General features: G+C 38.8%; 108 protein-coding genes, 1 tRNA gene, 2 pseudogenes, 1 riboswitch and 6 other annotated features (1 of these 118 running past the window's edge). Of the genes and pseudogenes, 8 read left to right on the plus strand and 103 right to left on the minus strand.

What is annotated here, in order from left to right; genetic code table 11:
• From safA to nadB, 4 genes are all read right to left on the minus strand, one after another.
• On the minus strand, positions 1–1,010 hold a 1,010-nt coding region (gene safA / locus ACGLXV_RS01805), incomplete at its 3' end, for a SafA/ExsA family spore coat assembly protein (RefSeq protein WP_391557265.1).
• Between the two features lie 159 nt (positions 1,011–1,169).
• Positions 1,170–2,273 (minus strand): quinolinate synthase NadA, encoded by a 1,104-nt coding sequence (gene nadA, locus ACGLXV_RS01810; protein ID WP_391557266.1) that lies wholly within the window; start codon positions 2,271–2,273, stop codon positions 1,170–1,172.
• A gap of 15 nt (positions 2,274–2,288) precedes the next feature.
• A complete protein-coding gene (gene nadC, locus ACGLXV_RS01815; RefSeq protein ID WP_391557267.1) occupies positions 2,289–3,125 on the minus strand; it encodes a carboxylating nicotinate-nucleotide diphosphorylase in 837 nt (278 codons plus the stop codon).
• Positions 3,094–4,668, minus strand: coding sequence for an L-aspartate oxidase (nadB, locus tag ACGLXV_RS01820; protein ID WP_391557268.1), 1,575 nt, complete (start codon positions 4,666–4,668; stop codon positions 3,094–3,096). Before nadB ends, nadC begins: the two co-directional genes overlap by 32 nt.
• Positions 4,669–4,774: 106 nt before the next feature.
• Between nadB and ACGLXV_RS01825 the strand changes: the two genes are divergently transcribed.
• Together ACGLXV_RS01825 and ACGLXV_RS01830 are read left to right on the plus strand one after the other, a co-directional pair.
• A complete protein-coding gene (locus ACGLXV_RS01825) occupies positions 4,775–5,932 on the plus strand; it encodes an IscS subfamily cysteine desulfurase (RefSeq protein WP_391557269.1) in 1,158 nt (385 codons plus the stop codon).
• A 32-nt stretch (positions 5,933–5,964) separates the two neighbouring features.
• The gene (locus ACGLXV_RS01830) at positions 5,965–6,504 is read left to right on the plus strand and encodes a transcription repressor NadR (protein ID WP_391557270.1); all 540 of its coding nucleotides are present in this window, start codon (positions 5,965–5,967) and stop codon (positions 6,502–6,504) included.
• A 156-nt stretch (positions 6,505–6,660) separates the two neighbouring features.
• Here the strand turns inward: ACGLXV_RS01830 and pheA are convergent, their stop codons facing one another.
• The 23 genes and pseudogenes from pheA to ACGLXV_RS01945 form a co-directional block, all read right to left on the minus strand.
• Positions 6,661–7,515, minus strand: a complete 855-nt coding sequence (gene pheA / locus ACGLXV_RS01835; RefSeq protein ID WP_119709260.1) for a prephenate dehydratase — start codon at positions 7,513–7,515, stop codon at positions 6,661–6,663.
• A gap of 99 nt (positions 7,516–7,614) precedes the next feature.
• Positions 7,615–8,073 (minus strand): ACT domain-containing protein, encoded by a 459-nt coding sequence (locus ACGLXV_RS01840; RefSeq protein ID WP_119709261.1) that lies wholly within the window; start codon positions 8,071–8,073, stop codon positions 7,615–7,617.
• Between the two features lie 33 nt (positions 8,074–8,106).
• Positions 8,107–9,399: a GTPase ObgE gene (gene obgE, locus ACGLXV_RS01845; protein WP_391557271.1), complete on the minus strand. Its 1,293-nt coding sequence runs from the start codon at positions 9,397–9,399 to the stop codon at positions 8,107–8,109.
• A 90-nt stretch (positions 9,400–9,489) separates the two neighbouring features.
• Positions 9,490–10,035, minus strand: coding sequence for a Spo0B C-terminal domain-containing protein (locus ACGLXV_RS01850; RefSeq protein WP_119709263.1), 546 nt, complete (start codon positions 10,033–10,035; stop codon positions 9,490–9,492).
• A gap of 134 nt (positions 10,036–10,169) precedes the next feature.
• Positions 10,170–10,460: a 50S ribosomal protein L27 gene (gene rpmA / locus ACGLXV_RS01855; protein ID WP_391557272.1), complete on the minus strand. Its 291-nt coding sequence runs from the start codon at positions 10,458–10,460 to the stop codon at positions 10,170–10,172.
• Positions 10,461–10,474: 14 nt separating this feature from the next.
• Complete coding sequence (locus tag ACGLXV_RS01860; RefSeq protein ID WP_119709265.1) at positions 10,475–10,807, minus strand: ribosomal-processing cysteine protease Prp; 333 nt, start codon at positions 10,805–10,807, stop codon at positions 10,475–10,477.
• Between the two features lie 11 nt (positions 10,808–10,818).
• A complete protein-coding gene (gene rplU, locus ACGLXV_RS01865; RefSeq protein WP_391557273.1) occupies positions 10,819–11,127 on the minus strand; it encodes a 50S ribosomal protein L21 in 309 nt (102 codons plus the stop codon).
• A gap of 13 nt (positions 11,128–11,140) precedes the next feature.
• Positions 11,141–11,218, minus strand: a sequence feature (ribosomal protein L21 leader region).
• Between the two features lie 69 nt (positions 11,219–11,287).
• Positions 11,288–12,739 carry an Rne/Rng family ribonuclease gene (locus tag ACGLXV_RS01870; protein WP_391557274.1) on the minus strand — a complete coding sequence of 484 codons (1,452 nt, stop codon included), beginning with the start codon at positions 12,737–12,739 and terminating at the stop codon, positions 11,288–11,290.
• Between the two features lie 42 nt (positions 12,740–12,781).
• Entirely contained in the window at positions 12,782–13,648 is an 867-nt protein-coding gene (locus ACGLXV_RS01875) for a M50 family metallopeptidase (RefSeq protein WP_391557275.1), read from the minus strand.
• Entirely contained in the window at positions 13,641–14,417 is a 777-nt protein-coding gene (locus ACGLXV_RS01880) for a peptidoglycan DD-metalloendopeptidase family protein (protein WP_391557276.1), read from the minus strand. The genes ACGLXV_RS01875 and ACGLXV_RS01880 overlap by 8 nt, the downstream gene beginning before the upstream one ends.
• Positions 14,418–14,539: 122 nt before the next feature.
• Positions 14,540–15,343 carry a septum site-determining protein MinD gene (gene minD / locus ACGLXV_RS01885; RefSeq protein ID WP_119709270.1) on the minus strand — a complete coding sequence of 268 codons (804 nt, stop codon included), beginning with the start codon at positions 15,341–15,343 and terminating at the stop codon, positions 14,540–14,542.
• Position 15,344: 1 nt separating this feature from the next.
• Positions 15,345–16,025 carry a septum site-determining protein MinC gene (gene minC / locus ACGLXV_RS01890; RefSeq protein WP_119709271.1) on the minus strand — a complete coding sequence of 227 codons (681 nt, stop codon included), beginning with the start codon at positions 16,023–16,025 and terminating at the stop codon, positions 15,345–15,347.
• 142 nt (positions 16,026–16,167) lie between these two features.
• Positions 16,168–16,686, minus strand: coding sequence for a rod shape-determining protein MreD (gene mreD / locus ACGLXV_RS01895; protein ID WP_391557277.1), 519 nt, complete (start codon positions 16,684–16,686; stop codon positions 16,168–16,170).
• Positions 16,683–17,564: a rod shape-determining protein MreC gene (mreC, locus tag ACGLXV_RS01900; RefSeq protein WP_391557278.1), complete on the minus strand. Its 882-nt coding sequence runs from the start codon at positions 17,562–17,564 to the stop codon at positions 16,683–16,685. Before mreC ends, mreD begins: the two co-directional genes overlap by 4 nt.
• A 79-nt stretch (positions 17,565–17,643) precedes the next feature.
• Positions 17,644–18,666, minus strand: a complete 1,023-nt coding sequence (locus tag ACGLXV_RS01905) for a rod shape-determining protein (protein ID WP_119709274.1) — start codon at positions 18,664–18,666, stop codon at positions 17,644–17,646.
• Positions 18,667–18,842: 176 nt separating this feature from the next.
• Positions 18,843–18,983, minus strand: a pseudogene (locus tag ACGLXV_RS01910) (JAB domain-containing protein); the annotation flags it as partial.
• A 105-nt stretch (positions 18,984–19,088) separates the two neighbouring features.
• Positions 19,089–20,327 carry a hypothetical protein gene (locus tag ACGLXV_RS01915; RefSeq protein WP_391557279.1) on the minus strand — a complete coding sequence of 413 codons (1,239 nt, stop codon included), beginning with the start codon at positions 20,325–20,327 and terminating at the stop codon, positions 19,089–19,091.
• Positions 20,328–20,840: 513 nt separating this feature from the next.
• Positions 20,841–21,389: pseudogene (gene radC, locus ACGLXV_RS01920) on the minus strand (RadC family protein); the annotation flags it as partial.
• A 41-nt stretch (positions 21,390–21,430) separates the two neighbouring features.
• Positions 21,431–21,994, minus strand: coding sequence for a Maf family protein (locus ACGLXV_RS01925; protein WP_391557280.1), 564 nt, complete (start codon positions 21,992–21,994; stop codon positions 21,431–21,433).
• Between the two features lie 193 nt (positions 21,995–22,187).
• On the minus strand, positions 22,188–23,270 hold the full coding sequence (locus ACGLXV_RS01930; RefSeq protein ID WP_391557281.1) for a hypothetical protein: 1,083 nt from the start codon (positions 23,268–23,270) through the stop codon (positions 22,188–22,190).
• Positions 23,271–23,401: 131 nt separating this feature from the next.
• Complete coding sequence (locus ACGLXV_RS01935) at positions 23,402–25,117, minus strand: sensor domain-containing diguanylate cyclase (RefSeq protein ID WP_391557282.1); 1,716 nt, start codon at positions 25,115–25,117, stop codon at positions 23,402–23,404.
• Positions 25,118–25,203: 86 nt separating this feature from the next.
• Positions 25,204–26,514 (minus strand): bifunctional folylpolyglutamate synthase/dihydrofolate synthase, encoded by a 1,311-nt coding sequence (locus tag ACGLXV_RS01940; RefSeq protein WP_391557283.1) that lies wholly within the window; start codon positions 26,512–26,514, stop codon positions 25,204–25,206.
• A gap of 61 nt (positions 26,515–26,575) precedes the next feature.
• A complete protein-coding gene (locus ACGLXV_RS01945; RefSeq protein WP_391557284.1) occupies positions 26,576–29,221 on the minus strand; it encodes a valine--tRNA ligase in 2,646 nt (881 codons plus the stop codon).
• A gap of 43 nt (positions 29,222–29,264) precedes the next feature.
• Positions 29,265–29,499 (minus strand) — a binding site (T-box leader).
• A 162-nt stretch (positions 29,500–29,661) separates the two neighbouring features.
• On the opposite strand from ACGLXV_RS01945, the gene ACGLXV_RS01950 reads away from it, so the two are divergent.
• Positions 29,662–29,874, plus strand: coding sequence for a hypothetical protein (locus ACGLXV_RS01950; protein ID WP_119709283.1), 213 nt, complete (start codon positions 29,662–29,664; stop codon positions 29,872–29,874).
• 8 nt (positions 29,875–29,882) lie between these two features.
• On the opposite strand, the gene ysxE is transcribed toward ACGLXV_RS01950, so the two are convergent.
• The 8 genes from ysxE to hemA all read right to left on the minus strand — a co-directional run bounded on the left by ysxE (position 29,883) and on the right by hemA (position 38,528).
• The gene (ysxE, locus tag ACGLXV_RS01955; RefSeq protein WP_391557285.1) at positions 29,883–30,938 is read right to left on the minus strand and encodes a spore coat protein YsxE; all 1,056 of its coding nucleotides are present in this window, start codon (positions 30,936–30,938) and stop codon (positions 29,883–29,885) included.
• A 66-nt stretch (positions 30,939–31,004) separates the two neighbouring features.
• Positions 31,005–32,162: a stage VI sporulation protein D gene (spoVID, locus tag ACGLXV_RS01960; protein ID WP_391557286.1), complete on the minus strand. Its 1,158-nt coding sequence runs from the start codon at positions 32,160–32,162 to the stop codon at positions 31,005–31,007.
• Positions 32,163–32,307: 145 nt separating this feature from the next.
• Positions 32,308–33,594 (minus strand): glutamate-1-semialdehyde 2,1-aminomutase, encoded by a 1,287-nt coding sequence (gene hemL, locus ACGLXV_RS01965; RefSeq protein WP_391557287.1) that lies wholly within the window; start codon positions 33,592–33,594, stop codon positions 32,308–32,310.
• 24 nt (positions 33,595–33,618) lie between these two features.
• Positions 33,619–34,596 carry a porphobilinogen synthase gene (hemB, locus tag ACGLXV_RS01970; RefSeq protein WP_119709287.1) on the minus strand — a complete coding sequence of 326 codons (978 nt, stop codon included), beginning with the start codon at positions 34,594–34,596 and terminating at the stop codon, positions 33,619–33,621.
• Positions 34,593–35,378 carry a uroporphyrinogen-III synthase gene (locus ACGLXV_RS01975; protein ID WP_391557288.1) on the minus strand — a complete coding sequence of 262 codons (786 nt, stop codon included), beginning with the start codon at positions 35,376–35,378 and terminating at the stop codon, positions 34,593–34,595. The genes hemB and ACGLXV_RS01975 overlap by 4 nt, the downstream gene beginning before the upstream one ends.
• On the minus strand, positions 35,375–36,310 hold the full coding sequence (gene hemC, locus ACGLXV_RS01980) for a hydroxymethylbilane synthase (RefSeq protein WP_391557289.1): 936 nt from the start codon (positions 36,308–36,310) through the stop codon (positions 35,375–35,377). The genes ACGLXV_RS01975 and hemC overlap by 4 nt, the downstream gene beginning before the upstream one ends.
• A gap of 23 nt (positions 36,311–36,333) precedes the next feature.
• Positions 36,334–37,167, minus strand: coding sequence for a cytochrome C assembly family protein (locus ACGLXV_RS01985; protein WP_119709290.1), 834 nt, complete (start codon positions 37,165–37,167; stop codon positions 36,334–36,336).
• A gap of 14 nt (positions 37,168–37,181) precedes the next feature.
• Positions 37,182–38,528: a glutamyl-tRNA reductase gene (gene hemA, locus ACGLXV_RS01990; protein WP_391557290.1), complete on the minus strand. Its 1,347-nt coding sequence runs from the start codon at positions 38,526–38,528 to the stop codon at positions 37,182–37,184.
• A gap of 253 nt (positions 38,529–38,781) precedes the next feature.
• Here hemA and ACGLXV_RS01995 point away from each other — a divergent pair, with 253 nt between their 5' ends.
• Positions 38,782–39,267 carry a LiaI-LiaF-like domain-containing protein gene (locus tag ACGLXV_RS01995; protein ID WP_391557291.1) on the plus strand — a complete coding sequence of 162 codons (486 nt, stop codon included), beginning with the start codon at positions 38,782–38,784 and terminating at the stop codon, positions 39,265–39,267.
• A gap of 44 nt (positions 39,268–39,311) precedes the next feature.
• Here the strand turns inward: ACGLXV_RS01995 and yihA are convergent, their stop codons facing one another.
• The 31 genes from yihA to ACGLXV_RS02150 form a co-directional block, all read right to left on the minus strand.
• Positions 39,312–39,893, minus strand: a complete 582-nt coding sequence (gene yihA / locus ACGLXV_RS02000) for a ribosome biogenesis GTP-binding protein YihA/YsxC (protein WP_119709293.1) — start codon at positions 39,891–39,893, stop codon at positions 39,312–39,314.
• Complete coding sequence (gene lon, locus ACGLXV_RS02005) at positions 39,890–42,217, minus strand: endopeptidase La (RefSeq protein WP_391557292.1); 2,328 nt, start codon at positions 42,215–42,217, stop codon at positions 39,890–39,892. Before lon ends, yihA begins: the two co-directional genes overlap by 4 nt.
• Positions 42,218–42,400: 183 nt before the next feature.
• Complete coding sequence (gene lonB, locus ACGLXV_RS02010; RefSeq protein ID WP_119709295.1) at positions 42,401–44,068, minus strand: ATP-dependent protease LonB; 1,668 nt, start codon at positions 44,066–44,068, stop codon at positions 42,401–42,403.
• Positions 44,069–44,205: 137 nt separating this feature from the next.
• Positions 44,206–45,471: an ATP-dependent protease ATP-binding subunit ClpX gene (gene clpX, locus ACGLXV_RS02015; RefSeq protein WP_391557293.1), complete on the minus strand. Its 1,266-nt coding sequence runs from the start codon at positions 45,469–45,471 to the stop codon at positions 44,206–44,208.
• A 375-nt stretch (positions 45,472–45,846) separates the two neighbouring features.
• Entirely contained in the window at positions 45,847–47,130 is a 1,284-nt protein-coding gene (gene tig, locus ACGLXV_RS02020; protein ID WP_391557294.1) for a trigger factor, read from the minus strand.
• 135 nt (positions 47,131–47,265) lie between these two features.
• Positions 47,266–48,306, minus strand: coding sequence for a tetratricopeptide repeat protein (locus ACGLXV_RS02025; protein WP_391557295.1), 1,041 nt, complete (start codon positions 48,304–48,306; stop codon positions 47,266–47,268).
• A 687-nt stretch (positions 48,307–48,993) separates the two neighbouring features.
• Entirely contained in the window at positions 48,994–49,584 is a 591-nt protein-coding gene (gene leuD, locus ACGLXV_RS02030; RefSeq protein ID WP_391557296.1) for a 3-isopropylmalate dehydratase small subunit, read from the minus strand.
• A 16-nt stretch (positions 49,585–49,600) separates the two neighbouring features.
• Positions 49,601–51,013, minus strand: coding sequence for a 3-isopropylmalate dehydratase large subunit (gene leuC / locus ACGLXV_RS02035; protein ID WP_119709300.1), 1,413 nt, complete (start codon positions 51,011–51,013; stop codon positions 49,601–49,603).
• 73 nt (positions 51,014–51,086) lie between these two features.
• Entirely contained in the window at positions 51,087–52,199 is a 1,113-nt protein-coding gene (gene leuB, locus ACGLXV_RS02040; protein ID WP_391557297.1) for a 3-isopropylmalate dehydrogenase, read from the minus strand.
• A gap of 31 nt (positions 52,200–52,230) precedes the next feature.
• Positions 52,231–53,754, minus strand: coding sequence for a 2-isopropylmalate synthase (locus ACGLXV_RS02045; RefSeq protein WP_391557298.1), 1,524 nt, complete (start codon positions 53,752–53,754; stop codon positions 52,231–52,233).
• The gene (gene ilvC / locus ACGLXV_RS02050; protein WP_119709302.1) at positions 53,741–54,763 is read right to left on the minus strand and encodes a ketol-acid reductoisomerase; all 1,023 of its coding nucleotides are present in this window, start codon (positions 54,761–54,763) and stop codon (positions 53,741–53,743) included. The genes ACGLXV_RS02045 and ilvC overlap by 14 nt, the downstream gene beginning before the upstream one ends.
• Before the next feature lie 37 nt (positions 54,764–54,800).
• Positions 54,801–55,319, minus strand: a complete 519-nt coding sequence (gene ilvN, locus ACGLXV_RS02055; protein ID WP_119709303.1) for an acetolactate synthase small subunit — start codon at positions 55,317–55,319, stop codon at positions 54,801–54,803.
• Positions 55,316–57,031 (minus strand): acetolactate synthase large subunit, encoded by a 1,716-nt coding sequence (gene ilvB / locus ACGLXV_RS02060; protein WP_391557299.1) that lies wholly within the window; start codon positions 57,029–57,031, stop codon positions 55,316–55,318. Before ilvB ends, ilvN begins: the two co-directional genes overlap by 4 nt.
• Positions 57,032–57,129: 98 nt before the next feature.
• Positions 57,130–57,375, minus strand: a binding site (T-box leader).
• Positions 57,376–57,383: 8 nt separating this feature from the next.
• Complete coding sequence (ilvE, locus tag ACGLXV_RS02065) at positions 57,384–58,289, minus strand: branched-chain-amino-acid transaminase (protein ID WP_119709305.1); 906 nt, start codon at positions 58,287–58,289, stop codon at positions 57,384–57,386.
• A gap of 344 nt (positions 58,290–58,633) precedes the next feature.
• On the minus strand, positions 58,634–59,551 hold the full coding sequence (gene opp4C, locus ACGLXV_RS02070) for an oligopeptide ABC transporter permease (protein WP_119709306.1): 918 nt from the start codon (positions 59,549–59,551) through the stop codon (positions 58,634–58,636).
• A 10-nt stretch (positions 59,552–59,561) separates the two neighbouring features.
• Complete coding sequence (locus ACGLXV_RS02075; RefSeq protein ID WP_119709307.1) at positions 59,562–60,527, minus strand: ABC transporter permease; 966 nt, start codon at positions 60,525–60,527, stop codon at positions 59,562–59,564.
• A gap of 78 nt (positions 60,528–60,605) precedes the next feature.
• Positions 60,606–62,366, minus strand: coding sequence for a peptide-binding protein (locus ACGLXV_RS02080; RefSeq protein ID WP_119709308.1), 1,761 nt, complete (start codon positions 62,364–62,366; stop codon positions 60,606–60,608).
• 93 nt (positions 62,367–62,459) lie between these two features.
• Positions 62,460–63,470 carry an ABC transporter ATP-binding protein gene (locus ACGLXV_RS02085; RefSeq protein ID WP_391557300.1) on the minus strand — a complete coding sequence of 337 codons (1,011 nt, stop codon included), beginning with the start codon at positions 63,468–63,470 and terminating at the stop codon, positions 62,460–62,462.
• Between the two features lie 14 nt (positions 63,471–63,484).
• Entirely contained in the window at positions 63,485–64,462 is a 978-nt protein-coding gene (locus tag ACGLXV_RS02090) for an ABC transporter ATP-binding protein (protein ID WP_391557301.1), read from the minus strand.
• A 320-nt stretch (positions 64,463–64,782) separates the two neighbouring features.
• Positions 64,783–64,859 (minus strand) — tRNA-Arg (locus tag ACGLXV_RS02095).
• 126 nt (positions 64,860–64,985) lie between these two features.
• Positions 64,986–65,501, minus strand: a complete 516-nt coding sequence (locus ACGLXV_RS02100; protein ID WP_391557302.1) for a metallophosphoesterase — start codon at positions 65,499–65,501, stop codon at positions 64,986–64,988.
• 4 nt (positions 65,502–65,505) lie between these two features.
• Positions 65,506–66,108 (minus strand): XTP/dITP diphosphatase, encoded by a 603-nt coding sequence (locus ACGLXV_RS02105; protein WP_391557303.1) that lies wholly within the window; start codon positions 66,106–66,108, stop codon positions 65,506–65,508.
• Complete coding sequence (rph, locus tag ACGLXV_RS02110; RefSeq protein ID WP_391557304.1) at positions 66,105–66,875, minus strand: ribonuclease PH; 771 nt, start codon at positions 66,873–66,875, stop codon at positions 66,105–66,107. The genes ACGLXV_RS02105 and rph overlap by 4 nt, the downstream gene beginning before the upstream one ends.
• A 113-nt stretch (positions 66,876–66,988) precedes the next feature.
• Positions 66,989–68,059, minus strand: a complete 1,071-nt coding sequence (locus ACGLXV_RS02115) for a GerMN domain-containing protein (protein ID WP_391557305.1) — start codon at positions 68,057–68,059, stop codon at positions 66,989–66,991.
• A 106-nt stretch (positions 68,060–68,165) separates the two neighbouring features.
• The gene (gene racE / locus ACGLXV_RS02120) at positions 68,166–68,963 is read right to left on the minus strand and encodes a glutamate racemase (protein WP_391557306.1); all 798 of its coding nucleotides are present in this window, start codon (positions 68,961–68,963) and stop codon (positions 68,166–68,168) included.
• Between the two features lie 10 nt (positions 68,964–68,973).
• Positions 68,974–69,423: a MarR family winged helix-turn-helix transcriptional regulator gene (locus tag ACGLXV_RS02125; protein WP_119709316.1), complete on the minus strand. Its 450-nt coding sequence runs from the start codon at positions 69,421–69,423 to the stop codon at positions 68,974–68,976.
• A 178-nt stretch (positions 69,424–69,601) separates the two neighbouring features.
• Positions 69,602–69,826, minus strand: a complete 225-nt coding sequence (gene gerE / locus ACGLXV_RS02130) for a spore germination transcription factor GerE (RefSeq protein ID WP_009796032.1) — start codon at positions 69,824–69,826, stop codon at positions 69,602–69,604.
• A gap of 136 nt (positions 69,827–69,962) precedes the next feature.
• Positions 69,963–70,427, minus strand: a complete 465-nt coding sequence (locus tag ACGLXV_RS02135) for an acyl-CoA thioesterase (protein ID WP_119709317.1) — start codon at positions 70,425–70,427, stop codon at positions 69,963–69,965.
• Positions 70,428–70,545: 118 nt separating this feature from the next.
• Complete coding sequence (sdhB, locus tag ACGLXV_RS02140; RefSeq protein WP_119709318.1) at positions 70,546–71,307, minus strand: succinate dehydrogenase iron-sulfur subunit; 762 nt, start codon at positions 71,305–71,307, stop codon at positions 70,546–70,548.
• A gap of 2 nt (positions 71,308–71,309) precedes the next feature.
• A complete protein-coding gene (gene sdhA / locus ACGLXV_RS02145; RefSeq protein WP_119709319.1) occupies positions 71,310–73,070 on the minus strand; it encodes a succinate dehydrogenase flavoprotein subunit in 1,761 nt (586 codons plus the stop codon).
• Positions 73,071–73,139: 69 nt separating this feature from the next.
• Complete coding sequence (locus ACGLXV_RS02150; RefSeq protein ID WP_119709320.1) at positions 73,140–73,748, minus strand: succinate dehydrogenase cytochrome b558 subunit; 609 nt, start codon at positions 73,746–73,748, stop codon at positions 73,140–73,142.
• A 327-nt stretch (positions 73,749–74,075) separates the two neighbouring features.
• Here ACGLXV_RS02150 and ACGLXV_RS02155 point away from each other — a divergent pair, with 327 nt between their 5' ends.
• Positions 74,076–74,528 carry a YslB family protein gene (locus tag ACGLXV_RS02155; RefSeq protein WP_240390607.1) on the plus strand — a complete coding sequence of 151 codons (453 nt, stop codon included), beginning with the start codon at positions 74,076–74,078 and terminating at the stop codon, positions 74,526–74,528.
• Between the two features lie 68 nt (positions 74,529–74,596).
• Here ACGLXV_RS02155 and ACGLXV_RS02160 read toward each other — a convergent pair whose 3' ends face one another.
• From ACGLXV_RS02160 to zapA, 13 genes are all read right to left on the minus strand, one after another.
• Entirely contained in the window at positions 74,597–75,826 is a 1,230-nt protein-coding gene (locus ACGLXV_RS02160; protein WP_391557307.1) for an aspartate kinase, read from the minus strand.
• A gap of 115 nt (positions 75,827–75,941) precedes the next feature.
• Positions 75,942–76,122: riboswitch (Lysine riboswitch) on the minus strand.
• 64 nt (positions 76,123–76,186) lie between these two features.
• A complete protein-coding gene (gene uvrC, locus ACGLXV_RS02165; RefSeq protein ID WP_391557308.1) occupies positions 76,187–77,959 on the minus strand; it encodes an excinuclease ABC subunit UvrC in 1,773 nt (590 codons plus the stop codon).
• Positions 77,960–78,076: 117 nt separating this feature from the next.
• Complete coding sequence (gene trxA / locus ACGLXV_RS02170) at positions 78,077–78,391, minus strand: thioredoxin (protein ID WP_066050262.1); 315 nt, start codon at positions 78,389–78,391, stop codon at positions 78,077–78,079.
• 216 nt (positions 78,392–78,607) lie between these two features.
• Entirely contained in the window at positions 78,608–79,585 is a 978-nt protein-coding gene (locus ACGLXV_RS02175) for an electron transfer flavoprotein subunit alpha/FixB family protein (RefSeq protein ID WP_391557309.1), read from the minus strand.
• A 48-nt stretch (positions 79,586–79,633) separates the two neighbouring features.
• Positions 79,634–80,407, minus strand: a complete 774-nt coding sequence (locus ACGLXV_RS02180; protein ID WP_119709325.1) for an electron transfer flavoprotein subunit beta/FixA family protein — start codon at positions 80,405–80,407, stop codon at positions 79,634–79,636.
• A 99-nt stretch (positions 80,408–80,506) separates the two neighbouring features.
• Positions 80,507–81,280, minus strand: a complete 774-nt coding sequence (locus tag ACGLXV_RS02185; RefSeq protein WP_119709326.1) for an enoyl-CoA hydratase — start codon at positions 81,278–81,280, stop codon at positions 80,507–80,509.
• Positions 81,281–81,310: 30 nt separating this feature from the next.
• Entirely contained in the window at positions 81,311–81,895 is a 585-nt protein-coding gene (locus tag ACGLXV_RS02190) for a fatty acid metabolism transcriptional regulator FadR (protein ID WP_391557310.1), read from the minus strand.
• A 193-nt stretch (positions 81,896–82,088) separates the two neighbouring features.
• Complete coding sequence (locus ACGLXV_RS02195) at positions 82,089–83,792, minus strand: long-chain-fatty-acid--CoA ligase (RefSeq protein ID WP_391557311.1); 1,704 nt, start codon at positions 83,790–83,792, stop codon at positions 82,089–82,091.
• A gap of 248 nt (positions 83,793–84,040) precedes the next feature.
• A complete protein-coding gene (locus ACGLXV_RS02200) occupies positions 84,041–84,448 on the minus strand; it encodes a DUF350 domain-containing protein (protein WP_391557312.1) in 408 nt (135 codons plus the stop codon).
• Between the two features lie 17 nt (positions 84,449–84,465).
• Entirely contained in the window at positions 84,466–86,820 is a 2,355-nt protein-coding gene (locus ACGLXV_RS02205) for an endonuclease MutS2 (RefSeq protein ID WP_391557313.1), read from the minus strand.
• Positions 86,821–86,849: 29 nt separating this feature from the next.
• Positions 86,850–88,580 carry a DNA polymerase/3'-5' exonuclease PolX gene (polX, locus tag ACGLXV_RS02210; RefSeq protein WP_391557314.1) on the minus strand — a complete coding sequence of 577 codons (1,731 nt, stop codon included), beginning with the start codon at positions 88,578–88,580 and terminating at the stop codon, positions 86,850–86,852.
• 187 nt (positions 88,581–88,767) lie between these two features.
• On the minus strand, positions 88,768–89,295 hold the full coding sequence (locus ACGLXV_RS02215) for a CvpA family protein (RefSeq protein ID WP_391557370.1): 528 nt from the start codon (positions 89,293–89,295) through the stop codon (positions 88,768–88,770).
• Between the two features lie 14 nt (positions 89,296–89,309).
• Entirely contained in the window at positions 89,310–89,579 is a 270-nt protein-coding gene (gene zapA, locus ACGLXV_RS02220; RefSeq protein WP_391557315.1) for a cell division protein ZapA, read from the minus strand.
• Between the two features lie 107 nt (positions 89,580–89,686).
• Between zapA and rnhC the strand changes: the two genes are divergently transcribed.
• Positions 89,687–90,622, plus strand: coding sequence for a ribonuclease HIII (gene rnhC, locus ACGLXV_RS02225; protein WP_391557316.1), 936 nt, complete (start codon positions 89,687–89,689; stop codon positions 90,620–90,622).
• Between the two features lie 38 nt (positions 90,623–90,660).
• Here the strand turns inward: rnhC and pheT are convergent, their stop codons facing one another.
• From pheT to ACGLXV_RS02240, 3 genes are all read right to left on the minus strand, one after another.
• The gene (pheT, locus tag ACGLXV_RS02230) at positions 90,661–93,075 is read right to left on the minus strand and encodes a phenylalanine--tRNA ligase subunit beta (RefSeq protein WP_391557317.1); all 2,415 of its coding nucleotides are present in this window, start codon (positions 93,073–93,075) and stop codon (positions 90,661–90,663) included.
• A 13-nt stretch (positions 93,076–93,088) separates the two neighbouring features.
• Positions 93,089–94,126, minus strand: a complete 1,038-nt coding sequence (pheS, locus tag ACGLXV_RS02235) for a phenylalanine--tRNA ligase subunit alpha (protein WP_391557318.1) — start codon at positions 94,124–94,126, stop codon at positions 93,089–93,091.
• A 48-nt stretch (positions 94,127–94,174) separates the two neighbouring features.
• Positions 94,175–94,421, minus strand: a binding site (T-box leader).
• Between the two features lie 79 nt (positions 94,422–94,500).
• Positions 94,501–95,247, minus strand: a complete 747-nt coding sequence (locus tag ACGLXV_RS02240; protein WP_391557319.1) for a TrmH family RNA methyltransferase — start codon at positions 95,245–95,247, stop codon at positions 94,501–94,503.
• Between the two features lie 117 nt (positions 95,248–95,364).
• Here ACGLXV_RS02240 and sspI point away from each other — a divergent pair, with 117 nt between their 5' ends.
• A complete protein-coding gene (gene sspI, locus ACGLXV_RS02245) occupies positions 95,365–95,571 on the plus strand; it encodes a small acid-soluble spore protein SspI (protein WP_119709338.1) in 207 nt (68 codons plus the stop codon).
• A gap of 164 nt (positions 95,572–95,735) precedes the next feature.
• Here the strand turns inward: sspI and ACGLXV_RS02250 are convergent, their stop codons facing one another.
• Together ACGLXV_RS02250 and ACGLXV_RS02255 are read right to left on the minus strand one after the other, a co-directional pair.
• Positions 95,736–96,821, minus strand: coding sequence for a M42 family metallopeptidase (locus ACGLXV_RS02250; protein WP_391557320.1), 1,086 nt, complete (start codon positions 96,819–96,821; stop codon positions 95,736–95,738).
• Positions 96,822–96,892: 71 nt separating this feature from the next.
• Positions 96,893–97,387 (minus strand): dUTP diphosphatase, encoded by a 495-nt coding sequence (locus ACGLXV_RS02255; RefSeq protein ID WP_391557321.1) that lies wholly within the window; start codon positions 97,385–97,387, stop codon positions 96,893–96,895.
• Positions 97,388–97,520: 133 nt separating this feature from the next.
• Here ACGLXV_RS02255 and ACGLXV_RS02260 point away from each other — a divergent pair, with 133 nt between their 5' ends.
• Positions 97,521–97,901: a sigma-w pathway protein ysdB gene (locus ACGLXV_RS02260; protein WP_391557322.1), complete on the plus strand. Its 381-nt coding sequence runs from the start codon at positions 97,521–97,523 to the stop codon at positions 97,899–97,901.
• 32 nt (positions 97,902–97,933) lie between these two features.
• On the opposite strand, the gene ACGLXV_RS02265 is transcribed toward ACGLXV_RS02260, so the two are convergent.
• From ACGLXV_RS02265 to hflK, 19 genes are all read right to left on the minus strand, one after another.
• Complete coding sequence (locus ACGLXV_RS02265; RefSeq protein WP_391557323.1) at positions 97,934–98,521, minus strand: TVP38/TMEM64 family protein; 588 nt, start codon at positions 98,519–98,521, stop codon at positions 97,934–97,936.
• Between the two features lie 77 nt (positions 98,522–98,598).
• The gene (locus ACGLXV_RS02270) at positions 98,599–98,865 is read right to left on the minus strand and encodes a DUF1294 domain-containing protein (protein ID WP_391557324.1); all 267 of its coding nucleotides are present in this window, start codon (positions 98,863–98,865) and stop codon (positions 98,599–98,601) included.
• A 73-nt stretch (positions 98,866–98,938) separates the two neighbouring features.
• Positions 98,939–99,298, minus strand: coding sequence for a 50S ribosomal protein L20 (rplT, locus tag ACGLXV_RS02275; protein ID WP_119709344.1), 360 nt, complete (start codon positions 99,296–99,298; stop codon positions 98,939–98,941).
• A gap of 23 nt (positions 99,299–99,321) precedes the next feature.
• Positions 99,322–99,522 carry a 50S ribosomal protein L35 gene (gene rpmI, locus ACGLXV_RS02280; RefSeq protein ID WP_119709345.1) on the minus strand — a complete coding sequence of 67 codons (201 nt, stop codon included), beginning with the start codon at positions 99,520–99,522 and terminating at the stop codon, positions 99,322–99,324.
• A 16-nt stretch (positions 99,523–99,538) separates the two neighbouring features.
• Positions 99,539–100,042 carry a translation initiation factor IF-3 gene (infC, locus tag ACGLXV_RS02285; RefSeq protein ID WP_391557325.1) on the minus strand — a complete coding sequence of 168 codons (504 nt, stop codon included), beginning with the start codon at positions 100,040–100,042 and terminating at the stop codon, positions 99,539–99,541.
• A gap of 79 nt (positions 100,043–100,121) precedes the next feature.
• Positions 100,122–100,251, minus strand: a sequence feature (ribosomal protein L20 leader region).
• Positions 100,252–100,424: 173 nt separating this feature from the next.
• Complete coding sequence (gene thrS / locus ACGLXV_RS02290; RefSeq protein ID WP_391557326.1) at positions 100,425–102,356, minus strand: threonine--tRNA ligase; 1,932 nt, start codon at positions 102,354–102,356, stop codon at positions 100,425–100,427.
• 50 nt (positions 102,357–102,406) lie between these two features.
• Positions 102,407–102,645: a binding site (T-box leader), on the minus strand.
• 66 nt (positions 102,646–102,711) lie between these two features.
• On the minus strand, positions 102,712–103,575 hold the full coding sequence (gene ytxC, locus ACGLXV_RS02295) for a sporulation protein YtxC (protein WP_391557327.1): 864 nt from the start codon (positions 103,573–103,575) through the stop codon (positions 102,712–102,714).
• A 148-nt stretch (positions 103,576–103,723) separates the two neighbouring features.
• Positions 103,724–104,662: a primosomal protein DnaI gene (dnaI, locus tag ACGLXV_RS02300; protein ID WP_391557328.1), complete on the minus strand. Its 939-nt coding sequence runs from the start codon at positions 104,660–104,662 to the stop codon at positions 103,724–103,726.
• Positions 104,663–104,673: 11 nt separating this feature from the next.
• The gene (locus ACGLXV_RS02305; protein WP_391557371.1) at positions 104,674–106,083 is read right to left on the minus strand and encodes a replication initiation and membrane attachment family protein; all 1,410 of its coding nucleotides are present in this window, start codon (positions 106,081–106,083) and stop codon (positions 104,674–104,676) included.
• A gap of 36 nt (positions 106,084–106,119) precedes the next feature.
• Positions 106,120–106,575 carry a transcriptional regulator NrdR gene (gene nrdR, locus ACGLXV_RS02310; protein ID WP_391557329.1) on the minus strand — a complete coding sequence of 152 codons (456 nt, stop codon included), beginning with the start codon at positions 106,573–106,575 and terminating at the stop codon, positions 106,120–106,122.
• 79 nt (positions 106,576–106,654) lie between these two features.
• On the minus strand, positions 106,655–107,059 hold the full coding sequence (locus ACGLXV_RS02315; protein WP_391557330.1) for a hypothetical protein: 405 nt from the start codon (positions 107,057–107,059) through the stop codon (positions 106,655–106,657).
• Positions 107,060–107,201: 142 nt separating this feature from the next.
• A complete protein-coding gene (gene speD / locus ACGLXV_RS02320) occupies positions 107,202–107,582 on the minus strand; it encodes an adenosylmethionine decarboxylase (protein WP_119709352.1) in 381 nt (126 codons plus the stop codon).
• Positions 107,583–107,867: 285 nt separating this feature from the next.
• Entirely contained in the window at positions 107,868–108,914 is a 1,047-nt protein-coding gene (locus ACGLXV_RS02325) for a glyceraldehyde-3-phosphate dehydrogenase (protein ID WP_391557331.1), read from the minus strand.
• A gap of 116 nt (positions 108,915–109,030) precedes the next feature.
• Positions 109,031–109,636 (minus strand): dephospho-CoA kinase, encoded by a 606-nt coding sequence (coaE, locus tag ACGLXV_RS02330; protein ID WP_391557332.1) that lies wholly within the window; start codon positions 109,634–109,636, stop codon positions 109,031–109,033.
• Positions 109,637–109,685: 49 nt separating this feature from the next.
• Positions 109,686–110,324 (minus strand): sporulation membrane protein YtaF, encoded by a 639-nt coding sequence (ytaF, locus tag ACGLXV_RS02335; RefSeq protein ID WP_119709355.1) that lies wholly within the window; start codon positions 110,322–110,324, stop codon positions 109,686–109,688.
• A 65-nt stretch (positions 110,325–110,389) separates the two neighbouring features.
• Positions 110,390–111,217 (minus strand): DNA-formamidopyrimidine glycosylase, encoded by an 828-nt coding sequence (mutM, locus tag ACGLXV_RS02340; protein WP_391557333.1) that lies wholly within the window; start codon positions 111,215–111,217, stop codon positions 110,390–110,392.
• 21 nt (positions 111,218–111,238) lie between these two features.
• Complete coding sequence (gene polA, locus ACGLXV_RS02345; protein WP_391557334.1) at positions 111,239–113,872, minus strand: DNA polymerase I; 2,634 nt, start codon at positions 113,870–113,872, stop codon at positions 111,239–111,241.
• 114 nt (positions 113,873–113,986) lie between these two features.
• Positions 113,987–114,922 (minus strand): protease modulator HflC, encoded by a 936-nt coding sequence (gene hflC / locus ACGLXV_RS02350; RefSeq protein WP_119709358.1) that lies wholly within the window; start codon positions 114,920–114,922, stop codon positions 113,987–113,989.
• Positions 114,915–115,343: the end of an FtsH protease activity modulator HflK gene (hflK, locus tag ACGLXV_RS02355; protein ID WP_391557335.1), read on the minus strand. 537 nt of this gene lie beyond the right edge of the window; 429 of the gene's 966 nt are visible here — the last part of the coding sequence; its start codon lies off the right edge, out of view; its stop codon occupies positions 114,915–114,917. Before hflK ends, hflC begins: the two co-directional genes overlap by 8 nt.

Genomic DNA, 115,343 nt, shown 5'->3' on the forward strand with positions numbered 1-115,343 from the left:
GGCATTTGTGCATCCTGCGCACCCATCACTTGACCTGGCATCATTGGCATTTGTGCATCTTGTACGCCCATTACTTGACCTGGCATCATTGGCATCTGCGGCATAAACGATGATGATTCATCATCAAACGGTTGCATGCCCATTCCTGGAACTCCAGGCATCATTCCATACGGCATAGTTGGCATTGCAGGCGCACCTGTCATTGCACCCTGAACCTGAGGATATGGTGCTTGAGGAGCAAAACCTGTTGGCTGACCAAATCCTGGAGTAGCTTGTGGATACGGATAGAAATTTTGTGGGTACATTGGATTCATGGGTTCGTAACCCCCTCCTTGAGTAAAGTTTGGAACGGCAGTATTGGCCTCTGGCAGTGGTTTCACACCTTTAATTGGCTTCACTTCCGGCAATGGTTTTACCTCTGGTAAAGGCTTCATTTCCGCAGGAAGCTGTTTGGGTTGCATTGGAAATTGTGGTGCTGGTTGAGATTTTAATTCGGCAGGTGCCAATTGTTTTGGCTTTACCTCTTCTTTAACTGGTTTCGGCGGCTTCGGTACTGGCTTTGCAGGTTGTTGCGGTTGTACAGATAAATTCGCCATATTCATCATATAATAGTTGTTAATATCAATTTCAGGTATCATTGGCTGTGGCATTTTAGGCTTGAATGGCTTCTTTGGAGCCTCAGCAATTGGTTCGATTTGCTCCTCCATCTTTGGCGGTTGTTCAATCGGCATTTCTTTTTTAGGCGCTTCTTTTGGTGCAAGAGCAATTGGCTGTTCTTTAGGCATCTCTTTTTTTGTACCCATATTTATTTTCGCTTCCGGCTTTCCAGTGATAGGTGCTTCTTTCTTTATCATTCCACCACCGGTTGGTACTTTAATTTTCATACCGGGCATGATCATATCAGGGTTACTGAGCTGCGTATTCATTTTTTTCAGCTCTTCAAAATTCACGCCGTACTTCTTGGCGATTTTCCAAAGAGTATCCCCTTTCTGTACGATATGGATTTTCACTCTGATTTCCCTCCTATGCGTAAGTCCATATATTGTATGTCGGAGTGGGCAAATTGCTAACAATCTACATAAAAACTTATGAAATTTTCAAAAAGAATATGAATTGTCCCCTTTTTTCTCAAAAAAAAAACCTCCAAATGATTGGAGGTTTTTAGCATTTTAGGATTGGTCGAGCATTCTTGTAAGAGCGAGCTTTGCATACTCCGCAATTTCAGCCTCGACCTTAATGACATTATGAAGTTCACCTTGTTCTATACTTTCCAACGCCCATAATAAATGGGGCAGATCAATACGATTCATGGTGAGACACGGACACATATGCGGGTTTAAAGATACAATCTGTTTATCTGGGTGGTCCTGAATAATTCGATTCACTAAATTCATTTCCGTTCCAATGGCCCAAGCGGAACCAGCAGGTGATCCCTCAATTTGCTGAATAATATAATTCGTCGAACCAGCTAAATCAGATAGCTCCACTACCTCGCGTCTACACTCTGGGTGAACAATAATTTTCATATCAGGGTGATTAACACGTATATCTGCAATGTTTTGAACGGTAAAGTTCTCATGAACAGAGCAATGTCCCTTCCATAAAATCACCTTTACTTCTTCTAGATCTCCTTTGTATTGTAAAGTATTGGAGATAGGATCCCAAACCGCCATTTTGTCTAACGGTACCCCTAAATTAAAAGCGGTATTTCTCCCTAAATGCTGATCAGGAAGAAATAAAATTCGATCCTTTTGAGTAAACGCCCATGTGACCATATGTTCAGCATTGGACGAAGTGACTGTTGCCCCACCATGTTTCCCAACAAAAGACTTAATGGCCGCAGTGGAATTCACATAGGTTAAGGGAAGAATGGTATCACCAAATACATCCTGCAACTCTGCCCATGCTCTTTCTGTTTGATAAATATCGGCCATATCTGCCATTGAGCACCCTGCTCGCATATCAGGCAGTATCACTTTTTGTGAATCATTGGTTAAAATATCCGCCGTTTCAGCCATAAAGTGAACGCCACAAAACACAATATATTCCGCTTCGTGATTCTCTGCAGAAAGCTGGGCAAGCTTTAATGAATCTCCCGTATCATCTGCAAATTGTATTACTTCATCTTTTTGATAATGATGCCCCGGGATATATAGTTTGTTTCCTAATCTTTCTTTAATGGCTCGTACTCTGTTTTCCATTTCATCCTTCGTTAGTTGTTTGTATAAATTAGGCAGAAGCTTATTTTTTTCAACCACTTCAAATAAATTCATCCCACTCATCCTCTCTTACTTCACATGAACTTTCGCACTAATATCTATTGATTGAATCGTATGTGTTAAAAATCCTAATGAAATAACATCGACTCCCGTGTGCTTGTACTTATACAAGTTCTCTAACGTAATGCCACCAGAAGCTTCCGTTACGATTCCTTCTGGAACTAAAGTGATCCACTCTTTGATTTCATCAGGTGTACGATTATCAAACATAATCACATCAGCACCAGCTTCAATCGCCTCTAACAACTGCTCCTTCGATTCAATTTCCACTTCGATTTTAACCATATGCCCTAAATTGGATTTTACTTTTTCCACGGCTTTTGAAATGGAGCCTGCAAAAGAGATATGATTGTCTTTAATCATTACTCCATCATATAAACCAAAGCGGTGGTTAAAACCTCCACCACACCGAACCGCATATTTTTCAAGCATTCGAAGACCTGGTGTCGTTTTACGTGTATCTACAATCCTAGTAGAAGTAGAATCTACTATATTTACAGCTTCTTTTGTTCGAGTAGCAATTCCACTCATTCGCTGAACGAGGTTAAGTACCACTCTTTCCCCCTTCAATAACGTGGTTACTTGACCAGTTATGGTTACTAACTTCTGGCCTTTTTTAAACCCTTCTCCATCTCTTACTTCCAGATCAATAACCATGTCATTGTCTAGAAGGCTGAATCCTGTCCGGATAATCTCTTCCCCACAGAATATGCCATTCTCTTTTGCAATAAATACAAGTTCCCCTTGCTCATCATCGCCAAAAATCAATTCACTTGTTGTATCTCTCTCTCCAATATCCTCCAGGAAAAATTGTTCAAGTTGCAAACGCAGCTTTAATTTGTTCATAGGAATCTCCCTGCTCCTGTCTATGTTTTAAAATGATTTTTTTCTCTAACCAGGCGGTATCTTCAATTGGAAAATCCTCGCGGAAATGCCCACCTCGGCTCTCATCTCGAAGAAGTGCTGATTTCGTAACTAACCAAGCGGTAATTAACATAAAAATCACTTGGATATCTTCCTTTGATATTTCATCGATTGAATAACTAATCAGCTCTTGTATTTGGAAGCTCTCTAGCCAAGATAAATGCTCTTGTAGATCTTTCTTGTTTCTTACAATCCCTGCATGTTTCATCATATTTGCCTGTATGACTGCCTTATCTGGGAGTGATACTGTTCCCATCTTCCTTGCACTTGTTTCGATGATGGAAAATAAAGATGAATCCTGCTTGACTGTTTGGTTGATTAAGCCGGCAAGCCTCTTCCCGAAAAAAAGACCTTCTAATAAGGAGTTACTAGCTAATCGGTTGGCACCGTGTATTCCTGTGTAAGCTACCTCGCCAATTGCATATAGGTTCTGGACACTTGTACGTCCATAATGATCGGTTTTCACTCCACCCATTAAAAAATGGCAGCCAGGCACAACTGGTATAAGACCTTTTGAAAGGTCAATTCGATTCTCCTCACACATTTTTGTTATGGTTGGAAACTTTTTAGTAAACTCTCTTATATTACGAATATCTAAAAATACTTGCTCACCTGCTTGCAAATAATCAAATATCGTTTGTGACACAATATGTCTTGGTGCTAGGTCTTCCATGGGATGGACATTTTTCATAATTCTTGTTCCATCCTGTAAAGTTAGAAATCCCCCTTCGCCACGAACTGCTTCCGAAACTAGTCCTTGACACTTCCCTTCAACAAACAAAAGAGTTGGGTGGAATTGAATAAATTCTAAATCTGCCACTTCCGCACCTGCACGGTATGCTAATGCAATTCCATCCCCGACCACCGTTTCTGCATTAGAAGTAAAACTATAAATTTGACCAAGTCCTCCTGTTGCTAAAACAACATGGTTTGCAAGAAAAACTTTTGTCTCTCCATGTTTATTTTTAGCTTTTACCCCGATACACTTTCCATCTATAACCAACAACTCGTAAACAACCATTTCTTCGATTATTTGTACGTGCATGGTTTCCTTTAATAAAAAATTCATCACATTTTTCCCTGTTGCATCCCCACCACTATGAACGATTCGGTTATGACTATGTGCACCTTCCAATCCAAGCAGTAAGCCGCCATCTTTCGCTCGGTCAAACGTACATCCATCACAAACCATTTCTTTAATTAGGTCTGGAGCCATTGCTGTCATTTCTTTGACTAGCTCACGATCATTCGTGTACCTTCCTGCCTCCAACGTATCAAGATAATGTTTGTCTGGATGGTCTTCCATAGCTATTGCCGCCGCTATGCCCCCCTGAGCAAGATTAGAATTTCCATCTGCCGCTTTTGACTTTGTGAGAACAATCACATTTATATCACAGCTAAGCTTCTTTGCTAATTGCAAAGCAGCCACTCCACTTCCAATAATTAAAACATCGGAGTGTATCATTTTATCACCATCCGTATTTTACAGGTGTCTTGACACTTATATTTACATACAATTACAATTATGACAAGTGTTTTATGAAGGAAATCTAGTAGTTTGGAGGACGACAATGAAATATTTTGATTATGCTGCTACTTGTCCACTGGACCCCGAAGCTGCCTCAGCATTTGTTAAAGCATCAACTGAGTATTATGGAAATTCTCAAAGCCTACATGATATAGGGAGTCGTGCATCCACCTTACTTGAAGGGTGCAGGGAGGAGATTGCAAGATTACTAGGTGTAAAGAAGGAAGGAGTTTATTTTACAAGCGGAGGTTCTGAAGGAAATTTTCTTGCGATTCAATCTCTTTTATCCCAATCATCAAAAAAAGGAAAGCATATTATCACGAATATTGCTGAACATTCCTCTATCCATTCATCCTTAAAAATGTTAAAAGGCTATGAGATAACTGAATTGCCCTTAATGAAAAATGGAATGATTGATGTACAGCAGTTTCAATCCGCTATTCGTGATGATACCGTACTTGCTTGTATACAACATGTTAATTCTGAGATTGGGACGGTACAGCCACTAAATGAAATTGGTGCGCTTTGTAAGGAAAATGGGATTCTCCTACACAGTGACTGTGTACAATCCTTTGGGAAATTGGATGTAAAAACGATCACTCCATTCGTAGATAGCCTTGCGATTTCAGGTCATAAAATATATGGGCCTAAAGGGATTGGTGCGCTATATGTTTCACCATCCATTCCATTTGATTCGTATTACCCAAATACGTCACATGAGCGTGGAATGAGACCAGGAACAGTGAATATTCCTGCCATTGTTAGCATGGTTACAGCTGCCAGTAAACAAGTAAGAAACTTGCCCCATAATTATGAACACATGAAATCTTTACGTGAACAGTTTCTCTCTCATCTAATGGACGTAAGAGATGAAATCAGTATTCATGGTAATGAAGATGAACAGCTACCATCCATCCTAGGTCTTCGAATAAAAGGACTTGAAGGCCAATGGGTGATGCTAGAGGCTAACCGTAAAGGATACGCAATCTCTACTGGAAGTGCCTGCCAAGTGGGTCTGAGTACCCCCTCCAAAACGATGATCGCACTAGGGATAGATGATAAGTCAGCAAAAGAGTTCATCCGTATATCATTCGGGGTTCATACAACTGAAGCGGATGTGAAAGGGTTGGCTCAAACCATTATTGCTATCATCCAAGAAGCACCACAGCGTGATAATCAAATAACAATTATGGTAAAATAATTGTAGTGTTGACAATAAGGGAGACGTTTAAAATGAATGAGAAAAAGATATTAGGAGAAAACCGTCGTGAGCTCATTCTTGAATGGCTAAAATCAAGTGGTACACCGATTACTGGAGGAGAACTCTCAACAAGAACGAATGTTAGCAGACAAGTAGTTGTTGGGGACATTACGCTTTTAAAGGCGAAGGGTGAGCCAATTATGGCAACGAGCCAGGGCTATTTATATCTTTCCAATCAAGCGAACGATGCTCCTATTTACCGAACCATTGCCTGTTCACATCCCCCTGAGCAGACAGAAGATGAATTAAATTTGCTCGTTGATCATGGAGTTACTGTCAAAGACGTAAGAATTGAACATCCAATATACGGCGATTTGACAGCATCAATCATGGTGTCAAATCGTAGAGAAGTCAAGCAATTCTTAGAAAAGATGCAATCAACCAAATCTTCCTACCTCTCAGAGTTAACAGGAGGGATTCATATTCACACCATTTCAGCACCGTCTGAACAAATCCTTGATCAAGTCGAAGAAGCACTGGACAAAGCTGGATTTCTCATTGATCGAAAATAAAAAAACCTAGTTGCTCGTTAAAGCAACTAGGTTTTTTGTCCAGCTCCAGCGCCTAGCCCCTCGAGGTCATAAGCCAAATCTCTCCAGAAGGCAGGCCTTCCTGCGTGATTCGTCTTATGCTTGTCGGGGCTTAGCAAGGCGCTTTCGCTTTTCTTTTTACCCAATTTCATGATAATATGGATAGCTGCCAAGCACCGATACACTACAACCGAGCGCTTCTAGTTCGGCAATTGCACCTGGGATCAGAACATCGTCCATCTTTTCCTCAATATCAATGATAAAAAAGTAATTCCCAAGTCCCGTCTTCATTGGACGTGACTCGATTTTTGATAAATTTAATTTTCTCCATGCAAAAGCAGATAGCACTTGATGTAAAGCACCTGAACGGTCCGTAGGTAATGTGACCATTACTGTCGTTTTATAACCTTTGATATCAATGGTTTTTGGCTGAAGTGGGATGTTTTTCTTTGATAACACGATAAATCTTGTATGGTTAAAGTCGTAGTCGTGAATATTATCTTTTGCAACAGCTAGTCCATATTCTATAGCAGCTAGTTGATTCGCAATAGCGGCTACGTTTTCATCCGGATGTTCGATAATATACTTCGCTGCAGCAGCTGTACTCGTTGCATTCTCACAAGGTACGCCTTTTAATGATCCGTGAAGGAACTTATGACATTGAGCAATGGCATGCGGATGGCTTAATACTTTTGTTACCTCCTGCCATCTCTCTTTCACAGACGGATGTACAAGTAAATGCTGCTTTACAGGAGTTGTAACCTCAGCAATAATCGGTAAGTTAATTTCATGAATTAAATAATCCAATGTAATATTTACCGATCCTTCTAACGTATTTTCAAGCGGAACAACCGTAACGTCAACCTCTTCCTCCATTACTGCATCTAAGCAATCCGGAATTGTGGCATAAGGAATTCGCTCCTCATGAGGAAACATTTCTCTTGTCACTAAATCAGTAAACGTGGCTCTTGGTCCTAAAAATGCTACTTTCAATATTCTCTCTCCTTTGTTACCACAATCCATATCTCTCTTTTTATCACTTTATCACTTTAAACAAAATATGTATACAAATGAAAAACAGGGCGGAAGCAATTATGCTCCTGACCCTAGTACTTCAACCTTCTCTACAAATTCCATCCTGCGTAATCGTGCTAGCAGTTCTTCAATTTCAATAGCCATATCCGTCGTATTTAAAGATAGCGTTACGTTGGCCCTACCTTGAAGTGGGATTGTCTGATGAATAGTCAATACGTTACAACCAGATGATGCTACCACACCAAGCAGCTGTGAAAGCGTACCTGAACGATCTTCTAGATGAAAAAACAAGGTAATTAGCCGTTCTTTGACAATCGTGTGGAAAGGAAAGACTGTGTCTCTATATTTGTAAAAGGCACTGCGGCTTAAATCGACCTTTTGAACCGCATCCCACACAGACTCAACCTTCCCACGTTCAAGCATTTCCTTTGCATCAAGAGTTTTTTTCATCGCTTCAGGCAGCACATCTTCACGCACTAAGTAAAACTTCTTGTCTAATATATCTTCTTCTTTCATTTTCCCCACCCCCAGGTAAAGCGCTACGAAATACTAATCTAAAAATTCGAATTCATAATCCATAAGTCTTACTGTATCACCATTTTTTGCTCCTCTTTCTCTTAACGCTTCATCGACTCCCATACCGCGAAGCTGGCGAGCAAATCGTTTGATCGACTCGTCTCTAGAGAAGTCAGTCATCTTAAACAATCGTTCCACTGCATGTCCTGAAACAACAAAGCTTCCATCCGGATCTCTCGTAATAACGAACTCTGTCTGCTCCGCTTCATGTTTGTAAAGTACGCGGTGAATTCCTGTACTCTCAAGCTCTTCCTCATGAAGTGGAAATTCAGGAGTTTGTTCAATTTTATCAGCAACCGCAAATAGTAAATCTCTAAGTCCCTGGCGCGTAATCGCTGATATAGGGAAGATAGGATATTCACCTGTTAATTTTTCTTTAAAGGATTTTAAATTTTCCTCAGCATCTGGCATATCCATCTTATTGGCTACGATGATTTGTGGTCTTTCAGTTAAACGCAAATTATATTCCTGCAACTCCTTATTGATCGTTACGTAATCCTCATAAGGATCTCTTCCTTCTGTTGCAGCCATATCAATTACATGAACGATGACCCTTGTTCTTTCAATATGTCGCAAAAACTGATGACCAAGTCCTACACCGGAGTGAGCGCCTTCAATTAGTCCAGGCAGATCAGCCATTACAAAGCTTCTTCCATCTTCTGTCTCGACCATTCCAAGGTTCGGAACAATCGTTGTAAAATGATACTCAGCAATTTTCGGTTTTGCAGAAGAAACGACAGACAGTAATGTTGACTTTCCAACGCTAGGGAAGCCCACCAATCCAACATCAGCTAGAAGCTTGAGCTCGAGAATTACATCCCTTTCCTGTCCTGGCTCACCATGTTCAGATAATTCAGGTGCTGGATTAGCAGGTGTAGCGAATCGCGAATTTCCTCGACCGCCTCGACCACCTCTAGCAATAATTGCACGTTGTCCATGTTCAACTAAATCGCCAATAATTTCATTTGTTTCTGCATCTTTTACGACAGTCCCTGGTGGAACTTTAACAATCATATCTTTAGAGTTTTTACCATGCTGATTTTTAGACATCCCATGCTCACCACGGGGAGCTTTAAAATGCCTTTGGTATCTAAAATCCATTAACGTTCGTAATCCTTCTTCTACCTCAAAAACCACATCTGCACCTTTCCCGCCGTCACCTCCAGCAGGTCCACCCTTTGGTACATATTTTTCACGGCGGAATGCTACCATCCCGTTTCCACCGTCTCCACCTTTTACGTAAATCTTTACCTGATCTACAAACATCGTAAATCCTCCCGTCTGTCCTATGTTGTTGTTCTATAGTAATGAGCCTGATAGAAGTTGTCATCACATGACGAGAATCGAATGATCCAATTATTCCTCATATGGTAAGAATACCTGTAACGAAAATTCCTGTTCCGAACATTCATGAACGATTACTTCTATTAATGTTTCTTTTCTTTCGAAAAATTCTACAAGACCTGTCCTATTTTTTATTATTCCTCTAAAATCAAAAAAGAAACAGGCTGCCTTTTGTTGTCTGTCGATCGTTATTGATAGATGATTCTCAGCAAACTCCTTAACCGTTTGCTGTAAACACTCAAAAAATGAGGTTATCCAGTTCAAAGCAATCATGTCATTAATTATGTTTTGGTTGTCGGTAGATGCCTCGAGCACTTCATAATCTACCTGAAAAGAGAAGTTGTTCCAGTTGCAGGTAAGAAAGAGGGCAGCAAGCTGTGGTGTATGTAATTGAGAGAGACGAGCCTCATTTTGTGCCTCAATAACAATTTCCTGAATGATTTCGTTTACCCTGTCGTATTTATGTAAAGATAAGTTACCTTTTATGAGCTGTACTTTATTTAACCAATCGTGACGCGAGTGACTCAGCAACTCAACCGTCGTCCAATCCTTATTCATGTCATGCACTCCTGTACCAATTCGTTATCAGTCAGAAAACTGCTTGTTTTTAGTATAGCAAAAAAGAAAACCTTGGTAATAGCTTTATGATTAAAAAAACTCTAACCTAAAGGTTAGAGTTTTTTCTAAAAGAATTAAGCTTCTTGAGCTACAGGGTATACGCTCACTTGCTTACGGTCACGTCCTAGGCGTTCGAATTTAACTACTCCGTCCACTTTCGCGAATAGAGTGTCATCTCCACCCTTACCAACGTTAACACCTGGATAAATCTTTGTGCCACGTTGACGGTAAAGGATTGAACCACCAGATACGAATTGACCATCTGCACGCTTAGCACCAAGGCGCTTAGCTTGTGAATCACGACCGTTCTTTGTAGAACCTACTCCCTTTTTAGAAGCAAAAAACTGAAGATCTAATCTTAACATTATTGTTCCACCTCCTACTTTTTGAAGGTAATTTTTACATATTTCCCGTAATCTCTCTCAATCGTTTGTAGTGACACGACCATGCCTTCAAGCAATAGCTGTACCTTCTCCTGTATGTCCGTAGAGAGATTAGTCGGAATCACACAGCGGAGAAAGCCACCATCTCCTTGCTCAATTTCGGGTTCAACACCTGTTAACGCAATAACTGAGTTAATAGCACCGAATGAAACGGCAGAGACACCGGCACAGACGATATCGTCCCCTCGGTTAGCAAAGAGAGCATGACCGCTTAATGTAAACGACTTTATTTGTCCAGATTCAGTACGATAAATCGTCGTTTGAATCATCTTAGACCGCCTTACGCGTTGATTTTTTCAATGACAACTTTTGTATATGGTTGACGATGACCTTGCTTTTTGCGTTGGTTCTTCTTCGCCTTGTACTTGAAAACAATGATCTTCTTAGCGCGACCTTGCTTTTCAACTTTAGCTGTAACAGTAGCACCCTCAACAACTGGGCTTCCTACCTTTACGCTTTCTCCACCAACGAATAAAACCTTGTCAAATGTAACAGTTTCGCCTGCTTCAGCGTTTAGCTTTTCAATGTAGATAGTTTGTCCTTCTTCTACCTTTACTTGCTTTCCGCCTGTTTCAATAATTGCGTACATGAACTGCACCTCCTTATAAACTAAGACTCGCCATCACAGGCGCTTTTCTAATGAAAGACTTATAACCTGATCTGCGCGGTTGTAGCACGGGTGCTACAAACATAACATAAACGATATTATCATATTTCCTCTCTTATTGTCAATACAAAAAAGCTCACTGTTAGATGAGCTTCGTAATTTTATAGAAAGGTTTATTGTTCGATATGATAATAAAACGAAGGGTTGCATGGATTAATTCTTCCATTCTCTTCAGATGTTTACCTTCCAAGCCGGAAAACACATCTTTTACTGCTTCGGTCGTTTCAATGGTAACAGACTCATAATCGGTCCCCCTTAGCTCCCAAAGTTCTCGTTCTAGCTTGAAGGCAACCGATTCTGCACTTAACACGCTTCCTGTCCCCTCACAGACTTTACATTTTTCCGTTAAACCTTCAGAAAGTGCTACTTTTGTTTTTTTTCTAGTAAGCTGCATGATACCTAGCTGAGTAAATCCAACAATATTTGTTCGTTTATGATCCTTTTGCAAAGCTCTTTCCAATTTCTTTCGGACCATTTCTTGGTCACTCATATCCTTCATATCAATAAAATCAATAAGAATAATTCCACCAATGTCTCTTATTCTTAATTGACGTGCAATCTCTTCTGCGGCAAGCTCATTTGTCTTCACAACGGTATCTTGAAGATGATTTTTCCCTGAATACTTTCCCGTATTCACATCAACAATGGTGAGAGCTTCCGTTTCATCAATGACTATATACGCACCATTTGACAGCCAAACGACACGTCTTAATGCTTTTTCAACTGAGTCTTCAACCCCGTATGCGGAGAATATATTTTGTTTCTCATGATAATAAATAATCTCACTTACTAGATCATCAGAACCACCTGCTAATAGTTTATCCCTTAGGCTAATGTCATCAATCACAATGGTAGCAGACTCCATTTTTTTACATTCTTCCCTAAGTTCCTTTATAAAGTGTTCACTTTCATGAACAATCATCGGTTTCTTTACCATTTTTAGAGATTTTGTGAGTTCATGATACTGAGTTCGTAAATGATGAAGCTCTGTTTCAATTTCCTCTCTATTTGCATCCGTACATGATGTACGAAAAATGAGCCCTTCATGCTCCTCTTTCAGCTCATGCCCTATTTGACGCCAGCTTTCTCTTTGCTGTGAATCTTCTATTTTTCTTGAGACAGCCACATAATAGCCATTCGGCAAATACACAATGTTCTTTCCATTAATCTCAACAATCCCTGTTAAACGTGGTCCTTTATCACCGCTTGCGTCTTTTTCCACCTGAACAAGGAGCCTCTCCCCTTGATGGACAAATGATCCAATCCCTTTAGTCTCTTTTACAGTCTTTTCATCTCTTGCTGATAAAAATGAAACGAGCTTATCTCTATGTAAGAATCCTTGTTTTTCTTCTCCAATATCAACAAAAGCAGCATGTAACCCTGGCATAACTTTCGTTACTGTCCCTATATATATATTACCAACGAGCGACTGCTGCTTTGGTTGTTCAATATACAGCTTCTCAACTTTTTGATCCTTGAGTATCGCATAGCGTTTTTCTCTACCTATATAATTCACAATGATCTTATCCAACATCTATTCCTCACTTTATCAATACGTCACCTTTATTATCATAGTTCAATATTGATAAAGCAAATCCTTCATTCTTGCCATCAAAAGTTTATCAGCAAAATAAGCATGTAACAATTCGTTTTCATCAAGCAATCTTTTCTCCTGTCCATCATTCTCAATGATTATTGGATGCTTACAGCCTCTTTGAAATTTTTCAAGTACATGAATAATTAACTCATCCTCTTCCACCTTTAAAGGAATGAGTGTTCCAAACGTATCCTTTTTCCCGTAATAGCGTTCCAGTAAAAATCGAACAAACACATATCTTCTTTGCTTCCATTCATAATACAAAGAAAACAAAAGAAACGAGATGATAATCCAAACATTAAGATTTAAAGGTTCTGTCACCATAATGACAGAACTAAATAATAATAAAACATAGAAAGAGAGGAGAAGTGTCTGTTTGAATGCTTTTGGAAATGGCTTATTGATAGAAAGCCATAAAAAAATGAATTTCCCACCGTCTAATGGCCAAATAGGAAGCAAATTAAATAAAAATATCATCACATTATACTGTAGAAACATGGAAAACAAATGGTCATTCAAAAGTCCAACTTGATGAAGTAGATAGGCAACGGCAACAAGCCATATGTGTTGTACAGGTCCAGACAATACCACGATTGCTTCTTCTCGTAGCGGCCTGTTTCCATGTTCATCCATCTCTGCAACCCCACCAAAAGGAAGCAACGTGATTTTTTTAATTCTCCATGAAAAATAGGAAGCGGCTACCCCATGACCTAGCTCATGTATAAAGATAATGATTAATAGGAGAAGGAGTTCATAAAAGTGACCTGTCACTACAGACAATGCCACAACTACCCACAAAAGTGGATGAATATGAATTTTTGAAAAAAGCTCAATCATTTTATTCAACCTGAATCACCTGGAAAGGATCTATAAATTCATTTCCTTCTTTTAAGGCAAAGTAAAAGGAACCTTTTTCCCCATCATCACTATCCATTGCCGTTCCAATTTCTTTCCCTTTTTCGATGTATTCATAAAGATTAACCGAGATATCATCAAGATTCCCATACCAAGTCTCACTCTTATCACCGTGCTGGACAATAACCGTCTTACCAAACCCCTCTTTTACACCAGCAAATTCAATCATACCACCACTCATCGCGGTAACGGCCGCACCTTTAGGTGTTTCTATTGTTACCTTTTGTCCGTCTTCACCAAATTCCTCTAGAATTTTCCCTGACGCTGGTAAGGCATATGGCTGCGACTCCTCATTCACTTCTTCTGATTTATTATTTGTAAACGGCAAAAGTGCAAGAGGCTTTCCAAACTGATCTTCATACCAGTTTGCTACTGTCGTAAATTGAAAGTCCTTTTCCATGTTTATCGAAACAAATTCTCTAACACTCTCAAATCTAGCGTCATTATTTCTAAAAATAATCGCTACTAAGAACACCAAAATTGTAGAGGCAAGTATTTTAAAAATAAATACTTCCTTTCGAAAAAGAGGATGAAGCTCTTCTTCTTTCCCACTTTCATATGTGGGAATCCGATCATATCCGTGCGTTTCTTCCGTTTCTGGCAGCAACAGCCTTGAATGAGCAACGGTCTGTGTAAGCCTGTCCCTTTCCCTCTTTCGCTTTGCAATACGTTTACGAATTTCATCCGGTCTTGACCCCATGGTTTCCCCACCATTCCTTTTGCGTTTTGTACAAGTTTATGTGCAAAAGGACAAACCTATGACAATACAATTCAATTACTAGACAAAGAAACCAAATAAAAAAACCGAGAAAAATCTCGGTTTTACTTAACACCAAAAAACTTTTTAATTTTTGTAAATACACCTTTATCACTATCATCAAGCTGTTGGAGTGGTATTGATTCTCCTAATATTCGGCGTGCAATATTTCGATAAGCGATCGAAGCTTTTGAATTAGGATTAAGAGCGATTGGTTCACCATGATTAGATGCTTTAATGACTTCATCATCATCTGCCACTATTCCAATTAAATCAATGGATAGGTGTGCTGTGATTTCGTCTACATCAAGCATATCTCCATTTTTCATCATATGACTGCGGATACGATTAATCACTAGCTTTGGTGCTTCCACATTTTCTTCCTTTTCTAGAAGTCCGATGATTCTGTCCGCATCCCTTACAGCTGAAACCTCTGGTGTGGTTACAACAATAGCTTTATCCGCACCTGCAACTGCATTTTTATAACCTTGTTCAATTCCTGCCGGACAGTCAATAATGATATAATCATAGTCCTGTTTCAAATTGTTAATCAACGTTTTCATTTGTTCAGGCTGAACTGCCGTTTTATCACTCGTTTGTGCTGCTGGAAGCAAGTATAGAAGGTCATCAAATCTCTTATCTTTAACTAACGCTTGATGAATCTTACAGCGACCTTCCACGACGTCAACTAAATCATAAATGATTCGGTTTTCAAGTCCCATAACGACGTCTAAGTTTCTCAATCCGATATCTGTATCAACAAGGCAGACACGCTTCCCTTGTAAGGCTAGTGCTGTTCCAATATTTGCAGAAGTAGTCGTTTTCCCTACTCCACCTTTTCCCGAAGTTACAACAATGGCTTGTCCCATTTTAGCGTCCCCCTTCCAGCTTCGTTAAGTTTGGTCTTAGCTGAGATAATACTTGCAATCTATCAATAATAATGTGATCGTTTTCATCAATATAGGCACATTCCATTTCCCGTTTCTCTTTGTCTGTTCCATTATCTGGAGCACGGTTAATGCAATGACTAATTCTGATTTGTGAAGGATTCATCACTGAGGCAACAACCACTGCATTTGAGTTACCAAAGCATCCTGCGTGAGCAATTCCCTTCAGCGCTCCCATAATAAAGATATTTCCGCCTGCTCGAACAGTCCCACCAGGATTCACATCTCCCACTAAGAGCAAATCACCAGGTGTTTCAAGTACTTGACCTGAACGGATGACTTTAGCTACTGGGATGATCTCATTTGCTGCTATTGCTAGCTCGGCTTCTTCCCTTGTCATTACATTTGATTGAATTAATTCAACGACTAAATTCTTTTTTTGACGTATTAAATTTTTAATTTCTTCTTGCTGATCTTCTGTCAAGTATCGGTTACCTACTTGAACTCGAACAGAGATTAAAGGTCGATCTTTATTAGCTAACGAATTTTCGGTTAATTTAGAATCTAATTCCCTCTTTAATTCTTCATAGGAGCAAAGATCATCTAAGTGTAACGTTAAACCATCCTTTGTTCCTTTTATTAGCACATTTTGTGTCTTCTTCATGTTAAGTTGGTCACCTCAATAGAAAAGCATCCCTCGATGTTAAGCAAACTAAGAATAAGCTCAATACGAAACAAGCTAACATATATCTTTATATTATTTCGACCTTAAGCCCCAGAAATCCTTTTTAAATAGAATCGATTTTTTATTCATTTCTAAGTTCCTCTGCATATTTATCAAACTGCCGTTTAAGGGGAAAGGAAACCAAAATCGTAAAAGCCAAATTTAATATCAAGGTTGGATAAAGCCTCTCCTGTAAGAAAGTTTGAAAATTCATTTCAGTAACTTTTAATAAATAGTTTAACTCATACACACCAAGCTCTAGTAGGATGATTCCGACCATGGAGGTTAATGAAACTACAACGAGATGATTATGTATAAGCTGCATCGTTTTTGAAACAAAATAAGCGACCAGTGGATACAAAAAGAAATATATCCCAATCACTTCAGTATAAACAATATCAAAGAGCAGCCCAAAAATAGCCGCATACAGGATCCCTTGTTTCTTTCCTCCGTAAACGGTTAAAAACAAAAGAACTACTAAAAGAAAATGGGGCACGATGATGCGATCACTATTAAAAAGCTGTGGAGAAAAAAGCTCGACGAACAAACTCTCTAGTATGAAAAAAAACAACACAAAAATAGGAAGAAGGAGTTTTTTCACAATTCCTCCTCCTCTTCACTAGAAATATCACTTAAATCAGGCGTATTCGTCTTAACAGTAACAACCATAACGTGACGAATATCATAAAAATCGGCGCCCGGCTCTATATACGCAGTTTGATTTAATCCAAATTCATCCGGAACGACTTCGACCACTTTACCAACAGGTAAATCCTTCGGAAATACTCCACCTAGTCCAGAAGTAGTAACAATCTGGTCTTTCTCTATTTTCGCATCATACGGAAGCCTCTTTAGTTTAAGGAGTTTTCTTTCCTCATCATATCCTTCAATGGTCCCGTAAGTTTCCGTTTCACCTATTATTTTTGCAGAAATTCGATTTGTTGGGTCATTTGCACTTAATAGCTGAATGGTCGAGGTGAATTGACTTGTGCTTTTTACCTTACCAATTAGCCCATTTGCAGTGATAACCGCCATATTTTGTTGGATACCGTCTTGTTTCCCCTTATTAATAACAAGTAGTTCATGCCATCTTTCAGGGTTTCTACCTACAACGATTGCCTGTACAGGATCAAATTCGCTTAAATCTTCCTTATTATCTAGAATTTCTCGTAGCTCTTTATTCTCTTTTGCAAGTGTTTGAACATCTACCTCAAGCTGAACTAACTCATCTAATCGAGCTTTTAATTCCTTGTTCTCTTCATATGTATTTTGCAAGTCTCTTACATTCTCAAAGAAACCTGCTACATAATTGGCAGGACGTGAAAAGGCTGATTGTACCCATCCTGTCGTATCTTTAATAAATTGTTCAGGCCATGTTAACTTCTCTCGCTCTCTTATTGAAAAACCGATTAATGCCACGAGAATAATGATGCTAACTAGTAAAATGATAAGGCGTTTATTTGATAAAAATTGTGGCATTTCTTACACCTCAAGTGAAAAATTTTCCCACACAGGGGTATTCCCTCACTCCTTAAGGAGAGAGGGAAAGATAGTTTGCTTATCGTGTTTCTGAAGCTTTATTTTTAAAAAGATGAATATGATCAAGAGCTTTTCCTGTACCTATTGCCACACAATCAAGTGGATTTTCAGCAATGAGTACTGGCATATTTGTTTCTTCGCTAATTACTCGGTCTAAATTACGAAGAAGCGCACCTCCGCCTGTAAGGACAATCCCACGATCCATAATATCTGCGGCAAGCTCTGGTGGAGTTTTTTCCAATGTAACCTTAACAGCATCTACGATTGCATATACCGTATCATGTAGAGCTTTCGAGATTTCCTCTGCTCTAATTTCAATCGTTTTCGGTAGTCCTGTTAACAAATCACGTCCACGTATTTCCATATTTTCAATACCTTCTGGGTCACCCGCACTTCCAATTTCAACTTTAATTGTTTCTGCTGTACGATCACCGATCAGAAGGTTGTACGTTTTTCGAATATAATTAATTATTGCTTCATCCATTTCATCTCCAGCAATGCGAATGGACTGGCTTGTCACGATACCTCCTAAGGAGATAATGGCAACCTCAGTTGTCCCGCCTCCGATATCAACAACCATGCTTCCAGTAGGCTCCCATACAGGAAGATTTGCTCCGATTGCAGCAGCAAACGGCTCTTCTATCGGATATGCATCCCTAGCACCAGCTTGACGAGTTGCATCAATCACTGCTCTTTGTTCTACAGCCGTTATCCCTGATGGTACGCATACCATTACATATGGTTTACCTGAGAAGAGACCCTTGCTTTTGTTTGCTTGATTTATGTAATATTTCATCATCGTTGCAGTTGTTTCATAGTCAGCAATAACACCATCTTTCATTGGTCTAAGAGCTACCACATTACCAGGTGTACGGCCAATCATATTTTTCGCATCGTTCCCTACTGCTACAATATGTTTTGTATCTGTTTGCAGGGCAACAACAGAAGGCTCTCTTACAACAATCCCTTTTCCTTTCACATACACAAGCGTATTTGCTGTTCCTAAATCAATTCCAAGATCTCTTGTTCCTATTCCAAACATGAAGTATCTCCCTTTCTCATCCAAATCGTACGAATAAAGTCATCCGTCTAATGGTTTGTCCAATATGGAAATTCACTTTTTCTAGTTAAAGCTATTTATTATGAATTCATCTTAGTGTTTTATTGCAAAAAAATCATAAAGCTTATTATATCGCATCGTCAAATAAATTCATAGTGTCATAAATAGCCTTTTTCCTTTAAACTGACAAATTTATTTTCCCCAATAATCAAATGGTCAAGAATTTCGATGCCTAATATTTTCCCACATTCCACTAGTCTTTTCGTAACCTCAATATCCTCCTTGCTAGGAGTAGGATCGTCGGGTAGGAGAAAAGCGCCATCTAACTAGTTACTGGTTTCTTCTCTCCTCCCACAGAACCGTACGTACACCTTTCAGCGTATACGGCTCGCCAGCTTCAAGGCTTAGTATCTCAAAAAGGAAAACTCAGATAATTTAATAAATGAATATAAACTTTCAATATTTCCTTCCACTTTCACTCTTATACAAAGATCACCTTGTTGATATGATTTCATTTCTAGACTAACTTTGTTAACTGAGCACTTTCTTTTCATTGCTATCGTTCTGATAAAACTGCCTCTAGCTAAGGAAAATAGTTTTGAAAAGTCATGCCAATTATTTGCTCCTCTATAATCCAAAACTACCTTTCTTAATTCAGAATGATACACCCGCATGATTTTTCTTTCAGAGAAGTTGATTAATTCCGGTCGAGGCATAGGTAGAAAATCTTCAATTTCTCCGTATTTTTTTGACAGTCTCTTTAGTGTATCGTAAGGTATCTTGAAAAGAAGAGTGTTAGTCAGTCTACACCTTTTCATCTCATATCCACATAGTAATGCAGGTTTCTTAAGATTGGAAAAGCACAGGGAATATTCTTTGTTTGCATATAAAAGTTTTGAGCTGAAAAATAGTTGCACCTCACTAAAAACCTGGGCCGCTTCGTCTTTTGAACCATTAAATGTCAATAAGTAATGGTCAAACTCTTGAAAATACTTGAACGCTCCTAAGCTAGTATTTGCCTTTTTTCCCTTATTCAATTTCATCTTCAAAAAGATATCCACTTCTTGAAAATAAATAGAGAAAAGTACTGATTTAAGAGTTGCACCTTTGCTTGGAGTTTCTTTATCGATTATTCCTGAGAATATGGCATTATGAAGGAGGAGTAAGAAACGTCGATCACTGACCTTTTTTTCAATATTCTCCAGGAGTTGATGGTACCAAACAGGAGACTCTTTATGATTTATTTTCCCGTAAATCAACCAGGTTTGGTCACTCCAATTTCTTTTTACCTCTTTGAGAGATTGATTATGATCCTCCCTATTTAAGTGAGTTTCTCTAAATATGGATGTAAGAATTTCTTTGATTACCTCAAGGACCAATAACTCTCTAAAAGATGGAGAAATAGAATGCTGTAACCTATCCCTTAGATTATCGAATCGGAACGTTCCCTTTTTTAGTTTCAAAATGATCTCATCCATTTCTAGCATAGGAAATTCATTTGAATTTTTGAGATAATATAATTGTTTATGTGCCCTTATCCATAAATCCTTTCTATACATAAGACGATAGCAATCAGTAATTTGTTTCCCTTTTTGTGAAGCCTTTTTCAAAACGTCTAATTGTTGAAATGGATTAATTGCCATGTTCATGACACCTTTCAAATGGACGAATAGTAGCCTGTCACCCTTCCCCTTGCTAAACCCATTACAGGCAAACGTTGAGTACTATGATGACTCCGTTACCTTATACAACCTCTTTGTTGTACTTAGGCAATCCCTGAATTATGCAACATAATAGAACGTGATGGTTAGGTACCCCTTTTGACGTTTTACTCTTTATAGAGTATAGAAGGACAATCCTTACAATCGAAAAAAGTCAGGAGAACTTCTCCGATATTGTCCTCGTTACCTGTTAGCTATCATAAGTAACGGCGTACCCTTCGCTCCTTCGTCTAGGATTCAAGCAGTCTAGCCTTTACCATACATCACTTGGTCTGAGAAACTGACTCGATATGATAGCAAATCGTCTCTTTCCCTTTTCACATCATGCTTTTTTCCCTTTACAGGTTTCCCTTTTAGGTAAGATGCTGACCATAGAACCATGTAAGGAGTTCTAATTCTTTTAGAATGCTATTATGCGGCACCTTACAGGCGCACTCCTGATGGGTGATTGTGTGCACAAATAACAGAAGCTGCAGAACGTTTTAATGCTTCCTTATACACTTCACGAGGATGAACGATGGAAGCATTTAAGCTCCCAATAAAGACTGTTTTTTTATGGAGGACTTGATTTTTTGTATTAAGATATAGACATACAAAATGTTCTTGACTAAGGAATCTCATATCTTGCATCACATACTTAGCACCATCCTCAGGTGAACGAATAACATACCGATCATCATAATTCAAGTTTGTAATTCGCCTTCCTATTTCTACGGCAGCAAGTACTTGAACAGCTTTAGCCATACCAATCCCCTTAATCTGGGTCATTTCATCTAAGGTCGCTTCTTTTAGAAGCCTAAGTCCTTCAAAATGATTTAATAGTCGATTCGCCAATTGAAGAACGGACTCTTCTTTTGTTCCCGTTCTCAAAAGAAGAGCAAGTAGTTCATGGTTTGAAAGGCTTTCTGGACCACTTTGAACAAAGCGCTCCCGGGGACGGTCTTCATGGGGATAATCCTTAATCATCAGTGCTTCTGTTCGCATTTCGTACCTCCTAATTTTTTGGGGAGGCCGACGTTGAACCTTCAACACCTAAAAGGTTTTAATTCGCGGACAAGGCGGGCTATCGGTAATCCAACGACCGTAAAATAATCACCTGCAATTCGTTTCACTAATGTGCTACCGAACCCCTGTATACCGTAGCTTCCCGCCTTATCGTACGGTTCACCGGTACTTATATAGGAGTGAATTTCTTCGTCAGTTAACTCCCAGAATGTTACATCCGTCTTTTCATAAAAAGTCGTTGTACGAGCAGCCGATACAATCGCTACTCCTGTGTAAACAGAATGTGTTGAACCAGATAATTTCCTTAACATCTCAATAGCTTCGGTTGGGTTATTAGGTTTCCCAAGTATTTCACCACCAGCAGCAACAACAATCGTGTCCGCACCAATGACGATAGATGAAGAATCATTTCTTGACACATGCTTTGCCTTACGCTCTGCTAAATTGATAACTACTTCATGTGGTGCAAGTTCAGAATGAAAGGTTTCATCTACATCACTTGCTTTTACCTCAAACGGGATTTGAAGAATGGATAACAGTTCCTTTCGTCGAGGAGAGGAAGAGGCTAAAATGAGGTTTTGCATAAGATCACCTTACCTTTATATTTGGATCATAGGGGAGATACCTTTTTATCGTAACAAAAAATAGGATGAGAGTCATTTTTTAACTGAACTTTTTTTCTTATAAATCATAAAAAAATAGAGCTTGTCAATGGATTGACAAGACTCTGCTATTTTCTCGCCATTTCCCGGAAAATATCCGAAAATGTCGATATTTTTATTTTTCTGATTGGTATAAGGACAAAAAGCTTAATAAATGTTGCTGAAGCTCTGTGCTCTTCTCTTTTGATGGATTTATCGCAACAGTAATTGCTTTGTCTATTTCCTCTTTGAGCTGAATAAATCTTTCACTTTTAATTTCTTTACTATTAATTTTATCCCACTCAGCTTTCATTTGTGTGACATTATTTGAAGCTTCTTCAGGAATCGTTTGTTCCAGTGTGAGATTTGTACTAATTGTCACTAGTGGTGCATATAATTGTGATGCCTGCTCTAGTAGCTTTTGTTCCGTACTGGTGATTTCGTTTAGTTGAATGCCACCAACTTGTATTTCTTTTGCATATATATCGATGCCTTCTTCCGTTAAACGTTCACCAATAGCTTTACCACTTTCTTTCGTTAAACCAATGCCAACAAGCAAATAACTTCTATCAGTTGTAACGACTGATGAGGGAATTTCTTTTTGATCAAGAACTTTCTTGCCTTCATTTGCTGCTTCAACCGAAGAATAAGCACTTTCTTGGACAACAAAAGTTGAAACAACCGGTAATGTATAACTTACTACATTCGCCTGTTCGCTTTGTTGTTCAGTAGGGGGAACCGTCGTAACTACTTCTTGTCCTCCAAGCGTCTGGTCACTAATGACAAGTCTTAAGAGGATAAATCCAAAGCTCATCCCAATGATTACGGCAAAAAAGAGGGCAAAGAAAATGGAAGGAGATAGATTATTTTTATTTTTCTTAAGGGCTTTGATCACGCTCTTTCCCTTATTTGGTTTACTTGTATAGCTAGCAATCTTGTACTCCTCTAGTTCTGGTTCCTCACTAGTTTCTGGCAGAATCCAGTCAAAGTCTTCTTCATTCTTTTCAGCAGAAGCCGCTGCAACCTCCTCATAATTCGGTTCCTTTATACTTGCCTTTTCTACTGGCCGTTTATCGAATTCTAGTTTTCGACCATCATCTTCGACAAAGGTTTTACTAGAAGTCATTTTTTCTGGTTTTAATTTTTGCTTATTCTCTTGATACGTTCTTGATTTACCATCAATTTTTATCGTGATAGTATTTTTTTTCTGGTTTTCCACTACATTTGCCTCCTTCGAAGATGAGTGCTTGTTTCATCCTATCATAGAGTACAAAAAAAATAACAAGACTTTTGTCGTCTTGTCATGGAATGATTTCGCCAAATTTCTTGGTTATTTTTGTAATTTCTATTTTATTTTACGTATTGAGCTACTCTATTTCTTCCCGCACGCTTTGCTCCTACATATAATGCACGGTCCGCGTGTCGTATTAACGATTGAGGATCGTCCGCATCGTCGGGTGATGTGGCTACTCCAATTGAAGCTGTAATGTTTACTAGCAACTTTTTATTTTTCTCCGAAATATGTTGTTCAAGGGTAAATGGCCAATTAGCAATCGTTAATCGCACAAGCTCAGCTAGTTTGAGTGCCTCTTGCTTATCAACATCTGGTAATAGAATCGTAAATTCCTCTCCACCATATCTCGCAACAGTTCCCTTTTTTCCGACCAAGTTTTCTAATCGACCAGCTAATTCTCTTAGAATTTCATTCCCACTTTGGTGTCCATATGTGTCGTTTACAGACTTAAAATGGTCGATATCTAACAAAATGAGAGAAATTTTCTTTCTTTCAGAGGCCATCAACTTCCCGTACTCTGCTTGCAGCTCATTATCTAAGTATCGATAATTGTACAGATTGGTAAGTGCGCATCGCTCACTTATTTCTTTTGTCTTCTCATAATGTCTCGCATTCTCCACAGCTACAGCTAAGTAAGAGCATAAAATTTCAAGAATCATAAGCTGTGATTTTTCGTACGCCCTTTTTTCAGAAGAAGCTAGCAATAAGATTCCAACCACTTCGTTACTTTTAACAATTGGAACGCAAAGCACACTCTCCATATCCGGGGAAAGCGGCTCCTTTGTTATAGGTTTCCACTCTTTGCTGCTCGAGAAAATAAGGGCATTCTTATCTGCCCAAACCTTCCCACCAATTCCTTCTCCTTTTTTTAAAGGTTTCATGGTTTCGAAGGTTCGAAACTTTCCGTGATTACTCTCCATCCGAATAATGTGCAATTGACCATTCTCTTTATCTAATACATACGCTTCATCTACTGGAAGAAGGGTTTTTAATTTTTGTAAAAAGAGTCCAAGCACCCCGTCCACATCAAGTCTTTCAGCAAGCTCGTGTCCAATTTCAGCCGCTTTTTGGAGATAACTATTCACCTTTTCAGTGGAGTAGTAAAGGTTTAATATGATCGAAAGACTAGCAAACGGTACTCCAACAAATAATAGTGCCACAACCCCTACCTCGATATATAACGTGTATAGAACTAGCCCTATAGGCAAAGTAAGGATCGATGTAATAGTCTCCCAAATAAAATCCTTACCAAAATACTGCTGTTTTTGCTTAAACAAAGCATATCTAATACCTGATAGAATCAACTGATTGAGAGCATAATTTACGACTGCGTAAGTTATCGCAATCAGTAGCAACTTCGGATTCTCTACCAAAGTAAGGCCGTGAACGCCGCCCAATGCATAATAAATCACTCCACTGAGAAGCGAGCAAACAAAAAACATAAGTGAATTAAGGGGGAAACGATATAATTGTTGTTTGGTGACACGAAGTTTAATTAAAAGGACAATGATACCAAATTGCACAAGAATCATTTCATAAAATAAACCAAATGTTAAAAACACCGCCAATGATACCCATTGAATAAGAAAAATAGGAGTATTATTTACAACCATTGGGACGGATGCAACAAATGAGATTAGCAAAAGAAAGGCAAATAGATCAAAATCTACCCCACTAATTAATGGTGGGAAAAAGGTATATGTTAAATAGAGTCCAATTGGGACAATTGATAGCCAAGATATCCAAATGATTTTTTTTGCTTTTGGATCCATTTCCTTCCCCCTCCTTTATTAATGGGTGAAAAGACTTACTTTACATTAAGTTTATCAAAGATTCAGATATTTGTCATAGTTTTATTTTACATTGATTCTAGTAACTTTAGTAATTTTGGTTTTACCTCTGCTAAAAAATATAGCGACCCCGTAATAACAAGCACTTGATTTTCCTTTAGATCGAATAGTTTCTCTTCAATACTTGCCTCCCAATCCATGTTTTCTTTTTTATTTTCAGACAAACTAATCGAATAAAGTTCCTTGCTGGATGCTGCGCGTGGAAAATCAAAGGATACGAAGGTGATTTGAGAGGCGAGTTCATCTAGCTCTTGAATCATTCCATCTAGCTTTTTATCTCTTAACGCCGCAAAAACGATGTGGATTTCCTTATCATGGTAGCGTTTTTTCGCTTCACGAACCAATGTGTGAATTCCCTCTTCGTTATGAGCTCCATCAATAACAACCGTCGGGTCGTTACTTACCACTTCAAATCTCCCTGGCCAATAGGCTTTTTTTATGCCCTTTCTAATAGAAGTGGAATCAATTACAAATTGCTTCGTATCATTTAATAACTGAGCGGCCATAATCGCTAAGGAAGCATTTTCGATTTGATGTTTACCTATCATTGTCGTTTGAATAGAAGACCAGTTTTTATTAGCCATCTTCCAATCAAACTCTTCCCCAGTTGCTAATGATTGATGGTTCATAACATGAAAGTCTTCCCCTAATACAAAACAATCTGCATTCTCTTTTGATGCTTTCTTTTTTATTACTTGTAACGCTTCTGTTTGGTGAACAGCTGTAATAATAGGTACACGTGGCTTAATAATTCCAGCTTTTTCAAATGCGATTTTCTCATGGGTATCACCTAAGATGGCAGTATGGTCAAGACCAATACTTGTAATAATCGACAGAAGAGGATTTATAATATTTGTTGAGTCAAACCGTCCACCTAGGCCGACCTCATATAGTACCATATCAACCGAGCTCAACTGACCAAAATAGTAGAGTGACATAGCTGTTATGACCTCAAACTCCGTAGGTCCCCCTAATTCCGTTTGCTCAAGTTCATCACTTAAAGGTTTTATTATATTGACTAAACGCACAATATCATCATTAGATATAGGCCTTCCATTCACACTAATTCGTTCGTTAAATTGCTCAAAATACGGGGAAGTAAAGGTGCCCACCGTATATCCCTGCTCTTCTAAAATGGATCTTAAAAAGGTAACAGTCGAACCTTTTCCGTTCGTCCCTCCGATATGTACGGAGTGAAAATGTTTCTCTGGATGACCAAGCCTGTCCATCATCCATTCCATTCTTGTAAGCCCCGGCTTAATTCCGAGCCTTAATCTAGCATGAATCCATGCCACTGCTTCTTCATAAGTCAAAAACATGATGGTTCACCTTTCATAATATAGTGAGGACGAATCTATTTTAGATTCGTCCTACTAAATATTATAGTCCTTTTAATTCATTTAAACGCGTTTCTACTAGTGCTCGTTTTTCCATGTAGTCTTTCTCTTTTGCACGCTCTTCATTAATTACTTTCTCAGGCGCCTTCTTCACAAAGCCTTCATTGCTGAGTTTCTTTTGAACACGTTCTACCTCTTGGGTAAGCTTTGCGTATTCCTTTCCTAGTCGAGCAATTTCTTCCTCTATATTTAGCAGTCCAGCTAGTGGAAGAATAATTTCTGCTCCTGTTACAACAGCTGTCATCGCCTTCTCTGGCTCATCAACTACCGTTCCAATGACTAATTCTTCAGGATTACAGAAACGCTCAATATACGCACGGTTCTTTTCCAACACAGCAGAGATATTGTCGTCTTTTCCCTTTACAATCATATTGATCTTTTTGCTTAGCGGAGTATTTACTTCTGCACGGATATTTCGAACAGAACGGATAATCTCAACCAATAGCTTCATATCGGAAGCAGCTTGATGATCAGTTAACTCCTCATTTACTACTGGCCATGGTGCAACCGTAATTGACTCTCCTTTATGAGGAAGGTTTTGCCAAATTTCCTCTGTGATAAACGGCATGAATGGGTGTAGAAGTCTCATCGTTTGATCAAGTACATAAGCTAATATAGATCTTGTTGTTAACTTTGCCGCTTCATCCTCACCATAAAGTGGGAGCTTCGCCATTTCAATATACCAATCACAGAAGTCATCCCAAATGAAATTGTATAGAACACGACCAACCTCACCAAATTCATATCGATCTGAAAGTCTTGTTACCGTTTCAATGGTTTCATTCAGTCTAGTCAAAATCCATTTATCCGCTACAGACTTTTCACCACTTAAGTCAATTTGTTCATACGTTAATCCGTCCATATTCATTAATGCAAAGCGTGAGGCATTCCAAATTTTATTAGCAAAGTTCCAAGTTGCTTCTACCTTTTCCGTGCTATAACGTAAATCTTGCCCTGGAGAGCTTCCTGTTGATAAGAAATAACGTAAAGAGTCTGCACCATACTTGTCAATTACTTCCATCGGATCAACACCGTTTCCAAGTGACTTACTCATTTTACGCCCTTCAGCATCTCGAACAAGTCCGTGAATAAGGACATCCTTAAATGGACGTTCTCCTGTGAATTCCAAGCCTTGGAAGATCATTCTTGATACCCAGAAAAAGATGATATCGTAACCAGTTACAAGACAATCGGTTGGATAGTAACGCTTGTAATCACTTGATTCGATATCTGGCCAGCCCATCGTCGAAAACGGCCAAAGAGCGGAACTGAACCATGTATCTAATACGTCTTTATCCTGTTCCCAGTTTTCAATATCTGCAGGAGGCTCATGATCAACGTGTACCTCTCCTGTTTGTTTGTGATACCACGCTGGAATACGGTGGCCCCACCAAAGCTGACGAGAAATACACCAGTCACGAATGTTTTCCATCCAGCGCAGGTACGTGTTCTCAAATCGGTCAGGAACAAAATTCACTTTTTCTTCTTTCTTTTGTAAGGCGATTGCTTCATCTGCTAAAGGTTGCATTTTAACGAACCACTGTGTTGATAAATATGGCTCAACTACTGCACCACTTCTTTCTGAGTGCCCAACTGAGTGCATATGCTCTTCAATTTTAAATAATACGTCATCTGCTTGAAGATCCTTAACGATTTGCTTACGACACTCGAATCGGTCCAGCCCTTGGTACTTACCGGCATTCGCATTCATCGTGCCATCTTCGTTCATTACAAGTACCCGTTCAAGATTATGTCTATTTCCAATTTCAAAGTCATTCGGGTCATGTGCCGGAGTTATTTTCACTGCGCCTGAACCAAATTCCATATCTACGTAGTCGTCACCAACGATTGGGATCTCACGACCAACAATTGGCAAAATAACTGTCTTCCCAATTAAGTCCTTATATCTATCATCCTCAGGGTGAACAGCAACTGCCGTGTCTCCAAGCATGGTTTCTGGTCTTGTGGTTGCCACTTCAATGAATCCTGAGCCATCACTTAAAGGATACTTCATATGATAGAAAGCACCTTGAACATCCTTATAAATAACTTCAATATCAGAAAGGGCTGTTTTTGTTGCTGGATCCCAGTTGATTATATACTCTCCTCGATAGATAAGCCCCTTTTTATATAATGAAACGAAAACCTCTCTTACAGCTTTCGACAATCCTTCATCCAGCGTAAAACGCTCTCTGCTGTAGTCAAGACCTAGACCTAACTTTGACCACTGCTGACGAATATGACTCGCATACTCTTCTTTCCATTTCCAAGTTTCTTCCACAAATGCCTCACGACCAAGATCATATCGGCTTTTTCCTTCGACACGGAGCTTTTCTTCCACCTTTGCTTGTGTTGCAATACCAGCATGGTCCATTCCTGGCAACCACAATACATCATACCCTTGCATACGTTTCATTCTCGTAAGAATATCCTGTAAGGTGGTATCCCAAGCATGCCCTAAGTGTAGCTTTCCTGTTACGTTTGGTGGTGGAATAACGATTGTATATGGCTCTTTCTCTTGGTCATTAAGTGCTTGAAAGTATTTTCCCTTTAGCCACCATTCGTATCGACCACGTTCAATCGTATTTGGGTCGTATTTGGTTGGCATTGTTAATTCATTTGTTTCCATTTTGTTCCCTCCTAAGCTAAATACAAAAAAACTCCAATCGTCTAAAAAGGACGAATGGAGTTTGCTTCGCGGTACCACCTTTTTTCCAATCAATAAATAAACCATGATTGGCTCTTAAAATAGATAACGGACCTCCCGTCTTTCACTACAAAGCATAGCTGTTCGTAAAAGATGCTCAAGGGCGACCTTCAATTGGAACGCTTAGAAAACCTTTCAGACACGAGTTTTCCTCTCTTAAAGCGAGTAACCAACCTACTCTTCCCTTTCAAAGCAGATTTCTGTATTCAATTATGTAAGATAAAAATATGAACCTTCAATTTATACTCCATATACTACATAAAAAAGTACGTTAACGTCAATAAGGATACCCATATTTTTTTATAACCATACATAGAGTAATGGAAGAAGCATTTTTTTACTAGCGTCTATGGTATTACAATATGAACTTAGGAGGGATTGGTGTGAAAAGAAGGTATAATCCTTATACATTGCCACCATGGTTAAGGACTGTGAGAGGAGTATGCAGACAATTCATTCTCCCTTTTTGTATCTTTCAAGGAATTCGAACCATCTTTCTTCCAACAACATTTGATGTATTGTTTCTAGCCATACTCATTGCTCTAGCTATTGCATTTCACTTTGAATTTATTTAGGGAGCCCACTAACTTTGGGCTCCCTCGTTACTTTGAGCTGCTGCTGCCGCTGCAGCTTGTTTTTTTTGTCTTTCAATTTCCTCTATACGCATGACGACGTACTCAGAATTTTTTAATAACCAAAATTGTTTTTGTAAGCTTTGAACAAACTTTCTTTCATTTCTTTCTTTTGTTTTATAATACTCTTCCACCACCCTTAACACAGGGCCGGGATGAGCAAAATAAGCTAATAATAAGAGCATTTCGTCATCTTTTAATGGAAAGTACTTTAAATACACATATAACCAGTCTATACAGTCATCGCAACGCTTTGGAAAGGTATTTAACAGTCTTGATAAAAAAGGTAAAATATCATGAATGGCAGCTCCTTCTCTGCTGCCTTCAAGATTAATAAAATATCCATATCCTCTATCATCATAGAGAAAATGCTCAGAAGAGATCTTACCATGAACCACGACCGCCCTGGCCTTCGTTTCTTCCTTTGTTAGCTCGAACCATTCTTTTAGCTTGTTTTTGGAATACGTTAGTGCTTGACGAATGTCATTGTAATACAAGCAAAACAAAAGTTCGGTAGGGGACATATATTGTTTTCCTTCACACGCTTCAATATAGCCTTCAATAAATTCCGTCTCTTTTTCCCAAAGTGATGAAAGAGAAGTATAATGTTCTTCTTTTTCTTGAGGATCAATGGTCACTTCATGAAGTGACAATGTATGAAGCCTTGCTAGCTCCCGGAAAAGCTGTTGATTTCTTTCATTCCTGTTTTCTTTTTCCTCATTTGGTAACCATGGCATCAAGTAATATAACGCTTGATTATGCAAAACCGCATAACGTCCATCAACCGTTGGATAAACAGGGACAATACGATTGTATCCTTTCTGATATAGATATTGGATATGTCTAATAAAATCCGTACCGTGTTTAGGAGCTATCTTTTTTAGAGCAAATACTCCTTTATCACTATAAATACGAAAGATTTTCCCGAATTTCTCAATAAAGTGTGGCTTAACTCCGTAATTTTTTAACACCGGCTCCATTTGCTGCAAATAATTAATATTCGACAAGGAGGCTCAACCCTTCCATTAAAAACAACAAGGGCAGGAGTTTTCACCTGCCCAATGGTTGTTCTTCTATTTATGGGCAATAGGAATAGGTATATAAAGAACTTGCCCTTCGTATATATCTTGATTTAACTCAAGATGGTTTACCTTAAGTAATTGTTGTACAGGTACTTCGTAACGTGCCGCTAATTGCTCGACCGTTTCCCCGCTTTGAACGATGGCTACACGGAGTTTTGTTAAGTCTTCCGTCTCCTCTTTTCGAGCAAAAAACTCGGTTAAAGACATTCCCTTTTTTGAAGATTTCTTTTTCTTAATCTTAGGCTGAGGAGGTGAAGAAGAAGATTCTACTTCCACTTCTGGTTGGGTTTCTGGTTGTGGTTGGAGTTCTGTCACTGATTGTGGCTGAAGTTCTGCTTCTGGTACAGGCTGAAGCTCAACCTCTGGTGCCTCCTCAACGACTTCTTCTGCAACCTCTTGGGGTCCTTCACTTCGAGCTGCTGAAAAAGTAATTTCTGGCTCCTTTGCTTCGTTTACAGAAAGTTGTGGTGCTTCAAAAATTTCAACCGCTTTATTTATTGAAACCACTTTTTCCTCTGTATCATCTGCTGATTTTCTCGCTTCCACAGCGAATGGTTCATACTCATGTTCCAAAATCGTTGGTTCCTCTTGTTCCACTGTACGAAGCTCATGAGACCCTTCAACAATTTCTTCTATCTCATCAACGGTTGCTTCTCGGTAAGCAACTTCAAGTTGAACTTCTTCCACTTCTGCTTCTTCATGTGCCGGTTTATGCTGCTGATCTCCATAAAGACCCGTAATCGTTAAATCGGCAGTTAGCTTCATACAGCTTCTTTCTTGAAAAAGATAATCAAAGCTTTCCACTTCAACATGAATGTCATCAATGCTTTGGATACGGTTATTAGGAATGGTTATATCTACCGGAAAACGGTGTGAAAACTCATAGAGTCCCTCTTCCCTCTCCTCCACATGATGAACGAACTTCGGAGCAGTAAACAAATCCTCCTCCTCGTTAGAACCATCATTGTAACGCTGATATTCCCCTGTTAATTCTAATGCACCTTGAATGGTGACATATTGTTCGTTTTCATGAATCGTAATATTTGGGTCAAGTGAAATAGAAACTAACTCCTCTACTTCCTGTCCCTTTTGAAACCACACCGATTCTTCTAATGAAAATCGCAAGCACGACTCGTTACCCTGAGACAAAGCGACTCCTCCCTTCATATCCTATACGTTTAATCACTATGTCATTATCACTGTATGAACTAGTGAATATTTTTATGAATAAAAGTAATCGCTAAGAGCCTGTTTACATAAAAAAAGAGACCCATTAGAGTCTCTTTCCTTGTAATTATCTTAGCTTTGAAAAGGCAATTTCGATGGCTTCGATTGTTTTTTCGATATCTTCGTTACTATGAGCTGTTGAAAGGAACATTCCTTCAAATTGAGAAGGTGGTAAGAATACACCCTGATTCGCCATTTCTTGATAATAAGTAGCGAAATAATCAAGATTTGAAGTTTTTGCTTTTTCGTAATTTGTAACAGCTTCGTTTGTAAAGAAAAATCCGACCATCGATCCCACACGGTTGATGGTGTGAGGAATATCGTGTTTTTCTGCTGATGCTCTTATTCCCTCTTCAAGCAATTCTGCTTTACGCGCAAACTCCTCATAATGATCTGGTGTTAACTGGCTTAGTGTCTCTAATCCTGCTGTCATAGCAAGAGGATTACCTGAAAGCGTACCAGCCTGGTATATTGGACCACTTGGTGCGATTTGCTCCATGATTTCCGCTCTTCCTCCGTAGGCTCCAACAGGTAGCCCACCACCAATAACTTTTCCAAGACATGTTAAATCTGGAGTAATCCCAAAATATCCTTGTGCACAGTTGTATCCAACCCTAAACCCTGTCATTACTTCATCAAATATTAAAAGTGCCCCATATTGGGTAGTAATATCTCTAAGCCCCTCTAAAAACCCTGGTTGAGGTAAAACAACTCCCATATTTCCTGCAACAGGCTCTACTATGATTCCAGCAATATCATCGCCGAATTGCTCAAATGCATAGCGAACACTTTCCAAATCATTATACGGAACCGTAATCGTATTTTTTGCGACCCCTTCTGGAACACCAGGGCTATCAGGAAGACCTAAAGTTGCCACCCCAGATCCTGCTTTGATTAACAGAGAATCACCGTGACCATGGTAACAACCTTCAAATTTTAAGATTTTATTTCTCCCTGTATATCCACGAGCTAAGCGCAAAGCACTCATGGTAGCTTCCGTTCCAGAAGAAACCATACGAACGATTTCAATAGACGGCACTCTTTCTTTTACTAATTTAGCTAATTTCGTTTCAATCAAACTAGGCGCACCAAAGCTTGTACCAAGTTCGGCCACCTTTTTAATCGCTTCAACGACACGATCATTTGCATGCCCCAAGATTAAAGGTCCCCATGACAATACATAGTCAATATATTCGTTTCCATCTATATCATAAATTTTCGAGCCTTTTCCTCTCTCCATAAAAATCGGATCCATTTTAACCGATTTAAACGCACGAACAGGACTGTTTACTCCACCAGGCATAAGTGTTTTTGCTTCAGCAAAAGCTTCAATAGATTTAGAATAAGAGCGCATAAGTATCCCTCGTTTCATCAAGTATTAGTTTTCTTTTAACCATCTTGCAGCATCTTTGGCATGATAAGTGATAATAAGGTCAGCACCTGCTCTTTTCATACCGGTTAGCATTTCCATTACAATATTTTTTTCATCAATCCACCCGTTTTGAGCCGCAGCTTTAACCATTGAATACTCCCCACTCACATTATAGACAACAACAGGCAGGTGAAAATTATTTTTTATATCACGTACAATATCCAAGTATGGCATTCCAGGCTTCACAATAAGGAAGTCTGCTCCTTCCTGAACATCTGAATTCGCTTCTCTTAAGCCTTCCATACGATTGGCTGGATCCATTTGATAAGTTTTACGGTCTCCAAATTGAGGTGTACTCTCAGCCGCTTCACGAAATGGTCCATAAAAAGAAGAAGCATATTTCACAGCGTAAGACATAATAGGGATATCCTCAAAGCCTGCCTCATCTAAGCCTGCTCTTATTGCCGCAACAAATCCGTCCATCATATTTGAAGGAGCTATAATATCGGCTCCTGCTTTTGCTTGGCTAACTGCTGTATCCGCTAATAATTTCAGTGATGGATCATTTAATACTTTACCACCTTCGATCACTCCACAGTGACCATGACTAGTGTATTCACATAAGCATGTGTCCGCAATAACAACGATATCAGGATACTGTTCTTTTATGACTCGAGTCGCTTCCTGTACAATTCCATGATCATGGAAAGCACCCGTACCGCACTCATCTTTTTCATTTGGGATTCCAAATAAAAGGACGGATGTAATCCCAAGTGCTACTACTTCATCCATTTCAATTTTTAATTGATCCAATGACAGTTGAAAAACTCCTGGCATCGATTGGATAGCATTTTTTATATTTTCACCTTCTACTACAAAAATTGGATATACCAAATCTTCAAGGTGTAAGTGGTTTTCACGAACCATTGTGCGTAATGTTGCTGAAGATCGTAAACGACGGTGACGAGAAAATGATTGATTCATTTGTTCTCCCTCTTTCCTATTATTTTCATAATACTTTGTAGCATATGATCAATTGTGTATGTATCTGGCATGGCGTCCACATGTAAACCTAGAGCATTAGCCCGTTGAAGAGTAACAGGCCCGATACACATGAACAGGCAATGATCAATAGTCGATAATAAATTCATTTCTTTCACAACAGCCATAAAATGATCAACTGTCGAAGGACTAGTAAAACTTATGATATCTAGCTGCTTTTCTGTTAGCGCCTTCACTAATGCGTCCCAACTGCTGTCAGGAAAAAACGTTTCATAAATGACTAGCTCATCCACATGGGCTCCCTTTTTTTCAAGGGTAGTAGAAATAAGTTCTCTAGCTAAGTTTCCTTTAGGAATTAGAACATTCGTCCCTTCGCTAATATACGGAGAGAATTCTTCTACAAATGCTTCAGCTACATATTCTTTTGGCTTAAAGTCAACTGTTACCCCTTTTCTTACTAAGGCTTCCTCCGTTTTTTCACCAATAGCAGCAATCTGTATGTGATCGAGTACGGTCGGGTTGATGTCAAAAGAAAAGAATGTTTCTACAGTCACATTACTAGTAAAAATAATCCAATCATATTTATGTAGTTTTTTATGCAGGAGGATAGCCAGATTGGGTGAAGCAACTGGTCGAAAGGAAATAAGAGGGATTTCCACTGGAATCCCCCCATATTTCTTGACTAGATCTGAAAATGGTTTTGCATGCTTTTTTCCTCGAGGAACAAGAACCTTCATTCCATTGAGAGAGTAGTCATCACTCATTCACTATCAAGCTCCACTTTCACCGCGTCAATTAATGCTTTTCCTCCGTTAGAAATCAGGGCATCTGCCACTTGCTCCCCTAGCTTTTCAGGATCTTGTCCACTTGCTGATTCCTTTAAGATAGTTTTTCCATCTGGAGTTGCGACAAGCCCTGTAAGAGAGATATCACCGTTCTCTTCAACTTTTGCATATCCTGCAATCGGAACCTGACAGCCGCCTTCCATCTTTTGAAGAAACGCTCTCTCGGCTGTCACTGCTTGTTTGGTTTTCACACAAGTAAAACGAGATAATAAGTTAAGTAGCTGTTCATCACTTTCTCGGCATTCTATCGATAATGCACCTTGACCAACTGCTGGGATACATACTTCATCATCAATAAACTCTGATACTACCTCACTTGCCCACCCCATTCTGGAAAGGCCAGCAGCAGCTAGTATGATTGCGTCATATTCTCCCGTTTCTAATTTGGCTAATCGTGTATCAATATTTCCCCGTATCCACTTTATTTCAAGGTCTGGTCTAATTGCAAGCAGCTGTGCACTGCGACGAAGACTGCTTGTGCCAACAACAGAACCAGGCTTTAATTCATTAATAGGCGTGTGATTTTTAGAGATTAGTGCATCTCGATGATCCTCACGAAATGGAATACAACCAATCACTAAGCCTTCAGGCAGGACAGCTGGCATGTCTTTCATACTATGTACCGCCATATCTATTTCCTCATCAAGCATTGCCTGCTCAATTTCCTTAACAAATAACCCTTTTCCACCAACTTTAGATAAAGTTACATCAAGGATTTTGTCCCCCTTCGTAACAATCTCTTTTACCTCAAATTCAAAGGATGGGTCTAATTTCTTCAACTGGTCAATGACCCAGTTGGTTTGTGTAAGTGCAAGCTTACTTCGTCTGGAGCCAACTATAATTTTCCGCATGTAAACCTCCTATGTATGTATCCTTAAGTGTACCAAAAGTGGAAGGATGATAAGTTGCCTATTAAAAAGAAATTGATCAAAACAATTAAGAATGAAGCAATATTCCAAAGAGCCAATGACCTTCCGTACAGCTCCTTACTAACACGTAAGTACAAATAAATGCTGTATGCAATCAGTACACCGAAAGAGCCAATGACCTTTGCATCTAACCAAAACATCTCAGGAATTTTTAAGTATGCCCATTGAATCCCTAATATGACTGCTAGCATTAGCATAGGCACACCAATGACATTTAAAACATATGACATATGCTCAAGTTTAGATAAATCCGTAATTCTTAACAGCCTAGCTCCCCACTTCTTTTTCTTTAGTAAGTTGTACTGAATCAAATAAAGAAAAGAGAAAACAAAAGAAAGGGAAAAAGCTCCATAAGAAAGAATCGCAAGTGTTATATGAATCAACAAAAGCTCTGAGATGAGCTGCTCGGCCATCACATGAGATTCAAATTGCACTGGTGCAAACGTATGGATAGCTAGAATAATAAACCCTAAAACATTTGTAAAAAACACAATGAAATCAACACGAAGTAACCGATTGATTCCTAATGATAAAGTAATTAACACCCATGCATAAAAATAGAGCCCTTCAAATATGGTAAGTACCGGGAAACGGCCGGTTTTTAACATATACAAAAATAAAAACATCGTTTGCAGTAACCATACAAATGCAAGTAACCAGAAGGCAACACGATTTGCCTTCCGGTTATGGTGTAAGAAATCAATAAAATATAAGAGCACGCAGAAAGCATACAGGACAACGGTTAGCTCATGTAGCCTCGTCATATAGTAGTCAAACATTCGCTTCTCCTCTTTTATGATTGAAAGGAAGGCTGTGGGTTTGTTACAACCACTCGATTTGACTCCGCTTCTCTCAGAACTTGTTGCTCTTTTACAAGTTCATCAATGTTAAAGATTTTCACAAACAAATCTAACGCTTGTTCTGAATCTTTTCGAGCGGCTAATTCCTTTGCTTGAAGGATTGGGTCCTTTAGCATTTGATTAATAATACTTTTCGTATGTTTATTTAATACTTTAAAATCACGTTCAGACAAATGAGGAAGCTTTCGTTCTAAGCTTTCCATTGTCCCGGACTGAATCGTAAGTGCTTTTTCACGTAAAGCAGAAATAATAGGGACAACCCCTAGTAAATTTAGCCATTGTTTAAAGTCAACGATTTCTTCTTCAATCATCATCATAATTTGTGCAGCTGCACGTTTTCGTTCTTGAAGGTTCGCTTCAACGATTCCCTCCAAATCATCTATATCATATAAGAAGACACTCTCAAGCTCAGCTAATGCTGGGTCCAAGTCACGTGGAACCGCAATATCAACCATGAATAAAGGCTTTCCTTTACGCATCTTTTCAACTTGAGTCATCATACCCTTTGTAATAACAAATTCTTTTGCACCTGTTGAACTTATTAAAATATCTGCATCAATTAAAGAACACTGAAGCTCTTCGAGTGTTTTAGCTTCACCTTCGAAACGTTCAGCTAAATTCTGAGCCTTTTCATAGGTGCGATTAATAACAGTTACCTTGCTTGCTCCATTTGCATGTAGATGCTGTATGGCAAGTTCCCCCATCTTACCTGCACCAAGAATTAACACATGCTTTTTATTTAAGGTACCAAAGATTTTCTTCGCTAGTTCGACCGCTGCATAACTTACCGATACCGCATTCGCACCAATATCTGTCTCTGAATGTGCTTTTTTAGCTAAGGTTACTGCTTGCTTGAAAAGCTGGTTAAACACCGTACCAACTGCTGCATTTTCCTGAGCTAATAAAAAGCTTGTACGAACTTGACCAAGAATTTGTGTCTCGCCTAATACCATTGAGTTCAAACCGCATGTTACACTAAATAAGTGTTCCATAGCACCGTCATGTTCGTATATAAATAAATATGGTGAAAATTCGCTTTGCTCAATCGAAAACCATTCTGAAAGAAATTCTTTTATATAATATCTACCAGTGTGTAGTTGATCAACAACCGCATAGATTTCTGTTCGGTTACAAGTAGAGACAATTACATTCTCTAACACACTCTTTTTTTCTTTAAGAGCGTTCATTGCTTCCCCTAACTGCGTAGGGTTAAATGTCAAACGCTCACGAATTTCAACAGGGGCAGTTTTATAATTAAGACCTATCACTAATATATGCATATAGAAAATACACCCCCCAGAATATTTACATGTTTGATAGTAGTAATTATACCATGTTCCATTTTTGTAGATTAAAATGAAATATGACCATATTTGAATAAAATGTGAACAAAAACTAATCAACTGTGATGCAAATATGCTATTATAATTAATTGGTAAACCTTGCTTGCTCGTCATATTACGACAAGCCTCCATATGTACAGTAACAAAAATTAGAATGATTATCAAGTAATCCTTACTGGAAGTGGTGCTAATGAAAAATCAACGAATCTTTCCTGGAATCATCCTTATTGGTTTTGGTGTTTATTTCTTTTTACAACAGGCGAACATCGCTCTTTTCCAACAGTTTTACACATGGCCAACATTGCTAGTAATCGTTGGAATCTCCTTTCTCTCCCAAGGGTATGGGGGAAAGGATTACGAAGCCATCCTGCCAGGTGTCATTCTTACAGGCTTTGGTCTTCATTTCCATATCATCAACCATTTACAATTATGGCCCAATCATATTGGAACGTTTATCCTCATTATTGCCCTTGGATTCTTACTACGTTACCAGAAGGTCCGATCTGGACTCTTTCAAGGGATATTATTCCTTGTACTCGCGTTATTGCTGTTATTTTACGATAAAATCACCGCATGGCTTGGTATCCTCGAAAACACGGTATCGATTGCTTGGAAGTCTTGGCCGGTAGTGTTGGTGATAATTGGCTTTTACTTACTCTTTATCCGAAAAAAATAACTACCATAAAAAACCGTCAGACACTTTGTTCTGACGGTTTTACTCTACATATAACTTTCAATGGTTGCCCACGCTTTATCTTTTCCTTCTCCTGTTTCAGAAGAAAACTGAATAATCGTATCATGCGGGTGTAATTCGAGCTTTTCTTTTGTGATTTTCAAATGCTGTGCTCTTTTTGTTTTAGAAATTTTATCAGCCTTTGTGGCAATTACGATACATGGGATTTCGTAATGCTTTAAGAAATCATACATCATGATATCATCTGCCGTTGGAGGGTGACGTAAATCAACGATTAATAACACGGCCTTAAGCTGCTCTCTCATCGTTAAATACGTTTCAAGCATTTTCCCCCATGCTTCCCGTTCCTTTTTTGAAACCTTTGCATAGCCATATCCTGGTACATCTACAAAATGGAGGACTTCATTAACGATATAAAAGTTCAGTGTTTGTGTTTTACCAGGCTTTGAAGATATTCTTGCTAATCCTTTTCGGTTGAGCATTTTGTTAATAAATGATGATTTCCCTACATTGGAGCGACCAGCTAAGGCAAATTCAGGAATTGGTTCAACTGGGTACTGATCTGGCTTAACTGCACTAATGACGATTTCAGAGCTTGTTACTTTCATCTATTGGCACCGCCAGTCAAAGCATGCTCTAACACTTGATCAAGATGTGACACGAGAACAAACTGTAATTCTTCACGAACACTTTCAGGAATATCATCAATATCTCTTTCATTATCCTTTGGACAAATGATTTTAGTTAATCCCGCTCGATGAGCACTTAAAGATTTCTCCTTTAAGCCCCCAATTGGTAGTACTCGACCACGCAATGTAATTTCACCTGTCATACCCACTTCTTTACGGATGGCACGCCCTGTGAGAGCTGAGACCAATGCCGTTGCCATTGTAATTCCTGCAGAAGGTCCATCCTTCGGAACCGCTCCTTCTGGAACATGGATATGGATATCATTTTTCTCATGAAAGTCTGGATCAATACCAAGTTCTTCTGCTTTTGAACGAATATAACTAAATGCTGCTTGGGCAGACTCCTTCATCACATCGCCAAGCTTCCCTGTTAGTATGAGTTTACCTTTTCCCGGAGACAACGACACTTCAATTTGAAGGGTATCTCCACCCACTGTAGTATAAGCAAGACCAGTTGCCACGCCTACTTGATCCTCAAGTTCTGCTTGTCCATAGCGGAAGGTTGGCTTTCCTAAAAATTCGTCTACATTTTTTTCAGAAACGATGACTTTTTTCTTTTCACCAGAAACGATAATCTTAGCTGTTTTTCTACAAATGGTCGCCAACTGTCGTTCTAGACTTCTTACACCAGCTTCTCTTGTGTAATAACGAACGATTTTTTGAATGCCATCTTCTCGAATTTGTAACTGAGCTTTCGTTAAACCATGCTCCTTTGTTTGTTTGGGTAGCAAGTGATCCTTTGCGATATGAATCTTCTCAAGCTCTGTATACCCAGCAATCGTAATAATTTCCATCCGATCTCTAAGCGGACCAGGAATGGTTGCCAAATTATTCGCAGTAGCAATAAACATTACTTTAGACAAGTCATATGTTTCCTCGATATAGTGATCACTGAAGCTATGATTCTGTTCTGGATCAAGTACCTCAAGCATGGCGGCTGATGGATCACCACGGAAATCACTTGACATCTTATCGATTTCATCGAGTAGGAAGACAGGGTTGATCGTTCCTGCTTTTTTCATACCCTGGATGATTCTACCAGGCATTGCCCCTACATACGTACGTCTGTGACCTCTAATTTCAGACTCATCTCTTACTCCTCCAAGAGAAATTCTCACAAAATTTCTATTTAATGACGTCGCAATCGAACGGGCTAAGCTTGTTTTACCAACGCCTGGAGGCCCAGCCAAACAAAGAATAGGCCCTTTCAATGAGTTAGTCATTTGCTGAACAGCTAAGTACTCTAGAACCCTTTCCTTCACTTTCTCGAGGCCGTAGTGGTCATTATTTAATACTTTTTCCGCCTTATGAATATCTAGGTCATCTTCCGTTGCCTTTGACCAAGGAATCGCCAAAAGCCATTCAATATAGTTACGGATAACAGCACTTTCTGCAGAGCTCGAAGGAACTTTTTCATATCTTTCTAGCTCCTTCATGGCTGTTTCTTTTACATGCTCTGGCATCCCAGCTTGTTCGATTTTTTCAGTAAGATCACTAACTTCTCCCGTCTTACCTTCTTTATCACCTAGCTCTTTTTGAATGGCCTTCATCTGTTCGCGCAAATAATATTCCTTTTGTGTACGCTCCATAGATTTTTTTACTCTTTGGCCAATTTTTTTCTCTAGGTTTAATACTTCTTTTTCATTGTGAATGATGTCTACGATTTTCTGAATTCTTTCCTTCACATCGAGTGTTTCTAGAATCTCCTGCTTTTCCTTTAGTTTTAAAGGGAGATGTGAAGAAACGATGTCAGCCATTCTACCCGGTTCCTCAATATCCGTAACAGTTGAGAAGGTTTCTGCCGAGATTTTCTTAGACATCTTTATGTACTGCTCAAAATAATCAAGCATCGTTCGCATTAATGCTTGTGATTCCGCATCTTTTTCAACTGGGTCTTCGTATGTTTTTATTTCAACAGAATAGTGATCGTCTTCTTCAAAAAAAGTAACAATCTCTGCTCGCTTTAAGCCTTCAACAAGTACTCGTATCGTACCGTTTGGAAGCTTGAGCATTTGCTTGACTTTCGTAAGGGTTCCCATCTTATACAAGTCATCTTCAAGAGGTTCGTCAATCGAAACCTCCTTCTGTGTTGTTAAAAAGATTAAACTGTCATCTACCATTGCCTTCTCGAGAGCTTGAACTGATTTTTCTCTTCCGACATCCAAGTGTAAAACCATTGTCGGATAAACAAGTAAACCTCGAAGTGGCAGGAGGGGGACAATGATTTCTGTCTTTTTCGCCATTACCTTGCACCTCCAAATGCAACTTTCCCTCTTTAATAAAGGAATTCTTTGTACAATTCTATCGTATTTAACCTGTAGTGTCTAATTACAAGCAATAATCATAATCCCATAGTGAAAGCGTGGCTTCCAACAAAAAACTCCGGCTCCTCAAAACTGCAAACCGAAGTTATATTTTTCATTCGACTAAATACTTTCTTTTTTCGATATTTGCATGGATGCTGTGATTACTTCTTCATTTGCATATTCCTTTAATAGTGCATGTTCGAACACCTCAGACAAATGGCTCACTGGGATGATCTCAATATCCTTAATCTCGTAAAGCATCGATTGGATATTCTCTTTAGGAATAATTACTTTACTAGCTCCAGCCTTTTTCGCAGCTTTTACCTTTGGATATACTCCGCCAATTGGCTTTACATTTCCATGAATACTAATTTCACCCGTCATAGCAACCGTATGGTCAATTGGGTGTTTGTATATAGCTGAATAAATACCTGTTGCCATCGCAATCCCTGCAGATGGTCCATCAATCGGAACACCACCTGGAAAGTTGACGTGAATATCAAATTCATCAGCTGGGACTCCCATCGAACGAAGTACAGTTATAACATTCTCTATTGAACCTTTTGCCATACTTTTTCTTCTTATCGATTTTCCTTGTCCACCTATGCTTTCTTCCTCAACTATGCCTGTTATGTTTATGGAACCTTTTTCTTTTGTAGGAATAACCGTTACTTCAATTTCAAGCAATGCTCCAGAGTTTGGTCCATACACTGCTAAACCATTTACAAGTCCAATGGTAGAAGAGGACATAATTTTTTGTTCCATTCTTGGTGTTAACTGACTGGATTGAATCACCCACTCAATGTCTTCATCCTTTATAAAATCTCTGTCCTCAGTAATCGCAAGACCAGCAGATATTTGGATCATATTTACTGCCTCTCGACCATTTCTAGCATAAGATGCTAGTGTTTCTATACCTTTTTCACCAATTTTCAACTTTACTTTTTCAGCAGCCTTTTCTGCAATGGAAGAGATTTCTTCCCTACTTAGCTCCCTGAAAAACACCTCCATACATCTAGAGCGAATGGCTGGAGGAATCTCACTTGGTGTTCTCGTTGTAGCACCAATTAAACGAAAATCTGCTGGTAATCCATTTTTAAATATATCATGAATATGCGTTGGTATTTGCGTATTCTCCTCACTATAATAAGCACTCTCTAAGAATACTTTACGATCCTCTAGTACTTTTAAAAGCTTGTTCATTTGAATCGAATGAAGTTCTCCGATTTCATCAATGAATAATACACCACCATGTGCATTTGTTACTGCACCTTGCTTTGGTTGCGGAATTCCAGCTTGTCCCATTGCTCCTGCACCTTGATAAATAGGGTCATGGACAGATCCGATAAGAGGATCTGCAATCCCTCTCTCATCAAACCTAGCTGTTGTTGCATCTAACTCAATAAACACAGAAGAAGATTGGAATGGAGATTTGGCATTTTTCTTTGCTTCCTCTAAAACAAGTCGAGCAGCTGCCGTTTTTCCTACTCCAGGTGGTCCATAAATGATCACATGTTGAGGATTCGGACCACATAGTGCAGCTTTTAACGATTTGATTCCGTCTTCTTGACCAACAATATCATCAAAAGTACTCGGTCTCACACGCTCTGAAAGTGGCTCGGTTAATGAAATGGATCTCATTTTTCTTAATTGGTCCATTTCTTTTTTTGATTCCCTATCAATGGACACCTTTTGTGTCCGTTGACTTCTTAATAAGTTCCAAAAATAGAGTCCAATAACGATGCCAAAAAACAACTGAATAAATAAGGCAATACCCGTCCAACTCATTGCATTCCCTCCTGCACTTTTCGTAGTAGTTATAAGCTAGTATCTCCGTCTGCAGAGGGGAATAAACAAAGATTGATGGATTTTACTTTTGAGAGCAAAAAAAGAACCGTAGTCATTAGCTACGGTTCTAATATATTTTATGCAGATGTTTTGCGTTCTTCTTCAAGAATACTTCCATCTTTAAGGATTAATTTCGGTACACCGTTATCAACTACGGTTTCTTTCGTAATGATACACTTGGTAATATCTTCTCTTGAAGGAAGATCAAACATTACGTCAAGCATAATTCCTTCAATGATAGAACGAAGTCCACGAGCACCCGTTTTACGCTCTATTGCTTTTTTCGCGATTTCCTTAAGAGCATCTTCTTCAAAGTCTAGCTCTACATCGTCTAGTTCAAGCATTTTTTGGTATTGTTTCACGAGAGCATTTTTCGGCTTTGTTAAGATTTCGATTAATGCGTCTTCATCTAACGGTGATAGACTCGCAATAACTGGAAGACGACCAATAAATTCTGGAATTAATCCGAAGCGTAAAAGGTCTTCTGGTAATACCTTAGAAAGTAGATCTTTATCTTCTACTTCTTTCTTTTTCACATCTGATCCAAAACCGATTACCTTTTGACCCAAACGTCTTTTAATAATTGGTTCGATACCATCAAATGCTCCACCACAAATAAATAAAATGTTTGTAGTATCAATTTGTATGAACTCTTGATGCGGATGCTTTCTACCGCCTTGAGGTGGTACACTTGCTACCGTTCCTTCAAGGATTTTTAGTAGAGCTTGCTGAACTCCTTCACCAGATACATCTCTAGTAATTGATGGATTTTCAGATTTGCGAGCAATTTTATCAATTTCATCAATATAGATAATTCCTTTTTCAGCCTTTTCAACATCATAGTCAGCTGATTGAATAAGCTTTAGTAGGATATTTTCAACATCTTCACCTACGTAACCAGCTTCAGTAAGTGATGTTGCATCAGCAATAGCGAAAGGAACATTTAAAATTCTTGCTAATGTTTGTGCAAGAAGCGTTTTTCCACTACCTGTAGGTCCGATCATTGCAATATTACTTTTTGAAAGCTCAACTTCATCAATTTTGCTGTTTGAATTGATACGCTTATAATGATTATAAACAGCAACCGATAGGTTCTTCTTTGCTTGATCCTGACCAATTACGTACTCATCTAAAATTTCGCGGATTTCCTTTGGCTTCGGAACATCCTTAAATTCTACTTCTTCTTCGGTTCCAAGTTCTTCTTCGACAATTTCAGTACATAACTCGATACACTCGTCACATATATACACACCTGGACCTGCAACTAGTTTTCGAACTTGGTCTTGTGTTTTACCACAGAAGGAACACTTTAATTGTCCTTTTTCATCATTAAATTTAAACAATTTCTTCACCCCTTGAAAAGCGTCTAAAACACATAAATTGCTGCAGATATAATTGTTTTTATCTTTACGTACAATATTCTTTATTCAATTGTTATCAATAGTTATGTATTGCATTGTATCACATTTACTAGGTGGACAGGAAATGATAACTCTTGAAAAGGAAAACATTTTCATATCTGCAAAAGTAAATAAATATGTACTAGTTAATCTTAACCATAAATTCTAAAGTTAAATCGGAAGTTTTTACTAAATCTTTAAAAACTTCTATTTCAGTATTAGTTATGTATATGTCATTCTAATTGATTTTATAAGTATGTAAATTGTATAAAACAAGGCACGATTCAATCGCGCCTTGTTCATTTTTTATGATATATTTTAAACCGTTTTGCTGTTTTCAACTAAGAATTCAACAGCTTTTCTTACTTTAAGGTCACCCTTAATTCCATCTACATTACCTAAAGCAGCTTTAATGTTATCAACAGTCATATTATACATTTCAGCCATTTTATTTAATTCTGCATCAACGTCTTCTTCAGAAACTTCAAGATTTTCTGCAGCTGCGATTGCTTCAAGAGTTAGGCTAACACGTACACGCTTTTCGCCTTCTTCTTTCATTTGCTCACGTAGAGCATTTTCATCTTGGCCTGAGAACTGGAAGTATAATTCAAGGTTCATACCTTGCATTTGTAAACGTTGTTCGAATTCTTGCATCATGCGATCAACTTCCGTATCGATCATTACAGCTGGAAGGTCAATCTCAGCATTTGCAGCTGCCTTGTCAACAACCGTATCACGTACGTGATGCTCTGCTTCATGCTTTTTAGAATCTACTAAACGATTCTTAATCTTTTCTTTTAACGCATCAAGTGTTTCAACTTCTTCATCCACATCTTTTGCGAACTCGTCATCAAGCTCAGGAAGTTCTTTTCCTTTTACTTCATGAATTTTCACTTTGAATACTGCAGGCTTACCAGCTAGCTCAGTAGCATGGTATTCTTCTGGGAAAGAAACTTCTACATCTTTTTCTTCTCCAGCAGCTAGACCAACTAATTGTTCTTCGAAACCAGGAATAAATTGACCTGAACCTAACTCAAGTGAGTAGTTCTCAGCTTTTCCACCTTCAAAAGCTTCACCATCAACGAATCCTTCAAAGTCCATTACTACTGTATCTCCATTTTCAGCTTTGCCTTCTTCTTTTACTACAAGCTCAGCTTGACGCTCTTGAAGAGTTTTTAACTCATTAGCAACGTCTTCGTCAGTAACTTCTGTTTCAACTTTTTCTACTTCAAGTCCTTTGTACTCACCAAGCTTTACTTCAGGCTTAACTGTAACAGTTGCCTTAAAGATAAAACTTTTGCCTTTTTCAATTTGCTCTACATCGATTTCAGGACGATCAACTGGATCAATACCAGATTCTTCAATTGCGTTTGCATAAGCTTCTGGAAGAAGAATATCAATTGCATCTTGATATAAAGACTCAACTCCAAAACGCTTTTCAAACATTGCACGAGGCATTTTCCCTTTACGGAAACCAGGTACATTTACCTTTGTTACTACTTTTTTGAATGCAGCGTCTAATCCTTCATTAACTTTTGCTGCATCTACTTCAACTGTAAGAACCCCTTGGTTCCCTTCTAGTTTTTCAAACTTCACAGACATACGAACTTTCCCTCCAAAATCTATTTACATTTTCATTCGTTACTAATTTAGATGAATATGTAAGCTTGTTTTTAATATACAGTTATTACAACCACTACATTATAACATAGGTTGCATTCGTTTCAACATCCTAGACTAAATAATAGGATAAGAAAATTCTTCAATTTCTTGTATATACCGTAATAATGTTTCAATCTCTTGTTCAGATGATTGATAAACATCACTCATTTCCTCAATCGAATAGTCCTGTGCGAAAAACATCAAAACTAATATATGATAAGCGGCAGCAAGTGTTCTCATATCACTCGTAGGGTAATGAAATGGATACAATATAAAGAGATGACGATCTATTAAACTAACGGCTTGTTCTAGTAACGTGGGATTCTCTTGTTCAAGTTGTTCCGCTAAAATCTTTGAGGCATCTATTTTTTGTTGATGATCCCTCAAATCGTAAAGCTCCTTAGGGGTTACCTCCATTGAAGAGCTTAGCTTAGTCACCGTTACTTGCTCATGATATTGATGTTCTTTAAGTACATGTAAGAGCATCGTTTTAATAAAAGGTTGGCCTACACTAGACTGCAGGTAGCTACGTATTTCCTCTAAGACAGGTTGAATATTTTGATGCGCAAGGTTAGCCACTTGTAACAATAGCTCCCTCTCGTCCTTTGGATCGAATAAATTTAGCGATTGGGGAGCGACTCGCCTGATTTCCTTTTCATATTCAGGTTCTATCGGCTGTTCTTCCTCTACTGCATCAACCATTCTTCTACTAAAATCCAGCAGTCGTTTAAAGTGCTCGTATTTCTCAACTGGAACTTCATGCTCCTCTAACAGCACCTCTATGGTATGTACGACACGGTTGTATTCTTGTAGCTGAACAAGAACCATAATAAGCATATCAACCGTTTGAAAATACTCTCCAATTCCTACCCTTAGCATTTCTTCTGTATATTCTTTTGCTTTTTCATAAGCACCGGATTCGTAATAAGCTAGAACTAAGGCAAACCAAATATCACTGTTTTCCGGATCATGTTCTTTTGCTTCCTCAAAATATGGTAATGCTTCTCTAAATTGCTTTTTTTGAATAAAGTCTAACCCTTTTTCGAAAAGCCTCTTTTCTAAATTGGGAAAAAACACTACGTTTCCGTCCTTACGAGCCCGTTCCCTTTTTTTCATCTACCATACCCCTTATTCTTAACCTGAGGTAAGTTTAGCAGAATCTACTATAAAAACAAAATAATAAAGTAAAAACAGTACGGTTAGATTTGCGCTACAGGTGGACGCTTTCCGCGGGCGGGGCCGAGCCGCTTCCCTCGCTGCGCTCAGTCCAGGGTCTCGACTTTCCCGCTTTTCCCGCAGGAGTCGCCACCCTACGCTCCAATCAATTGAAATTCATCTAAAAAATAGATTAAAACATTCTGAGGTGAGTTCTTTGATGAAGAGAAACCAATTCAATTAACGTGAACAATTAAAAATGCCAGCTATTGATCAACTGGTAACTAAAAGAAACGAGCAAAGGTGTCTTTACTGATGCGATGGAAAGGAATAGTAGCCCAGGGATACCCTTACGAGGTCTGACTTTGCAACTTGTTTGGAGATGACTTAGGAAAGCTTAATATACAAGTTTCCCTAGTTAATTTTTAAAGTCAAACACTGCTGGTTGGAGCGGAAGGTGCTTGACTCCTGGGGGATCCAGCGGGACAGGTGAGACCCCGCAAGAGCAAATGAACTGCCCCCCGGAAAGCAAGCGCCTGGAGCGGAAATCAGCCTTTTCTCAACCATTCCAACCAACAAAAAGGACAAAAGGCAGCGAGAAAAAATGAACTTCTCGCTGCCTTTTGTCGACAATCCAATATCTATTATTTACTTTGTTAACAATGCTCTATTCTTTTCATAGGTATTAATTTGCTCGTCTAATTGAAGGGTAATTTCAATCTCATCCCAGCCATTGATCAACATCTTTTTCCAATAAGATGAAATCTCGAAAGACTCTGATAGACCTTCAGCATCACTTATTGTTTGGTTTTCTAAATCAATTTTTAATTTATAGCCTGGGTTTTTCCCTTTTTCTAATAATACCTTCACTTTTTCTTCCTCTAATGCAATGGGAAGCATACCGTTTTTCAAGCAGTTTTGGTGGAAGATATCGGCAAATGATGGTGCGATAACTACCTTAAAGCCATAATCTAGTAGGGCCCATGGAGCATGCTCCCTTGATGACCCACATCCAAAGTTCTCATTCGCAATTAGAATGGAAGCATTTTTCTTTGATGGGTGATTTAATTCAAACTCAGGATTATCGGAGCCATCACTGTTATATCTCCAGTCGAAAAATAAATATTTTCCAAATCCTGTTTTCTCAATTCTTTTTAAAAATTGCTTTGGGATAATTTGATCCGTATCTACATGTGCACGATCTAGTGCAACTGCTTCGCCTTCAAAAATAGTAAACATTATTTTTCCTCCCTCCTTATCGTACTTCTGCAGGAGTTAATTTTCTGATATCAACAAAATGACCGTAAAGTGCTGCTGCTGCAGCCATTGCTGGACTAACTAGGTGAGTTCGAGCTCCTGCCCCTTGTCTACCTTCAAAGTTACGATTAGAAGTAGATGCACAGTGCTCTCCAGGAGGAACGACGTCATCGTTCATGCTCAAGCACATACTACAACCTGATTCTCTCCACTCAAACCCAGCCTCAATAAAGATTTGATGTAAACCTTCCTCTTCAGCTCGTTGCTTGACCCCTTGAGATCCAGGAACCAATAATGCACGTACACTAGGATGTACCTTCTGTCCCTTTACTACTTCTGCTGCTTTACGGATATCTTCAATTCTTGAGTTTGTACAAGACCCAATAAAGACATGCTGAATTTTAATATCTTCAATTTTTTGCCCTTGTTTTAGGCCCATATACTGTAATGCTCTTTCAAGTGAGCTCTTCTCAATTTCTGTCTCGTAATCTGCAACTGTTGGAATAGAGTCTTCTATTTTAGCTGTCATTGCTGGATTGGTCCCCCAGCTAACCATTGGTGAAATATCAAAACCATCTATTACAATTTCTCGATCATACTTTGCATCCTTATCAGATGTAAAAGCACTCCAATGTTCTACGTATCTATCAAACTCTTCTTTTGACGGAGCAAATTTTCTACCTTTTAGATAAGAGAATGTCGTTTCATCCGGAGCTACTAACCCTGCTCTAGCCCCACCTTCAATTGACATATTACAAATGGTCATTCTTTCTTCCATTGAGAGGCTTTCAATTACTTCTCCACAATACTCAATAACGTATCCTGTTCCAAACTGAACTCCATATTTTGAAAGGACATAAAGAATAACATCCTTAGCTGTAACTCCGCTTGAAAGTTTTCCGTTAATTTCTAGCCTTAAAGTTTTCGGCTTTGATTGCCAAAGAGTTTGTGTGGCAAGAACATGCTCCACTTCGCTTGTACCAATTCCGAATGCTAATGCACCAAACGCACCATGTGTGGAAGTATGACTATCTCCACAAACAATTGTCATCCCAGGCTGAGTTAACCCTAGCTCTGGACCGATAACATGGACGATCCCTTGGTCAGGGCTATCTAAATCAGCTAAAGGAACACCAAACTCATGACAATTTTTTTCAAGTGTCGTCATTTGATTCTTTGCCACCACATCGTTAATTTGCTTTCTATTTACAGTTGGCACATTGTGATCCATCGTAGCAAAAGTTCGATCTGGACGACGAACCTTTCTATTTTTCATTCTTAGTCCTGAAAATGCTTGCGGAGAAGTAACTTCATGAACTAAATGTAAATCAATGTAGAGTAAGTCTGGTTTCCCTTCTTCTTTTTGTACAACATGGTAATCCCAAATCTTTTCAATTATTGATTTCCCCATCGTTTTACCTCCTTTTTAAAAGAGACACGGCGCGCTAGGCCGTGTCGTTTAGATATTAATTGTTAGCCAGAATTTATGCGTATGCACCCATAATACTTGAAATTGTTTCATGTCCTAAAATACATGCCTTTACTTCAGCTACCATTTCTGACGTAGACACCGCTCTTTTTCCTTCTGATAAAATATCTTTTGTTCGCAATCCAGCATTTAATACTTCATCAACCGCTTTTTCAACAGCAGCTGCTTCTTCTTCTAGACCAAACGATACTCTAAGCATCATTGCCGCTGAAAGAATAGCCGCTAAAGGATTAGCAATATTTTTCCCTTCAATATCAGGAGCAGACCCATGAATTGGTTCATATAAGTACGGACCATTTTCAGATAAACTAGCTGATGGAAGCATCCCTAAAGATCCCGTTAATACAGAAGCTTCATCGCTTAAAATGTCCCCAAATAAATTCTCAGTAACAACAACATCAAAACTCTTTGGATTTTTAATTAATTGCATCGCTGCATTATCTACAAGCATATGCTCAAGTTTTACCGATGGATAGCGTTTTGCCACTTCCTCAGCTACTTCTCTCCACATTCTGCTTGATTCTAATACATTCGCTTTATCAACAGATGTAACCTTCTTCCCTCGTTTGTCTGCTAGTTGGAAGGCTAATTCAATAACCCTAACCATTTCTTCACGTTTATAAAAAAGAGTATCAACCACTGCCTCTTTCTCATCCACTGTTCGACGCTCACTCGGCTTACCAAAATATAATCCACCTGTTAATTCACGAACCATTAACATATCCACATCTTGAATAATCTCTTTGCGAAGGGGTGATGAATCAGCTAGACTCGCATAAAAAGTAGTTGGGCGCAAGTTTGCATAAAGGTCAAGGTCTTTACGAATCTTAAGTAATCCTCTCTCTGGACGGAGATGTACAGGTAAAGTATCGTACTTTGGCCCCCCGACCGCACCTAAAAGTACAGCATCACTTTGCTTACACAGTTCAACTGTCTCATCTGGAAGTGGACTCCCTGTTACTTCATAAGCTACTCCACCAATATGTCCATACGTAAATTCAAATTGATGATCAAATCTATCACCAATAGCCTGCAGTACATCCACCGCACCTTTAGTTACTTCTTTGCCAATTCCGTCTCCGGGTAGCACTGCAATCTGCTTCTTCATCTTGTTTCCCCTCCATTAAAATGTACATTTATTAAACGGTCACTGCAGCCATGTATATTACACGATTCACCGCATTTAAGTATGCCTTGGCTGATGCTTCAAGAACATCTTGAGCCAATCCTCGACCGCTTGTTTCTTCTCCATTAAACTTGAGCTTTACAAACACTTGGGCCAAAGCATCTCTACCAGCTCCAACAGACTGGATTCGGTAGTCTAGTAAATGAACACTGCCATTCACGCATTTTTCCAACGTATTATATAACGCTTCAATGCTGCCACTTCCCGTGCAAGCCTCTTGAATGATCTCATTTTGATTGCCTGACAGCGTAACAGTAGCTGTAGGTATTTGATTCGTTCCATATTGTACTTGGATCGCCAGTAGTTCGTAAAAACGCTCATCCTTAGATAACTTTTGCTCGAGTACAATCGCTGCAAGGTCTTCGTCTGTCATCTCTTTCTTTCTATCAGCTAATTCTTTAAAGACAGTAAATAATTGAGTGACATCCTCATCTGCAACTGTTAACCCAAGTTCATCTAATCGATTTCTAAAAGCGTGTCTTCCTGAGTGCTTTCCAAGAACTAATGTGTTAGATTGGAAACCAACAAGTTCTGGAGAAATAATCTCATACGTTGACTTTTCCTTTAGAACGCCATCCTGATGAATTCCAGATTCATGAGCATAGGCATTTCTACCAACAACTGCTTTATTAGCAGGTACAACCATACCGGTTAGCTTGCTAATTAAACTACTTGTACGGCTAATTTCTTTCAATTGTAGTCTTGTGTCAGCATCATAATAATCCTTGCGTATATGAAGAGCTACTGCTAATTCTTCTAGTGCTGCATTTCCAGCTCTTTCACCAATTCCATTGATCGTTCCCTCGACTTGTGTCGCCCCGTTTTCAACTGCAGCTAATGAATTAGCAATGGCCATTCCTAAATCATCATGACAGTGAGCCGATAACGAGACTTTATGGATTGAAGGAACATTGTTGTGTAAATATTGAAAAATTTCACCATACTCTTTAGGAGTGATGTAACCAACCGTATCAGGAATGTTAATGACATTCGCACCTGCTTGAATCACTTCTTCAATAATTCGAGCTAAGAAAGGCAACTCAGTACGACAAGCATCCTCCGCTGACCACTGAATAATAGGAAACTTCTGTGCAGCGTATTTCACCATTTGAACAGCTCTCTCAACAACTTCATCTTGACTTAACTTCAGTTTATATTGTCTGTGAATAGGAGATGTTGCAATGAAGACGTGTAATCTTGGCTCTACACCGTTCTTCAATGCCTCCCATGCTGCATCAATATCTGAAGTAACTGCTCTTGCTAACCCCGTCACAGAACAGTCTTTAATCGTATTAGAAATTTGCTGTACTGAAGTAAAATCACCTTTAGAAGCAGCTGGAAAACCTGCTTCGATAATATCGACTTGAAGTTTTTCCAGCTGTCTTGCAATTTCGAGCTTTTCTGTTTGGTTTAAATTTACTCCCGCAGATTGCTCCCCATCCCTTAATGTTGTATCAAATATTTTAATTCGTCGCACTAACGACCACTTCTTTCTTTTTGTCCTTATTGACAAAAGGCATCATAGCACGTAACTCGCGACCAACTTGTTCGATTAAATGGCTATTTTCTTTTTGAACGATTGCGTTGAATTCTGGACGATTTGCTTGGTTTTCTAGGATCCAACCTTTAGCAAATCTACCTTCTTGAATGTCTTTTAGAACTTCCTTCATTGATTCTTTTACGCGAGCGTCAACTACTCTTGGTCCACTTACGAAGTCACCCCATTGAGCTGTATCAGAGATGGAATAACGCATGTTCTCCATTCCACCTTCATACATTAAATCAACGATTAGCTTCAATTCGTGTAAGCACTCAAAGTATGCTAGTTCAGGTTGGTAACCTGCTTCAACTAATGTTTCAAAACCAGCCTTAACTAATGAAGTTAAACCTCCACAAAGAACCGCTTGTTCTCCGAATAGATCTGTTTCAGTTTCTTCTTTAAATGTTGTTTCTAAAGCTCCAGCTCTTAGTGATCCAATCGCCCATGCATATGCTAAAGCAAGCTCTTTCGCTTTACCTGTTACATCTTGATAGATAGCAAATAATGCAGGAACTCCAGCTTCTTGCTCGTATGTTCTTCTTACTAGGTGTCCTGGACCTTTAGGAGCTACTAATAGTACATCGTTTGTAGCTGGTGGTACGATTTGGCTAAAGTGAACATTGAAACCGTGAGCAAACATTAATGCTTGGTTTGATAGGTTAGGTTCGATTTCTTCTTTATATACTTTTGGTTGCATTTCATCCGGTAATAGAATCATAACTACATCAGCTTGTGCTGTTGCTTCGCCTACTGGATATACATTGAAACCATCTTTTTCAGCCTTTTCCCATGACTTTCCTTGTCTTAATCCAATAACAACATCCACACCGCTCTCTCTCATGTTTTGTGCATGAGCATGACCTTGTGAACCGTATCCGATAACTGCTACCTTTTTCCCGTTTAGATATGATTGATTTGCGTCTCCGTTATAGTACATTTTTGCCATTTTTATTTCTTCCTCTCATTAGTAAGTTTTTTTTTAGTTAGACGATTGAATATGGTTTTATCGCTTGAGAAGGTTTTTGTGTCCCTCTTAGGAAAGCGGTTGTCCCTGTTCTTGCCAATTCTTTAATTCCGTATGGCTTAATTAATTCAATAAACGCTTCGACTTTATCTGATTCACCAGTAAGCTGAATAACCAAGCTATCCTTGCTTACGTCAATGACTGATGCTCGAAACGGCTGTATTAAGGAATAAATCTCATTTCTCGTCGAAGAGTTAGATACCACTTTAATTAATGCTAGCTCTCTTGCGACAATGGATTGCTCTGTGATATCCATAACCTTGATTACGTCGATTTGCTTATTTAACTGTTTCGTTATTTGTTCAAGCACACCATCATTATCAACATGAACAACACAAGTGATGCGAGATATTCCTTCCTGCTCAGAATAACCTACAGAAATGCTTTCGATATTATAATTTCTTTTTGAAAAGAGATTCGTAATACGATTTAACACACCTGGGCGATTCATTACAGTTAAAGTTATAATTCTTTTCATGGTTTCACACCTACCATTTCATGATGTCCTTTACCAGGAGCTATCATTGGATAGACATTTTCGTCTGGATCAATGCGAATATCTAGTAATACTGGCTCATTGTTTGTTAGTACTTCATTAAAAATCGTTTCAGCTTGTGCCACATCTTCAATGACATACCCTTTGATTCCATAGGCATCAGCCAACTTTACGAAATCAGGTTGGCCAGAGAATTTGCTGTGTGAGAAACGAGATTCATAGAAAATCTCTTGCCACTGTCTTACCATTCCCAACGAAGAATTATTAAGAATGATAATCTTAACAGGAAGATTTTGTTCTCTTATAACAGCCAATTCTTGCGTACACATTTGGAATCCACCATCACCTGAGATTGATAACACAATCGAATCTGGTGAGGCCAATTGTGCACCGATACTAGCAGGTAATCCAAAGCCCATTGTTCCAAGTCCACCTGAAGTTACCCAACGGTTTGCCTTTGAAAACTTATAGTATTGAGCAGCCCACATCTGGTGCTGACCAACGTCTGTTACGACAATCGCTTCACCTTTTGTTTTTTCATAAAGCATTTCCATCACTTTTTGTGGCTTTAAGCGACCATCTTCCTTATAAAAATAAGGATACTCTTTCTTCCAAGCATTTAGCGTGTCCAACCATTCTTGGTGAACCGGAGGCTTCCCTTCTTGAGCGATTAGCTGCTTTAATGCTTCTTTTGCATCCGCTACAACCGGGATTTGCGTTTGAACATTTTTCCCAATTTCAGCAGGATCAATATCGATATGTGCAACGGTAGCGTTTGGAGCAAAATGTTGCAGGTTTCCTGTTAAGCGGTCATCAAATCTAGCTCCAATATTGATGAGTAAATCACATTCATACAGTGCCATATTTGCGGTATAACACCCATGCATACCAGCGAGTCCAGCGAATAAAGGATGTTCAGCAGGAAAACCACCAAGTCCTAACAGCGTGTGCACGACCGGAAGATTTTGTTGCTCAGCGTATTGCTTCAACTCTTCGTAACCTTCTGCAAAGAGAATTCCTGCTCCAGCTAAAATAACGGGCTTCTTCGCTCTACTGACCGCTTCTGTTAGCTTTCTAATCTGAAGATAATTTGGTTGAACAGTTGGTTGATAACCTGGTAGAACAATTTCTTGCTCCTCAGGAACATTTGCTATACCAGCAGCAATATCTTTAGGAATATCAATTAATACTGGTCCTGGGCGTCCGCTTGTGGCTACGTAGAATGCTTCTTTCACAATTCTAGGAATATCTTCAATACTACGAACCTGATAATTATATTTAGTTATGGGAGTCGTAATTCCCAGTATATCCGCCTCTTGGAATGCATCTGTACCAATCACTCCTGTTGCCACCTGACCTGTAAAGACAACTAACGGTAAGGAGTCCATCATCGCATCAGCTAACCCAGTAATAATGTTAGTTGCACCTGGTCCTGATGTTGCGATTACAACACCCGGTTTTCCTGTTACTCGAGAATAACCTTCTGCTGCATGAATTCCACCTTGTTCATGGCGAGGGAGTATGTGTAGAATCTTAGAATCATAGAGCTTATCGTAAATTGGGAGAACTGCCCCTCCAGGATATCCAAATATTACCTCTACTTGCTCCTTCTTTAGTGCTTCAAGCATTAATTCTGCACCACTAATCGGTTCGTTTTCAGCCTTCATTTTTGTAAAGGCAGTTTCTTGCAACATTTGTTGACCCTCCCTATTTCAAATCTTGTTAGATAATCTAACAAATTAACATTATAAAAAGCCTCCCCATCCCCTACTTTGCCTACTACACCCTAGGCTAAAGGGATGGAAAGGCTTGAGAAACCTATCCACGGTACCACCCTTGTTCACGCAAATGCGTGCGCTCATGATCACAATTGGATCGTTTTGATAACGAGTGTCTGACACTCGACTGCCTTTACTATAGATTTTCAAGACAGTGCTCAAAGGTGAGTTCACTTCATGTCATTTCCACCGGCTTCCAGCTACCCCGGCTCTCTGTAGGAATGTTTCATGAAACTACTTTTCCTTATCAACGCTTTTTCCTATTTACTTAGCTTACATGTGGCGTTGCTTCCTTGGAGTACACTTTCACACCTTCAGAAACAACACGTTCTCTAAATTTCACTAATAACTCCTTCGTAAGTGCACCTGGAGTACCATCGCCAATTACTCTGCCATCTACCTTAATTACCGCAATGACTTCTGCAGCTGTTCCTGTTAGAAACACTTCATCAGCTGTGTAAACATCATGTCTTGTAAATGGTTCTTCTTTAAGTTCATAGCCTAACTCTTTTACAATATCGATAACGGCGTTTCTTGTAATTCCCTCAAGTGCTCCAATATATCCTGGAGGTGTATAGAAACAACCATCGCGAATAATAAACACATTATCAGCAGATCCTTCAGCAACATACCCTTGGTCATTAAGCATTAGTGCTTCACTAACACCAGCAAGATGTGCTTCAATTCTAACTAACACGTTATTTAAATAATTCAGTGATTTTACTTTTGGACTAAGTACATCAGGTCTGTTTCTTCTTGTTGCAACAGTCACAATTTCTAATCCTGTTTCATACAATTCTTTCGGGAAAATAGAAAGTGGCTCTACTATAACAACTACATTCGCTTTAGCACATTTATTTGGATCGAGTCCGAGGTCACCAACACCTCTAGACACTACGACGCGAATATAAGCATCTTCAATTTTATTTTTCTCAACAGTAGCGACGATAATATCTGTGAATTCATCTTGTGAGTATGGTACATTCAGCATAATTGACTTTGCTGAACGGTACAGTCGGTCCATATGTTCCTTCATTCGGAATACGTTACCGCTGTAGACTCGAATTCCTTCAAAAATACCGTCTCCGTATAAAAATCCATGATCGTATACTGAAATCTTGGCGTTCTCTTTAGTTACATATTCGCCATTTAAAAAAATCCATTGTTCAGACACGAAATACACCTCTTTGCATTTAAGTTAAACCGCTTTAAATGAATAAAATAATTACAAAAAATTTTTTCGAAAAATAACTCTTTTTACCCTTTGTTTTTCTTTTGAATATTACAAATGATTTGTATATTTGAGGACTATCTTACGCCCATTTTATTTACTCGTCAACCCCATTTTTTCGAATTGTTTGATAATTTAGATTAGTCAATTTAGTTGTATCCGCTTACAATGTTGATATAATAACAATTTCTAATTTTAAAAAAATTTTTAAAATTACTTCATATTTCTTTTCCATCTCTAGTAAAAAATGAAAGAAGCCTACTGAATGATTCAGTAGGCTCTTTATTTCATCTTCTATTACTTTTAGGATCAAACGCGTCTCTTAAACCATCTCCTATAAAGTTAATACATAAAACTGTCGTTAAGATTGCTAGCCCTGGCGGTATCCACGCTTCCGGACTATTTCGTAAAATACGTAAACTTTGGGCCTCTGAAATCATATTTCCCCAAGTTGGCGTAGGCTGAGGGATTCCAAATCCAATAAAGCTAAGACCCGATTCAATAATGATATACGTGGCCATCATTAATGTCGCATTAACCACGATTGGACCAATTGCATTCGGAATAAAATGCTTAAATATTATTCTAAAATCACTTGCACCAATCGCTTTCGCACCAAGAACAAATTCCTGTTCTCGAAGCGATAAATATGTACCTCTAATAATTCTTGTTAAGTTTGGCCATGAAGTAATCGCAATGATACCTACAAATATTCCAACGTTCACTCTTTCCAGTATGGCTACAATGGTTAAACAAAGAACAAGGAAAGGTAATACAAGCATCATATCTGCTGCACGCATGATGATCGCATCAATCTTACCACCATAATACCCAGCAATAGAACCAAGTGTTACTCCAATGATGAGAGTAAATATCATTGCACTAAAACCAACAATAAGTGAAATTCTTCCTCCATACAGGAGTCTTGATAGATTATCACGCCCTGAACTATCGTTTCCTAATGGATGATCTTCACTCGGCGGACGTTCGATTAATAAGAGATTTGACTTAGTAGGACTGTGCTCTGTTAACAATGGGGCAAAGGTGACAGCTAAAATGATCGCTAGTAACACAAAGACTCCCATGACAGCGAGCTTATTTTTCAAAAATCGTTTTAATGCGATTCGAAAAGGACTATTTCCTTTATCTGGTTTAACAGGCACCTCTAGGTTCGTATCCATCGCTTCTTGCTGTTTTAGTTCCATATTACTCACCTCAATCGTAGCGGATTCGTGGGTCAACAATACTGTAGAAAATATCAGCTAATAAATTCCCGAGGAGAATGAAAAATCCTAACATTAGATTAATGGCCATGATGACAGGATAATCACGATTCCCAATAGAACTTAAGAACAATGTTCCTATTCCCGGATATTGAAATACCCCTTCAGTTATAACTGCACCACTCAATAATGCCCCAATTTCAAACCCTAACAGTGTAATAATTGGAATTAATGCATTGCGCAAGGTATGTTTGTACAAGACATTACGATCAGTCATTCCTTTTGCTCGTGCCGTCCGTATATAATCACTTCCAAGCACGTCCAATACTTCAGAACGCATGAATCTCATGTAGGAGGCTGTACCAGCTAATCCGAGAGTTAAACCTGGCAAAATTAAATGTTGAAGTTTATTAAAAAATAGCTCAATCCCTGTAAGCCCAGGGCTCGATACAGATCCCTGTGAAGGCAACCACCCTAGTTGAATAGAAAAAATATAGATAGCTACTAAGCCGAAAAAGAAATTCGGTACAGCTAATCCGAAAAAACCGAACGTTGTTGCACCATAATCCAGAATCGAATATGGTTTTCTTGCAGAGTATATTCCAATTGGAATCGAAACAATGATCGTAATAAAAAGTGTAAAAATTCCTAAATAAAACGTGTTTCCTATTCTTTCAGCAATAAGATCAGATACATCTCTACCCTTAAAAATAAATGATTTTCCAAAGTCCCCCTGCAATACATCTTTCAACCAATTCCAATATTGAACATGAATAGGATCATTTAGGCCAAGAGCTTCTTTTTGCTTCTCAAATACTTCCGGATCAATATTTGGATCAAAAATCTTTCCCGAGATTGGATCACCTGGAGCCGCCTGTATCAAAGCAAAAACAATAATTGTTAAAGCTAAAAGCATCGGAATGAATATGAGTACCCTTCTTATTAAGTATTTATACACCGTTCCCCCTCCATTCTTACAGAATAAGAAAAGAGCGCGGCATAATTACCGATCACTCTTTTCTCTATTCAACAATTGTTATTCCGTTACGTACCAGAGATGAGTATCGTTTAAGAACGAGTATGGAAGTACATCGATTCCTTGAAGACGTTTGTTATGAGCCCATAAGCTATTTGCAGCATATAGGATCACGCTTGGTAGATCTTCACCGAACTCAACTTGCCACTCACTATACTTTTGTTTACGGTAATCTTGTTCAAATGCATCTGGAGGAGTGAATGCATCCTTTAACAATTGATCTGCTTCAGGATTATTCCAGCGAGAATAGTTATAACCTGCCATAGATGACCATAATCCACTTGGATCCGGATCTGTACTATCTAAGCTCCAACCAATTAAGTATAAATCCCAGTCTTGGCTGTTCTTTTCTAAATCTTCAAAGTAGGCTGCTGCTTCCTTCGGCTGGCGAAGGTCGATGCTGATTCCTACCTCTTCTAGGAACTCTTCAATAATTGGAGCAGAACGCTCACGAATTTGATTTCCTAGTGGATAATTCAAGTTAAGTACCCATTCCTTGCCGTTAGGATCTTCGCGGAAACCATCTCCGTTTACATCCTTGTAACCAGCCTCATCAAGTAGAGCTTCTGCCTTTTCAGGGTCAAACTCATATTGATTTGGTGTTGTATCGTCATAAGCCCAGAATTGAGTTGCAATTGGTGAATTTTGAACAATTCCGCGTCCATACAATAAACCATCTACTAAACCTTGACGGTTAATTGCATACGCAATCGCTTGACGGACTTTTTGGTCTTTAAGCTTTTCATTAACTGTCCAGTTAGCTGGATTAATTGTGCCAGCTTCTGAATCTTCCTTAGAACGATGATTATGCATCAATCCCATCGTCTGGTATCCAAAGTCAGGTTGCTCAACAATTTCAACATTTTCAAGGGCATCAACTGTTTCATAGTCAGCAGCTTGGAAACCGTTGGGATCGGCAACAAAATCAATTTCACCGTTTTCAAGTAAACCTAAGATAACAGCTTGGTCAACGACCTTCCAGATGACGCTATCAAGCTTAGGCTCTCCTTGCCAATAATCAGCAAATTTCTTAAGTACATATTGCTCTCCTTGCACCATTTCACTAAATTGGAATGGCCCAGTACCAATTACTTCACCAGGATTACGTGAAGCACCAGCTTCCGGAATTTCCGCAACAGGAATATCTTTGAAGATATGTTCAGGAATAATCATAAAGCTAGCATCAGATAGCGCCAACACGTTTGGTTGAGCAAACTTAAACGTAACTGTATGATCATCAACAGCAACAACCCCTTGGAAATCAGTTGTCTTTCCTGTTGAAAACTCCTCATAACCTACCAATCTTTCAACATATTGCGTACGAACTCCACCCGCTTCTACATAACCTGGGCTCGCAATGGTTTTATAAGTAAATACAACGTCGTTAGCAGTAAATGGTTCCCCATCATGCCATTTTGCATTTTCATCTAATTTAAAGGTGACTTCAGTTTGATCATCATTGAATGTCCACTCTTTCGCTAGGTTCGGAATAAAATCAAGGTTCTTATCTTGCGTAAGTAGCCCTTCATGTGTAAATGATAAAATATTAGATTCATAGGCCTCTGTGTAAAAAATAGGGTTAAATAAACCTGTTGGAGCTGTATCCATTGCCCCAACTACCGTACCTCCACTTACCGGGTCCTTTTCACTCGATCCTTCATTCTCTGATGAAGCAGGTTCTTTGTTTCCTGAGCATGCTGCCAGTACACCAAAAACTAGTATAAGCATTAGCATGATCAACCAACTTTTCTTTGCCTTCATTCCATTCACCCCTCTTATAATCTTTAACATTTTTGTCTAAATCAACCAGTTAAAAAGCGCACACCACCTCCTTAAGTGCATAAGCAAATGCACTTATTTGCCTGTATAAAGGTGGCAGGCTACTAGATGGCCATTCCCCACCTCTGTAAGCTCGGGACGCACCTCAGAGCATTTCTCATGAACCATCGGACAACGAGTACGAAACGTACAGCCTGACGGTGGATTTGATGGACTTGGTAAGTCACCTTTTAATATGATTTTTTCTTTTTTGTGTAGTATGTCTGTGGATGGAACTGCTGATAGAAGTGCTTGTGTGTATGGATGTAATGGAGTTTCGTAGAGGTTCTTCTTCGGCGCTATTTCCGCAATGCGACCTAAGTACATTACTGCCACTCTGTCGCTAATGTGTTTTACAACGCTTAAGTCATGGGCGATAAATAAATAAGTTAAGTTAAATTCGTCCTGTAAGTCGGCCATCAAGTTTAGTACCTGGGCTTGTATCGAAACGTCCAATGCAGAGACTGGCTCGTCACAAATAACAAATTTCGGATTCAAGGTTAGTGCTCTTGCAATGCTTATACGCTGCCTTTGTCCACCAGAAAATTCATGTGGGTACTTAAATCGATCTTCTGATCGAAGACCAACCTTTTCTAAAAGACTGATCGTCTTCTCTTTTCGTTCTTCCTTAGTTAAGTTCGTTTGAACGATTAATGGTTCTTCAATTAATTCGGACACACTCATTTTGGGATTTAACGAGGCGAATGGATCTTGGAAAACAATTTGCATATCTCTCCGAATGGGTCGAAGCTTCCGGTATCTCATTTTTGTTATATCTTGGTCCTCAAAGACGATTTGTCCATCAGTCGGATCCATTAAGCGAAGCAAAACTCTACCAAGTGTTGATTTTCCAGAGCCTGACTCACCAACGATCCCTAGTGTTTCTCCCCTTAATACACTAAGACTAACGTCGTCAACTGCTTTGACATGTCCAATTGTATGCTTAAGGATTCCACCCTTGATGGGAAAGTACTTCTTAATATTTTTCGCCTGAAGTATGTAATCTTGATCTGTATGTAACCTTGTTTCTGTTTCGATGACTGACAATTTCACACTCCCCCTTATTCATACAGGTAACATCGGACGCGATGACTTTCTTCTGCATCCGTTTCATACAGAGACGGGTTTTTATCCCGGCATTTGCTCATCACCTTTGGACAGCGATCTGAGAACCTGCAACCAACTGGAAAGCGATGCGCAGGAGGAACAGTGCCTTTAATCGCGCCAAGTCGATCAACTTCTTTCTCTAGACTTGGCAAACTGTCAAGCAATCCCATAGTATACGGATGTTTTGGTGACAGAAATAGTTTTTCAATCGTTGTTTCTTCAACTATTTGGCCGCCATACATCACCATGATTCGGTCCGCATATTCAGCCACTACACCTAAATCATGCGTGATTAACAATACAGCCATGTTAAATTTCTTTTTCATTTCATCCATCAAGTCTAAAATTTGAGCTTGAATGGTAACATCAAGAGCAGTTGTCGGCTCATCAGCTATTAATAGCTTCGGATCACAAGAAATAGCAATTGCAATCATAGCACGCTGACGCATTCCACCCGAGAGTTGGTGTGGATATTCCTTCATCGTTTCCTCAGCACGCGGAAAACCAACGACCTTTAGGAGCTCAATTGCTCGTAATCTCGCTTCATTTTTGGTCATTTTTTTATGGCGAATTAAAGTCTCTATAATTTGATTTCCAATAGTAAAAACAGGATTTAAGGCGGTCATCGGTTCCTGAAAGATCATACCGATTTCCTTTCCACGAACATTCGTCATTTGCTTATCGTTAAGCCCGACCAGATCCTTACCGCTGAAAAAAATTCGACCATCTTCAATTTTTCCTGGCTTATTAATTAACTTCATAATGGAGAGGGAAGTAATACTCTTTCCACTCCCTGATTCCCCAACGAGAGCAACGGTTTCCCCAGGCCTGATATAAAAATCCACTCCATCAACGGCTTTTGCGACTGCTTTATTTTCTAAGTAAAAATAAGTTTTTAATCCACTAACCTCCAACAATTTCACATCTGACATCAACACACCTCCCGATTGCCTTAGAAAAAATAGACTGAGTATCCGTCCTTCTTGAAAGAAAGTATACTATTATGTATAAATTTTTTCAATATATAGAATGTTAAAATTAGTTACAATTGTTAGAAATATTGTGATATTTTCTGACAAAAGATTCACTTCAGTACATCAATGCTTTACATAAAAAAAGACATTTCCTTACAAAGGAACTGTCTAATTAACAAAAATTATTGGCAACTAAAATTATATAGAAATAGAAAAAAACGCTATAGAAATGACATCGTCACTTTCTATAGCGTAATATGTATTTATTGGTGTGTAAATGGCGTCCCAGGAGAGATTCGAACTCCCGACCGTACGCTTAGAAGGCGTATGCTCTATCCGGCTGAGCTACTGGGACATGTTTTCTTAAGGACATTTTTTATTATATTAGGCTTATTATAAAAAGTCAACACTTTAAATCAAAAATATTATTTCACTATTCAAAGGAGATTTCTCTCCTTTGAATAGTATATGATGAAAGTGATTATTTGTGAAGTTGAAAGCTTTGTCGAAGTTGTACTATTTCTCCTTGGTCAAAATCATACACATGAAAATCGACTTCTTGTTCTGTTAAGTTTAAAACCACATACGTCCTCTCATTGCGCCCTCTTGGAAGCCGCAAGCTGCCAGGATTTATAAACAAACGATTACCAATCTTTTCAATTCCTAATAGATGAGAATGACCAAAGCAAACGATATTAGCATCCACTTCTTCTGCTTTATATTTTAAATTCATTAAGGTAGATTTCACATTATATAAATGGCCATGTGTCACTAGAAATTTCGTTCCCTTAAAATCAATAATCTCATCATGATGAAACAACGACTCGTAATCACAATTTCCCCTTACTACAACGAATTGGTCAATGGCCTCATCATTTTTTGAAAGCTCAGAATCACCACAATGAATAAATTTTTCGACATCCTTATGCCGCTTCTTTAATTCATTCAATTCTTCCGTTAACCCGTGACTATCACTTACAATAAGCACCTTTGACATCGGACTACTCTCCCTTAAACACTTCTGGTAGTAGCTTTGCTAAATTACTCAAGGCTACAGCACGATGGCTTATCTTACTTTTTTCCTCAGGTAAAAGCTCTGCCATCGCTCTATTTCTCTCTTTTACAAAAAATATAGGGTCATACCCAAAACCATGAGTCCCTCGCTTCTCATCTAAAATCACACCCTCACAAGTACCATGTACTGTGACCGTTTCTTGACCGGGGACAGCAAGTGCTAAGGCGCAATAAAAACGCGCCGTGCGCTTTGAGGGCTCAACTCCATTTAACTCGCTTAACACTTTCGTCATATTGTCTTCATCACTCTTCTGTTCCCCTGCATAACGAGCAGAGTAAACACCTGGTTTCCCGTCTAGTGCATCAATAACAAGTCCTGAATCATCAGCAATAACGGCTCGATTCAATTGCTTTGAAACCGTTTCTGCCTTTATAATAGCATTTTCCTCAAAGGTCGTTCCGTTCTCTTCTATATCCTCAATCTCCTCATAATCAAGGAGAGTTTTCACTTGAAACCCGAGAGGCTCAAACATCCTTACGAATTCTTTGGCCTTTCCACTATTCTTTGTTGCTATGATTACTTCTTTCATTTCTTCGCACCTTTTTTAACCCTTGCATCCTCAATTTTCTCAACAACCGCTTCACCTAACACGCTCTTTTGTGCTTCGAAAAGCTCCATAATTCCACTTTGAGCAATTTTCAACAAATCCTGTAGTTCATTGTAAGAGAATGTTGATTCTTCACCCGTTCCTTGGAGTTCAACAAATTCACCATTCCCTGTCATTACCACATTCATATCAACTTGCGCCGCAGAGTCTTCGATATAATTGAGATCAAGTACAATTTCCTTGTTTTCAAGTATTCCAACACTTGTAGCTGCGAGGAAATCAACCACTGGATACTTTGAAAGCTTTCTATCTTTATGCAATTTATTCAGAGCGTGGGCCATTGCAACAAACGCTCCTGTTATGGAAGCAGTCCTAGTACCACCGTCTGCTTGGATAACATCACAGTCGATCCATACTGTTCTTTCACCAATTGCTTCAAGATCAACGACTGCTCTTAGTGCTCTTCCAATCAGCCTCTGGATTTCCATTGTTCTTCCTGAAACCTTGCCTTTTGATGACTCACGTATATTTCTTGTTTGTGTTGCCCTTGGCAGCATGGAATACTCTGCCGTAATCCATCCTTTCCCTTCTCCTCTCATAAAAGGAGGGACGCGCTCCTCTATACTAGCCGTACATATTACCTTCGTATCACCAACAGTAATTAGTACGGACCCTTCTGGATGGATAAGATATTCAGTATCAATATGTATAGGGCGTATCTCAGATGCCTGACGACCATCAGTCCTCACAATATTTCCTCCTTTGAAAGACTACTTTTAAAATGATGAAATCCAAATAAAGAAGAGGCGGATAACCGGCCTCCTCAACTTGGTCACTATATAGTATATCAAAAAACAATTTATTAAAAACTACCTGTATTCACATTTTCTGGGCGCGTCACAGGCTCGGAAAGCTTTTCACCCTTATCATTTACAAGTTCAGCCTTTCCATTCACCGTTACAGCAACACTCTCAATTCCCTTTTGTTCTGTTAACGAAAGGACGAGTGAATTTAAAATATGATCAGAAACAATTTTCTCTTCTGAACTATTTAAAATAGACTCATTAAAGTTTAATGTTACCTTGCCGTCCTCTACAACCGGCTTATCTAAAAGCGAAACATCAGAAACAAACTCGCTTAACAAATTAGAAGAATAAGTTGGTCCTTTGGCAAGTTCTTCTACTACTGCTGTAATATTATCGCTATTGTCATTACTAATACGCTTTGTAACTGGTACATAGTAGTATGAACCCTCTTCACCACCTAAATAATACACAGTTAATGCTCTCGTGTTGGTAATATCGACAACTTCTGAAGTATCCATGTTAATCCCACTATCTCTTGTCAAACCACTCTTAGATAGAGCCAGACCATTCACTGGCATCTCGGTTAATTCATGACCATTCATTTTAAGTTTCACTTTATCAATAGAATCGAATTGAGTTAACGTCCAGGTGATAGATTGAACGATTTTCATTTCGTCTTCTGGCTTATAATTCTTAAATTCCTTTGAGAAGTTAACTGTTGCTACTTTATCCTTTATATCCACAGATACTGCAGTGTCAGCTGGGATAACAGCTGCAAACCCATTAGGTAGCATTTCTGTAACTGGACCATTCTGCACTAGGTACTCTACAGCCTGCTTGGCCACTGACTCTGTTTTCGGAAGATCGATTGTTTGCGGTACAACATAGCCATTTTTATCTACTAAATATAATTCGGTCATAACGCCTTTTTCTGCAACTTCTTCGCTATTCTTTTCTGAAGCTGCCGTTTCAACTACTTTTGCTGTTCCATTATCTTCTGTGTATGTGACTGTTTTTGGAGGATCGATTTGTTCCTTTTTTTCTCCTCCTAATAAACCACATCCAGATAATAAAACGGACGAAACAATGACTGCTGATACAATTGTCGTACTTTTATGCTTTGACATCCATAATCCCTCCAAGACAGTTTGTACTACATATATACGAGCCTTTTAAAAAAATAGACCGATTACTAGAAAAAAATAAAAAAAGCCTCCAAAATGGAGACTTCCTTCAAGATAGTTTAATGGTTTCCACAGACAATTCACCTGCGTGTAGCCAGTTAGTAGCGATTCGTTGAAAAATAGACTTTGATCCGGTCGTATAAAACTGATGCTGGGGCTCGTCCCTATTCGGCGTTAGCCACCCATTATAAAAAAGAATGGTACTTACCTCACGTGCAGTTTCTTCACCAGAGCTAATTACAGACACAGTAGGGCCCATCGTTTTCTTTATGATCTTTTCAAGCAATGGATAGTGTGTGCAGCCTAAAATCAACGTATCGAGACCTTTATTTTTAATTGGCGCTAGCGTTTCGGCTACCACTTTTTTCACAATTGGTCCATCCACTTCTCCACTTTCAACAAGAGGAACAAACTTCGGACAAGCAAGACTAGTAACCTTAGATTTCTTATTAATGGATTTCAAAGCATTCTCATATGCATTACTCTTTATTGTTCCGACAGTCCCAATGACCCCAATTTTGTGGTTTTTTGTTACCTTAATGGCCGTTCTAGCACCTGGATAGATAACACCTATAACAGGGATGGAAAGTTCATTTTGAATTTCCTCTAAGGCAACGGCTGTCGCTGTGTTACATGCAATTACTAACATCTTAATTCCCTTATTTACTAAGAAATTCGTCATTTGCCATGTAAATTTCTTTACCTCTTCACCGCTCCTCGGGCCGTACGGGCATCTTGCAGTGTCTCCTACATAGAGGATCTGCTCATATGGCAGTTGGCGCATAATTTCCTTCGCAACAGTTAATCCGCCAACTCCAGAGTCAATAACTCCGATCGGTTGATTCAAACATCTCGCCTCATTCTTCTTTCATTTCTTGATGTAATTTCATTAAGTTGTTTTTCAGGAGAATTACTTCTTCGCTAGAAAAGTTAACTAAAACCTCCTGTAAGTATACCTGTCTTTTCTTAATCACTTCGTCAATAATTCGTTCCCCTTCTTCTAAAAGGTGAATGCGGACCACACGGCGATCATTTGGATCCTTCACACGCATTACCAGTTTGTTTTTTTCCATTCTGTCAACAAGGTCTGTTGTCGTGCTACACGCAAGAAACATTTTATTTGAAAGTTCACCAATTGTCATATCGCCTTCTTCAAATAACCACTGAAGAGCAACAAACTGAGGTGGAGTAATAGTATAGTTACTTAAAATTTCTCTACCCTTTTGCTTGATAATACCAGCAATATAACGCAAATCTTTTTCGATATCAGCAAAAATCTCTATCTCTTTTGTTTCTTCTACTTTCATAAATACACAACCCCTATTTGAGAGTTCAGATCATGACTATATTATAATCACATCTAGCCTTTTAAACTATTTTCACCTTTTTCTCACTAAAATTCAAGAAGGAAGTATAGAAATGTATTTTATGAATGTATTTGGGTACAATTGTAAACCGGCTTCCATTATGAAAGCCGGTCTAGAATTATAGTTCTAGCTCTCCCATTCGAAGGAGCTCTACAACAGCTTGTGATCGCCCCTTAACACCAAGCTTTTGCATGGCATTCGAAATGTGGTTACGAACCGTTTTTTCACTTATGAAAAGTTCTCCCGCGATCTCTTTTGTTGTTTTGTCTTGTACCAACAGTTCGAACACTTCTCTTTCACGTTTGGTGAGTAACGGCTTGTGAGTATATTCATTCTCCTTCAAGTATTGTAACCCTCCTTGCCTTCGCCAGCTATGAACAGCGGGATGGGTATATATTTAGTCACCATATCTTATGTGCATCAGGTGGTTGTAGTGACTATAATTCTTGAAAGAAAGCATTTTTATTTTTAAGAAAATACTATGATAGAATTTTGTTTGATTGTCTAAATCGACCCCTCGTTTCTTCAGTCCAAGGAACACCCTTTCCGGTACGCTTACACATTTGCACCATCGTTCCTCTACCTACAAAACATACATCCCCGTTTTTCTTTTTCCCTAAGTAATGAAGGTCAATAGATGTGTTCCCAACTGATTCGATTTTCACAAAAATATCAAGAATATCGTCAAAAAAAACCTGATTAAGAAAATCACACTGAAGATCAGCAACAATCGGAATCGTTGTACTTTCTTTTTGCACCCAATCCTGCATAAGGCCAATATGTTTAAAAAATTCGATCCGCGATTCTTCAAAATATGCAAATGGAACCGTATTGTTCATATGTCCAAACATATCAGTCTCTGAAAAGCGAACTTTTATTTTGTTAGAGTAGGAGAAACCTTGTTCCCAAGTAGCAAAATCGTGGATATAGCTCACCTTTTTCATAAAATCCCCCTTGTATAACCAAATGAATGAATATTCATTCTTTAATTATACAAGGGGCCCTCTCTTTTGACAAATGAAAAACCCCTTTGACATACAAAGGGGTTAATAAAAATTTTTCTTATACTTGATCGCTTCCAAAGAAGTTTTTAAATGCTTGGAACGTAGTATCTCTATTTAATGCAGCAATAGATGTTGTTAAAGGAATGCCCTTTGGACAAGACTGGACACAGTTTTGTGAATTTCCACAATTCGCGAGTCCACCATCACCCATGATTGCATCCAAACGCTCTGCTTTATTCATCTCGCCCGTAGGATGAGCATTAAATAATCGAACTTGAGAAAGAGGAGCAGGACCGATGAAGTTTGACTTACTGTTTACATTCGGACAAGCCTCTAAGCAAACACCACATGTCATACATTTGGATAACTCATATGCCCATTGACGTTTTCTTTCTGGCATACGCGGACCAGGTCCAAGATCATAAGTGCCATCAATCGGAATCCAAGCTTTCACTTTCTTTAAAGAGTCAAACATACGACTGCGGTCAACCTGAAGATCACGAACAACAGGGAAAGTTCTCATTGGCTCTAAACGAATCGGTTGTTCTAACTGATCGATTAGTGCTGTACATGATTGTCTAGGCTTTCCATTAATCACCATTGAACAAGCACCACAAACTTCCTCTAAACAGTTCATATCCCAAGTGATTGGAGTAGTATGTTTCCCTTGCTTATTCACTGGGTTTCTACGAATTTCCATTAAAGCGGAAATTACATTCATATTTGGACGATAGTCTAACTCGAATTCTTCTTCGTAAGGGGCCGTGTCAGGACTATCCTGTCTTGTAATTTTAAAAACGACTGTTCTTTTTTCAGACATGTTTAGTTATCCCCTTTCTTCTTAGAGTAGTCTCTCTTTCGTGGAGCTATTAACCCTGTGTCAACCTCTTCATAATGGAAGTGTGGTGCTGATTTCGCATCCACAAATCGAGCCATGGTTGTCTTTAAAAACTCCTCATCGTTACGCTCTGGGAATTCCGGTTTATAGTGGGCACCGCGGCTTTCGTTACGGTTGTATGCACCAATTGTAATGACTCTTGCAAGCTGAAGCATATTTTGAAGCTGACGAGTAAAAATAGCACCTTGGTTGCTCCACTTAGCTGTATCGTTAATATTAATTTTTTCATAGCGCTCTAGTAGCTCTACGATTTTTTCGTCTGTTTTTAATAGTTTATCGTTGTGGCGAACAACTGTTACATTGTCTGTCATCCACTCTCCAAGCTCTTTATGAAGAACATAAGCATTTTCATTACCATCTAATGTCATGATCTTATTCCACTTTTGTTCTTCTTCTTTTACATAACGATCAAAGACGGAAGAAGAAATAGAATCAACGTTCTTGCTTAACCCGCTAATATAATCTAACGCCTTCGGACCAGCTACCATTCCTCCATAAATAGCTGATAATAAGGAGTTCGCACCGAGGCGATTTGCTCCATGCTGAGAATAATCACACTCTCCAGCAGCAAATAACCCAGGAATATTTGTCATTTGATCATAATCTACCCAAAGACCACCCATTGAATAGTGGACAGCAGGGAAAATCTTCATAGGAACTTTTCGTGGGTCATCACCCATAAATTTTTCATAGATTTCGATAATACCACCGAGCTTAATGTCCAGTTCCTTTGGATCTTTATGAGAAAGATCCAGATAAACCATGTTTTCCCCATTAATACCAAGCTTCAAGTCAACACAGACGTGAAAGATTTCACGAGTGGCGATATCACGTGGGACAAGATTTCCGTAAGCTGGATACTTCTCTTCTAAGAAATACCATGGCTTTCCATCCTTGTACGTCCAAACTCGTCCACCTTCCCCACGAGCCGATTCACTCATAAGTCTCAATTTATCGTCTCCAGGAATCGCAGTTGGATGAATTTGAATAAACTCTCCATTCGCATAATACACACCTTGTTGGTATGCAATGGACGCTGCGGAGCCCGTGTTAATTACTGAGTTTGTTGACTTACCAAAGATAATCCCAGGACCACCCGTAGCCAAAATTACAGCGTCTGCTGCAAATGACTTAATTTCCATTGATGTGAGATTCTGAGCAACAATCCCTCGGCAAACCCCTTCATCATCAATGACAGACCCGAGAAATTCCCATCCTTCATATTTAGTAACTAAACCAGCTACTTCGTGGCGACGTACTTGCTCATCTAGTGCATATAAAAGTTGTTGCCCTGTTGTCGCACCAGCAAAAGCGGTACGGTGATGCTGTGTTCCACCAAAACGACGGAAGTCCAAAAGCCCTTCAGGTGTACGGTTGAACATAACACCCATACGATCAAGCAAATGGATAATTCCTGGTGCAGCTTCTGTCATCGCTTTAACTGGTGGTTGGTTCGCTAAAAAGTCACCGCCGTATACTGTATCATCAAAGTGCTCCCATGGAGAGTCACCTTCACCTTTTGTATTTACCGCTCCGTTAATACCACCTTGGGCACAAACAGAGTGCGAACGTTTTACTGGAACTAATGAAAATAATTCGACCGGACTTCCTGCTTCCGCAACTTTAATTGTTGCCATTAAGCCAGCTAGACCGCCGCCGACTACGATCACCTTTCCTTTACCCATCGTGAGTCACTCCCTAACTAATATCAAAGTATATCCCGTTCGTTTCTATAAAAATTAGAACCTATTAAATTAAATGAATGCAATAATAGCGCGCACACCAACTATGGATAGGGCGATAAAAACTCCTAATGTAACATAAGTAGAAATAAGTTGAGAACGTGGTGTAACAGTAATTCCCCAACTTACAAAGAAAGACCATAGTCCATTTGCAAAGTGGAAGGTGGTTGAAATCACACCGATGATATAGAACCAGAGCATAAATGGATTCGAAAGAATGCTTTCCATCATATTGAAGTTAACCTCTGCACCGAATGCTGCTGCAATTCTTGTTTCCCACACATGCCATGTTACGAATACTAGTGTTACTACTCCAGATATACGCTGAAGCATGAACATCCAATTGCGGAAAAACCCATAATTACTCGTATTATTTTTTGCTGTAAACGCAATATAAAGCCCGTAAATTGCGTGGAATAATAAAGGTAAAAAAATCACGAACGTTTCTAATACATATCGAAACGGCAAACTCTCCATAAAATGAGACGCTTTGTTAAATGATTCTTCCCCCCCAGTTGCAAAATGATTGACTACAAGGTGCTGCACAAGAAATAGACCAACTGGAATGACTCCAAGCAGCGAGTGTAATCTTCGATAAAAAAACTCTCGGTTTCCTGCCATGAACTTTACCCCCCTTAAAAATTAAACGGAATGACTAAAATAATATCCGTTTTTTTACAATAATTTTTACAATTATGTGACATGTTCATTTTACTCCCAACATGAAAGAGCGTCAAGAAAACGGATACATAAAATGCTCTATATATACAAAATATTTTTAATATATTGATATCACTATTAACGCTTATGTATAAACATTTTACAGCGCTTTCTTTTATATTGATATAACAATTAATGTAAAAATTTTTTAAATCAGTTTTTTTTGTTTTCATGCGTATTTCCCCGGAAAATGTATATAATAGAATAATAGAAAGTGGGGGACATGTTTTGAGTGAATTGAAATTAGAACAACCTATTTCGGCCACAGATCCTGCACTTGTTCCAGCCTTTGGATATGAATTACTAAGAGAAGTGCTTCTTCCAGACATTCTTGGAAGAGAAACAGCTTCTATTTTATACTGGGCAGGTAAGGCTTTAGCCAGAAAGTACCCTTTGCAGTCGGTCGAAGAAATTATTACTTTTTTCCAACAGGCAGGTTGGGGCACACTACAAATTAAATCTGAAAAAAAGAATGAGCTTGAGTTTGAATTATCGAGTGACTTAATCAAAAATCGCTTTAAAGAGTTTCCAGAATGTCACTTCCAATTGGAAGCAGGATTCTTGGCTCAACAAATGGAAGAACAACAACAGGTAATTACTGAAACGTATGAACACCCGAAGAAAAAGCTCGCTACGGTTTCCTTCACTGTACGTTGGGATAGAAAAGATTCTATTGAATAGTACGTAAAAAGCTTTCATATTTTTTATGAAAGCTTTTTAGTTTTATCTTTTTTCTTCAAGTCATTGTTTTATGCCTTAACAGATTTTCCGGACAACTCAAATGCTTCGTGAAGCGCTTCAACTGCTTTCAGCATTTGTGCTTCCTCTATTACTGTAGAAACCTTAATTTCAGAGGTACTTACCATCTTTACCTGAATCCCCCCTGCGGCTAGAACTTCAAACATTTCTGCTGCAACCCCAGGATTAGAAATCATCCCTGAACCTACAATCGACACTTTTGCAAGGTTTGGCTCTGCTTCTATACTTTCATATTTCAAGGAATCTTTATTAGCCTGAAGAACAGCCATGGTTTCTTCCAAATCTGTGCTTTTAATTGAAAAAGATAAATTTGTCGTTGATTCATTCGTCATACTTTGAATAATAATATCAACGTTTAAATGATTTTTTGCTAAGATGGTGAAAATCGTTGACAGATTCGTCAATCCATTTGGAAGGCCTAAAACACTCACTCTCGTAATTTCATCTTCAAAGGCAACACCTCGTACAACTAAACTTTGTTCCATTGATACTTCCTCCTCGATTATCGTTCCATTTTCTCGCTCCATACTTGACCGTACTTCAAGTGGGACTGCATAATTTTTTGCATATTCAACGGCCCTTGGATGCAACACTCCCGCACCTAAGTTAGCTAACTCTAACATTTCATCGTAAGAAACAGACTTAAGCTTTCTTGCCTCTTTCACATAACGTGGATCTGTTGTAAATACACCTGTTACATCGGTATAAATATCACATTTATCAGCTTTCAGTGCGGCCGCTAATGCCACTGCTGTTGTATCAGACCCTCCTCTACCAAGAGTTGACACCGCTCCATCAATGGCAATTCCTTGAAAGCCGGCTACGACAACTATTTTCCCTTTATGTAGCTCTGTTTGGATTTTAGTTGTATTAATGTGTAAAATCCTAGCATTTCCATGAACTGCCTCCGTTTCAATTCCTGCTTGCCAACCAGTAAAGGATATTGCTTCATAGCCTTTTTCTATTAACACCATCGACAATAATGCGATGGTCACTTGCTCACCTGTCGTAAGAAGCATATCCATTTCACGTTTATTTGGACGGCTTGAGATTTGATTTGCTAGTCCCACTAATTCGTCAGTTGTTTTCCCCATTGCAGACACAACGACCACTACGTCGTTCCCTCGCATCTTTTCTTCAATTACTCGATCGGCCACATGCTTAATACGATCTACATTTCCTACCGATGTACCACCAAACTTTTGGACAACCAATCCCATATTTACCCCTACTTTCTTTTCATCTCTTTCATGGGCTTTTTTTGAAAATACAAAAAAGCCATGAGAGATATCTCATGGCTGCGTGAATGAACGTACATAAATACGGACTTATACACAGTGAGATAGCTCTCCAAGACATACAGTCTTGACAATCCAGTATTTATTCAACACAGGACCAGCAGATATGGCAATTCAGAGACCTATCCACTTCGGCGAACATCCCCTTTCACAGCTTCTCATTGAATCTCAGCATTCTCAAAGCTGGTACTATTGGTGCTCGCACCTCTACCTTCACTTAACAATTAAGTGATTAATATAAAATTTTCCTAATTATAGCACAGCCTTCTGGTGTCTACAATGCTATTCTTGTAATTTTTTCATTAACAGATCTACTGTATTTTGTGGAAGTCCAATAGATAAAAAGTCCTCTTTGTTTGCTTCCTTCATTTTTTTTACCGACCCAAAGGCTTTTAATAATTGTTTCTTCCTTTTCTCACCGATTCCCGGAACATCATCCAAAATCGACTGAAACACGTTTTTTCCTCGAAGTTGCCTGTGAAACGTGATAGCAAATCGATGTACTTCGTCTTGAATTCTTTGGAGCAAATAAAATTCCTGGCTATTCCGTTCAAGCGGAACGACCGCTAATGGCTTCCCATACAATAGCTGTGAGGTTCTATGTTTCTCATCTTTCACGAGTCCAGTTATCGGAATGTCTAGACCAAGTTCATTTTCCAAAATATCTCTTACCGCTTCTACATGACCCTTTCCACCGTCTATCATAATCAGATCTGGAAGTGGAAGATTTTCTTTAAGCACACGAGAATATCGTCTTCTTGTTACTTCCCTCATCGATTCATAATCATCAGGACCCTTAACAGACTTAATCTTGTATTTTCGATACTCTCTTTTTGCTGCCTTTCCATCAATAAATACAACCATTGCCGAAACTGGATCTGTTCCTTGGATATTTGAATTATCAAATGCTTCAATTCGATGTGGGGTATAGATGCCTAGCTGCTCTCCTAGTTGCTCGACTGCTTTAATCGTTCTCTCTTCATCTCTCTCCACGAGCGAGAATTTTTCTTTAAGAGCAATGCTTGCATTTTTTGTAGCTAACTCTACTAGGTCCTTTTTCTGTCCACGTTTAGGCTGCAAAACCTTTGTTTGTAGAAGTTGTTCCGCTAATTCTAGGTCTACTTCATCACGTAACAAAATCTCTTTTGGTTTAAAATGACTGGATTGATCGTAAAATTGACCTAAGAACGTTAAAAATTCTTCTTCCGCTTCTCCGTAAATAGGGAACATGGAGATGTCTCTCTCAATGAGCTTGCCTTGGCGAACAAAAAATACTTGAACACACATCCACCCTTTATCAACCGAATAGCCGAACACATCTCGGTCAGTAAAATCAGTCGTTGTCATTTTTTGTTTTTCCATCGTTGCTTCTATATGGGCGATTTTATCACGGAAATCCTTTGCTCTTTCGAAATCAAGCTCTTCTGCAGCAGCTTGCATCTTTTGTGTAAGGTCTTTTTTAATGTCCTTATAACCACCATTTAAAAACTTTGTAATTTCTTCTACAAGTTCTTTGTAGGTCGATTCTTTTACTTCCTTCACACAAGGAGCCAGACATTGGCCAAGATGATAATATAAGCATACTCTATCAGGCAATGTTGAGCATTTTCTTAAAGGATAAATTCGATCCAAAAGCTTTTTGGTTTCGTTTGCAGCAGACACATTCGGGTATGGACCAAAATATTTCCCTTTGTCCTTTTTCACCTTACGGGTTGTAATCAGCCGTGGATGCCTTTCTGCAGTTAACTTAATAAAAGGATATGTTTTATCGTCCTTTAACATCACATTGTACTTAGGATCATGTTTCTTTATTAAATTTAACTCTAGAATTAGTGCTTCAATATTGGATGATGTAACGATATATTCGAAATCCTCTATTTCAGAAACAAGCCTTTGCGTTTTTCCATCGTGAGACCCAGTAAAATACGACCTGACACGGTTTTTTAATACTTTCGCTTTACCAACATATATAATTGTCCCTTGCCGATCCTTCATCAAATAACATCCAGGTTGATCAGGTAATAAGGCAAGTTTATTTTTTATCATCTCATTCAAAAGGTACACCTCCAACTACAAAACACTCTGATTGTATTATAAAGTTTTTTTGAGGGGATATATAGTAGGAGCCAACTGGAAAAGAAAAAACCACTCAGGATGAGTGGTTTACGCATTTTATAGATGAGAGTTTAAGCGCTCTTCTAAAGCTTCTTTCGGTTGGAAGCCTACAACTTTATCAATTACTTCTCCATCTTTCATGATAAGAAGTGTTGGAATGCTCATAACTCCAAACTTTGCTGCAGTTTCTTGGTTTTCGTCAACATCGATTTTAACGATTTTGACTTTGTCTCCCATTTCTGAATCAAGCTCTTGAAGAACTGGAGCAATCATCTTACATGGACCGCACCATGGAGCCCAAAAATCTGCAAGCACTAGGCCTGTACCAGTTTCTGTTGAAAAGTTTTGATCTGTAGCATTTGAAATAGCCATTTTCATGCCTCCTTAAGTATTGCTTCCGAGAAATAAGTCTCGATTGCTTTTAGTAGTAAAATACTAACGTCAGTATATCACCGTTTTTCAGTCGATGCTAATAATATGTCTCGCTGTTGTTTTCTTATGTAATTTGCCCATTTTATGAAACGATATTCTTCCGTTAAAACAGCATAAAAAAGGAAAGAGCGGCTCTTTTAAACCGCTCTTTGCCCGTTATGCATTGATTTTTATTTTTTTAAATTCCTCTGTTAATAGTGGAACCACTTCAAACAAATCTCCGACAATTCCATAGTCAGCCACTTTAAAAATATTTGCTTCTGGGTCTTTATTTATAGCCACAATGACCTTTGAGTTAGACATTCCAGCTAAATGCTGAATAGCTCCAGAAATTCCACAAGCGATATAAAGGTCCGGTGTCACAACTTTTCCTGTTTGACCAATTTGTAAGGAATAATCACAGTACTCCGCATCACATGCACCCCTTGAAGCTCCTACTGCTCCTCCAAGTACGGTAGCCAGTTCTTTTAAAGGCTCAAAGCCTTCTTCGCTCTTCACACCACGTCCACCGGCTATAACAACTTTTGCCTCAGATAGGTCTACACCCTCACTAGCTTTTCGCACAACCTCTTTAATAATAGTACGTAGATCTTTTATGTCGACAGTTAAAGGATTGACTTCCCCTGAAAGTGATTCATCCTTTTGAAGTGCAGAAATGTTATTCGGTCGGATTGTCGCAAAAATAATTCCATCCGTCACTATCTTCTTTTCAAAAGCTTTACCAGAGTAGATTGGTCTAGTAAATACAACATTTCCACCAGCTACTTCAATCGCTGTAGCATCGGAGATTAATCCAGAATTCAGTTTCCCGGCAATTCTTGGAGAAAGATCCTTCCCTAGTGCCGTGTGTCCAAACACAAGTCCCTCTGGCTTTTCTTCTTCAATCACAGCCAATAATGCTTGCGAATAACCATCAGATGTATATTGAGCAAGCTCAGCATGTTCAATCACAACCACGCGGCTAGCTCCATGCTGTATTAACTCCTGTCCTAAAGCGCTTACACTTTCGCCAACTAAAACACCAACCACTTCTCCACCTTCAGCAATTGTCTTCCCCGCTGACAATGCTTCAAAAGACACATTACGTAATGCTCCGTCTCTAACTTCCCCTAAAACTAACACTTTTCTAGCCATCAAGTTCCCCTCCTGCAAAATTTAATTCCGCTCATATGAAAAGAATAATTACACTACCTTTGCTTCTGTATGAAGAAGAGTTACAAGCTCTTTAACTTGATCGTTCAAGTCACCTGCTAACACTTTACCAGCTTCTTTTTTAGGTGGTAGATAAATTTCAATTGTCTTCGTCTTAGCCTCAACATCGTCTTCCTCTAGGTCAAGATCGTCTAATTCTAACTGTTCTAGCGGTTTTTTCTTTGCCTTCATAATTCCAGGTAAAGAAGGATATCTTGGTTCATTTAATCCTTGTTGTGCCGTTACTAGTAGTGGAAGACAGGTCTCAATGACTTCTGAATCACCTTCAACATCGCGAACAACTGTTGCTTTTGTACCCTGTATTTCTAGCTTAGTAATGGTCGTTACATAAGGGATTTCAAGTAATTCTGCCACACGCGGGCCGACCTGACCTGAACCACCATCAATAGCTACATTTCCAGCGATAATTAAATCAACTTCTTGATCTTTTAAGTATTGGGCAATGATTTTGGCTGTTGTATACTGGTCAGAAGCTTCAACATCATCTTCAATATTTACAAGTACCGCTTTATCTGCTCCCATTGCTAAAGCTGTGCGAAGCTGTTTCTCTGATTCTTCACTACCAACAGATATAACTGTTACTTCACCACCATGTGCATCACGAACTTGAATTGCTTCTTCAACTGCATATTCATCATACGGGTTGATGATAAATTCAGCACCGTCCTCATTAATTTTCCCGCCAGCAATCGTTATTTTCTCTTCCGTATCAAACGTTCTCTTTAACAAAACATAGATATTCATAAGTTCCCCTCCTATATATCTAAACATTTATTTGGTTCTAAAGATTAAGGAAATTTATCTGAAAAAGGAAACCCACTTAGCAACTGCTGTGAGTTTTCGTCATTCCCCTGTAAACTTTGGCTCTCTTTTTTCGAGAAACGCCGATATTCCTTCCTGTCCGTCTTTAGACAGAAATACTTTTTCAAATAGCTCAACTTCTTTTTTAACCCCTGAATAAAACTCATTTGTTTTTCCATAATTAAGGAGTTCAATCGCTGCGCTAAGTGCTATAGGACTTTTCTTAGCAATCTTTTTTGCGATTTTATAGGATTTCTCTAGCAGCTCTTCCTCAAGGAAGGCATGATTGGCTAGCCCGCATTGAACCGCTTCCACTCCCGTGATAGGATCACTTGTAAATAACATTTCTGCTGCTTTAGCTGTTCCAACGTATTTTGGTAATCGTTGCGATCCCGCAAAACCAGGTACTAATCCGAGTTGAAGCTCCGGTAAGCCAAGCTTTGCATTCTCTGTAACTAATCGGAAGTGACAGGCCATCGCCAGCTCAAGTCCCCCGCCTAAAGCGGCCCCATGGATTACAGCAATAATTGGTTTTGGGTAACGCTCCATTCGTTCAAACAAATCTTGACCAAGAGTGGAAAGACTACCAAAATCCTCTCCTGTTGAAATCGTTGTAAACTCTTTAATATCTGCCCCTGCTGAGAAAAATCTCCCCTCACCACGCAACACGATGACTCGGATATCTTGATGAAATTCGATTTCATCAAGAATATCCGATAGTTCTTTTAACACCTGAGATGATAACGCATTTGCTGGAGGACGTTCAATTTTAATTGTTGCAATGAACTCTTCATGAGACCAATGCAAAAAGCCCATAAGTTCTCCCCCTCATTCGTATAATAAAGATTATCTCTTTCCACACCCATTAATTAAAAGTTTCTGGACCGGTTCTGCAAGTGCTGTTAAATCATATTTTTGCTCATTCATGACCCAAGTTGTAACTGTTTCATCCATTGTTCCAAAGATCATCTGCCTTGCCAGGCGAATATCGAGATCTTGTGAAAATTCACCGGAATCTCTTCCCTCAATAAGTATATTGTCAACAACATGTAAATAACCTTTTAATACTTCATTAATTTTTAAGCGAAGGTCTTTATTTGATTGTCGCAATTCTAGCTGTGTGACGATAGCTAAATGACGATCCTTTGATAACATTTGAAAATGCATTTCAATCATAAGTAATAATTTCTCTGCTGCGCTTTTCTTTCCCTCTATCTTCTCCTCAATCTTTTCTATAAAAGCCCCCATTTTTTCTTGGAAAAGAGAAATGAGGATATCTTCTTTGTTTTTAAAATACAAATAGATGGTGCCATCAGCAACGCCTGCTTGTTTGGCAATTTTAGAAACTTGAGCTTGGTGATATCCATTTTCTGCTATCACAATGACAGCCGCATCAATAATCTGTCGATACTTTGGTTTGTCTTTCTTCAAAATCATTCCCCCTCCTTTCAAGAAGGTCATTGCATTTATGAATGAATCATCATTCATAAATTTATAATAGTTGGTAAACGTAATTCTGTCAAGAATTTCACGTATTATTTGCACTACTATCATGCCATAACTACATGGACTGTACAAGCCTGCTTTCGCAAAAATAAACAGCCGACGAATCGGCTATGAAGAGTTAAGCCTGTTTCTGTTGATTGTCATCTCTTTTCATTTTTTCTTCTTCAACTAATGCTCTCCTCAAAATTTTCCCCACTGCCGTTTTTGGAAGTTCTGATCGAAATTCATACATTCTAGGAACCTTATAGGAGGCAAGATGTTTTCTCGCAAAAGAATTCAACTCTTCTTCCGTAGTAGTAGCACTTTCCTTCAACACAATATATGCCTTTACCGTCTCCCCTCGATATGGGTCGGGAACTCCAACAACAACAACCTCTTGCACACTAGGATGCTCATACATGACTTCTTCAATTTCTCTTGGATAAATATTAAATCCGCCAGCGATAATCATATCCTTTTTACGGTCAACAACGAAGAAATAGCCTTCTTCATTCATATACCCTAAATCCCCCGTAAGAAGCCAGCCATCTCTTAACACCTGGTCGGTTTCTTCAGGCTTGTTCCAGTATCCCTTCATGACTTGTGGTCCCTTTACAGCAATCTCACCAATTTCACCAGGTGGTAATGGATCTCCGGTTTCAAAGGATAATATCACCGCATCTGTATCTGGCCAAGGCACCCCAATACTTCCTTTTATTCTTGGACGATCCCATAAAAAATTTGAATGAGTTACTGGAGAGGATTCTGTCAGCCCATAGCCTTCCACTAACTTCCCTCCAGTTATTTCCTCAAATTTCTCCTGTACCTCCACTGGAAGAGGCGCGGAGCCTGAGATACACGAATCGATGGAAGAAAGATCATATTTAGAAAGGTCTGGGTGATTTAACAAACCGATATAGATGGTTGGAGCTCCTGGAAATAAAGTTGGCCGTTGTTTCTCTATCGTCTTTAATGTTTGTTCTGGATCAAACTTCGGAAGCAATACCATCTTTTGTCCTTGCATTACGGAAAGAATCATGACTGCTGTCATGCCATATACGTGGAAAAATGGAATAATGGCTAAAATGATTTCTTCCCCTCGTTTACATTTATATAACCAGGCGTTACTCATCGCTGCATTCGAAACAAGGTTCCTATGGGTAAGCATGACCCCCTTAGGAGCTCCGGTCGTTCCACCGGTGTATTGAATAATAGCAAGATCCTCTTCAAAATCGACTGAGAAGCTTTTTATCTCTTTATTTGACTGCTTAATAATTTCTGTTAATAAGTGATGACATCCTTCATGCTTAACAGACACGGTAATTCCATATTGTTTCTTTTGGATAAATGGATAAATGAGATTTTTTGGGAAGGGTAGATAATCCTTGATAGCGGTTACAATTATATGTTCCAAATTGGTTTGTGTGAATACTTTGCTAACACGCGGAAATAAAATATCTAATGTGATAATGGCTTTTGCACCAGAGTCCTTCATTTGATATTCAATTTCTCTTTCTGTGTACAACGGGTTAGTCGGAACCACAACTCCTCCGGCTAATAAAATTCCGTAGTACGAAACAACAGCTTGAGGGCAATTTGGAAGCATCATTGCGACTCGATCACCTTTTTCTAACCCGAGCTTTTGTAAATAAGAAGCTAACTTGCAGGCATGTTCATGTAATGTTTCATAGCTCATTTCCTTGCCCATAAAATGAATAGCCGATTTATTCGGAAACTCCTTTGCTGCGTTCGTCAAATAGGTTTGAACAGGTTCTGACTTATACGTTAAGGTAGCCGGTATTTCCTCTGGGTAATTAGCGAGCCACGGCCTATGTTCACTCATTCTCCATCCCTCCTACAAAGAAATTGTATAGAAATTTCTGATTACTCATCTTAATTATAATATAGTGAATAATATGTGACAATTTAAATTCTCCCCCTATATGTGTATGGAAGTAAAAAGTTGTCCTACTACAAAAAAATCGCCTGTAAAAGGCGATTTTAAAAGACTAAATAAAAAATTCCTATAAACACAAAGATTCCACAAAGGATTAGAAGTATTTTTGCTAGCTTTTCCATTTACGTACTCCTTTAAGATATGCCTGCCCCAATTACATACGATAATCCAACTGATATAACCATTGAAATTAACCCCACAGCTCGGTTGTCATTCTGAATTTCTTCATCAATTTTAAATTTTGGTGTTAAAAACTCAAAAATAAAATAAGCCACCAGTAGTAAAAAGAAACCAAATATTCCCCATCCAATCATGGTTATGAGTGAGTCATGCTGCTCAATCGAATGCCTAAAAATATTGGCGATTCCAAAAATTTTCCCACCAGTCGCCATTGCAACGGCAACATTTCCATTTTGAATTTCTTCCCAATTTCGGTATTTCGTAACAAGTTCAAAAATGGCAAGAAATACGATCATACATAAAATAACAACACTGCAATATGCGGCTATATGAACATATTCATTCTCCCAGAAACCGTTCAACTTCCTCTTCCTCCTACTTACTTGAACTCAACGATTGTTACACCAGAACCGCCTTCTCCAGCCTCACCAAAGCGAATCTTTTTCACAGACCGATGATTTTTCAAGTACTCTTGTACACCCTGCCTTAATGCTCCAGTGCCTTTTCCATGAATGATCGACACTCTTGGATAATTAGATAATAAAGCATCATCGATGTATTTTTCTACTCTAAACAGAGCATCCTCATAGCGTTCCCCTCTGAGATCTAGCTCTATGGAAACGTTTGAATCTCTTCCCTGTATCGTTGTCACATGCTTTTGTACCTTAGGTTTTTCCGATTGGATAAACTCCAAATCCTTTTCTTGGACCTTCATTTTTAGAATACCTATTTGAACCTGCCACTCCTCATCAGATACCTTTTCAACTAAATGTCCCTTTTGGTCAAATGTTAATACCTTTACTTCATCACCAACATGGAATTTATGTTTCTGTTTTCGTGCCTCATTATTCAATGATTTTTCCGAAACAGGTACTGCTTCATTTAGTCTCTTTTTGGCATCAATTAATTCATGTTCTTTGATATCAGCTTTTTTCTCGATTCGCATTCGACGGAGCTCTCGAATGACTTCTTCCGCTTCTTGTTTCGCCTTTTCAATAATTGCTTGCGCCTCACGCTCGGCTTTTTCACGTAATATGTCTTTTTCTTTATAATAGGAGACAATCTCTTCTTGAAGATCCTTATGAAGCTTTTCAGCCTGCCTTAATGTGTCATGTGCCTCTTCTAACTCATTTTCGGCTTGTTTTTTACTTGCCTCAAGCGCTGCAATCATTTGATCGACTTCGTTACTCTCCGAGCTAACATGTGATCGTGCCATATCAATGACTTTTTCCTTTAACCCAAGGCGTTTGGAAATTTCAAACGCATTGCTTCGACCTGGAACCCCAATTAGAAGCTTATACGTCGGACTTAATGTTTCAACATCAAACTCAACACTTGCGTTTATTACCCCTTCCCGGTTATAGCCATATGCCTTTAATTCCGGATAATGGGTTGTGGCAACTACTCTTGCCCCTGTTTTATAGACAGAGTCTAATATCGAAATAGCAAGTGCAGCTCCTTCCTGTGGGTCTGTACCTGCACCTAGCTCGTCAAATAGAACAAGACTATCAAAGCTTACATCATTTAAAATGTCTACGATATTTACCATATGAGAAGAAAAAGTACTTAGACTTTGCTCAATCGACTGTTCATCACCAATATCGGCAAACACTTGACCAAAGACAGCCATTTCTGATCCATCAAGGGCAGGTATTTGTAACCCGGCCTGAGCCATTAATGTACATAAACCGACGGTCTTTAGTGTAACCGTCTTTCCTCCGGTATTAGGTCCAGTTATTACGATTGTGGAATAAGTCTTACCCAGTAAAATATCATTTGGAACCACTTCATCCATGGCAATCAAGGGATGTCTTGCTTTAAACAAGGAGATGATTCCTTCGTTATTCATTTTTGGTTTAGATCCCTTTATTCTTTTACTATACCTTGCCTTCGCAAACATAAAGTCTAGGTCTGTTAATACCTCAACAATTGTACTTAACTCGCTCTCAAACATTCCAACTTTCCCGGATAATTCAACCAAAATACGTTCTATTTCCTGCTTCTCCTTGACACGAATCGCTTGCACATCGTTGTTTAACTGCACGATTGTTTGCGGTTCGATGAACAGGGTTTGACCTGAGGAACTTTGATCGTGAATAATTCCTCCATAATGTCCTCGATATTCTTGTTTAACAGGTATAACAAACCGGTCATTTCGAATCGTGATAATTGCGTCTGAAAGCATTTTAGCCGCATTGGAAGACCGAATCATTGATTCAAGTCTTTCGCGAACTCTTGCTTCTTTTGTTCGTAGCTGACTTCTAAGAGAGCGTAGGGTATCACTAGCCGTATCCAGTACTTCTCCACTCTCATCGATTGCCATTCGAATGGGCTCTTCTAGTTCTGCGAGCACAATGATGTTACTTGCATATTCATCTAAAATAGGAATCTCTATTCCTTGTTCAACCATATCTTCTATAAAGCGACGCATCATCCTGCTTGCATGAATCGTACTAGCTACTTGTACAAGTTCAAGTGGACTTAGTACTCCACCGATTGCGGAGCGTCTTACTTGCATTCTAATATCATAAATTCCTGTGAGAGGAACATTGCCTTTTAATCGAAGAACCTTTGCTGCTTCATCCGTTTCTTCCTGGCTACGTACCACCTCCTCGAAATCAGTCGAAGGAACAAGTGCATTTACTTTGTCTTTTCCTAAGCTTGAAGAAGCATGTTCAATTAACTGCTCTTTCACTTTTGTAAATTCCAATACCTTTAAAACTCTTTCTTGCATGGAGTGTGCCTCCTATTTCAAAATAAGGTCTATCTTCTGTCTTCTTTTCGCCTTTTTAATAGCTCAAGAAATTCTTCCTTAGCCAAAGAATTGATAACTGATTGTTTTTGAACCCATCCTTTTTTCGCTGCAGATATTCCCGTGTCCATATGAGCTAATGTTTCAACCATATGAGCATCAGTATTAATTACAAGTTTTACACCTGCTTCTTGGGCCATACGTACGTGCTCTGAGGAAAGGTCAAGTCGATTTGGATTCGCATTCAATTCTAACCAAGTATTTGTTTCTTTTGCTAGTTCAATCAATTGCTCAATATCTACTGAATACCCGTCACGCTTTCCAATCTTTCTACCCGTCGGATGTGCAATCATATGTACATGTTTATTTTTCAAAGCTGTTTTAAGACGTCCCATAATCTTATCCTGTGGCTGTGAAAAAGAGGAGTGAATAGATGCAATGACAAAATCCATTTGTTCTAGAACTTCATCTTCATAATCAAGGGAGCCGTCAGGTAAAATATCCATTTCAACACCTGCTAAAATCGTAATATCATCATATTTCCGATTCAATTCATCAATTTCTTGACGTTGTTTCCGCAAGCGCTCGACCGTTAGTCCATTTGCCACTTTTAAATATTGTGAGTGATCAGTAATCGCCATATATTCATACCCTTTTGCACGACAAGCTTCTACCATTTCCTCAATAGAATGCGAACCATCGCTCCATGTCGAGTGCATGTGTAGATCACCTTTTATATGGTCAAGAGCAATAATCTCAAGCTCTTCTGTATAATGTTCCACTTCTGTGCCATCCTCACGCATTTCGGGTGGAATAAAAGGCAAACCAAAGTGAGCAAAAAACTCCTCTTCACTATGAAACGTTACAATTTCCCCGGTTTCGATATGTTCCACACCATATTCGCTTATTTTTTCACCACGTTCCTTCGCTAGTTGACGCATTCTTACATTATGGTCCTTTGAGCCAGTGAAATGGTGTAAAGTCGTGGTAAATTCCTCATCCTTTACAAGGCGAAAATCAATCGAAACGTCAAACTCCAATTCCAGGATTATAGAAACCTTTGTATCTCCTTTGGAGACAACTTCTTTTATTTGCTCCATGGAGAGCAGCTGCTCTTTCACCAATTGAGGATCAGCCGTTGAGATAATGAAGTCTAAATCCTTGATCGTTTCCTTCATTCTTCTTATACTACCTGCTCTTGAAAAGCGAATCACTCCATCCATTTCGGAAAGAGCAAGTTCAATCTTCCGTGCAACTGGTAACATATAGGCAAGAGGTAGTCGATCTGGTTTGGAACCAAATTCGTTGATTGATTGAAGAATTTTCTCCTCTGTCTTTCCTCCAAAACCGGCAAGTTCTCTCACCTTTTTGTCCACGCATGCCTGCTTTAACTCGTGTACATTCGTTATCGAAAGTTCTTTGTATAGCTTGGCAATCTTTTTCCCACCAAGGCCAGGCAGTTGTAGAAGGGGGATTAATCCCTTTGGTACTTCATCCTGAAGTTCTTTTAGTACAGAGGATTGACCCTCTTGGATAAATTCTATAATAACAGCAGCTGTCCCCTTGCCAATACCTGAAATGGTCGTAAAATCATCGATTTGTGATAAATCCTGTTCATTTATTGCAAGGCTATTTGCTGCTTTCCTAAAAGCAGACACTTTAAATGTATTTTCACCTTTTAATTCCATATAGGTAGCGATCGTCTCAAGTAAACGAATCACTTCTTTTTTTTGTATTGCCACACTATCCACCTACTTTCACCTATATCCCATTATGAATGATTCACTTCTATTTCACCAATAATTTAGTATGTTTTAAAACCTACTATGTATTATGTACGTATTGTAATCCAAAAAAGTTTTTGAAAATAAAACAAAATAAAACTTCTCTTAAAAAAGAGAAGTAGTTATATAATCATCCTGTTTTATATTATCCCCAAAGCTCTTTCACAAGATTAGACAAATAGGGGGTATTTTCAACTATTCCCTTTGCCAGAGAAGAGCTAGCTAAAGGTGATTGCACGGCTTCAATTGGTAGAAGTGCTGCTATGTATAAAATAATAAACAGAAGTAAATATACCTCTAAAAATCCAAGTATTCCTCCGGCCCAACGATTAAAAGTCTTTAAAATTGGTAGATTGGAAACAAAATCTAGCATACTTCCAATTATTTGTAGAACAATCTTTACTGCAAAGAAAATAGCAACAAAAGCAATTCCCCGGTAATATGCATCCTCCATATTTCCTTCTGAGAAAATGATTTGTAAATTTGATGCATCACCGAAGCTTGGATATGGAATCCAAAGGGTTAGTTTTGGTGCCAGTTCGGAATAATAGACCTTTGCTACAATAAATGCAATAATGAAGCCAGTAAGATGAATAAATTGAAGGATAAACCCTCTACGAAGCCCAACAAGTAATCCTATTAATAATATAATGACAATGGCAAGATTTAGCATATTCATTCAATCCTTTACTTCTTTAGTTCACTTTCTAAGCGCTCAAGTTGATCCTTTATTTTAAGATAATCATTTACAGCATTCACTGCTGTAAGAACTGCAAGTTTTGTACTATCGAGTGAGGGATTCTTCTGACCAATTTCGCGCATTTTATTATTTACCAAAGAGGCAACCAATCGAACATGTTCAACACTTTCGTTACCTACAATTACATACTGTTGCCCGTATATTTCAACCGTTGTGCGCTTTTTTTCTGCTTCAGACACAGCATTGCCCCCATTCATAAGAATCCTACACTATATCATAACATGAATATTATTTGGCTGGGAAGTTAAGAATGTCAAAATCACACGAATCAAGGAAAAATATGTATTTTATTGGAGAGTGTAAAATGAGTCAAGTCGTATTAAAACAGTCTGGGGAACAAATAAAAAAGATGCAGGAGCACTACCAACAAAGCCTTTTACCTAAAATACCACCAGGTGGGGTGTTTGCAGCAAAACTGTCTGGTTGCTCCATAACTGCATATAAATCCGGTAAAGTCCTTTTTCAAGGTCCTTCCTGTGAGGTGGAAGCAAAAAAATGGGGTGATGCGCAACAACCTACGAATCAAAAGACACAGAAATCTTCACCAAATAAAAGCCATCTCCCTGAGCACTTTGAGTCTCTTTCTGTAGTTGGTTCGGATGAGGTAGGTACTGGCGACTACTTCGGACCTATTACTGTTGTAGCAACTTATGTTAGTAAAGAGCATCTCCCCCTATTAAGAGAGCTAGGCGTAAAGGATTCAAAAGGTCTAAAGGATGAGCAAATTTCAACCATTGCAAAGGAAATCAAGCATGTTATTCCTTATAGCCTATTAACATTACACAATGAAAAATATAATCAGCTTCAGCAGTCAGGTATGTCACAAGGAAAACTGAAAGCCCTGTTGCATAACCAAGCCATTGGACATGTGCTGAATAAAATAACTCCGCAAAAACCGGATGCCATTTTAATCGATCAGTTCGCAAAAGAAGAAGTGTATTATCAGTATCTTAAGGGGCAAAAAGTGATCCACCGTGAAAATGTGTATTTCTCAACAAAGGCAGAAAGTGTTCACTTAGCTGTTGCTGCCGCATCCATACTAGCTCGTTATGCATTTGTACAGCACTTTGAAAATCTTTCAAAGGAAGCTGGATTTGTTATTCCAAAAGGAGCAGGTGCCCAAGTAGACGTAGCAGCAGCTAAATTAATTCAAGCAAAGGGAAAAGAAATCCTTCCACATTTTGTTAAGCTGCATTTTGCTAATACAGAAAAAGCATGGAAACTGATTACGAAAAAATGAGAAAAGGAGCCTTCCAATTTTGGATGCTCCTTTTCTATTTATCCTCTTAGTACTGCTCCAGCCTGCTCCTTCACAGCATCTAATACCTTTTCATGGGCCTTTGTTACTTCTTCGTCAGTTAGTGTTTTTTCTGGATCAAAATATCTTAAAGAAAACGCAATGGATTTCTTTCCTTCTTCCAAGCGATCTCCTTCATAAAGATCAAACACAGAAACTTCCTTCAGTAAACTTCCACCAACTTTTGTAATAATTTCAGAAAGCGTACCCGCAACCACTTCCTTGTCAACAACCAGCGCGATATCGCGTGTGATAGATGGGTAACGAGGAATTGATTCGTATTGTAACGGAGCAATTTCTGCTTCTAGTAAAGCCTTTAAAGATAGTTCAAATACATACGTTTCTTTTAAATCTAGTTCTCTTTGAACGTTTGGATGAATCTGTCCGACAAAACCAATTTTCTCATTATCTAAAAGAATTTCAGCTGTTCTTCCTGGGTGCATTCCATCCACGGTTGCTTGAGAGAACTCCACTCTTCCTGTCAACCCTAAGCGAGCGAGTAACCCTTCTAGCACTCCTTTAAGAACATAGTAATCAACAGCTTTCTTTTCCCCTTGCCATGGGTGCTGATGCCATAAGCCAGTAATCGCTGCTGCCAGATGTTCCTTCTCTTCTGGAAGCTTATCTTGTTCAGTCGATAGGAACACAGCACCTGTTTCATATAATGCAATGCTATCATTTTGACGAGCAGAATTGTATTTTACGACTTCTAGTAACTGTGGCAAGATGCTCAGACGTAGTACACTACGGTCTTCACTCATCGGCATCGCAAGTTTAACAGGTTCACGCTTATCTAGCGCAAACTGAGTGGCTTTTGTCTCATTCGTCAAAGAATAAGTGACTGCTTGAAATATTCCTGCACTTTCTAAGTAGCGACGGACGATTCTGCGCTTTTTCTGGTAATCACTTAATTTCCCTGGAGTAGAAGCACCCTTTGGAAGAGTTTTAGGAATATAGTCGTAACCGTATATTCTTCCAACCTCTTCAACTAAATCTTCCTCAATAGTAATATCGCCACGACGAGTAGGTACAGTTACTGTAATTTCGTTTCCTTCAACATTCGTAACAAATTGTAGACGGGCAAAGATATCTTGCACCTCATCCATGGATATTTCGGTACCAAGCACACCATTGATTTTGTCTAATGTAATGGAAACAACCGCAGGCTCCACCTTAAGCGCATCTGCCTCGACAGATCCTTCTAATACTTCTCCGTTTGCATACAGTGCTAGTAGCTCAGCCGCTCTTTCTGCTGCAGCTCTGACACGATTCGGATCCACACCTTTTTCATAGCGTGCACTAGCTTCACTGCGTAAACCATGATCCTTCGAAGCTTTACGAATGGGTGCCCCAACAAAATATGCAGACTCTAGTAACACGGTTGTCGTTGTTGTTTCTACCTCAGAGTTTGCTCCACCCATAACTCCTGCTAATGCAACCGGTTCTTTTCCGTTTGTAATTACAAGGTGATCTGTTGTTAATGTACGTTTGGCATCATCAAGCGTTGTAATCGTTTCACCTTGATGTGCACGACGAACAACGATCTCTTTTGAACCAAGTCGATCATAGTCAAAGGCATGAAGCGGTTGACCGTATTCCATTAAAATGTAATTGGTAATATCGACAACATTATTATGAGGACGTACCCCTGCAGCCATCAGACGTGTTTGCATCCATAATGGAGAAGGTCCAACCTTTACATTTTTAATCACTTTGGCAACGTAAAGTGGATTATCCTCCGGAGCATCTACAGTGACAGAAATATAATCGCTAGCCTTTTCGTTAATTGATGAAACCTCAGGCTTCGGAAGCTTTACTTCTTTTCCTAGAATTGCGGCAACCTCATATGCTACACCTAGCATGCTTAAGCAATCCGCTCGGTTCGGAGTTAAACCTAGTTCTAAAATTTGATCATCACGACTTAACAGCTCAAGTGCATCGTCCCCAACTGTTACCTCATTCGGGAATACGAATATCCCTTCTGAGAATTCCTTAGCAACAAGCTTGCTTTCAACCCCTAGCTCCTGCAAGGAACAAATCATTCCGTTTGACTCTTCGCCGCGAAGCTTTGCTTTTTTAATTTTGAAGTTTCCAGGGAGAACAGCTCCCACCTTTGCAACAATAACATGTTGACCTTTATCTACATTCGGAGCACCACAGATGATTTGAACTGGCTCTCCTTCTCCAACATCTACTAAACATTTATTTAGCTTATCGGCATTTGGATGCTGCTCACGTTCTAACACGTGACCGACGACGAGTCCTTTCATTCCTTCATTAAGAATCTCAACGCCTTCCACTTCAATCCCGCTTTTTGTAATTTTATCGGCTAGTTCAGAAGCTGTGACACCAGAAAGGTCCACGTACTCTTGTAGCCATTTATAAGAAACAAACATTCTTGTTATCCTCCTATTCGTGTATCGAAAATTGCTTTAAGAAACGTACATCATTTGTATAGTAATGACGAATATCATCCACGCCATATTTTAGCATCGCAATTCTTTCAGGCCCCATACCGAACGCAAAGCCTGTATATTTTTTCGAATCATAGCCAGCCATTTCAAGTACATTTGGATGCACCATTCCAGCTCCAAGAATTTCAATCCAACCCGTTCCTTTACAAACGCTACATCCTTTTCCGTTACAAATTTTACAAGAAATATCCATTTCAACAGAAGGCTCTGTGAATGGGAAGAAGCTAGGACGTAAGCGAATCTCACGGTCTTCACCAAAGATTTTTTTCGCAAATACATCTAACGTCCCTTTCAGGTCACTCATCTGAATATTTTCTCCTACCACAAGACCCTCGATCTGCATGAATTGGTGGGAATGCGTTGCGTCGTCATTATCACGTCGATAAACTTTTCCTGGGCAGATAATTTTAATCGGGCCCTTTCCTTCTTTCTTTTCCATCGTTCTTGCTTGCATTGGTGATGTATGTGTACGAAGAAGAATTTCTTCCGTAATATAAAAGGAATCTTGCATATCACGAGATGGATGACCTTTTGGTAAATTTAAAGCCTCAAAGTTATAATAGTCACTTTCTACTTCGGGGCCTTCTGCAATCGTGTAGCCCATACCAATAAAGAGGTCTTCGATTTCTTCAATGATTCTTGTTAATGGATGATGGTTTCCTGTTTTTACTGGTCTTCCTGGAAGTGTTACATCAATTGTTTCGGAGGCAAGCTTTTTAGCCACCTCTTCTTCTTCCATAACTGCTTGTTTTTCTTCAATTGCTTTTGCAATAACGTCTCTTACCTCGTTTGCCAATGCCCCCATTTTTGGACGTTCTTCAGCACTTAGCTTCCCCATCCCTTTTAGTACCTCAGTAATGGGACCTTTTTTCCCTAGATAAGATACACGAATGTCATTTAGTTCCTTTAAATCAGTCGCTTTCTTTATTCCTTCAAGCGCTTCTTGCTGAAGCTCTACTAAGCGTTGCTCCATGTTCTTTCCTCCTTATGATTTTTAGACAAAATAAAAAACCTCGTCCCTGAAAGGGACGAGGTTTCATTATTCGCGGTACCACCCTTAATTAATGTAGACATCTTTCTCCTACATTCACTTCATTGCTGATAACGGCTTTAAACCGGTGCATCTTTACACTTCTTTAAGAAATGGTCCCGATGCCAACTCGGGAGGTGAACTTCGTTTACTTTTTCTATAAAAATGCTTTCAGTCTAAGGCATTTTCTCCCTAACATAGATGGTAGCAAACTACTTTTCTCCGTCATCGTTTTTTTGTATGTAATTTTTGCTGTTTATTATAGTATACTTTCTTACTTATTTCAAACCCATTTTAGAGGAGGCTATATGCCTATTTTATCCACGTAAGTAATATAACAAAATTCCTGTTGCTACTGCAACATTTAATGACTCACTTTTCCCATGAATCGGAATATATAGATTAGCTGTCGTTTTACTTAATAGCTCTTTACTTACTCCGTTCCCTTCATTTCCGACGATTAAGGCGTATGATCCAGTTGATTGTATTTGATGGAACGGTTCGGCATTCTCTAATGCTGTTCCATAAACGGGGATCCCTCGGTCAAGAAGGTCGCTTGTCCAAGTAGAGATATCGCCTTTAATAACAGGAAGATGAAAGTGACTTCCTTGGGCAGATCTAAGCACTTTGGAATTATATATATCCACGCTTCCATTGCCAATTACCACAACGTCCACACCTGCAGCATCCGCCGTACGAATCATCGTTCCTAAATTTCCAGGGTCTTGGACAGCATCAATTAAAAGATAAGATGTTCCTTCTGTACCCGATGGCTTTTCTTGATGACATACAGCAAAAATACCTTGTGGTGTATCTGTTTCAGCCAATAGCTTAATGATGTCAGCAGGCACAGAGACAATCGGAGTTGCTCCGTAATCAAAGCTTGAAGGAAGATCAATGTTTTCTTGTACAATGATTTCTTCTATACGACCTGCTTTTAGCGCTTCCTCCACTAAATGGAACCCTTCGACTAAAAATAGGCCTGTTTTATCTCTTTCCTTTTTCGTTAATAGTTTCTTCCATTGCTTCACCTTTGGGTTACTACTCGAGTGAATATGCTTCAAGGTAAAACCCCTTCTTTCCTTTTTTTCTCGGGTTTTCTTATTATAGCGTAACTTAAGTACATAATAATAACAAAAATAGAAAACATATTAAAGAAAATGAAGAAGGAGTGGGTAAAAATGAATCTTAACTTAAGAAATGCAGTTATTCATAATGTATCAGGAAATACACAAGATGAGCTACGAGACACAATCGTTGACGCCATTCAAAACGGCGAAGAAAAAATGCTTCCAGGTTTAGGAGTACTTTTTGAAGTCATCTGGAACAATGCATCCGACCAAGAAAAAAGCGAAATGCTCAAAACCCTAGAAAACGGCCTAAAATAGGGTGTCTGTCACCGCTCGTGGACAAATTCTTTGATTTGTCCACGGAAGGTGACAGACACCATCCGTGGACAGTTGGGGTGGTTTTGTCCGTCTGAGGTGGACACTATTTCCCCGCTTGCTCAAACAAAGACAGCATGCCAAAGCATGCTGTCTTTGTTTGGTCTCTATTCAAGTGTGATGCGGTCTACTGTTTCACGATCTAGACGTTTGATGACTTCAACGATTAACTTAACTGCGTTCTCGTAGTCATCACGGTGCAGCATGGCTGCATGTGAATGGATGTATCGAGTTGCAATCGTAATTGCTAAGGAAGGGACTCCTTTATGAGAAATATGGATCGACCCCGCATCCGTGCCACCGCCAGCAATTGCATCGAATTGATATGGAATTCCAAGTTCATCCGCTGTATCCGTTACTAAATCTCTTAATCCTTTGTGAGACACCATACTTGCGTCATACAGAATGATTTGTGGGCCTTTGCCCATTTTACTTTGCGCTTCCTTCTCCGACACACCAGGAGTGTCACCAGCGATTCCAACATCTACTCCAAACCCAATATCAGGCTCAATTGCTGCAGCAGAAGTACGAGCCCCACGTAAGCCTACCTCTTCTTGTACACTTCCAACTCCGTATACAATGTTTGGATGCTCTTCATTCTTCAATTGCTTTAACACATCAATCGCAATCGCACAACCAATACGATTATCCCAAGCTTTTGCTAATAAAAGCTTTTCATTGTTCATCACAGTAAACTCAAAGTATGGAACGACCATATCACCAGGACGGACTCCCCACTCTGTTGCTTCCTCACGACTTGATGCACCAATATCAATAAACATATCTTTAATTTCTACTGGTTTTTTTCTAGCTTCAGGAGATAAAATATGTGGCGGCTTTGACCCGATAACCCCCGTCACGTCTCCCTTTCTTGTAACAATCGTGACTCGCTGCGCTAACATAACCTGAGACCACCAGCCACCAACCGTTTGGAAGCGCAGGAACCCTTTATCATCAATTTGTGTGATCATAAAACCTACTTCATCCAAGTGACCAGCAACCATTATCTTCGGACCGTTCGCATCTCCCACTTTTTTAGCAATTAAGCTTCCAAGTCCATCAGTTGTTACTTCATCCGCATACGGAGCAATATGCTTGTTCATCACTTCTCTTGGCTCACGCTCATTCCCTGGAATTCCTTTGGCATCTGTTAATTCCTTGAGCATCGCTAAAGTATCATCAAGCTTTGTCATTTATTTCGACTCCCTTAATATGTATTATGTTTATAGTATACTAGCTACAACTTAAATGCACAAAGTATACATTAGTACCCTTCCTTCTGCCTTTTATAATTTACTTCATTTTTAGAGATATATGCTTCTTTTATCTCTTCTGACGTAAATCCTAGCATCTTACCTAAAACAAAATAACTTTCTAACATGCTACGATACGCATCAATACTCCTTTCTGCAGAAAAGCGATGAACCGTTTCATACATGGATAAAAACTGATTTGTCACATTTTCCTCTACTAATGCTAGTTCTTCTACCTGAACATCACGCTCAAATCCACAATCAAGTCCTAATGATAAGATAAAATGAACTCCATCTACAAATTCCTCTAAAATCACTTCTTTTGGGGAAGCCCCTTTTACACTCCAAAACTTAAAACAACGTGTCTCATTTGCTAGTTCACCTAGTTCAACCAACAAAGCCAGAACCTTTCTACTTATTAGGCTATCTGCTTTTAATTCGTGTTTTTCTGCGATATGTTCATCCAAACCTTTTTGCATCTCAAATAACTCTCGTAAATCCATCATTTCACTCTTTTCTATGTATATTACTTTAATCATAATGAAATTAAGAAAAAAATTCACTTAAAAGCAACACTTTATGAAACCTTTTTCAAATAAAAACGTATATAAGGAAAAATGAAGAGTGGAGGGCTTAAGTATGATGTGGCTACTACGCATGCTCCTAATAGCATTTATCTTATTTTTAATATACAGCGCCTTCAAATTTGTGTTAAACCCAAAGCGAAAATTGGAGTTAGCTCACGAGCAAAAACAATTCTTTTTACTCGATGATATAAAAAATGTTCGTAAGAATTTCCTCTTAACCTATAAAGGGGTTCTATTCGAAGGGGAAAAATACTTAGGCACAACCGAGAACACCTTCGAGGTTGTTTCTATATTCATTTGGCCACATAGTACCTCTGCGCTAAATGGTTTGTCAAAGGAAGATTTCCGTTATATTGAAATGGAAGTAGCTGTCTTTTATCCGAATGCAAAAATTGACTGGAAAAGTCCCATTCATGAATTTATGAAAAAATAAACGTTCAAGGGAACATCCCTTGAACGTTTTTATTAGCCCTGCTTCTCTAGCTTTGATTCCTTAAAAAAATCTCTCCACTTAATAATTGTCATCTTCTCCCTCAGTACATAAACAAGAATAGATAAAGAAAACAAAATAATAACAATCATCGTTGGAGTAAATTGACTAATAAATTGACCAAAGACAGTGTAAAAGAAAGCTAACGGAAGATTAGTAATAAAAGCTGCCTTTGAATACTCTTTAAAGCCACGGTGTCTTTCCATTAAACAAAAGTTTAATAGTTGATAGTGGACAAAAGGAACAAGTCGTAAAATCGAAATCTGACTAACTGTTAAATTACGATACTCTCCAAACCACTTTTTCCGAATCGAAGACAGTTTTTCTTGTGTTCGTGGAAATTTTGAAACGAGAGCAAAAAACAAGATGCTACTAATCATTAACCCAATAAGCGAGTATATCGTACCTGCTACTGTTCCAAAAAGAATTCCACCCGCAATACAGATGATGACTACAGGAATAAATAAAAATTGTCGTAATGAATGGAACAAGACGAATATTATCGGGGTGAAAACTCCACCAGCCTGAAACATGACAAGCAGTAACGCTAACTCCTCATCCATATGACCACCCCTTAAGCAGTTTCTTGATGTCTATTACAGCTTATCGAGGATGGACCATTTCTATGACAACTATTCCCTTAATTCCATACATAGTAAAGCAATAGACCGATTTGAAGAACAGTCAAAAATGGCAATCCCCATTTAAAGCTAGGATGCTTCGTTTTATGACGAAAGGACCTCATTCCGATAAATGCTCCAAATGCTCCTCCAAAAAAGGCGAATTGCCAAAGTGTTGCTTCTCTAATTCTATATTCATTTTTCTTAGCCTTCTGTTTATCAGCATACATCAACGTACAACTGACAATATTTATTACCAATAAATAAATCCAAATATATGTAAGCATACAATACCTCCTTGAAGGACTTAAAAAAGCCACCCTCTAGTAAGAGAATGGCTTCTATAGACTAATAAGTCAATTATTTTGCTAGGCTTTGCTTAGCAGCTGCAGCTAATTCTGCAAATGCTTTTTCGTCGCTTACTGCAAGTTCAGCAAGCATTTTACGGTTTACTTCGATACCTGCAACGCTTAAACCGTGCATTAAACGGCTATAAGAAAGACCGTTCATACGAGCTGCTGCATTGATACGAGTGATCCAAAGCTTACGGAAGTCACGCTTCTTTTGGCGACGATCACGGAATGCATACATTAGAGATTTCATAACCTGTTGGTTAGCTACTTTATATAATGTATGTTTTGAACCATAATAACCTTTTGCTAATTTTATAACTTTTTTACGACGTCTGCGAGTTACTGTACCGCCTTTAACACGTGGCATATGTTTTCCCTCCTAATTTGCAATTACTTAAGATTTACTAGTAAGTTACGGATGCGCTTGTAATCGCCTGAAGAAACTAGAGTTCCTTTACGAAGCTTACGCTTTGCCTTTGTAGATTTGTTAGCGAATAAATGGCTTCTGTAAGCGTGTGAACGCTTCAGTTTACCAGATCCTGTTCTCTTGAAACGCTTTGCTGCGCCGCGGTGAGTTTTCATTTTTGGCATTAGGGATTCCTCCTCATTACTTGTCGTTTTTAGGTGCTAATGTCATAAACATGCTTCTGCCATCCATTTTTGGATGAGATTCCACTGTTGCAACTTCTTTACAAGCTTCTGCAAAGCGGACTAAAACACGTTGTCCGATCTCTTTATGTGTAATTGCACGACCTTTAAATCGAATCGATGCTTTTACTTTATCGCCTTTTTCCAAGAATTTAATCGCATTACGTAACTTTGTGTTAAAGTCATGCTCATCAATGGATGGGCTAAGTCGAACTTCTTTAGTGGTTATGATTTTTTGATTTTTACGTGCTTCTTTTTCTTTCTTCTGCTGTTCAAACTTAAACTTACCGTAGTCCATAATACGTGCTACTGGTGGTTTCGCGTTTGGTGCAACAAGAACAACGTCAAGATTTACACGCGTAGCAATCTCAAGTGCTTCGATTTTTGATTTAATGCCTAGTTGTTCGCCATTTTGATCAATTAGACGTAATTCGCGGGCACGAATACCCTCGTTCAACAACATGTCTTTGCTAATAGCTGGACACCTCCAAGGTTTAATGCGAATACAACGTTTGGGTTAAGAAGATTTCATTTTCAAAAGAAAAATAAAAAAAGTGCGGATGAATGCACCCACACTTTACGATACCCATACGGTAATAAGCCTTTTCGTAAAACCTGCCAACTGCACTTTGGCGTCAATCAGGTGAGAAGCGGGTGCTTCTTCTTTATCTCAAACTCGTATTCAATTTACCTTAGCAACTATATCACAATAAATAATACATGTCAACGAAACACTTTTTTTTATCACAACGAAATGAATTGTATCAAAAATATACGTTTGTGGCAATACTTTTTCAAAAAATAAACGGAAAGAGGATGATCAGACATCCTCTTTCGTAAAAAACTTAGCGTTTTACTTCCATCTTTAAATCCTCAACAAACGTTTCAAAGGAAACAACCTCTGATTTTTGCTCGCCATATTTTCGTACATTCACTGCCTTTTCTGCTACTTCATTGTCACCAACGACTAGCATATAAGGAGTTTTTTGCATTTGCGCTTCACGAATCTTGTAACCGATTTTCTCATTTCGATCATCGATTTCAACACGAATACCTTCTGCCTGAAGAAGTTCTTGAACTTGCTTTGCGTAATCAAAATGAACATCAGGAGAAACAGGAATCACTTGAACCTGTACAGGTGCTAACCAAGTAGGGAAAGCTCCTTTGTATTCTTCAATCAAGAACGCAACAAAACGCTCCATCGTTGATACGACACCACGGTGGATAACGACAGGACGATGTTGTTTCCCATCCTCACCCACATAGCTTAAATCAAAGCGTTCTGGCAACAAGAAGTCTAACTGGACAGTAGAAAGAGTTTCCTCCTTCCCAAGAGCTGTCTTCACTTGAACATCAAGCTTTGGACCATAAAATGCTGCTTCACCCTCTGCTTCAAAATAATTTAGCCCGAGGTCATCCATCGCTTCTTTTAACATGCTTTGAGCCTTTTCCCACATTTGATCATCATCAAAATACTTTTCTTTATCTTCAGGATCACGGTACGATAGGCGGAAGGAGTAATCATTGATATTAAAATCTTTGTACACTTCCAATACCAATCCTACCACTCGCTTAAATTCATCCTTGATTTGATCTGGACGAACGAAAATATGCGCATCGTTTAACGTCATTCCACGTACACGTTGAAGACCAGAAAGTGCTCCAGACATTTCATAGCGGTGCATCGTTCCAAGCTCAGCAATACGAATAGGAAGCTCACGATAACTATGAATACCGTGCTTATAGATCATCATATGATGCGGACAGTTCATAGGGCGTAAAACGAGCTGCTCATTGTCCATTTCCATAACCGGGAACATGTCTTCTTGATAATGATCCCAGTGCCCTGATGTTTTATATAAATCAACGCTTCCCATCACAGGTGTGTACACGTGGTCGTAACCAAGTCGTGACTCCTTATCCACGATATATCTCTCGATAATACGGCGAATCGTCGCACCCTTTGGTAGCCACATTGGAAGGCCTTGTCCCACTTTTTGCGAGTTCATGAATAAATTTAATTCTTTACCTATTTTTCTATGATCACGCTCTTTTGCTTCTTCCAGTAGACGGAGATGTTCAGCCAAGTCTTCTTTCTTGAAGAAAGCTGTTCCGTATATACGTTGAAGCATTTTATTATCGCTATCGCCTCTCCAGTATGCGCCCGCAATACTAAGAAGTTTTAATTCCTTCAATTTCCCTGTCGATGGAACATGAACTCCACGACATAGGTCGAAGAAATCCCCTTGCTCATAAATTGTTACCGTTTCTCCTGCAGGTATGGCTTCAATCAGCTCAAGCTTGTATTCATCGCCAATCTCTTTGTACAGCTGAACTGCCTCGTCACGACTAACTTCTTTACGAACAATCTCAATGTTTTCGTTAATAATTTTTTTCATTTCTTTTTCAATTATCGGAAGATCTTCTGGTGTTAATGATTCTTCAATATCTACATCGTAGTAAAATCCGCCTTCAATAACTGGACCAACACCAAGCTTTACATTTTTGTAAAGGCGCTTAATCGCTTGTGCCATTAAGTGGGCGCTACTATGTCTAAGGATCTCAAGTGCATCTGCACTATCCTGAGTAACAATTTCAATTGCTCCATCTTGCTCAATCGGACGTTTAAGATCATACAACTGGCCATCTACTTTTCCAGCCAATGCCTTCTTTTTAAGCCCTGGGCTAATGGAGGCAGCAACATCTTCTGTTGTTGTTCCAAACGGAAACTCCTTTACTGCACCGTCTGGGAACGTTAACTTTACAACATTTGACATAACCATTTTCCTCCTAAATATAAAATAAAAATAAAAAAACTCGTCCCTCGGAAAGGGACGAGTTTATAAACAACACGTGGTTCCACCCTAATTTTCACCTTGATAAATCATCAAGATGACTTTAGATAAATAGATAACGGACTTTATCCGTCAGCCCATACTTAATAAATTGTTCAAGGCTGATGTTTAGAGGTGGTAAGCTATTCAATCGTGTTAGGAAGTTTCCAGCCAAAGCCTTCCCTCTCTGATAACCGTATATAAACGCTCATATCCTCATCATAACATTTATATCATGAAGTTGTACCTTATTATGTACGTATTATAGTTTGTTCATGAGGGAAAAGCAAGTATCTATCTAGAAATTCTCATCAGCAGCAAAGGCTAATTTTCTTTTACGATCATGAAATAAGTTCATGGCTGCTACAACTACCCTTTCCTCAAAAAGATTACAGATCGTTCGAACCAAAGGCTGTTCCGGTTCATCGGTGTACAAATAAATCTTTTGGGGAGCAATCGAAAGCAACGGTGCAATAGTGACACTATCAATATAGACCGGGTGATTGGAAAGTAGTTTCCGATCGATCAGTTGCAAAATTTCTTTTCTTTTTAATTCAAAGAATTTCTCATCAAAAAAGGTTATTGAATCAGACACAATTAAATGAATCACCTTCTTGATTGAACTTCTTCCAGCTAAAAATTCTCTGAGCGTATGAACAAAAATTTGATACTCTTGCTCTAGTTTATACTCATCAATCGCAACCTCGACCACTCTCTCTATGAGAGTCGTAATGGAACGCAGTCGAAAGCGCAGGAAAGAGTCAAACGAGAAAGACAAACGCTGTGAGAATAATTCATTAATAGCGGATTCTACCAAATTATTTAATGTGTTCACATCCACAAACGATAAGAGTTCCCTTCTGTTTCCTTCAACAATGGCAGTAATAATATCTAGTATTTGTTCCTGTTCATGTTCATCATCATAACAAAAATGATCTTTTAAGATTTCTCGAGACCAATCCACTATTTTAATTTCCTGAATAAACTGTCCAAATGCTTTTTTCACAACCGCTTCTTCCAGTTTCCCATCACATTTTACTATATGTTTATCTTCAATAAGAAGAGTCTCATGATTCAAATGGAGTGAGGATTGTGCGTGTTTCTTTAGCAATTGGTGAAATCTTTTCGCATCCTCTTTATTTTGGAAAATGATCTCAAACAACCAAATCCCCCCTTTTGGTGAAATCAACGCTTGAAAGGTCCATGCGGCTGCATGTTCGTTTTCACAGTCTCTGCTTTCATGTATATGGGGAACTTGGTCAAAATAGAATAAGAGCCAGCGGACTTTTTCCACTGGCTCTTATCTTTATCTATTTTCTTCTATTTGGACCATCCACTTGGACAGGGTGAGCTAAGTATCTAATCCTCTCAAGAAGCCTTCTTGCTTTCATCTTCTCTTCTTCTCCACGTTGACTATACGTTAGGTGCACTTCTAACCCATCGAAATCAAAGTTAGAGGTAAAGAAAGTAGGCAGGTTTTCAAGCATACGGAATTGAAGAATCGTTCCTAACACTTCATCCCTTGCCCAGCTTGACATCGTCTCTGCACCTATATCATCAATCATTAACACCGGTACTCTCTTCACTTTTTCGATTTTTTCATTTAATGTAGAATCACCGATGGAGCTCTTTAATTCTCTAATCAGTTCTGGAAAATACACGATCATGGAGGAAACTTTTTTCTTAGCTAGGTCATTTGCAATGGCTCCCAGTAGATACGATTTTCCGACACCGAACTTCCCATACAAATAAAGCCCTTTTTGCATGGTGTCAGGATGATAATTAAGAATGAAATCTGCTGCAAGATCAATTGCTTCTAATCTCCCTGCATAATCACCCTCCGTGTCGATTTCTGAAAAGCTAGCCTTCAATATTTCCTTTGGCATATACATACTTTGAATTAACTTTTCACTTTTTCTTCTCTCATCAGACATGACCTTCCTTGGACACCGATCATAATGGATCTCAATGCTCCCACGGACAAGAACTAATTCTGGCTGATAGCCCTGCATAATATTTTTACAACCCTCAAGACTCGGACATTCCGTACATTCCGTACATTGTGTCGAATACTCATAGAGCTTGGCCAAATTTCTTTCAATCATTTGGCTCGTTAGGATATCACTGTGCTTCGTTATAAACTCCCTGATGTCCGGATGCTGCATGACTTGTCTCTTTTGTCGTTCGTACCGTTCTTGAAAGCTTGGACTAGCTGAAAGTTTTTTTAATGTTTCATTGATTCGTTCCAAACACTCACCTCCTAGCTCTTAAACCTTTTTAATTTTTCCTGTAAAGCACGTTTTTTCTCTTCCATCTCTTTATTATCTGAGGATTTCTGATCAGATTGATCCTCATTCTCGTTTTTATCAAACCAATCTGGTAAGCTTTCTGTTCGTATGGCCTTTTTCCTATTACTAGTCTTTGGAGTTTGTTTTACTGTTTGCTTCCCCTCAGCCCAGTCTAAGTATTGTCGATGTTCTTTTTTAGCAAGTTCCATTGCTTCAGACACCGTCTGGACCCTTTTACGCGCCCAATGAGAGGCAATTTTGTCCACATAAGCCTTCGTCAACTTCATATCTGTTTTCAATAATACGTACTGAATGAGCACGTTCACCACGCCAGGAAGAAGCTTTTGTTGGAACATGACATCTTCAACAATTTGCAAATCACTTTTCGATGGTTCTCCCCCACCAGATATATCAATTAACAATTGTCGAGGAGACGTTTTCTCAAGGTATTGAACCAATTTCTCTTCTTGAGTTTTAGGCTCCACCGTTGTTGTAACATGTGGAAGTGGTTGTATTTTATCTATTAATAACGGAAGTTGGTCAGAAAAGTTAAGCTGATACCAATCTCTAGCGGATTTTCTAAGTTCATCAATTTGAATTTCATTTGATTCATCAACTGCACTAATTACAATGTTTTTCATTTGGATCGGGTCAATCCCATAGAGGAAGGATAATTTCGCAATTGCTTCTCGCACCTTTTTATTGATGGCACGTTTAGGAACAAGTACATCTGAAAGCCCTGCAAATAGCAGGTCAAAATCAAAATGTACTTCATCAACCTTAATTGTCTCAGGGTTCACTCGATCGAAGTATACACGTTGTTCTTCAAGTTTCAGGTCATCTACCAGATGTGATGAAGGGTTACCTGGAACAGCAGAGTCAAATACTTCTTGAAACGACCTTGTAACATTCTCGTAGCCATTTTCTTTTCCCAAGAAATGTTCATCACTAAAAAACCTTTTTAGTTTTAAAAATTGATTTTTACCTATTTTTCGATACAAATACACGTTAAGCATGCCATCTAGAAAAAACTGACTGGGTGATAAAGGCGGTTTTATTTCATATACAAATGATCGAAGCCCTGCCTCTGTTCGCACATACGTGGAGAGAAGGCCAATTCCTTCTAACTTTAGACGGGCATCGTAGATTTGTTTTAAATTACTATCCATCACATTCATAAGAGCATGATGTGAACTACCATCCGATGATAAGCGGTTCTCGTCTATTTGCGACCAAAGGGTCATATAGAGACTGTATGCTATCGGACCAATCAGTGGCTGATATAAAAGTGTCAGCACCTTTCGATCATACTCAAATAACAAACCATTTGAGGCCACCTCATAGCGATCGACTGGTAGCATTTCCTGCCAATGCTGAGCCATAGGCTTCATTTCCTCTCTTAACAACAAACTTCCCTACTAATCCTTTTTTATCAATTCCTTCAATTCTTCAATAAAGACGTTAATATCTTTAAATTGTCTATATACAGAGGCAAATCTTACGTACGCGACCTCATCTAATTTTGCTAAACGATCCATAACCATTTCTCCAACTGCTTCACTCTTTATTTCCGATACTCCATGACTGCGAAGTTCTTTTTCTATATCGGAAGTTATTTTTTCTAATTCAGGCAAAGCAACAGGTCTTTTTTCACAAGCTTTAATCAGACCACGTAGAATCTTATCACGGCTAAATTCTTCTCTTGTTCCTTCCTTTTTTACGACAATCAAAGGAATTTCCTCTACCTTCTCAAAGGTTGTAAAACGAAAGGAACATTTCTCACACTCTCTTCTTCTGCGAATCGATCTATTTTCATCGATAGGTCTTGAATCGAGAACACGAGTATGATTATTTTGACATGCAGGACATTTCATAACATCAACTCCGAAACAGAATGGATTCTGCTGAATCTAACACTATCTTATTAAAACTTCATTTGTAGTACAAGCAATTCTATTCTCCTGCGTGTTTTCCAACACCAATATACGGATGCTTCTTATCTAACTCTTGATAAATACGAGTGATTTCTGCTCTTAAGCTTGGGTATGCTCCCAACAGCACCGTTTGCTCAGTGGAAACATTTATATCTACAGCCGTCTCATAAGGCTTAACCGTTATAATCGTAATAATGGCAAACATTTTCTTTCCACGATTGATTTCAACTGCAATTTCCCCGTGGTCAATGGAATCACTTACTACTTTTGCATGCTGATCATTTTCAATGATTTCTTTTACAGATTGAAACAAAGATTGGAGATTTACTCGATAATATCTCGTTCTAAGCTCTTCCTCGACATGATTTTCTTTTGTTTCGCATTGCCTATTAAATTGTCTAAACACCTGTTTCACAAATGACATAATTATTCCTCCAAATCGAAAGATGTATGTACATATATTTTAACCTAAAAGGACCGGCAATGTTAATGTTTCAATAAAAGAGAAATTAAAAAGAGGTGTATAATATACACCTCTCGAATTTCATAAGTTTTGTAAGCTACGATTATAGCACTTTCGCTTTTGCTTGTTTAACTTGAACAGGACCCATTCCACGAGGAATTTCGATGTTCTCACGAGTTTGAGCACCTAATGCTTCAGCGATATGGTCTGCTGCGATATTAGGATCCATGTCTCCACAAGTATACACATCAATACTAGCATAGCCATGTTCAGGAAAGCTGTGAATAGTTAAATGTGATTCAGAGATAATAACCACTCCACTCACACCTTGTGGTGCAAATTTATGAAAAGCAACCTCGCGAATTTCAGCACCAGATTTTAATGCCGCATCTGCAAAAATTTGCTCAATTTGCTCCATATCATTTAACTTTTCAAAATCACAACCCCATAACTCAGAAATAACGTGACGACCCATAGTTTCCATATTCAAATTTCCCCCTTTAACCATTTTTACTACAGTAACTGAATTTCCCTAATTTTTTGGATTATAACTACCACGGGGGAAAGTTAGTCCAAAGAGGTCCTAACCCTTTAAGTAGATATAGATTCCAAATTTCAAGAAGTTCACGATGACTAGTATACTTTGTTTGTTTTTTTTTTGCAATAATGTATTTAAAAAATCTTTACAAAAAAGAGGAAAAGTAAAATCCCTTTCTTCTATTTCCTACAAAAAATCAGTCTTCTGAGGGTATCCCAGAAGACTGATTACTTACAACGAGCTTACTCGTTTTATATTATTTTCTGAAGCTAAAGAAAGTTGATTAGCCACATGCTTCGTCAGATCAACGACACGACAAGAATAACCCCACTCATTATCGTACCATGCGAGAACCTTTACCTTGTTCGCACCTATAACCATTGTAGACAACCCATCAACAATCGCAGAGTGTTCATTGGTATTAAAGTCAACCGATACTAGTGGCTCTTCTGTAATGGCGAGTATCCCCTTTAGTTCATCCTTGGAGGCTGTTTCGAATACATCATTTATCTCATCTATTGTTACTTCTCGCTTTAAATCAACAACTAAATCAACTAATGAGACATTGGTTGTAGGAACTCTTAATGACATTCCATGCAGCTTCCCTTTCATTTCAGGTAGCACTAGTGAAAGAGCTTTAGCAGCACCCGTGCTTGTCGGAATGATTGATTGACCACAAGCTCTTGCTCTTCGAAGATCTTTATGCGGATTATCAATATTTTTTTGATCATTTGTATAGGCATGCACTGTCGTCATTAACCCATTAATTATACCAAACTCATCTTCAAGTACTTTTACAACAGGAGCTAAACAATTTGTCGTACAAGACGCATTTGAAATGATATCATGCTCATATATATTTAACTGGTGTTCATTCACACCCATGACGATCGTAATATCTTCTCCTTTACCCGGTGCTGTTAATATAACTTTCTTTGCACCCGCTTCTAAGTGGAGACTAGCTTTCTCTCTAGCGTTAAATTTCCCAGTCGCCTCGATTACGATATCAATATTAAGTGAACTCCATGGAAGCTCCTCTGGATTACGATGGTTAATTAACTTCACTCTTTTTCCATTGACCAATAAGGAATCTTGTTCAGCTACTACCTCACCATCAAACTTTCCGTGATTTGTGTCATACTTTATTAAATGTGCTAATGTTTCCGCAGGATAACTAGCATTAATGGCTACTATTTCTAATGTATCATCACAAATTGCCTTTCTGAAAACCATTCTTCCTATTCTTCCAAACCCATTAATCGCTATTCTAGCCCTCATGTTACGGCTCCCTTCAAAAGTGTTATACTTTATTTCCGTAATTTACAATTAGTATAACATATTAGTTGCGAATTGTGGTGATAAAAAAACCTATTTTCAATAAAAAAACCATCACATTAATTTGTGATGGTTTTCCAATCCGTAAGAAGCTCTATCAGTTGCTTTTTCGTATCGTCTATCGTTCCATTATTATTAATCACTTTATCAGCAAGCTTCCGTTTATCTTCAATTGGCATTTGGGATTGTATTCGAGCAAGTGCTTCCTCCTTTGTTAACAGATTTCTATCCATCAATCTCTGAAGCTGAACATCTTTCTCTACATACACAAGCAGAACTACATCAACCATATGCTTTAATCCGCTTTCAAATAAAAGAGGAATATCCAATACAACTACTTGGTCTCCTCGCAAAATAGCTGTTTCCTTCTTCTCATTCATCCTTCTTCTTACATCTGGATGAACAATTTCATTTAACTTTTGTCTCATCACACTGTCATTAAAAATGATTTCAGCTAATTTAGAGCGATTAATCGTATGATCATCATTCAGAATACCTTCACCAAAATATGTAACGATTTGTTCGTATGCTGCTTCTCCTATCTCAACTGCCTTTCTTGCTTCTATATCAGCGTCAATGACCTCAATTCCCATTTCTTTAAACATATTTGCCACAGTGCTTTTCCCACTAGCAATGCCACCCGTTAATCCAACGACTAAAGTCATATTTAAGCCCTCCGTTTAACATAAAAGCCTCCACAAAAGGAGGCTTTTCTCAAATTTTCCATATTCCAATAATAATTAACAATACCCCAGGTAAAAAGGCGAAGCGCTGAAGCCAGCTATTCTCTGAAAAATGTTTCCCAAGCTGTAATCCCGCATAAATAAAGAGAAAGCACATTAATGCAACAGCAGTCCCTAAAATACTTGGAGAAAAGTCTAGCATCGCAGCACCTATTCCGGCCCCAAATGCATCTAAAGATAACGCTAATCCAAGCATATAGGCTTCAATACCATTGATCGTACCCGATTGATCAAAGTCTGCTGACATCGGCTTTCGTAATATTTGAATAACAATCCCAAGAGATTTAATCTCAAAATCAATGATCGTTTTTGGATGGGGAAGCATTGATGAGGCGGATTTCTCTGATCGAAAAAATTGAGCTAAAACCCATGCCCCTAATAAAATGAGTATGATTCCCCCAATACTCTCAGCGATATCAGGCGATAAGACGGACTCAATGAAATGACCAATAATCATCCCTACAGTGAGTGTTCCTGCAGAGCATAAAGAGATGACCGCGATTGACTTAAAAGGAATTCGCATTTTCCTTAGACCGTATGTGAAACCTACACTAAAACTGTCAATGCTAACTGCTAATGCAAGTAGTAATAATGGAACAGATAGTACCATTGGAAAGACTCCTTCCTAACAAAAAGCTAGGATAGTATATGATAGGAGCCCATCCAAGGTTCAACCTACTTCTTCTTTTGACATTTTGGACAAAACACGGTTCCTCGCCCACCGACGACAATTTTTTCTAGAGGAGTATTACATATTTTACAATTTTCACCTTTCCGACCGTATACAAATAATTCAAGCTGAAACATCCCCATTTGCCCTTGAGAATTCACATAAGATCGTACCGTACTTCCACCCTTTTCAACCGCTTCACCTAGCGTTTCCTTTATTTGTTCATAAAGGATGTTCCACTCTTTTTTCTTCAATGAGCTCGCAATTCTCTCAGGATGAATTTTCGATCGAAAAAGGGCTTCATCTACGTAAATATTGCCTAGTCCAACGACCACTGTTTGGTCAAGCAAGGCTGTTTTGATTGATCTTTGTGTTTTCGATAACCTTTTTTGCAAATAGGATGACGTAAAATCTGGATCAAATGGTTCAGGTCCGAGAGTAGATAAAGGTGGCTCGCTAAACTCTTTTCCTTTTTCAAATAAGTGCATCGTTCCAAATTTACGTACATCTTTGTAGCGGAGCTCTGTCCCGTCGGTAAAAGTAAAAATCACATGCGTGTGGAGAGCTACTGGTTCCTCAGCCTCAAAATGTGCATATCTACCTTCCATACGCAAATGGGAAATTAACGCAAATTTTTCAGTATATAAGATAAGAAATTTTCCTCTTCTCCCTAACTGAACAAATCTCTCGCCAATCAAAGCGTCACAAAACTGATCTACATCAGGATGTTTAATGATTTTTGGCCAAAGAACAGTTACCTTTTTGATTTCTTTATCCAAAATAAGCATTTCTAATGTACGTCGAACCGTTTCGACCTCTGGAAGTTCTGGCAATATTCTTCCTCCCTACTGCCTTTATTTCGCGTCAAACCAAGTCGGACCGTAGGAATAATCAACCTTAAGTGGCACTTTCAACTCCACTGTATGTTCCATAACGTCAGGGACGATTTCCTTCAATCGCTCGATTTCTTCTTCTGGTGCTTCGAATATTAATTCATCATGTACAGATAGCAACAATCGTGATTTTAGTTTCTCCTTTTCGAGCCTGTCCGCCATATCTATCATCGCTTTTTTAATAATATCCGCTGCACTTCCTTGAATCGGCGTATTCATTGCCGTCCGTTCCGCAAAGCTACGAAGGTTGAAGTTCCTGCTTGTTATTTCCGGGATATATCTTCGGCGATGCAGAAGGGTTGACACGAATCCCTTTTGCTTTGCATCTTTTACGATTTCTTCCATATATTCTTTCACACCTGGATAACTTTCTAAGTATCTTTCAATAAAGCTACCTGCTTCTTTTCGTGTAATATTTAAGCTCTGTGACAACCCATAATCACTGATGCCGTAAACAATTCCAAAGTTAACCGCTTTTGCATGTCGTCTCATGTTGGATGTTACTTCTTCCTTGGATACATGAAACACATCCATCGCTGTTTTTGTATGAATGTCTAGACCCTCTTGAAAGGCTTCGATTAGCTTTTCGTCATTTGCAATATGCGCCAACACCCGTAATTCAATTTGTGAGTAATCGGCTGCAAAAATAACCCAGCCTTCCTCTGACGGAATAAAGGCTTGACGAATTTTACGACCTTCTTCTAGACGAATAGGGATATTTTGTAAGTTAGGATCTGTAGAGCTTAATCTCCCTGTCTGAGTTAAAGCCTGATTAAATCTTGTATGAACTTTATTAGTTGTAGGATTAATTACTTTAAGTAATCCTTCAATATAAGTGGACTGAAGCTTACCAAGCTGACGGTAGTTTAATATTTCTCGAATAATTTCGTGTTCTGCTTCAAGCTTCTCCAGTACATCTGCAGAGGTAGAATAGCCAGTTTTTGTCTTTTTTGCTACCGGAAGCTGTAACTTTTCAAAGAGAATGACGCCTAACTGCTTTGGTGAATTAATATTAAAGCTTTCGCCTGCAAGATCGTAGATACGAGCTTCAATATTAGTTAGTTGTTTGGTAATTGCTTCTCCCATCGCATGGAGTCGGTCGAGGTCAATCTTAATTCCACACGATTCCATATCCGCTAAAATTAAAGATAAAGGAAGCTCTAAATCATAATAAAGTTCAAATTGTTCATTTGCTTTTAACTCTTGTTCGAGCTTATCACGCAGATCTTGTAACACTAGTCCTTTTCGAACGAGATGTTCTCCAAGCTGTTCCGGTTCAGGGATCTTTCTCTTAGCCCCTTTTCCGTAAAACGCCTCATCAGAACTAATACTCGTAAAACCATAGCGTTTAGCGGTCGTTGAAATATCATCAACTGACTCGGCTGGATTCATAATATAAGAAGCTAACAGTAAGTCAAACTCAATCCCTTTTAGGTGGATATGATGATGTCTTAGAGATACCTCTGTCCTTTTCGCGTCATACACAATTTTTTTAGAAGCTTCATTTTCAGCCCAAGTTTTAAAAACGGATGATTCCATTGCTACATTGGTAGGAATGAAAAAGTTCCCCCTTTCATTCACTAGTGATATACCCACAATATCAGCATAATGATAATTATCATCTAACACTTCAATGTATAAAGCATTCTCATCCGCAAAAAGTTCTTCCGTTACCTCATGGACCGTTGTAAATTCAATACTCTCTAAAGGTTCTTCCACAGAAGCTCCTGTGTGATCCCCTAATTTATCCAGCAATGAATTAAATCCTAATTCTTTAAATAACTGAACAACCTTGTCACGGTCATACTCGTCATATTCGAATTCCTCGATTTGTACCGTAACTGGAGCTTCTCTCGTTATGGTCGCAAGCTCTTTACTCATAATGGCCTGGTCTTTGAATTCCTCAAGCTTTTCTTTTAATTTCTTCCCACTCACTTGGTCAATCGACTCGAGCAGTTTTTCGAGTGTCTCAAACTCCGCTAATAGCTTAATAGCGGTTTTCTCACCAACTCCAGGGACACCAGGAATATTGTCTGACGTATCCCCCATCAACCCTTTCATATCAATGATCTGCTTTGGTGTTAAACCATATTTTTCTTTGATATGCTCTGGAGTATATTCCTCAATTTCCGTGATCCCTTTTTTTGTGATCGCAACAGTCGTTTTTTCAGAACTCAACTGTGTTAAATCTTTATCTCCCGAAATAACCTTTACTTCATAGCCATCTTCTTCTGCCTTCTTCGACAAAGTACCAATAATATCATCTGCTTCATAGTTTTCAAGTTCATACCTTTGGATTCGGTATGCGTCCAATACTTCTCGAATAAAAGGGAATTGTTCGGATAGCTCAGGAGGTGTTTTTTGACGTCCTCCCTTATACTCACTAAATGTCTTATGGCGGAAGGTTGTTTTTCCAGCATCAAACGCAACCATTATATGTGATGGCTTCTCATCCTCCAATATCCTCAAGAGCATCATCGTAAATCCATAAACGGCATTCGTATGAATTCCTTTATCATTGTTTAGCAATGGCAGAGCAAAAAATGCCCGGTAGGCAATGCTATTTCCATCAATTAATACGAGTTTCTTTTTCAAAGGAAGCCTCCCTTTCTAACTAAAGCTTGTCTCATGTCATATGTAAAAAAGCCAGTGTTTTCCTTCTTTATTCTACCATGACCATGATAGGAAAGGAAAACGCCGGCTTCATATTTACTCTGTATATCCCATAAGCAAACGGGCATAAGGTGAATCTGATGGCAGAACAATAACCGTTTCACCGTTAATTGTCTTTTTATACGATTCCAATGTTCTAAATAATTGATAGAAGCTCGGGTCTTTTGAGAATGCCTCATTATATACCTTTGCAGCTTGTGCTTCTCCCTCCGCACGAATCGTTTCGGCATCTGCTTGCGCTTTCGCTAGCGTTTCTTTTACCTGGCGATCAGTATCTGCAATAATAATATTTTTCTGTGCATCTCCTATTGATAAATACTCCTGGGCTTTTGATTCACGTTCTGAGATCATCCGAGTGAACACCGACTGTTCGTTTTCCTTTGGGAGATCTGTTCTTTTCATACGCACATCTGTTACAACAATTCCGTAATTGTCTTGTGAGAGAAGCTCATTAACCTTCTCTGTAATTTTATCATTTAAAGAACCTCTAGTAGACGCCTCATCATTAATGATTTCTTCGTAGTTTAACTTTCCAAGCTCAGATCGAACAACTGAGTAAATAAACTCCTCCATTCTACCTTCAGCATTTTCAAGCGTTCTCGCATTCGAAATCATTTTTTTAGGATCCTCAATTTTCCAAACAGCATAGTTGTCAATTAACATTCGTTTTTTATCTTTCGTATTAATTTCAGCTTCATTTACATCATAGGTCATTTGATATTTTGGTAGAGTTGAAACACTTTGAACAAATGGAATTTTATAGCTTAGACCAGGAGTACTCTCAATTCGAACAACTTCACCGAATTGGCGAATAACTCGGTATTCTCCTTCCTTAACGATAAATAAATTGGTGAGAGTGATCCCAATCAATAGAAGGATTAAAAGCGCAATCAGTCCAAATTTGGTATAATTCCGCCACTTAAAACCATCTCCAGAACGCTCTTTCATATCGATTACATTTCCATCACTCATTGTTTCCACTCCCCTCTGCCTGTGGTTTTGCTTCTTCTTTTTCTAGAGGTCTAATCGGGAAATACTTCAATGTATCACCATCATCATTCATGATATAAATTTCTGTTCCTGGTAATACTTCCTCTAATGTTTCTAACACAAGCCGTTGTCTAGTTACTTCAGGATTGTTTTTATACTCATCGTAAAGCTTATTAAAAACCGCTACATCCCCTCTAGCAATCTCGATCCTTGCTGATTGGTCCCCCTCAGCTCTTGAAATAAGGGCTGTCTTTTCCCCTTCTGCTTCATTGATTTTTTGATTTTGGTACTTCTTTGCTTCATTAATTTTTGTATTCATCGTTTCACGAGCATCTGTAACATTGGTAAATGCTTTCCGAACTTCTTCGTTTGGAAGCTCCACATCTTGCAGCTTCACCGCCAT

The sequence above is a fragment of the Robertmurraya sp. genome, assembly GCF_036676585.1.
GTDB lineage: Bacteria > Bacillota > Bacilli > Bacillales > Cytobacillaceae > Robertmurraya_A.

Coding starts and splice junctions, on each gene's coding strand:
- nadA (WP_391557266.1), bottom strand. CDS start 2,273: ATGAATTTATTTGAAGTGGTTGAAAAAAATAAGCTTCTGCCTAATTTA.
- nadC (WP_391557267.1), bottom strand. CDS start 3,125: ATGAACAAATTAAAGCTGCGTTTGCAACTTGAACAATTTTTCCTGGAG.
- nadB (WP_391557268.1), bottom strand. CDS start 4,668: ATGATACACTCCGATGTTTTAATTATTGGAAGTGGAGTGGCTGCTTTG.
- ACGLXV_RS01825 (WP_391557269.1), top strand. CDS start 4,775: ATGAAATATTTTGATTATGCTGCTACTTGTCCACTGGACCCCGAAGCT.
- ACGLXV_RS01830 (WP_391557270.1), top strand. CDS start 5,965: ATGAATGAGAAAAAGATATTAGGAGAAAACCGTCGTGAGCTCATTCTT.
- ACGLXV_RS01840 (WP_119709261.1), bottom strand. CDS start 8,073: ATGAAAGAAGAAGATATATTAGACAAGAAGTTTTACTTAGTGCGTGAA.
- obgE (WP_391557271.1), bottom strand. CDS start 9,399: ATGTTTGTAGATCAGGTAAAGATTTACGTAAAAGGTGGAGACGGTGGA.
- ACGLXV_RS01850 (WP_119709263.1), bottom strand. CDS start 10,035: ATGAATAAGGATTGGACGACGGTTGAGTTGCTGAGTCACTCGCGTCAC.
- rpmA (WP_391557272.1), bottom strand. CDS start 10,460: ATGTTAAGATTAGATCTTCAGTTTTTTGCTTCTAAAAAGGGAGTAGGT.
- ACGLXV_RS01860 (WP_119709265.1), bottom strand. CDS start 10,807: ATGATTCAAACGACGATTTATCGTACTGAATCTGGACAAATAAAGTCG.
- rplU (WP_391557273.1), bottom strand. CDS start 11,127: ATGTACGCAATTATTGAAACAGGCGGAAAGCAAGTAAAGGTAGAAGAA.
- ACGLXV_RS01870 (WP_391557274.1), bottom strand. CDS start 12,739: ATGTTGGATAAGATCATTGTGAATTATATAGGTAGAGAAAAACGCTAT.
- ACGLXV_RS01880 (WP_391557276.1), bottom strand. CDS start 14,417: ATGGGGTCAAGACCGGATGAAATTCGTAAACGTATTGCAAAGCGAAAG.
- minD (WP_119709270.1), bottom strand. CDS start 15,343: ATGGGACAAGCCATTGTTGTAACTTCGGGAAAAGGTGGAGTAGGGAAA.
- minC (WP_119709271.1), bottom strand. CDS start 16,025: ATGAAGAAGACACAAAATGTGCTAATAAAAGGAACAAAGGATGGTTTA.
- mreC (WP_391557278.1), bottom strand. CDS start 17,564: ATGCCACAATTTTTATCAAATAAACGCCTTATCATTTTACTAGTTAGC.
- ACGLXV_RS01905 (WP_119709274.1), bottom strand. CDS start 18,666: ATGTTTGGAATAGGAACAAGAGATCTTGGAATTGATTTAGGAACAGCA.
- ACGLXV_RS01915 (WP_391557279.1), bottom strand. CDS start 20,327: ATGGCAATTAATCCATTTCAACAATTAGACGTTTTGAAAAAGGCTTCA.
- ACGLXV_RS01925 (WP_391557280.1), bottom strand. CDS start 21,994: ATGCAAAACCTCATTTTAGCCTCTTCCTCTCCTCGACGAAAGGAACTG.
- ACGLXV_RS01935 (WP_391557282.1), bottom strand. CDS start 25,117: ATGGATCCAAAAGCAAAAAAAATCATTTGGATATCTTGGCTATCAATT.
- ACGLXV_RS01940 (WP_391557283.1), bottom strand. CDS start 26,514: ATGTTTTTGACTTATGAAGAAGCAGTGGCATGGATTCATGCTAGATTA.
- ACGLXV_RS01945 (WP_391557284.1), bottom strand. CDS start 29,221: ATGGAAACAAATGAATTAACAATGCCAACCAAATACGACCCAAATACG.
- ACGLXV_RS01950 (WP_119709283.1), top strand. CDS start 29,662: ATGAACTTAGGAGGGATTGGTGTGAAAAGAAGGTATAATCCTTATACA.
- hemL (WP_391557287.1), bottom strand. CDS start 33,594: ATGCGCTCTTATTCTAAATCTATTGAAGCTTTTGCTGAAGCAAAAACA.
- hemB (WP_119709287.1), bottom strand. CDS start 34,596: ATGAATCAATCATTTTCTCGTCACCGTCGTTTACGATCTTCAGCAACA.
- ACGLXV_RS01975 (WP_391557288.1), bottom strand. CDS start 35,378: ATGAGTGATGACTACTCTCTCAATGGAATGAAGGTTCTTGTTCCTCGA.
- hemC (WP_391557289.1), bottom strand. CDS start 36,310: ATGCGGAAAATTATAGTTGGCTCCAGACGAAGTAAGCTTGCACTTACA.
- ACGLXV_RS01985 (WP_119709290.1), bottom strand. CDS start 37,167: ATGTTTGACTACTATATGACGAGGCTACATGAGCTAACCGTTGTCCTG.
- hemA (WP_391557290.1), bottom strand. CDS start 38,528: ATGCATATATTAGTGATAGGTCTTAATTATAAAACTGCCCCTGTTGAA.
- ACGLXV_RS01995 (WP_391557291.1), top strand. CDS start 38,782: ATGAAAAATCAACGAATCTTTCCTGGAATCATCCTTATTGGTTTTGGT.
- yihA (WP_119709293.1), bottom strand. CDS start 39,893: ATGAAAGTAACAAGCTCTGAAATCGTCATTAGTGCAGTTAAGCCAGAT.
- lon (WP_391557292.1), bottom strand. CDS start 42,217: ATGGCGAAAAAGACAGAAATCATTGTCCCCCTCCTGCCACTTCGAGGT.
- lonB (WP_119709295.1), bottom strand. CDS start 44,068: ATGAGTTGGACGGGTATTGCCTTATTTATTCAGTTGTTTTTTGGCATC.
- tig (WP_391557294.1), bottom strand. CDS start 47,130: ATGTCTGTGAAGTTTGAAAAACTAGAAGGGAACCAAGGGGTTCTTACA.
- ACGLXV_RS02025 (WP_391557295.1), bottom strand. CDS start 48,306: ATGAAAAAAAGGGAACGGGCTCGTAAGGACGGAAACGTAGTGTTTTTT.
- leuD (WP_391557296.1), bottom strand. CDS start 49,584: ATGTTTACTATTTTTGAAGGCGAAGCAGTTGCACTAGATCGTGCACAT.
- leuC (WP_119709300.1), bottom strand. CDS start 51,013: ATGGGGAAATCAATAATTGAAAAGATTTGGGATTACCATGTTGTACAA.
- leuB (WP_391557297.1), bottom strand. CDS start 52,199: ATGAAGAAGCAGATTGCAGTGCTACCCGGAGACGGAATTGGCAAAGAA.
- ilvC (WP_119709302.1), bottom strand. CDS start 54,763: ATGGCAAAAATGTACTATAACGGAGACGCAAATCAATCATATCTAAAC.
- ilvN (WP_119709303.1), bottom strand. CDS start 55,319: ATGAAAAGAATTATAACTTTAACTGTAATGAATCGCCCAGGTGTGTTA.
- ilvB (WP_391557299.1), bottom strand. CDS start 57,031: ATGTTGCAAGAAACTGCCTTTACAAAAATGAAGGCTGAAAACGAACCG.
- opp4C (WP_119709306.1), bottom strand. CDS start 59,551: ATGGAACTAAAACAGCAAGAAGCGATGGATACGAACCTAGAGGTGCCT.
- ACGLXV_RS02080 (WP_119709308.1), bottom strand. CDS start 62,366: ATGAAGGCAAAGAAAAGTTGGTTGATCATGCTAATGCTTATACTAGTT.
- ACGLXV_RS02090 (WP_391557301.1), bottom strand. CDS start 64,462: ATGTCAGATGTGAAATTGTTGGAGGTTAGTGGATTAAAAACTTATTTT.
- ACGLXV_RS02100 (WP_391557302.1), bottom strand. CDS start 65,501: ATGTCAAAGGTGCTTATTGTAAGTGATAGTCACGGGTTAACGGAAGAA.
- ACGLXV_RS02105 (WP_391557303.1), bottom strand. CDS start 66,108: ATGAAAGAAGTAATCATAGCAACAAAGAATAGTGGAAAGGCCAAAGAA.
- ACGLXV_RS02115 (WP_391557305.1), bottom strand. CDS start 68,059: ATGTCAAAGCATAAAAGTACGACAATTGTATCAGCAGTCATTGTTTCG.
- ACGLXV_RS02125 (WP_119709316.1), bottom strand. CDS start 69,423: ATGAAAGTAGAAGAAACAAAAGAGATAGAGATTTTTGCTGATATCGAA.
- ACGLXV_RS02135 (WP_119709317.1), bottom strand. CDS start 70,427: ATGAAAAAGGTGAGCTATATCCACGATTTTGCTACTTGGGAACAAGGT.
- sdhB (WP_119709318.1), bottom strand. CDS start 71,307: ATGTCTGAAAAAAGAACAGTCGTTTTTAAAATTACAAGACAGGATAGT.
- sdhA (WP_119709319.1), bottom strand. CDS start 73,070: ATGGGTAAAGGAAAGGTGATCGTAGTCGGCGGCGGTCTAGCTGGCTTA.
- ACGLXV_RS02150 (WP_119709320.1), bottom strand. CDS start 73,748: ATGGCAGGAAACCGAGAGTTTTTTTATCGAAGATTACACTCGCTGCTT.
- ACGLXV_RS02160 (WP_391557307.1), bottom strand. CDS start 75,826: ATGGGATTGGTTGTCCAAAAGTTTGGTGGTACATCGGTAGGAAATGTA.
- trxA (WP_066050262.1), bottom strand. CDS start 78,391: ATGGCTATTTCAAATGCTACAGATCAAAACTTTTCAACAGAAACTGGT.
- ACGLXV_RS02175 (WP_391557309.1), bottom strand. CDS start 79,585: ATGGCTAGAAAAGTGTTAGTTTTAGGGGAAGTTAGAGACGGAGCATTA.
- ACGLXV_RS02180 (WP_119709325.1), bottom strand. CDS start 80,407: ATGAATATCTATGTTTTGTTAAAGAGAACGTTTGATACGGAAGAGAAA.
- ACGLXV_RS02185 (WP_119709326.1), bottom strand. CDS start 81,280: ATGGGCTTTTTGCATTGGTCTCATGAAGAGTTCATTGCAACAATTAAA.
- ACGLXV_RS02195 (WP_391557311.1), bottom strand. CDS start 83,792: ATGAGTGAACATAGGCCGTGGCTCGCTAATTACCCAGAGGAAATACCG.
- ACGLXV_RS02205 (WP_391557313.1), bottom strand. CDS start 86,820: ATGCAAGAAAGAGTTTTAAAGGTATTGGAATTTACAAAAGTGAAAGAG.
- ACGLXV_RS02215 (WP_391557370.1), bottom strand. CDS start 89,295: ATGCTAAATCTTGCCATTGTCATTATATTATTAATAGGATTACTTGTT.
- zapA (WP_391557315.1), bottom strand. CDS start 89,579: ATGAATGGGGGCAATGCTGTGTCTGAAGCAGAAAAAAAGCGCACAACG.
- rnhC (WP_391557316.1), top strand. CDS start 89,687: ATGAGTCAAGTCGTATTAAAACAGTCTGGGGAACAAATAAAAAAGATG.
- pheT (WP_391557317.1), bottom strand. CDS start 93,075: ATGTTTGTTTCTTATAAATGGCTACAAGAGTACGTGGACCTTTCTGGT.
- pheS (WP_391557318.1), bottom strand. CDS start 94,126: ATGGAGCAACGCTTAGTAGAGCTTCAGCAAGAAGCGCTTGAAGGAATA.
- sspI (WP_119709338.1), top strand. CDS start 95,365: ATGAATCTTAACTTAAGAAATGCAGTTATTCATAATGTATCAGGAAAT.
- ACGLXV_RS02250 (WP_391557320.1), bottom strand. CDS start 96,821: ATGACAAAGCTTGATGATACTTTAGCGATGCTCAAGGAATTAACAGAT.
- ACGLXV_RS02255 (WP_391557321.1), bottom strand. CDS start 97,387: ATGATGGATTTACGAGAGTTATTTGAGATGCAAAAAGGTTTGGATGAA.
- ACGLXV_RS02260 (WP_391557322.1), top strand. CDS start 97,521: ATGATGTGGCTACTACGCATGCTCCTAATAGCATTTATCTTATTTTTA.
- ACGLXV_RS02265 (WP_391557323.1), bottom strand. CDS start 98,521: ATGGATGAGGAGTTAGCGTTACTGCTTGTCATGTTTCAGGCTGGTGGA.
- ACGLXV_RS02270 (WP_391557324.1), bottom strand. CDS start 98,865: ATGCTTACATATATTTGGATTTATTTATTGGTAATAAATATTGTCAGT.
- rplT (WP_119709344.1), bottom strand. CDS start 99,298: ATGCCACGTGTTAAAGGCGGTACAGTAACTCGCAGACGTCGTAAAAAA.
- rpmI (WP_119709345.1), bottom strand. CDS start 99,522: ATGCCAAAAATGAAAACTCACCGCGGCGCAGCAAAGCGTTTCAAGAGA.
- infC (WP_391557325.1), bottom strand. CDS start 100,042: ATGTTGTTGAACGAGGGTATTCGTGCCCGCGAATTACGTCTAATTGAT.
- thrS (WP_391557326.1), bottom strand. CDS start 102,356: ATGTCAAATGTTGTAAAGTTAACGTTCCCAGACGGTGCAGTAAAGGAG.
- ACGLXV_RS02305 (WP_391557371.1), bottom strand. CDS start 106,083: ATGGCTCAGCATTGGCAGGAAATGCTACCAGTCGATCGCTATGAGGTG.
- nrdR (WP_391557329.1), bottom strand. CDS start 106,575: ATGAAATGTCCTGCATGTCAAAATAATCATACTCGTGTTCTCGATTCA.
- ACGLXV_RS02315 (WP_391557330.1), bottom strand. CDS start 107,059: ATGTCATTTGTGAAACAGGTGTTTAGACAATTTAATAGGCAATGCGAA.
- speD (WP_119709352.1), bottom strand. CDS start 107,582: ATGGAAACTATGGGTCGTCACGTTATTTCTGAGTTATGGGGTTGTGAT.
- ACGLXV_RS02325 (WP_391557331.1), bottom strand. CDS start 108,914: ATGAGGGCTAGAATAGCGATTAATGGGTTTGGAAGAATAGGAAGAATG.
- coaE (WP_391557332.1), bottom strand. CDS start 109,636: ATGACTTTAGTCGTTGGATTAACGGGTGGCATTGCTAGTGGGAAAAGC.
- ytaF (WP_119709355.1), bottom strand. CDS start 110,324: ATGGTACTATCTGTTCCATTATTACTACTTGCATTAGCAGTTAGCATT.
- hflC (WP_119709358.1), bottom strand. CDS start 114,922: ATGAGTGATGGAAATGTAATCGATATGAAAGAGCGTTCTGGAGATGGT.